The organism is Levilactobacillus suantsaii, assembly GCF_004115745.1.
Taxonomy (GTDB): domain Bacteria; phylum Bacillota; class Bacilli; order Lactobacillales; family Lactobacillaceae; genus Levilactobacillus; species Levilactobacillus suantsaii.
The window spans coordinates 1-115,343 of record NZ_QXIL01000005.1 but is presented as its reverse complement, the minus strand read 5'-3'; the positions used below and the strand labels follow the sequence as shown (position 1 = coordinate 115,343).

The 115,343-nt window shown below is 52.0% G+C and carries 98 protein-coding genes, 1 tRNA gene and 1 pseudogene (1 of these 100 running past the window's edge); 17 read left to right on the top strand and 83 right to left on the bottom strand.

Annotated features, from left to right (window positions below; all coding sequences use genetic code 11):
* The 3 genes from DXH47_RS04250 to pdhA all read right to left on the bottom strand — a co-directional run.
* Window positions 1-555 carry the start of a 2-oxo acid dehydrogenase subunit E2 gene (locus DXH47_RS04250; RefSeq protein ID WP_129031878.1) on the bottom strand. Its footprint begins 771 nt before the window's first position, so 555 of the gene's 1,326 nt are visible here — the first part of the coding sequence; the start codon lies at window positions 553-555; its stop codon lies off the left edge, out of view.
* A gap of 81 nt (window positions 556-636) precedes the next feature.
* Window positions 637-1,614, bottom strand: a complete 978-nt coding sequence (locus DXH47_RS04245) for an alpha-ketoacid dehydrogenase subunit beta (RefSeq protein ID WP_129031877.1) — start codon at window positions 1,612-1,614, stop codon at window positions 637-639.
* A gap of 2 nt (window positions 1,615-1,616) precedes the next feature.
* A complete protein-coding gene (pdhA, locus tag DXH47_RS04240) occupies window positions 1,617-2,732 on the bottom strand; it encodes a pyruvate dehydrogenase (acetyl-transferring) E1 component subunit alpha (RefSeq protein ID WP_129031875.1) in 1,116 nt (371 codons plus the stop codon).
* A 276-nt stretch (window positions 2,733-3,008) separates the two neighbouring features.
* Here pdhA and def point away from each other — a divergent pair, with 276 nt between their 5' ends.
* Window positions 3,009-3,569 carry a peptide deformylase gene (gene def / locus DXH47_RS04235; protein WP_129031873.1) on the top strand — a complete coding sequence of 187 codons (561 nt, stop codon included), beginning with the start codon at window positions 3,009-3,011 and terminating at the stop codon, window positions 3,567-3,569.
* A gap of 167 nt (window positions 3,570-3,736) precedes the next feature.
* Here def and DXH47_RS04230 read toward each other — a convergent pair whose 3' ends face one another.
* A complete protein-coding gene (locus DXH47_RS04230; protein ID WP_129031871.1) occupies window positions 3,737-4,234 on the bottom strand; it encodes a hypothetical protein in 498 nt (165 codons plus the stop codon).
* A 198-nt stretch (window positions 4,235-4,432) separates the two neighbouring features.
* On the opposite strand from DXH47_RS04230, the gene DXH47_RS04225 reads away from it, so the two are divergent.
* From DXH47_RS04225 to DXH47_RS04215, 3 genes are all read left to right on the top strand, one after another.
* On the top strand, window positions 4,433-4,651 hold the full coding sequence (locus DXH47_RS04225) for a DNA-directed RNA polymerase subunit epsilon (RefSeq protein WP_129031870.1): 219 nt from the start codon (window positions 4,433-4,435) through the stop codon (window positions 4,649-4,651).
* A complete protein-coding gene (gene rnjA, locus DXH47_RS04220) occupies window positions 4,648-6,327 on the top strand; it encodes a ribonuclease J1 (RefSeq protein ID WP_129031868.1) in 1,680 nt (559 codons plus the stop codon). Before DXH47_RS04225 ends, rnjA begins: the two co-directional genes overlap by 4 nt.
* A gap of 163 nt (window positions 6,328-6,490) precedes the next feature.
* Window positions 6,491-7,453: a diacylglycerol/lipid kinase family protein gene (locus DXH47_RS04215; protein WP_225423490.1), complete on the top strand. Its 963-nt coding sequence runs from the start codon at window positions 6,491-6,493 to the stop codon at window positions 7,451-7,453.
* Between the two features lie 146 nt (window positions 7,454-7,599).
* On the opposite strand, the gene DXH47_RS04210 is transcribed toward DXH47_RS04215, so the two are convergent.
* From DXH47_RS04210 to DXH47_RS04025, 38 genes are all read right to left on the bottom strand, one after another.
* Complete coding sequence (locus DXH47_RS04210) at window positions 7,600-7,806, bottom strand: hypothetical protein (RefSeq protein ID WP_129031864.1); 207 nt, start codon at window positions 7,804-7,806, stop codon at window positions 7,600-7,602.
* A gap of 164 nt (window positions 7,807-7,970) precedes the next feature.
* Window positions 7,971-9,626: a LysM peptidoglycan-binding domain-containing protein gene (locus DXH47_RS04205; RefSeq protein WP_225423489.1), complete on the bottom strand. Its 1,656-nt coding sequence runs from the start codon at window positions 9,624-9,626 to the stop codon at window positions 7,971-7,973.
* A gap of 465 nt (window positions 9,627-10,091) precedes the next feature.
* Window positions 10,092-11,132: a DUF1002 domain-containing protein gene (locus DXH47_RS04200; RefSeq protein ID WP_129031860.1), complete on the bottom strand. Its 1,041-nt coding sequence runs from the start codon at window positions 11,130-11,132 to the stop codon at window positions 10,092-10,094.
* A 105-nt stretch (window positions 11,133-11,237) separates the two neighbouring features.
* Window positions 11,238-12,128: a C40 family peptidase gene (locus tag DXH47_RS04195; protein ID WP_129031858.1), complete on the bottom strand. Its 891-nt coding sequence runs from the start codon at window positions 12,126-12,128 to the stop codon at window positions 11,238-11,240.
* A 90-nt stretch (window positions 12,129-12,218) separates the two neighbouring features.
* Window positions 12,219-14,243, bottom strand: coding sequence for a transketolase (gene tkt / locus DXH47_RS04190; RefSeq protein ID WP_129031856.1), 2,025 nt, complete (start codon window positions 14,241-14,243; stop codon window positions 12,219-12,221).
* Window positions 14,244-14,598: 355 nt separating this feature from the next.
* Window positions 14,599-15,519: a ribokinase gene (gene rbsK / locus DXH47_RS04185; protein WP_129031854.1), complete on the bottom strand. Its 921-nt coding sequence runs from the start codon at window positions 15,517-15,519 to the stop codon at window positions 14,599-14,601.
* A gap of 117 nt (window positions 15,520-15,636) precedes the next feature.
* Window positions 15,637-16,653 carry a ribose utilization transcriptional repressor RbsR gene (rbsR, locus tag DXH47_RS04180; protein WP_129031852.1) on the bottom strand — a complete coding sequence of 339 codons (1,017 nt, stop codon included), beginning with the start codon at window positions 16,651-16,653 and terminating at the stop codon, window positions 15,637-15,639.
* Between the two features lie 131 nt (window positions 16,654-16,784).
* Complete coding sequence (locus DXH47_RS04175; RefSeq protein ID WP_129031850.1) at window positions 16,785-17,777, bottom strand: aldo/keto reductase; 993 nt, start codon at window positions 17,775-17,777, stop codon at window positions 16,785-16,787.
* 82 nt (window positions 17,778-17,859) lie between these two features.
* Window positions 17,860-18,768, bottom strand: a complete 909-nt coding sequence (gene murQ, locus DXH47_RS04170; RefSeq protein WP_129031848.1) for an N-acetylmuramic acid 6-phosphate etherase — start codon at window positions 18,766-18,768, stop codon at window positions 17,860-17,862.
* A gap of 323 nt (window positions 18,769-19,091) precedes the next feature.
* The gene (locus DXH47_RS04165) at window positions 19,092-20,741 is read right to left on the bottom strand and encodes a peptide ABC transporter substrate-binding protein (RefSeq protein WP_129031846.1); all 1,650 of its coding nucleotides are present in this window, start codon (window positions 20,739-20,741) and stop codon (window positions 19,092-19,094) included.
* A 185-nt stretch (window positions 20,742-20,926) separates the two neighbouring features.
* Window positions 20,927-21,979, bottom strand: a complete 1,053-nt coding sequence (locus DXH47_RS04160; protein ID WP_129031844.1) for an acyltransferase family protein — start codon at window positions 21,977-21,979, stop codon at window positions 20,927-20,929.
* 132 nt (window positions 21,980-22,111) lie between these two features.
* A complete protein-coding gene (locus DXH47_RS04155) occupies window positions 22,112-23,101 on the bottom strand; it encodes a ribose-phosphate diphosphokinase (RefSeq protein WP_129031842.1) in 990 nt (329 codons plus the stop codon).
* A gap of 89 nt (window positions 23,102-23,190) precedes the next feature.
* Window positions 23,191-25,734, bottom strand: a complete 2,544-nt coding sequence (gene recD2, locus DXH47_RS04150) for an SF1B family DNA helicase RecD2 (protein WP_129031840.1) — start codon at window positions 25,732-25,734, stop codon at window positions 23,191-23,193.
* Between the two features lie 6 nt (window positions 25,735-25,740).
* Window positions 25,741-26,421: a tetratricopeptide repeat protein gene (locus DXH47_RS04145; RefSeq protein WP_129031838.1), complete on the bottom strand. Its 681-nt coding sequence runs from the start codon at window positions 26,419-26,421 to the stop codon at window positions 25,741-25,743.
* 16 nt (window positions 26,422-26,437) lie between these two features.
* Window positions 26,438-27,091 carry a histidine phosphatase family protein gene (locus DXH47_RS04140; RefSeq protein WP_129031836.1) on the bottom strand — a complete coding sequence of 218 codons (654 nt, stop codon included), beginning with the start codon at window positions 27,089-27,091 and terminating at the stop codon, window positions 26,438-26,440.
* A gap of 249 nt (window positions 27,092-27,340) precedes the next feature.
* Window positions 27,341-28,498 (bottom strand): tRNA 2-thiouridine(34) synthase MnmA, encoded by a 1,158-nt coding sequence (mnmA, locus tag DXH47_RS04135; protein ID WP_129031834.1) that lies wholly within the window; start codon window positions 28,496-28,498, stop codon window positions 27,341-27,343.
* Between the two features lie 185 nt (window positions 28,499-28,683).
* Complete coding sequence (locus tag DXH47_RS04130) at window positions 28,684-29,025, bottom strand: DUF1831 domain-containing protein (RefSeq protein ID WP_129031832.1); 342 nt, start codon at window positions 29,023-29,025, stop codon at window positions 28,684-28,686.
* A gap of 1 nt (window position 29,026) precedes the next feature.
* On the bottom strand, window positions 29,027-30,193 hold the full coding sequence (locus DXH47_RS04125; RefSeq protein WP_129031830.1) for a cysteine desulfurase family protein: 1,167 nt from the start codon (window positions 30,191-30,193) through the stop codon (window positions 29,027-29,029).
* A 25-nt stretch (window positions 30,194-30,218) separates the two neighbouring features.
* Window positions 30,219-30,911: a 5'-methylthioadenosine/adenosylhomocysteine nucleosidase gene (locus tag DXH47_RS04120; RefSeq protein ID WP_129031829.1), complete on the bottom strand. Its 693-nt coding sequence runs from the start codon at window positions 30,909-30,911 to the stop codon at window positions 30,219-30,221.
* A 17-nt stretch (window positions 30,912-30,928) separates the two neighbouring features.
* Window positions 30,929-31,219, bottom strand: a complete 291-nt coding sequence (locus tag DXH47_RS04115) for a hypothetical protein (RefSeq protein ID WP_129031827.1) — start codon at window positions 31,217-31,219, stop codon at window positions 30,929-30,931.
* A gap of 9 nt (window positions 31,220-31,228) precedes the next feature.
* Window positions 31,229-31,771: an NUDIX hydrolase gene (locus tag DXH47_RS04110; RefSeq protein ID WP_129031825.1), complete on the bottom strand. Its 543-nt coding sequence runs from the start codon at window positions 31,769-31,771 to the stop codon at window positions 31,229-31,231.
* Between the two features lie 3 nt (window positions 31,772-31,774).
* Window positions 31,775-31,996 (bottom strand): cold-shock protein, encoded by a 222-nt coding sequence (locus DXH47_RS04105; protein ID WP_129031823.1) that lies wholly within the window; start codon window positions 31,994-31,996, stop codon window positions 31,775-31,777.
* A 162-nt stretch (window positions 31,997-32,158) separates the two neighbouring features.
* On the bottom strand, window positions 32,159-34,960 hold the full coding sequence (ileS, locus tag DXH47_RS04100; RefSeq protein WP_129031821.1) for an isoleucine--tRNA ligase: 2,802 nt from the start codon (window positions 34,958-34,960) through the stop codon (window positions 32,159-32,161).
* Window positions 34,961-35,318: 358 nt separating this feature from the next.
* Entirely contained in the window at window positions 35,319-36,041 is a 723-nt protein-coding gene (locus DXH47_RS04095) for a DivIVA domain-containing protein (protein ID WP_129031819.1), read from the bottom strand.
* Between the two features lie 19 nt (window positions 36,042-36,060).
* Window positions 36,061-36,840, bottom strand: coding sequence for a YlmH family RNA-binding protein (locus DXH47_RS04090; RefSeq protein WP_129031817.1), 780 nt, complete (start codon window positions 36,838-36,840; stop codon window positions 36,061-36,063).
* Window positions 36,841-36,864: 24 nt separating this feature from the next.
* A complete protein-coding gene (locus tag DXH47_RS04085; RefSeq protein WP_225423488.1) occupies window positions 36,865-37,173 on the bottom strand; it encodes a YggT family protein in 309 nt (102 codons plus the stop codon).
* Between the two features lie 12 nt (window positions 37,174-37,185).
* Complete coding sequence (locus DXH47_RS04080) at window positions 37,186-37,632, bottom strand: cell division protein SepF (RefSeq protein WP_129031815.1); 447 nt, start codon at window positions 37,630-37,632, stop codon at window positions 37,186-37,188.
* Window positions 37,633-37,669: 37 nt separating this feature from the next.
* A complete protein-coding gene (gene ftsZ / locus DXH47_RS04075) occupies window positions 37,670-38,956 on the bottom strand; it encodes a cell division protein FtsZ (protein WP_129031813.1) in 1,287 nt (428 codons plus the stop codon).
* Window positions 38,957-38,977: 21 nt separating this feature from the next.
* Window positions 38,978-40,318: a cell division protein FtsA gene (gene ftsA, locus DXH47_RS04070; protein WP_129031811.1), complete on the bottom strand. Its 1,341-nt coding sequence runs from the start codon at window positions 40,316-40,318 to the stop codon at window positions 38,978-38,980.
* A 141-nt stretch (window positions 40,319-40,459) separates the two neighbouring features.
* Complete coding sequence (locus tag DXH47_RS04065) at window positions 40,460-41,317, bottom strand: cell division protein FtsQ/DivIB (RefSeq protein ID WP_129031809.1); 858 nt, start codon at window positions 41,315-41,317, stop codon at window positions 40,460-40,462.
* A gap of 35 nt (window positions 41,318-41,352) precedes the next feature.
* Window positions 41,353-42,444: an undecaprenyldiphospho-muramoylpentapeptide beta-N-acetylglucosaminyltransferase gene (gene murG, locus DXH47_RS04060; RefSeq protein WP_129031807.1), complete on the bottom strand. Its 1,092-nt coding sequence runs from the start codon at window positions 42,442-42,444 to the stop codon at window positions 41,353-41,355.
* Window positions 42,445-43,824, bottom strand: coding sequence for a UDP-N-acetylmuramoyl-L-alanine--D-glutamate ligase (gene murD / locus DXH47_RS04055; RefSeq protein WP_129031805.1), 1,380 nt, complete (start codon window positions 43,822-43,824; stop codon window positions 42,445-42,447). It lies immediately after the preceding gene.
* 107 nt (window positions 43,825-43,931) lie between these two features.
* Window positions 43,932-44,900: a phospho-N-acetylmuramoyl-pentapeptide-transferase gene (gene mraY / locus DXH47_RS04050; RefSeq protein ID WP_129031803.1), complete on the bottom strand. Its 969-nt coding sequence runs from the start codon at window positions 44,898-44,900 to the stop codon at window positions 43,932-43,934.
* A gap of 22 nt (window positions 44,901-44,922) precedes the next feature.
* A complete protein-coding gene (locus DXH47_RS04045) occupies window positions 44,923-47,079 on the bottom strand; it encodes a penicillin-binding transpeptidase domain-containing protein (protein ID WP_129031801.1) in 2,157 nt (718 codons plus the stop codon).
* Entirely contained in the window at window positions 47,079-47,480 is a 402-nt protein-coding gene (ftsL, locus tag DXH47_RS04040; protein ID WP_129031799.1) for a cell division protein FtsL, read from the bottom strand. The genes DXH47_RS04045 and ftsL overlap by 1 nt, the downstream gene beginning before the upstream one ends.
* 47 nt (window positions 47,481-47,527) lie before the next feature.
* Window positions 47,528-48,472: a 16S rRNA (cytosine(1402)-N(4))-methyltransferase RsmH gene (rsmH, locus tag DXH47_RS04035; RefSeq protein ID WP_129031797.1), complete on the bottom strand. Its 945-nt coding sequence runs from the start codon at window positions 48,470-48,472 to the stop codon at window positions 47,528-47,530.
* A 31-nt stretch (window positions 48,473-48,503) separates the two neighbouring features.
* A complete protein-coding gene (gene mraZ / locus DXH47_RS04030) occupies window positions 48,504-48,935 on the bottom strand; it encodes a division/cell wall cluster transcriptional repressor MraZ (RefSeq protein ID WP_129031796.1) in 432 nt (143 codons plus the stop codon).
* Window positions 48,936-49,135: 200 nt separating this feature from the next.
* The gene (locus DXH47_RS04025; RefSeq protein WP_129031794.1) at window positions 49,136-49,489 is read right to left on the bottom strand and encodes a DUF3397 family protein; all 354 of its coding nucleotides are present in this window, start codon (window positions 49,487-49,489) and stop codon (window positions 49,136-49,138) included.
* 234 nt (window positions 49,490-49,723) lie between these two features.
* Here DXH47_RS04025 and DXH47_RS04020 point away from each other — a divergent pair, with 234 nt between their 5' ends.
* Window positions 49,724-49,843: a DUF4044 domain-containing protein gene (locus DXH47_RS04020; protein WP_129031792.1), complete on the top strand. Its 120-nt coding sequence runs from the start codon at window positions 49,724-49,726 to the stop codon at window positions 49,841-49,843.
* A gap of 82 nt (window positions 49,844-49,925) precedes the next feature.
* On the opposite strand, the gene DXH47_RS04015 is transcribed toward DXH47_RS04020, so the two are convergent.
* The 3 genes from DXH47_RS04015 to DXH47_RS04005 all read right to left on the bottom strand — a co-directional run bounded on the left by DXH47_RS04015 (window position 49,926) and on the right by DXH47_RS04005 (window position 53,981).
* A complete protein-coding gene (locus tag DXH47_RS04015; RefSeq protein ID WP_129031790.1) occupies window positions 49,926-52,298 on the bottom strand; it encodes a DNA translocase FtsK in 2,373 nt (790 codons plus the stop codon).
* A gap of 27 nt (window positions 52,299-52,325) precedes the next feature.
* Entirely contained in the window at window positions 52,326-52,838 is a 513-nt protein-coding gene (locus tag DXH47_RS04010) for a tRNA (cytidine(34)-2'-O)-methyltransferase (protein ID WP_129031788.1), read from the bottom strand.
* A 294-nt stretch (window positions 52,839-53,132) separates the two neighbouring features.
* Window positions 53,133-53,981, bottom strand: a complete 849-nt coding sequence (locus DXH47_RS04005) for a methyltransferase domain-containing protein (RefSeq protein ID WP_129031786.1) — start codon at window positions 53,979-53,981, stop codon at window positions 53,133-53,135.
* Between the two features lie 176 nt (window positions 53,982-54,157).
* On the opposite strand from DXH47_RS04005, the gene DXH47_RS04000 reads away from it, so the two are divergent.
* On the top strand, window positions 54,158-54,781 hold the full coding sequence (locus DXH47_RS04000) for a copper homeostasis protein CutC (RefSeq protein ID WP_129031784.1): 624 nt from the start codon (window positions 54,158-54,160) through the stop codon (window positions 54,779-54,781).
* Window positions 54,782-54,915: 134 nt separating this feature from the next.
* Here DXH47_RS04000 and DXH47_RS03995 read toward each other — a convergent pair whose 3' ends face one another.
* From DXH47_RS03995 to DXH47_RS03920, 16 genes are all read right to left on the bottom strand, one after another.
* Window positions 54,916-56,436, bottom strand: a complete 1,521-nt coding sequence (locus tag DXH47_RS03995) for a CapA family protein (RefSeq protein WP_129031782.1) — start codon at window positions 56,434-56,436, stop codon at window positions 54,916-54,918.
* A complete protein-coding gene (locus tag DXH47_RS03990) occupies window positions 56,421-58,106 on the bottom strand; it encodes a Mur ligase family protein (RefSeq protein ID WP_129031780.1) in 1,686 nt (561 codons plus the stop codon). Before DXH47_RS03990 ends, DXH47_RS03995 begins: the two co-directional genes overlap by 16 nt.
* Window positions 58,107-58,286: 180 nt before the next feature.
* Complete coding sequence (locus tag DXH47_RS03985) at window positions 58,287-58,541, bottom strand: hypothetical protein (protein ID WP_129031778.1); 255 nt, start codon at window positions 58,539-58,541, stop codon at window positions 58,287-58,289.
* A gap of 1 nt (window position 58,542) precedes the next feature.
* Window positions 58,543-60,162 carry a hypothetical protein gene (locus tag DXH47_RS03980; protein ID WP_129031776.1) on the bottom strand — a complete coding sequence of 540 codons (1,620 nt, stop codon included), beginning with the start codon at window positions 60,160-60,162 and terminating at the stop codon, window positions 58,543-58,545.
* A 12-nt stretch (window positions 60,163-60,174) separates the two neighbouring features.
* Window positions 60,175-60,909 carry a glycosyltransferase family 2 protein gene (locus DXH47_RS03975; protein ID WP_129031774.1) on the bottom strand — a complete coding sequence of 245 codons (735 nt, stop codon included), beginning with the start codon at window positions 60,907-60,909 and terminating at the stop codon, window positions 60,175-60,177.
* Between the two features lie 2 nt (window positions 60,910-60,911).
* Entirely contained in the window at window positions 60,912-62,513 is a 1,602-nt protein-coding gene (locus tag DXH47_RS03970) for a phosphotransferase (protein ID WP_129031772.1), read from the bottom strand.
* Between the two features lie 4 nt (window positions 62,514-62,517).
* Complete coding sequence (locus DXH47_RS03965) at window positions 62,518-62,949, bottom strand: HAD family hydrolase (RefSeq protein ID WP_202882352.1); 432 nt, start codon at window positions 62,947-62,949, stop codon at window positions 62,518-62,520.
* Between the two features lie 58 nt (window positions 62,950-63,007).
* Complete coding sequence (locus DXH47_RS03960) at window positions 63,008-64,549, bottom strand: glycosyltransferase family 4 protein (RefSeq protein WP_129031770.1); 1,542 nt, start codon at window positions 64,547-64,549, stop codon at window positions 63,008-63,010.
* Window positions 64,550-64,562: 13 nt separating this feature from the next.
* On the bottom strand, window positions 64,563-66,086 hold the full coding sequence (locus DXH47_RS03955; protein ID WP_129031768.1) for a glycosyltransferase: 1,524 nt from the start codon (window positions 66,084-66,086) through the stop codon (window positions 64,563-64,565).
* Between the two features lie 19 nt (window positions 66,087-66,105).
* Window positions 66,106-66,300 carry a hypothetical protein gene (locus DXH47_RS03950; protein ID WP_404820004.1) on the bottom strand — a complete coding sequence of 65 codons (195 nt, stop codon included), beginning with the start codon at window positions 66,298-66,300 and terminating at the stop codon, window positions 66,106-66,108.
* A 5-nt stretch (window positions 66,301-66,305) separates the two neighbouring features.
* Window positions 66,306-67,958, bottom strand: coding sequence for a glycosyl transferase family 1 (locus DXH47_RS03945; RefSeq protein WP_129031766.1), 1,653 nt, complete (start codon window positions 67,956-67,958; stop codon window positions 66,306-66,308).
* Between the two features lie 140 nt (window positions 67,959-68,098).
* Window positions 68,099-69,487, bottom strand: coding sequence for a hypothetical protein (locus tag DXH47_RS11750; protein ID WP_191985851.1), 1,389 nt, complete (start codon window positions 69,485-69,487; stop codon window positions 68,099-68,101).
* Window positions 69,488-69,517: 30 nt separating this feature from the next.
* Entirely contained in the window at window positions 69,518-73,942 is a 4,425-nt protein-coding gene (locus DXH47_RS03935) for a KxYKxGKxW signal peptide domain-containing protein (protein ID WP_225423491.1), read from the bottom strand.
* Between the two features lie 695 nt (window positions 73,943-74,637).
* The gene (locus DXH47_RS03930; RefSeq protein ID WP_129031764.1) at window positions 74,638-75,540 is read right to left on the bottom strand and encodes an RluA family pseudouridine synthase; all 903 of its coding nucleotides are present in this window, start codon (window positions 75,538-75,540) and stop codon (window positions 74,638-74,640) included.
* The gene (locus tag DXH47_RS03925) at window positions 75,537-76,340 is read right to left on the bottom strand and encodes an NAD kinase (protein WP_129031763.1); all 804 of its coding nucleotides are present in this window, start codon (window positions 76,338-76,340) and stop codon (window positions 75,537-75,539) included. Before DXH47_RS03925 ends, DXH47_RS03930 begins: the two co-directional genes overlap by 4 nt.
* A gap of 82 nt (window positions 76,341-76,422) precedes the next feature.
* Window positions 76,423-77,073: a GTP pyrophosphokinase gene (locus DXH47_RS03920; protein WP_170954946.1), complete on the bottom strand. Its 651-nt coding sequence runs from the start codon at window positions 77,071-77,073 to the stop codon at window positions 76,423-76,425.
* A 443-nt stretch (window positions 77,074-77,516) separates the two neighbouring features.
* On the opposite strand from DXH47_RS03920, the gene DXH47_RS03915 reads away from it, so the two are divergent.
* A complete protein-coding gene (locus DXH47_RS03915; protein WP_129031762.1) occupies window positions 77,517-78,176 on the top strand; it encodes a DsbA family protein in 660 nt (219 codons plus the stop codon).
* A gap of 146 nt (window positions 78,177-78,322) precedes the next feature.
* Window positions 78,323-79,183, top strand: a complete 861-nt coding sequence (locus DXH47_RS03910; protein ID WP_129031761.1) for a DegV family protein — start codon at window positions 78,323-78,325, stop codon at window positions 79,181-79,183.
* Window positions 79,184-79,256: 73 nt separating this feature from the next.
* Here the strand turns inward: DXH47_RS03910 and pepF are convergent, their stop codons facing one another.
* From pepF to DXH47_RS03875, 7 genes are all read right to left on the bottom strand, one after another.
* Complete coding sequence (gene pepF / locus DXH47_RS03905) at window positions 79,257-81,062, bottom strand: oligoendopeptidase F (protein ID WP_129031760.1); 1,806 nt, start codon at window positions 81,060-81,062, stop codon at window positions 79,257-79,259.
* A 72-nt stretch (window positions 81,063-81,134) separates the two neighbouring features.
* Window positions 81,135-82,190 (bottom strand): competence protein CoiA, encoded by a 1,056-nt coding sequence (locus DXH47_RS03900; protein ID WP_129031759.1) that lies wholly within the window; start codon window positions 82,188-82,190, stop codon window positions 81,135-81,137.
* Between the two features lie 188 nt (window positions 82,191-82,378).
* Complete coding sequence (locus tag DXH47_RS03895; RefSeq protein WP_129031758.1) at window positions 82,379-83,245, bottom strand: aldo/keto reductase; 867 nt, start codon at window positions 83,243-83,245, stop codon at window positions 82,379-82,381.
* Between the two features lie 156 nt (window positions 83,246-83,401).
* A complete protein-coding gene (trmB, locus tag DXH47_RS03890; RefSeq protein ID WP_129031757.1) occupies window positions 83,402-84,052 on the bottom strand; it encodes a tRNA (guanosine(46)-N7)-methyltransferase TrmB in 651 nt (216 codons plus the stop codon).
* A gap of 65 nt (window positions 84,053-84,117) precedes the next feature.
* Window positions 84,118-84,909 (bottom strand): phosphotransferase family protein, encoded by a 792-nt coding sequence (locus tag DXH47_RS03885; RefSeq protein WP_129031921.1) that lies wholly within the window; start codon window positions 84,907-84,909, stop codon window positions 84,118-84,120.
* 61 nt (window positions 84,910-84,970) lie between these two features.
* On the bottom strand, window positions 84,971-86,197 hold the full coding sequence (locus DXH47_RS03880; RefSeq protein WP_129031756.1) for an ABC transporter permease: 1,227 nt from the start codon (window positions 86,195-86,197) through the stop codon (window positions 84,971-84,973).
* Window positions 86,194-86,928: an ABC transporter ATP-binding protein gene (locus DXH47_RS03875; RefSeq protein WP_129031755.1), complete on the bottom strand. Its 735-nt coding sequence runs from the start codon at window positions 86,926-86,928 to the stop codon at window positions 86,194-86,196. Before DXH47_RS03875 ends, DXH47_RS03880 begins: the two co-directional genes overlap by 4 nt.
* A gap of 133 nt (window positions 86,929-87,061) precedes the next feature.
* Between DXH47_RS03875 and DXH47_RS03870 the strand changes: the two genes are divergently transcribed.
* From DXH47_RS03870 to DXH47_RS03860, 3 genes are all read left to right on the top strand, one after another.
* The gene (locus DXH47_RS03870; RefSeq protein ID WP_170954944.1) at window positions 87,062-87,520 is read left to right on the top strand and encodes an HIT family protein; all 459 of its coding nucleotides are present in this window, start codon (window positions 87,062-87,064) and stop codon (window positions 87,518-87,520) included.
* A 3-nt stretch (window positions 87,521-87,523) separates the two neighbouring features.
* The gene (locus DXH47_RS03865) at window positions 87,524-87,850 is read left to right on the top strand and encodes a hypothetical protein (protein WP_129031754.1); all 327 of its coding nucleotides are present in this window, start codon (window positions 87,524-87,526) and stop codon (window positions 87,848-87,850) included.
* Between the two features lie 106 nt (window positions 87,851-87,956).
* Window positions 87,957-88,877: a peptidylprolyl isomerase PrsA gene (locus DXH47_RS03860; RefSeq protein WP_129031753.1), complete on the top strand. Its 921-nt coding sequence runs from the start codon at window positions 87,957-87,959 to the stop codon at window positions 88,875-88,877.
* Window positions 88,878-89,051: 174 nt separating this feature from the next.
* On the opposite strand, the gene DXH47_RS03855 is transcribed toward DXH47_RS03860, so the two are convergent.
* Window positions 89,052-90,260 carry an NAD(P)/FAD-dependent oxidoreductase gene (locus DXH47_RS03855; protein WP_129031752.1) on the bottom strand — a complete coding sequence of 403 codons (1,209 nt, stop codon included), beginning with the start codon at window positions 90,258-90,260 and terminating at the stop codon, window positions 89,052-89,054.
* A gap of 207 nt (window positions 90,261-90,467) precedes the next feature.
* On the opposite strand from DXH47_RS03855, the gene DXH47_RS03850 reads away from it, so the two are divergent.
* Window positions 90,468-91,931 (top strand): catalase, encoded by a 1,464-nt coding sequence (locus DXH47_RS03850; RefSeq protein ID WP_129031751.1) that lies wholly within the window; start codon window positions 90,468-90,470, stop codon window positions 91,929-91,931.
* Window positions 91,932-92,139: 208 nt separating this feature from the next.
* On the opposite strand, the gene DXH47_RS03845 is transcribed toward DXH47_RS03850, so the two are convergent.
* The 9 genes from DXH47_RS03845 to DXH47_RS03805 form a co-directional block, all read right to left on the bottom strand.
* Complete coding sequence (locus DXH47_RS03845) at window positions 92,140-93,111, bottom strand: 3'-5' exoribonuclease YhaM family protein (RefSeq protein WP_129031750.1); 972 nt, start codon at window positions 93,109-93,111, stop codon at window positions 92,140-92,142.
* Between the two features lie 11 nt (window positions 93,112-93,122).
* A complete protein-coding gene (locus tag DXH47_RS03840) occupies window positions 93,123-95,750 on the bottom strand; it encodes an ATP-binding protein (protein WP_129031749.1) in 2,628 nt (875 codons plus the stop codon).
* Window positions 95,740-96,951, bottom strand: a complete 1,212-nt coding sequence (locus tag DXH47_RS03835; RefSeq protein WP_129031748.1) for a metallophosphoesterase family protein — start codon at window positions 96,949-96,951, stop codon at window positions 95,740-95,742. The genes DXH47_RS03840 and DXH47_RS03835 overlap by 11 nt, the downstream gene beginning before the upstream one ends.
* 69 nt (window positions 96,952-97,020) lie before the next feature.
* Complete coding sequence (locus DXH47_RS03830) at window positions 97,021-97,365, bottom strand: YlbF family regulator (protein WP_129031747.1); 345 nt, start codon at window positions 97,363-97,365, stop codon at window positions 97,021-97,023.
* Between the two features lie 81 nt (window positions 97,366-97,446).
* Complete coding sequence (locus DXH47_RS03825; protein WP_129031746.1) at window positions 97,447-99,555, bottom strand: PBP1A family penicillin-binding protein; 2,109 nt, start codon at window positions 99,553-99,555, stop codon at window positions 97,447-97,449.
* Between the two features lie 268 nt (window positions 99,556-99,823).
* The gene (locus tag DXH47_RS03820) at window positions 99,824-100,291 is read right to left on the bottom strand and encodes an arginine repressor (protein ID WP_129031745.1); all 468 of its coding nucleotides are present in this window, start codon (window positions 100,289-100,291) and stop codon (window positions 99,824-99,826) included.
* 176 nt (window positions 100,292-100,467) lie between these two features.
* Complete coding sequence (argS, locus tag DXH47_RS03815) at window positions 100,468-102,159, bottom strand: arginine--tRNA ligase (RefSeq protein ID WP_129031744.1); 1,692 nt, start codon at window positions 102,157-102,159, stop codon at window positions 100,468-100,470.
* Between the two features lie 276 nt (window positions 102,160-102,435).
* A tRNA-Gly gene (locus DXH47_RS03810) sits at window positions 102,436-102,506 on the bottom strand.
* 83 nt (window positions 102,507-102,589) lie between these two features.
* Window positions 102,590-102,832 (bottom strand): DUF2187 domain-containing protein, encoded by a 243-nt coding sequence (locus tag DXH47_RS03805; RefSeq protein WP_129031743.1) that lies wholly within the window; start codon window positions 102,830-102,832, stop codon window positions 102,590-102,592.
* Between the two features lie 344 nt (window positions 102,833-103,176).
* Here DXH47_RS03805 and DXH47_RS03800 point away from each other — a divergent pair, with 344 nt between their 5' ends.
* From DXH47_RS03800 to DXH47_RS03790, 3 genes are all read left to right on the top strand, one after another.
* Window positions 103,177-104,418, top strand: a complete 1,242-nt coding sequence (locus DXH47_RS03800) for a peptidoglycan recognition protein family protein (protein WP_129031742.1) — start codon at window positions 103,177-103,179, stop codon at window positions 104,416-104,418.
* Between the two features lie 205 nt (window positions 104,419-104,623).
* Window positions 104,624-105,583 carry a 3-hydroxyacyl-CoA dehydrogenase family protein gene (locus DXH47_RS03795; protein WP_129031741.1) on the top strand — a complete coding sequence of 320 codons (960 nt, stop codon included), beginning with the start codon at window positions 104,624-104,626 and terminating at the stop codon, window positions 105,581-105,583.
* Window positions 105,584-105,736: 153 nt separating this feature from the next.
* A complete protein-coding gene (locus tag DXH47_RS03790; protein ID WP_129031740.1) occupies window positions 105,737-106,078 on the top strand; it encodes a DUF1516 family protein in 342 nt (113 codons plus the stop codon).
* An 88-nt stretch (window positions 106,079-106,166) separates the two neighbouring features.
* Here DXH47_RS03790 and DXH47_RS03785 read toward each other — a convergent pair whose 3' ends face one another.
* The 4 genes from DXH47_RS03785 to DXH47_RS03770 form a co-directional block, all read right to left on the bottom strand.
* On the bottom strand, window positions 106,167-106,883 hold the full coding sequence (locus tag DXH47_RS03785; RefSeq protein WP_129031739.1) for an aspartate/glutamate racemase family protein: 717 nt from the start codon (window positions 106,881-106,883) through the stop codon (window positions 106,167-106,169).
* A 5-nt stretch (window positions 106,884-106,888) separates the two neighbouring features.
* Window positions 106,889-108,145, bottom strand: a complete 1,257-nt coding sequence (locus tag DXH47_RS03780; RefSeq protein WP_129031738.1) for a carboxylate--amine ligase — start codon at window positions 108,143-108,145, stop codon at window positions 106,889-106,891.
* A 266-nt stretch (window positions 108,146-108,411) separates the two neighbouring features.
* Window positions 108,412-110,292: an asparagine synthase (glutamine-hydrolyzing) gene (asnB, locus tag DXH47_RS03775; protein ID WP_129031737.1), complete on the bottom strand. Its 1,881-nt coding sequence runs from the start codon at window positions 110,290-110,292 to the stop codon at window positions 108,412-108,414.
* A gap of 134 nt (window positions 110,293-110,426) precedes the next feature.
* The gene (locus DXH47_RS03770; RefSeq protein WP_129031736.1) at window positions 110,427-111,131 is read right to left on the bottom strand and encodes a Crp/Fnr family transcriptional regulator; all 705 of its coding nucleotides are present in this window, start codon (window positions 111,129-111,131) and stop codon (window positions 110,427-110,429) included.
* A gap of 135 nt (window positions 111,132-111,266) precedes the next feature.
* Between DXH47_RS03770 and DXH47_RS03765 the strand changes: the two are divergent.
* Both DXH47_RS03765 and DXH47_RS03760 read left to right on the top strand, forming a co-directional pair.
* A pseudogene (locus DXH47_RS03765) lies at window positions 111,267-112,712 on the top strand (C69 family dipeptidase).
* A 69-nt stretch (window positions 112,713-112,781) separates the two neighbouring features.
* Window positions 112,782-113,021: a hypothetical protein gene (locus DXH47_RS03760; RefSeq protein ID WP_129031735.1), complete on the top strand. Its 240-nt coding sequence runs from the start codon at window positions 112,782-112,784 to the stop codon at window positions 113,019-113,021.
* A gap of 123 nt (window positions 113,022-113,144) precedes the next feature.
* Here the strand turns inward: DXH47_RS03760 and DXH47_RS03755 are convergent, their stop codons facing one another.
* Window positions 113,145-114,818 (bottom strand): glycoside hydrolase family 13 protein, encoded by a 1,674-nt coding sequence (locus tag DXH47_RS03755; RefSeq protein ID WP_129031734.1) that lies wholly within the window; start codon window positions 114,816-114,818, stop codon window positions 113,145-113,147.
* Window positions 114,819-115,343 lie beyond the last annotated feature (525 nt).

The following is a 115,343-nucleotide window of genomic DNA, read 5'->3' as shown; positions in this document are numbered from 1 at the left end:
GGCTTCGGCTCCGCCTGCGGCAGCTGCAGGTGCAGCTGCACCATTGAAGTTGTCGATATCAGCCTTTAAGACCTGGCCGTGGTTCCCAGTTGGGGTAACCTGGGTAATATCGATATCTTTATCACGGGCATACTGCCGAACGGATGGCATCGCCATCACTAACTTGTTCGGATCTGAAGCCGCCGGGACACCAGTTGCTGCGGCCGGTGCGGCTGCAGGTGCTGGCGCAGCTGACTCTTCGGCTGGCGCGGCGTCTTCATCCGGTGCAGCGTCTTCCTTTGCGTCGCCACCCTTACCTAAATCAGGTGGAGTGTCTGAGCCATCATCAATCACAATCAGCGGGTCGCCGATTTCAACGGTGTCACCTTCTTGGGCAACAATTTGTGAAATGGTCCCGTCAACAGGCGATGGCAGTTCCGAAACCGACTTGTCGTTTTGGATTTCGACTAACGTATCGTCTTCCTTAACTTGGTCGCCTTCTTTAACTAGCCATGAAGAAATTTCGCCTTCGGCCATTCCTTCACCAAGCTCTGGGAGTTTGAACGTATAAGCCATGGGAAAACTTCCTTTCTTTCATCATAATGCAGGATGTCTCCCACATCGTTTTTTTAATGTTTTTAGTGAAACAGATTAATTTTAGTAGTTCACAATGTCGCGGGCTTTGGCTTCGATGTCATCCGCATTTGGAATCCAATCGTTTTCAGCCTGAGCAAATGGGTAAACGCTATCGGGAGCCGCAACCCGGCCGATTGGCGCATCCAACGACATAATCTTTTCTTCGGCAATGTCGGACGCAACGGTTGCCCCGACCCCGGCCATCTTTTGGGCTTCTTGCACCACAACGACCTTGTGGGTCTTGTCGATGGAAGCAAAGATGGTGTCGGTGTCGATTGGGGATAAGGAGCGTAAGTCAATGACTTCAGCATCGATATTGTCCTTAGCCAAAGCATCGGCTGCCTTTAAGGATTCGTTGACTTCGGCACTGTAAGCCACAATCGTCAAGTCTTTTCCTTCACGAACAACCTTTGCGGAATCTAGCGGAACCGTGTACTTGTCATCTGGAACTTCGTCCTTCATCGAACGGTAAAGTTTCAGATTTTCCAAGAAGAGCACCGGATCGTCGCTTTCGACCGCGGAAATGACCATGCCCTTCGCATCGTATGGGTTAGCTGGGGTTACGACCCGCAGACCTGGCGTGCTAACAAAGTAATTTTCCAGGTTATCCGCGTGCATTTCAGCCGTGTGCGTCCCGCCACCGAATGGCGTCCGGATAGTAACTGGGAAGTTCTTCGTCCCACCAAACCGGTAGTGGTCCCGAGCTAATTGGCCAACAATCCCATCCATGGCTTCGAACGTGAACCCCATGAATTGGATTTCTGGGATTGGCCGCCAGCCGGTTAAGGATAACCCAATCGCTAAGCCAATGATTCCTGATTCAGCCAGTGGTGTATCGAAGACCCGGTCTTCACCGTACTTGTCTTGTAAGTCGACAGTCGTCCGGAACACACCACCGTTTTTACCAACATCTTCACCGAAGATCAAGGTTTTAGGATCGTCATTCAACACTTGATCCAGTCCAGAAGTGATCGCTTTAATGTACGTCATTTTAGCCATGATTACTTCGACTCCTTTGCTTCAAATTCTGCAATTTGCTTCTTCACACTTGGAGTAGGAACATTGTAAGTCCACTTCAGGAAGTCAGAAACCTTTTGTGCTGGTGCTGCTTCGGCATCCTTCATCGCTTCCTTGAAGTCGTCCTTATATTGTTCGACTAACTTGTCTTCTTGGTCTTGAGACCAAAGTTTCTTGTCGGTCAAGACTTTGCGCATCCGAATTAATGGATCGGCGTCAAACCATGGCTTTTCTTCTTCTTTGGTCCGGTAACGTGATGGGTCATCACCCGCTGAGGAGTGCGCGCCGTAACGGTAAGTCAAGGTTTCAATCACGACTGGTCCGTTGCCGGCAGCGGCAAATTCCCGGGCAGCCTTCGAGACTTCGTGAACCGCCACGATATCCATCCCGTCAACTTGGACGGAAGGAACACCCATAGCAACGGCCTTTTGGGCTAAGGTTTCCGCCGCCGTTTGCTTGTAACGGGGAACGGAAATCGCCCAACCGTTGTTTTGAACGAAGAAGACTGCTGGTGCTTGGAAGGCACTGGCGAAGTTAACCCCTTCATACCAGTCACCTTGTGACGTCCCACCGTCACCAGTGTAAACAAAGGCAACGCGGTCCTTGTCTTCATTCTTCTTGATACCTAAAGCAACGCCCGCGGTTTCAACGTATTGCGCCCCAATGATGATTTGTGGGAACAACATGTTCTTGTTTTCATGAATGTTGCCTTCAACGTGGCCCTTGGACCATAAGAATCCTTTGGCAACAGTTGTGCCGTGTTGAATCATTTGCGGTAAATCACGGTAAGCAGGTGCTAAGAAATCTTGTTCCTTAAAGGCAGTGACACTACCCATTTCACTTGCTTCCTCACCGGCAGTTGGCGCGTAGAAACCTAAACGGCCTTGACGCGAAAAGTTCATGGTTTGTTCGTGTAATGTTCGTTCCCAAACCATCTTCTTCATGAAGTCAACCAGTTGGTCATCTGAATATTTCGCCAAGGTGTCTGGATCAACAACCTTTCCTTCCCGGTCAATAACTTGAATCGGGTGCTTGTAAGGATCGGCCATCGTAGCTTTGATTTTGGCAAAGTCTACAATTTGTTTGCTTCCATTAGCCATAAGTAACACTTTCCTTTCACTTGATATGAAATTGTTAACTAAAGGTGAGTCAACGTTGCGTTTCCTGACTACGCTTATACAGTACCATCTTTTCATAAATCTTGCAAGCCCTTTCATTACGGATAATTGGGCTTTCCCTCGTCAATTGGCGTTGAAACCAGCGATTTCGGTTTTTGTAATTTTTTTGCAAGCGAAACCGTTTTCTTTTCATTTCATTTTTATAAGTAACTATGATAAAATAATGGTAGTTATGATTAATTTTCGGAGGTAATGTCCTTGTTTTTAATGAAAGATATCGTCCGTGACGAGGATCCTGTTTTACGCCAGGAAGCAGCCGACGTCAGCTTTCCCCTGTCTGAAGCGGACCAACAACTGGCTAAAGACTTAATGGAATACCTAGTCGTTTCCCAAGATCCAGAACAATGTAAGAAGTACGGCCTCCGAGCTGGTGTCGGCTTGGCCGCCCCACAAGTTGGTGTTTCCAAGAAGATGGCTTCCGTCTTGGTCCCGGCTGCTGAAGAAGGTGGCAAATCGCCCTTCACCGACGTCATCATTAATCCCGTAATCATCTCGGAATCCGTTCAAAATGGTGCGTTGACCGAAGGTGAAGGTTGCCTGTCCGTAGATAAAGACGTGCCAGGCTTCGTGCCACGCCACGACCGGATCACATTGCGCTATTATGACGTCAACGGTGAAAAGCATCAAGTTCGCTTAAAGAACTATCCTGCCATCGTATGCCAACATGAAATCGATCATTTGCACGGGATTCTCTTCTACGACCACATCAACCAGGACCAACCATTTACGCGGCCTGATGATATGGTCATGATTGAGTAGTTTTTAACAATCGGACCTTTAAAGGTGTCCCCCTTAAAGGTCACCCAAATCAAAATCAAAAAAGCGCGCAAGGCTGTTAGCCTAGCGCGTTTTTTTCGTCCCTTTTCACATTCGTATAGGAACAATTAGTTTTTCAGTTTCTTCCATTATGTACCGTATATTGTGCATCATTGAACAGATGAGCTATCGATTTTCTTTAAATCTTTCAAATACTCAACGGTCGATTCGTTCATCAAATAAGCCACGTCAACGTGTAGCCGTTCCTCGTAGACCCAAATGTCACTGACCACGAAAGCGGGTCCCGAAATCACGGCTTTGACTTGGTGGTCAACGCTAAACCCCGCTAAGGCCTCATTAAAAGCGTGTTCTAAGCGGGCCACCTGGTGTTCAGCCGCCATCCCCACTGCTAAGTGGTACTCAAACGCCATCACGCCGCGCCCCCAAACATCCGCCACCGCAGCCGAAGGTGAAAGGTCACTTTCAGCTACGGTCAGCACACCATCATTGACCAGCCGCTGGACAGCAGCGGTCATCGCCACATCAGTTTCGTCTTGGGCGGTCCGCCGAACCATTCGGGTCGCCCGCTGGACAATGGTTCGGTGGATAAACACGTAAATCAGTCCCGCAATAATAATCCCAATAATGATCTCGGTTGTTAAGGCCATCTCGGTCCCTCCGTTCAAGTTACCTTTATTTTATGATAGCACGGAACGCCAGCTAGGGGTAATTCTATACAATTGGAAAAAACTATGCTAAAATTGTGCTAATTGTTGTGTAAGCAACCCGCAGTTCGGAAAGACCCAAATTATGACTTGCCGCTTAAGTTAGGACAAGTTAAATCTATTGATAAAGGAGTCTTGTTAGTGATTTACAAAGTTTATTACCAAGAAGACAAAAAACGGAATCCTAAGCGCGAGGATACCCATACGCTCTACCTGGAGGCTCAGACGGAAGTCGAAGCTCGTAGCCAAGTAGAAGCCCACACGGATCACAATATTGAGTTCATCGAGCCCATCGAAGGAAATACTCTGGCCTATGAACAACAAAATCCTAATTATAAATTGACGGAGTTCACTGAATGAACAAGCTAAACGTCAAAAATAACGAAACAGCTATCTTTGGCGTGGGTGGATTAGGTGAAATTGGGAAAAATACTTACGGCATTCAGTTTCAGGATGAAATTGTTCTGATCGATGCTGGGATTAAATTCCCCGAAGACGAATTACTAGGAATCGATTACGTGATTCCGGATTACCAATACCTCGTTGAAAACCAGTCCAAGATCAAAGCGCTAGTGATCACCCACGGCCACGAAGACCACATTGGTGGGATTCCTTATTTGCTCCAAGCGCTCAATGTTCCCGTTTATGCGGGGCCATTAGCCTTAGCTTTAATTAAGAACAAACTGGAAGAACACGGATTATTAAAATCAACTGAACTGCACACAATTGACGATGATACGGTTCTTAAGTTCCGCAAGATGAGTGTTTCTTTCTTCCGAACGACCCACTCGATTCCTGATACACTGGGGATTGCAGTGCATACGCCGGTCGGCACCATCGTCGAAACTGGGGACTACAAGTTCGACCTGACACCGGTCACCAACCAGCCGCCTGATCTCCAAAAGATGGCCAAACTGGGGGCAGATGGTGTTCTGTGCCTGATGTCCGACAGTACCAACGCAGAGCGCCCTATCTGGACGAAATCTGAAAAGTGGGTCGGAAAATCCATCCGACGTATTTTCGACCAAGTCGAAGGTCGGGTGATTTTTGCCACTTTTGCGTCTAACATTTCTCGGATTGAAACAGCGTGTGAAACTGCGCTGGCGCATAACCGGAAGATTGCCGTGTTTGGTCGCTCCATGGAAGCCGCTATCGTCAATGGTCGGGAATTAGGTTACTTAAACATTCCTGACGACGCCCTTGTCGACGCCAACACGATTCGCTCCCTTCCAGCCAACAAGGTCATGATTCTGTGTACCGGATCTCAAGGTGAACCGATGGCGGCCCTTTCACGAATTGCGAACGGGACTCACCGGCAAATCACTATTCAACCTGGCGACACCGTCGTCTTCTCGAGTAACCCGATTCCAGGCAACACTATCTCCGTCAACCACGTCATCAACGAGTTGGAAGAAGCTGGCGCCAACGTTATCCACGGCCGCGTGAACAACATCCACACGTCTGGACACGGGGGCCAAGAAGAACAGAAGCTGATGCTCCGACTGATGCAACCGAAGTTCTTCATGCCGATTCACGGAGAATACCGGATGTTAAAGATTCATACTGAGCTTGCCGAACAATGTGGCGTGCCCCTTGACCGGAGCTTTATCCTCCAAAATGGTGACGTCTTAGCGTTGACCAAGGATTCAGCCCGGGTCGCTGGTCACTTTGCTGCGGGCGATGTCTACATCGACGGCTCCGGCATCGGTGATATTGGTAACGTCGTGTTACGCGACCGGCAATTACTTTCCGAAGAAGGCTTAGTTGTTGTGGTCGCCACTATCGACCTCAAACATCAAGAAATCAAAGCTGGTCCTGACTTGCTCTCACGCGGTTTCGTCTACATGCGTGAATCTGGTGAATTACTGAATGAGGGCCGCCGACGCGTCTTCCAAACGATTCGCCGAGCGATGCGGAACCCGAAGGCAACCGAAGCCTCGATTCGCAACGCCGTTATCGACGATCTGCAAAACTTCTTGTTTGAGAAGACTGAGCGGCACCCGATGATTCTGCCAATGTTTATCATGACAAAATAAGTTGCTGTCTGAAGGGCCTGGGATAAACCCAGACCCTTTTCGTTTGCCACGACCTGGTCGCTGCTTAAGTGTTTCTTACGACCGGTCAAAGTTAATTGGGAATGACTAGGCACACGAAAAAAAGTTCGTTATAATAAGAGAGAAAAAAATTGAGAGGAGCAGTATGGTGAGTGTCCAGTACTATATCATCTTAAATGAGCATGCAGGGAGTGGCCAAGCCGGGATCCTGTGGCCCCAAATCAAGGCCCGCCTCGACGCCGCGCAGGTGACCTACCAAGTGGCGACTTCCGAGTATGCCGATCATGCCATCCTCCTAAGTGAACAGTTTGCCAAACAACTTCCCGATACCCCCCATCAAAATTGGGTCGTGCTGGCGGTCGGGGGTGACGGCACCCTCCACGAGACCATCAACGGTCTGACCCAGACGCCCCGCCAATACCCGATTCCCGTGGCGTACTTGCCAGTTGGGTCCGGAAACGATTTTGCCCGGGGCGTCGGGATGGCTCATGATTGGACCAGTGCACTGACCCAGATTATTCAGTGCACCCACCCCACCAATTACGATGTGGGCGTTTATAATGAAACGGTTAAAGAAGAACGCGGTGTTTTTACTAATAACCTTGGAATCGGTTTCGATGCTAGTATCATTGCTCGCGCCAACCAATCCAAGGCTAAAGTTTGGCTTAACCACCACCACCTCGGGTCGTTAGCCTATCTATCCGCCGCTCTAGGCGTCTATTATAACCAGCAAGGTTTCATGTTGACGGTCCACGTTAACGGTCGGCGCGACATCTTTCCGAACGCCTTTTTGGTCACGACCACTAACCACCCCTATTTCGGTGGTGGCGTCGGGATCGTTCCCAATGCGACCTTAACGGACCATCAACTCCACCTCGTCGTTATCGAGAAGCCCAATTTTCTTAAGTTGATTTGGTTGGCGTTACGTCTGGTCTTCAAACGCCACCTAACGTCCAAATCCGTGCATTACTACACCGCTAAAAACTTGCATCTGACCGTCCCCGCCATTGAGTATGGTCAATTAGACGGTGAGGAGATGGGCGGACACTTCTTCGACGTTTACGTAGGGCTCAAGCAGTATCCCTTCTGGATTGACGTGACCATGTGACGCCAATCCTTAACGGTAAACAAAAAGGTGAGACCAATTGGTCTCACCTTTTTGTTTACCACTGTTACCAGTGATGAGCCGCAACTCCCACTAAAAAATGCGGGAACTGTGGATTCTTTGCAATGAATTAGGACCCCCATGTGGGTCTAGTCTTCTGAAGCTGCCATGGCCTCAAGAATCATATCCAGCTGAGCACATTTATTCGTCAGGTAGGTCATCTCTTCGCCATAGCGCGGTTCGATTTTGACCGTCCCTGAACCTGATTGGACCCCAACAGATTCCTTTTTCTTTAACGTCGCCAACTGTGAATTTGCTTGACGATACTCTGCTAAAATCTCCGTCCGATTACTCATAACTTTCAACAACTCCTTTTCCATCAGAATATTAAGTCTTCAATAACCACGAAATGACTACTGGAGAATAATACCACGCGGGGGCGGATTTGTTAACGAAAATCTTAAAAAAACTGGCCACTTTCCTTGAGTTGGTCAGAGCCAACCGGGAAAACTTCCCACTTTTATTTGACCGTCCCAGCAAATGACGGCATAAAGTACTTGCTGATAGTCTGTACAGACACATTTTCACCGGGTTCTGGTGCCGCCACGAATTCATTGTTCCCTAAGTAAATGGCGTCATGATAAGTTGCCCCGTGGCTCCCCCAGAAGAGAATATCCCCGGGTTGAGCTTTAGCCACCGAGTGCGTTGAGACGTAGCTCTCTTGGGCCACCGTATTATGCGGCAAGCTGATGCCCTCCGCGTGTAGGTAGACGTAAGCGACCAAGCCAGAGCAGTCCATCCCGCTGAGCGAAGCACCACCCCAAACATACGGAATATTGGCGGAAGCCAGCTTCAATGCCAGACTGGTCACAGAACCACTAGTTAAGTTAGACGTGGATTTTTTACTCGTCGTACTGCTACTGCTAGAGGCCGTTGCGGCTTGGCTACTACTACTGCTACTGCTCGTTGCCGTTTGCGTTGTCTGTTTGGCCGCTGAACTGCTACTACTCGTCACTGTTGCCGCAGCCGTTGATTGCTTAGTACTGGTTGCTTGACTGGAGCTAGCCGACCGGGCTGTCGTCACTTTGAAAGTCGACCGCTTGGTCGTGGCGGCTTTGGAAGTGCTCGTCGCCGCTTGACGAGTCGAGGATACCGATTGCGACGCCTTAATCGGTTGTGACGTTGCTACTGAAGATTGGCTTGACGCCACACTTGTTGACGAACTGGTAGGTTGCGTCGCTTGACTCTGAGCCGACCGTGATTGCTTAGCAGCTGACGATGAACTGCTCGTTTGGGTTGAAGCGGATGACGTTGAAGTCGTTGCCGCTGGCGTCGAAACGCTGGCTGAGGCAGCTTGGATACCTGATTTAGCCGTTGTTGTCGCCGATGATGATGACGTCGAGGCTGCCCGCGTATGCGCTAAGGTCGCATTAGTGTTAGACGTCGCCGCTTGGCTCGATTGTTCATTGGCACTCGACGTCTTCGTTTGACCTGATTGCGTCTTAACTTGGCTGCTGCTAGTTGTGGCCGCCTTTGACGTTGCCGTCGACTGACTATTAGCGGTGATCGTTGATGAAGCCGCCGGAGCCACTGAACTACTGCTTTGGGTTGAGGACGATGTCGTCGAAGTCGATGATTGTCGTTGTTGTTGCTGACTAGCCGCAGCTTGCTGCTGGGCTAAGATCTGGGCTTGAAAGGCACTGGCCTTTTGCGTCTGTTGACTAGTTGTTGATGGTGTAGTCGTTGTTGTTGACTTTTGACTGGTGCTAGTCTTAGCCGTCTTCGTAGCACTCGGAATGACTAGTTTCTGGCCAACACTTAACGCTGAGCCCGTCAGATGGTTCGCCTTTTGAAGCTGGGCGACCGACAGGTGGTAGTGTTGCGCCAAATCCCACAAGGTATCCCCCGACTTTACGGTATAGGTTACTTTCGTGGTCGCCTTGTTCACCTGCAAGCGCTGACCCACAAAGATCAAGTGGGTGTTGCTATCTAGTGAATTCTGTTGCTCCAGCGTCTTGATTGAAACGCCATATTTCTGGGATAATCCCCAAACGGTATCGCCCGCTTGAACTTGAACACTATCGGCACTGGCGGTCATTTGTGCGCCGGCGGCTAAAACACCGAGAGCGCCAACAACGCCAACTGCGACTTTCGTTTTTCGTTGCTCTGTACTCATCTTTACACACACGTCCTTCATTTCTCAATCTGACTAACTGCTTCCCCCACGGCCGGTCAACTTACAACCGTCCTCGTTGGTTCATACTAAATACGAATTACAAATTTATCTTACCACAGCTTCGGCAGATTCCTTGTGAATTATTAAGAAAACGTTAACAGATTTTTCTTACGGAACTGACGTTCGTTTAAAACGGTTTCATTAATTAAAATCGCGCTACAATCCCAGTCTAACAAGCTTCCCCTTAGGCTTAAAGCAAACGTTAGTTCTTTTTCCGTATACAAGCTTTAATTTGCCGGCTTTTCAACAACTTTTTTTCGCGATAAATTCACAACTAATTGTACCCTACAATAAAATTGCCAGGCCGCTTTTTGTAGATTACAATATCTAATCCCACGCCGACTTTGTGAAATTTAAATTGGAACACAAAAAAACGGGCCATTCGCCCGTTAATTTGTTTAATATCTAACTAAATAGTCCCTGGAAGAAGCTGACAACTTGATGCCAGATACGCACGAGAAAGTTTTCGGCTTTCTTCGCATCGGCACTGTTGGCAAAGTCTTTCACGCTTGCCATCTTGTCCCCAATACTATTAGCAAGGTTATTCGCCACGGTCTTGACGTTGGTGACATACGATTTACTAGTCGACACGGGGGCCTTTTGGACCTTACTTAAGGCCACCGAGATGTTGTTGATCTGCGTCTGGGTAGTTTGGCTCGAGACGCCCTGTTTCGATAACGCCTTTTTCAGCATTGCTTCGATATCGGCCTTCGTGGCGAGTTTGTCGCCCTTCTGCCGTTGTTGCGCAAGGTCTGATGAAACCGACCCTACCGCTGCCATCAGCTTACCCGGATACTTCTTGTTATCACTATTGGAATTGATCGCGGGTTGGGTCGCATCTAAGACGCTATTAGCAGCTTGAGTGTTAGCCGAGTTGAGCGTCAAGCCGTCCGCAGCCAAAGCTTTATAGACTCCGGTCAACGCCGATTCCCCGGAAACAGACTTATCCGCCGTAACCGTGATGATGACGTCTTTGACCCCCGCCATAGTGGCGACCATGGCGTATTGTTGCGATTTGACTTGAGTAATATTGTTTTGACCATCATACTTCACGATATTGACCTTCACACCCGATCCCGGATCAGCAGGCGCTAGGGCAACAGAACTAATCATGCTGGCATCCGTGGTACCGGCTGAATTCAGATACTTGGCGTAGTCACTCCCCGTGGCGGTCAAACTGGTGTAGTTGGACTTCACCCCTAAGGCTGAACTAACCTTGTCCTTATCCTCACTGGCTAAGCCAGCACCATAGACGGCATAAGCTTTCGACAAGGCCTTCGTCTGGACCGTGCTGCCACTATCACTACTGGTAGAACTCTGGTCGCTTTCAACCGAGCTGCTCGTTGTCGTTCCGGTCGTATCGGCGTGACTGGTGAGGCTTAGGCTCCCCGCGGCTAAGGTCGCGCTGACGACGGCCAGCCCGACTAAGATTCGTTTTAATTTCATAAAATCGTCCTCTTCTTTCGCAAGTTTCGTCGACTCCACTAATAGTATAGCATGCCAATCGGCGAAGAAGACCGAAATACCGGGGCCTTAGGAGATTCTTCAGGATTATTGCCAGAACCGCCGGGCACCGGCATATTCTGCCGCAAAGGGCGCGGTAGTCAGTGGCGTTTGGGCGACCGTTTGTCCAGGTCGTGGGGCGTGTAACATTTGACCTTGGCCGGCGTAGAGACCGACATGGTGCACGTGCCCCGTACCGTGGTCGGTTGCAAAGAAGATCAAATCACCGGGACGTAAAGCCTCAGGAGCGATGGGATACCCCGCCGTAAATTGGTCCTGGGCATCCCGCGGAATGCGGTATCCTAACGTCCGGTGCACGCTGTAGGCCAACCCGGAGCAGTCCACGCCCTGCGGTGTCAGCCCGCCCCACAGATAAGGCGTTCCTAAGAGCTGCCGACTTAAAGCCAACAACCGGGCGCCATCATCGCCACCGGCAATGGTCAAGTGTGCTGCTTGCGCGGCGATACTGCCTGAACCTAACGGCGTGACGACCTGAATTCGGTCGCTGTCCTGTCCCGTCGTGGTCAAAATCGTCCCCATGGGTAAGGTCAAGCGGATTTGCTGGTCGGTCGTGGTGAATACCGTTGCGGGTTGGACCAAGCGTACCGTCGTTGTTGGGTAAGCGAGTTCCTGGTCCGCATCGGTCAGTTGACTGAGGGGCAACCATCCCGGATACCCGCGACGGGAAAGGCGATTCGTCTGCCGTTGAACAAAAACGTGGGCCCATCCATCTTGGATCTGATCCAACACGACCTGGTCGTTGAACAAGACTTCGGTCACCACGGCCTGCTGATCAGCCAATTGTTCCTGGTCAACCAAACTTAACTGGGCTAGCCACGGGGCCACTTGCCCTGCTAGCAGGGCTTGGGTTAACGTCTGGGGCTGTACCGGTTTCGCCCAGACCAAAGCTGTCGGTACTTTCACTCGTCGAATCTCCATAAAACCGCCTCCAAATCCGTTTGTCTTCAATATACCAAGAATTTAGAGGTCTGACCAGTCCGTTTTGACACGACGAACGCATCCCCCAATCTAGTCGAGCGCTAAGTAAGTCTGGACGACCCGTTCTGGCGTGAATCCCGCCATGGCAATCACCTGTTCACCATTGCCGCTGGCCCCAAACCGATCCTGCGAGACAACGGACCCATCCAAGCCCGTATATTGGCACCAACCAAAACCACTCGCCATTTCGATGGCCACCCGCCGGCGTAAACGCCGGGGCAAAACCCTTTCGCGGTACTCAACCGATTGGCGATTGAAGACTTCAAAACTCGGGAGGGATACGACCCGCACGTCATGCCCCTGCGCCAATAGCTGTTTTTGGGCGGTCAAAGCGATTTGGACTTCGGAACCCGAAGCCAGGAGAATCCCTTCCGCGGTATTTTGCGCATCGGCCACCACGTAGCCTCCCCGTTTCACACCACTGTGAACCCGTTGGGCGGGTTTTGGCAACGTTGGCAGCCCTTGGCGCGTTAAGACCAAAGCCGTCGGATGATCCGTTGCCTGGAGCGCTGCCAGCCACGCCGCAGCCGTTTCGTTGCCGTCAGCCGGTCGATAGACCGTAAGTCCCGGAATCGACCGTAACGCTGCTAATTGTTCGACTGGTTCGTGGGTCGGCCCATCTTCACCTACCGCTAACGAATCATGGGTAAACACGTAAATCACGGGTAGTTTTTGCAACGCTGCCAAACGAATAGCAGCCTTCATGTAGTCGGAGAAGACGAAGAACGTGGACCCGTATACTCGGGTGCCCCCGTGTAGGGCGATGCCATTCATCGCCGCGGCTTCCGCAAACTCCCGGATTCCAAACCATAGATTCTTGCCACTACGATTCGTCGCACTAAACCGTTCTGTATCGGCCACATTGGTTTTATTGGAACTAAAGAGGTCTGCTGAGCCGCCCCAAAGATTAGGACAAACGGCACTGAGACGCTGTAAAATCTCGTGCCCACTGGCTCGCGAGGCTAGCTGGTCTTTTTTATAGTACGTTGGCAACTGGTCCCGTAGGCCTTTCGGCACCGTTTGACTAACTCCCTGCGCAAACTGCGCCGCCAATTGCGGGTGCCCCGCCGAATAATGGGCGACTAAATTCGACCATTCCTGGTGACTGGCCCACCCCCGGGCTTTAATGGTACTCATGAACCGGTCGTGAACCCGCACCGGGACCGTAAAGGGATCATTTTCCCACTCGTAAAATTGGCGAGTAGTGGCCAAGTCAGCCGCACTTAGTGGCGCCCCATGCACCTGGTTCGTACCTGCGTGGGGACTACCGGCCCCAATCTGAGTCTTGACTTCGATCAAAGTCGGCCCATTTTGATTATCCTTGGCCGCATTAATGGCGGCGTCAATGGCCTGTAAGTCGTTACCGTCTGTGACCCGTAAATAATTCCAGCCGTAGCTCATGAACCGTTGACCCACGTTATCGTGACAGGCATTCGCTAACGGCCCGTCTAACGACACATCGTTGGAATCGTACAGAACAATCAATTTATTCAATTTCAGTTGGCCAGCTAAACTGGCCGCTTCAGCCGCGACTCCTTCCATCAGATCGCCGTCGCCACACAACGCGTAAGTATAATGGTCCACGATAGCGTAATTAGTCCGGTTATAGGTCGCGGCCAAGTGACTTTCAGCCATCGCCATGCCCACGGCCATCCCTACGCCCTGGCCCAACGGCCCAGTCGTGGCGTCGACGCCGGGGGTTACCCCCACTTCAGGATGCCCCGGCGTCTTACTGCCCAGTTGCCGAAAGTGCATCAAATCGTTCCGGGAGACCGCAAACCCACTCAGATGTAAAAGACTATACAACATCGCAGAACCATGACCGGCCGACAAAACGAACCGGTCGCGATTGAACCACTGGGGAAATGACGGGTCAACCCGAAGATGCCGTGAGAACAACACATAGGCCATCGGGGCCGCGCCCAAGGGCAAGCCCGGGTGCCCAGAGCGGGCCCGGGAAATCATATCCATGCTGAGCATCCGGACCGCCGTCACGGCTTGGGTGTCCGTTGCATCAAAACTTGCTGATTGTGCGACTACTTTTTCATTTAACATCTCATAAAACCTCACTTTGATTAACCAGACCATTTGCGGTCATCGAATTTAGGTCAGGACGTTAAACGTTAATTCTACCGGTAAAATCGACGTTATCCATCGACTTTCCTAACTATACCAATTTAATTTAAAAAAGTCAAGCCTTCGCATAAAAGTTATTTTATCAGTGTTTTTAGGGAAATAATTCGCAAATTGGTTCATATGCCGCTCCTATACCAATTTCAAACAACTGGAGTTTTTCTCGTCAAATCCCCCCCCCCCCCGAGTTGACCATCCGCGTATTTTCTCAGAATCCACAAAAGGCCCCACCGCTACTTCCACGGTGAGGCCGATCCATTAAAATTTTAGTGAGTTATTAAGCTTGGCTGGCCGCTTGGACCTGTGCGTAGGTCGGAATCGACGGCATTGCCCCCAGGCCCTGTACGGTCAGCGAACTAGCGCGTTGAGCGTACGTTAGTGCTGTTTCGATATTACTCAAATCTGGCTTCAACTGGGAACTCAACGCCCCAATGAAAGTATCCCCAGCCGCTGTGGTGTCCACAGCCTTGACCTTAAAAGCCGGCACGAACCCGGAGCCTGCGGGGGTCGCGTAGTAAGCCCCCTTACTGCCGACCGTGATGATCAGACTTTTGACGCCCATCTCCAAAAACCGCTTGGCGTTGGCGTCCATGGACGCCACGTCCGTCACCGGAATTCCCGTCAAGGACGCACTTTCCGTCTCGTTCGGGACGACCAAGTCCGTCACTTTCAGAATCGCCGGGTCGATGGTGGCGGCCGGAGCCGGATTCAGAATCGTAGTGACGCCGTGCTGTTTGGCTAACGTAAACGCCTTGAGTGTCGCAGCTTGAGGCGTTTCAAATTGGGTAATCAGGAAATCAGCCTGGGCGATTTCGTCTTCTACGGCGGCTACTTCCGCGGCCTGCACTTGTTGGTTGGCGCCTCCGTAGACCAGGATACTGTTTTGTCCCGCTTCGTCCAACAGAATAAAGGCGGAGCCAGTCCCCACCGTTTCATCGGTAATGATGGCACTGGTATCGACCTGATCGTCAGTGAGTGATTCCACCATGAATCGACCAGCTTCGTCGTTACCGACCTTACCGATAAAGCGAGTCTGCGCGCCAGACCGCGCCGCGGCGACCGCTTGGTTGGCGCCCTTACCACCAGCCGCACTGGTCTTGTTTTCCGTTAATAGTGTTTCTCCGGGTTGGGGCATCCGCGCCAACCGTAACGTGGTATCCACGTTCAAGCTCCCTAAAACTGTCACACGATTAGTCATCTGACCATCACTCCTCCATCAGGACTCAAAATTTTGTAAAAGGTTTTACGTAAAACTGACCTAACTCACTACAGCATTCCTCGTAAGATTACCATACTTCGAAAAGGCTTACAAGGCCTATTTCGCTGGATTTACGGGCGCCGTGCTCTCACGCCGCCGCAACGTCACGGGTAAATTCACATTTTGCCCGGGTTGCCGTCGATTATGAATCCGATTGATCAACAGCGTCGTGGCTTGTTCCCCCATCGTGACTACCGGTTGATGGATACTACTGAGCTTCGGCACCACGTATTCGTCGAGATCGATATCATCGTAGCCTAAGACCGACATGTCGTGCGGGACACTCAAGCCGCGTTCGTGTAGGCCACGAATCAAGCCCAATGCCGTTTCATCGTTGATGGCAAAAACGGCACTTGGATGTTGTGCCACCACGGCAGCCGTGGCTTGATAGCCCCCGAGTTTAGTCATTGGCGTGGCAATCACCTGATCCGTTTCGAGGGAAATTCCGGCCGTGGCCAATGTCTGGCGAAAACCCGTCAACCGTTCCGCCAGGTTCGGTGTCGGATGGTCCGGCATGACCACCACAATCTGCCGGTGTCCTAAATCCAAGAGATGTTGGGCGGCAACCTGGCCTCCTTGTCGGTCATCGACTCGGAACCAGTCTAAACTAGGCCCCCCATTTTGATCGACCAACAGGTACGGAATCCCGTTTTTCTTGAGGATGGTCTCGATGGCTTCACTAGTGATTGACGCACTGGCAATAATCAACCCATCGACCGCTCGTTTGATCAATTCTTGCAGGTAGTAGCTCTCCAATTTCGGGTCGTGGTCGGCCCCAAAAACCAACGGAATGAAGTGCTGCTCACGACTAGCGGCTTGGACCCCCCGAATAAACATGCCAAAAAACGGGTTCCCCAAATTAGGGACCAAGACGCCCAGGGTTTGCGCCGATTTCATAATCAAATTACGGGCGTTAAAGTCCGGCACATAGCTCATTTCTTCCTGGAGTTGGTGCACCCGCCGCCGGGTATCCAGGCTGAACCGCTCACCCTTTCCGTTTAAAATCTGTGAGACCGTCGTTACCGAGACCCCTGCGGCTTGCGCCAGGTCTCGAATCGTTACTTTCCGTGTCATAGGCCCTCCTCAACGTTTCGTTTAGTTAATTATACCGCATCGCTTGGACCTTTCGGGCGCCTTTTTGGAAATCTCGCGGACCTCAAAAAAGGCGCCGTCTGGGTGGACGACGCCTTAAGACCGATCTTCAATTAAGCCTTTAAAATCTTATCGATAGCGGCCAATTCTTCCGAATCGAAAGATAGGTTTTGAACCGCCTTCAGGTTTTCAGCCAAATGTTCTGGCTTGGATGCCCCGGTAATCACACTGGTGACCACGGGATCGTGTAACAACCAAGCTAACGCCATGTGGGCCAATTTTTGCCCCCGGCTTTGGGCAATCTTGTTCAGCGCCTGCAACTTGTGAAAAATCTTGTCGCGACCATTGTCGAAGATATATTGGCTCGACCAATGGATGTTCAAGTCTTCAGGAATCCCATCCAAGTACTTGTCGGTCAGTAAGCCCTCAGCCAGTGGGCCGTACGCCATGATGCCGGCATTATTTTCCCGCATCCGGTCAAACAGTCCGTCTTGAGCGGCCTTCTGGTTCAACATATTGTACGACACTTGGTCAATGACAAACGGCGTGTGCAAGTCCTTAAAAATCTTGACCATGGCCATGGCTTGGGGCGCCGTGTAGTTCGAAATCCCCACGTACAGCGTCTTACCTTGCTTGACCAAATCGTTCAACGCGACAGCCGTTTCTTCCGGTGACGTGTTGGGATCAAAGCGGTGACTATAGTAAACATCCACGTAATCCAGGCCCATCCGTTCGAGGGATTGGTCCAGTGACGCGACTAAGGCCTTGCGAGAACTCATTTCCCCGTAAGGTCCTGGCCACATGTGGAAACCTGCCTTGGTGCTGATGACGAGTTCATCACGGTAAGGTGCCAGTTCACGATGAAAGACCTGGCCAAAGAGGCGTTCGGCTTCTCCCGTTCCTGGACCATAGTTCGCAGCTAAGTCAAAACTAAAAATCCCGGCGTCAAACGCCTTCAACATGATGTCACGGGTATCCGCGTAGTTCGCGGTCTCTCCGTAACTGTGCCACATCCCAAAGGAGATTGCGGGTAATTGGAACCCGGTGTTGCCGGCGCGTCGAATCGGCATCTTCTTATCGTACCGATGTTCATCTGCTACGTACATATTTGCCACATTCCTTTCTACTCAATACCTACGTCGAGTATAAGGGAATTGGTGCGGACCAGTCAAGGCGGTCGACCCGATTTTAATGGCGATTGTCACTCAACTTGACGGCTTGTGACACGTGGCCGTCGGTAGCGGCTAAAAGTTCCTTAGCTTCGGCAATCGTCCCCTTGGTATCAATCAAGACGATAGCGAGCGGTACGTTGTTCTTGGCTCGGGCCAATGCGCGTTCCGCCGCTAACGTCGATGTCTGGGTCGCTTCGGCAATGATCTTCTTGGCCCGTTCAAAGGTCTTATCGTTGGTCGGGACCACATTGATCATCAAATTCTGGTAAACCTTTCCCGTCTTGATCATGATGCCAGTCGACAGCATGTTCAAGACCATCTTTTCTGCGGTCCCCGCTTTCAACAGCGTGGCCCCGGTAATCACTTCGGGACCGACCACGGGCGTGATGGGATAGTCCGCCAATTGGGCCAAGGGGCTGTCGGCAATGCAAGAAAAGCCAATGCCTAAAGCGCCCTGGTCTTGCGCTGCCTTCAAGGCCGCCACCGTATATGGCGTCCGCCCTGAAGCCGCACTAGCAACAACAATATCTTGGTCGGTCAATTCGACCGCTTGCAAATCCTTTTGGGCCAGCTCCGGCGAATCTTCAGCGTCCTGAATCGTTTTGGTCAGCGCCGCCGTACCCCCGGCAATCAGCCCAAACGTCTGTTGGGCCGTTAAACCGTAAGTGGGTTGTAATTCCGTGGCGTCCATCACCCCTAATCGACCGGACGTCCCGGCCCCAATGTAAATCAGCCGACCGCCCTGGTCGAATTTAGGATAAGCCGCATCGATGGCCGCCGCAATCTGGGGCAACTGTTTCTGCACCGCGCGAGCAACCCGCTGATCCTCACGGTTAATCGTGCCCACCATGTCGAGCGTGGATTCCCGATCAATGTGCGTCGACCGGTGATTGCGTTGTTCCGTTAAGATTTCATCTAATTGCATCTCGTCATCCTCCAACCTAACCGTTCCGTCGTTTATGTATTCGTTTTCACGAGTCCTAACTTAGGTATACCATGTTCCATAAAAAATTTCAATTCTTTACTGAAGAATGTTAGTAACCGTTTTCATTTCTCCCAATAATCCCCATCTGTTGAAACACAGCTCGAAAGCCCCGGCGCCACAGCAAAAAGGCCGCCCAGCAAATCCGTAGATTTAACTGGGCGACCCCCATTGACAATTTATTTTATTTTCCCGCGGTTAACTCGCCAAAATAGAAAGTTAGGCTTGTGATTACAAAAATTTATTCCTGCAACTGGAAAATCAGCTTACTTTTCAACTTTCATCCATTGATAACCACGACTCATTCCGGCGGGGTTCCAAACGTACACTTTAACCTTCGAGTTCCAAAGCTCGGCTGTCGCTGGTTGATACAGTGGCACGACCCCTTGTTGGGTCATCAAGCGCTTTTCGGCCTTGACCAAGTCATTGTATCGGGCAGTTGGCCGGTTGGCATCCTGGTTCTCGGAGCGCTTGATCAACGCGTCGTAAGTGGCATCGCTGAAGTCCCCGTTATTATTAGTATTTCCGGTAGCCATCAGTGACAAGAAGTTGATTGGATCCGCGAAATCGGCGCCCCAACTAGAAATAACTAAGTCAAAGTTCCCGGAGTTCGACCGGCTCAACCGCGTCTTGTACGGTAAGGTATTGATCGATACCTTAACATTCGGCATTTTCTGCAGTTCAGCCTGAATGTACTGGGCCACAGTCTTGGTAACTGAGGTATCATCGCACATCAGCGTCAGGTTCAATTGCTTGGTCCCACTAGCCTTCAATCCGGCCTTCATCAGCTTCTTAGCTTGTGGCAGATTGTGGGTGACACCTTCCTTGACGTAAGCGTCCTTGGCAAAGTCCTTCTTAGTCTTCGGGTTTTGGGTCAAATTCTGGGAGACGAACCCTAACGGCGCTTTCGAGCCATCCCGCAGGACCCGTTTAGCCAACTGTTGTTTATCGATGGCTAACGACAACGCTTTACGGACCTTCACGTTCCGTAAAGCCTTAATGCGTTTCTGGTTCATCTGCATGTAGTAGGTCGTCCCACCCACGTAGGTCTTCAAGTTGGGATTGTTCTTCAAATTAGCAACCTGCGTCCCATCGAGGGTCGTGGCGTCCAAGGACTTCTTTTGGAACAAGTTCAAGCCCGTCGATGCGTTGGAGACCACTTGGAAGTTTAATGACTTCAACGTGATGTCCTTGTGGTCCCAGAACTTCGAATTCTTCACCAGTTTCCAGCTCTGCGACGTCCCGGTCCACTTGGTCATCTTGAACGGCCCATCGTACGCCGTAGCGCTACCTGAGTGACCGTAATTGCTACCCTCTTTTTCCACGACGCTTTGTTCTTGTGGGAAGAACGTTGGGAAAGCCAGCAGCAACTTGAAGTAAGCCACCGGTTTACTCAACGTGACTTCCAAGCGGTAATTGTTCAATGCCTTGACGCCCAATTTGCTAGGTTTCATCTTTCCGGACTGAATCTGCTTATAGTTCTTCACACCAGCCATTAAGTAGGCGTATTCGGACGCGGTCTTGGGGTTGACCGTCCGTTGCCACGAGTAAACGAAATCGTGGGCTGTGACCGGTTTGCCATCATTCCACTTGTTGTTCCGCCGCAAGTTGAAGACGTAACGGGTCCCGTCCTTGCTGACCTTGGTCTTCGTCGCTAAGGCATTGATCAGCTTCTCGTTTTTGCCTAATCGAAACAACCCTTCTTGGGTGTGGTAGAGCATGGTCAAACTCGTCGAATCAGAAGCCTTAGAAACATCCAGTGTCGTGACCTCTGACTTGGCCGACAGGTTGACGGTCTGTTTCGCCGCCAACTGCCCCTGGCCTGACGACTGGCTACTCGACTTGCCACAAGCGGCAAGACCGCCGACGACTAAGAGGGTAATACCTAATAAAGCCCCAATATGTTTTCCGTTCACAATGGATCCTCCTCAATCTATGGGGACCGCTAGCTGCCGCACTGATCATCCCAACCTCATGCGCCGAGTCGGCCCCATTAAAATGCTAATTATTCGTAAGCAAAAAAATCCTGTTCAACCATACCGATTTTCAAAATACATTGCAAGTCAGACGGCTTCCACATTAAAAATTATCACCATTCTCCTCATTGCGTTGTCATCTTTACTCGTTGCCAGCCCCAATGCAAACAATAAGTCGTGGCAAAAGCAACAATCCAGGTCGCCCCATAACTAAGTAAGATTCGCCAGCCCAAGGCCAGTCCGTCCGTCAACGGCCACAACCAGTAGAGCCAAAACGCGTGACTCAAATAGGCCCGATAAGCGTACGTGGCCAACCAATGAATCACTGGAAGCCACGTTGAACGGCGCTGTAATTGTGCCACAGCTAGGCAACTGACCAACCCAATCACGCCCAACGCGTACATCAGAGCAGACGGCTGGTAGTAACCGGTGGCTGGTAAGCTGACCGGCAACCCCCGCCGTTTTAGTTGCCAGCCCAGCCACATAAATCCTAGCGCCCACCAGAGTAGTCCCACGAGCCAATGGTGACGCAGTGCCACCGCCACCCGCGGAAACTGCCACCACAGTACCCCTAAGACGGCGTACGGCAAAAAACTAAGGGCTAAGCGGTCCACTAAGTAAGTGGGCGCATGCGGAAACCAGGCCAACCACAACGCGTAAAAAATCGCCACCGCGCCCACACTTAGTTGAGCGCGGTATCGGGAAGACCCGACCCAAGCCGACCAGGCCCAAAACAGTGGCATGACCACGATAAATTGCAACATCATGGTGTTGTACCAGAGATGTGGGGCGGCATTACCGTTCACCGCCTGCCACAAGAAACTACCTAAATCATGGAAGGGCTGATGTTGCTGCAACTTAGGCGTGATAATCAAATACACCAAGGTCCACCACACACTGGGCACGCCCAACGCGGCCCACTGTTGGCGCCAGTATTGGCGCTTAGTCACGGGCGTCATCGCATGCTGACGCAAGGTGGTGTACAGGATACCAAAAATGAAGGCCGGTGCCGTAAACTTCACCAGGTCATAAGCTTGTCCAATCGCCCATTGCGCCGCGGCGCCTGGTCGGGTGGCCAGCGCCAAACCAAGTACGGTCTGGGCCATGACCGCCGTACACGCGGCGACCTTCAAATAATCGCCAATATCAGTTACCGCTGCCGTTTTCCTCAATTGCATCTACTCACTCAGTCCTTACTTTCTTAGCGCACACTTTTTCTCATCACCATAAACAAACGGACCTGAGAGTTACCCCCAGGCCCGTTTTTCGGTTGACTATTCCGGTCGAGTCACTCCCGCCGGTCAGTCAGCTTATTGTTGTTGCATCTTCAACGGTGACCGGAAGAGCTGGTCGACCGGTTGTTCGTTGTAAATCAACGTGATGGCCCGCCCGAAGAGTTCATCAACGGACATGACCACAAACTTATCACTCTGCTTTTCGGCGGGGATTCGAATGGAATCCGACACCACGACCTTTTCCAACGGTGAGGCGTCGATATGCTTGGTCGCATCCCCCGACAACACGGCGTGGGTCGCACTGGCAAAGACATGGGCCGCCCCCGCGTTACGCAGCGCTTGGGCCGATACGGAGATCCGCACGGCCGTGTCGATGATATCATCAACTAAGATGGCATTCTTGCCGGTCACATCACCAATCACGGCGTCCGGATGAGCCGCATTTTCGGTCTCACTGCGGTTGTCGATGATGGCGATGGGCGTGCCTAACAGCTCGGCTAAGCGCCGTGCTCGACTGACCCCCGCGTGATCCGGGGCGACGACGACCGTGTTATCCGCGGTCAAATCGGACCGACCTTCAAAGTAGCTGGCCAACAGCCGGTCACTTTGCAAGTGATCCACCGGAATATCAAAGAAGCCTTGTAACTGGGCAGCGTGCAGGTCCAGCGCAATCACACGGCTGACCCCATCCATCTGCAACAACGACGCCACGAGCTTGGCCGTAATGGGTTCCCGCGACCGGGCTTTCCGGTCAGCCCGAGAATACCCATAGTACGGGATAACCACGTTGATCTTCGCTGCGCTGGCCCGCCGAGCGGCATCCACCATGATCAGTAATTCCATGAGATTGGTATTCACGGGATCAGAGACGGATTGAATGATAAAGAGTTCATCACCCCGGATGCTTTCATCAATACTAATTTGAATTTCACCGTCACTAAAATGATTAACCGTTGCCTTTCCTAATTCGACCCCGGCGACCCGGGCAATCTTTTCGGCTAAGGGCCGGTTAGAGCTCAAGGCAAACACCTTCATCTTGCCCGCTTCGACCTGTTCTACCACCATAACTGCCTCCTATGCATATTCACTGTTCCATAAATGTGTCTTTATTATCGCAATTTATCCCCGTAAACGCAACGCTTAACCGAACGTTTTTAAGCCTGGGGCATAAATTGTTGGGGCGTAATCCCCTGCATGCCAATCATCGGGTCAATTTGCCCCGCTAAGGCCAGTTCGGGGGTCAACCGGTAATCGGTGGGCGTCGCCGGTGCCGCGGTCGCTGGCGTCCTTTTTTCGGCGTCTGCGGTGGGTCCTGCCGTCACCGATTCACCCGCAGTCGGCGTGGCGTCCTTTTCTGCTGGCTGGGTCTCAGCTTCAGCGGTGGGACTAGGCGTCTGGTCCGGTGCCAGTACGGCTTGAATCCGTTGGGTCAAGGTAGTGGCCCGGTTGACCGAAAGGTTCTCCACACAAGTCGCAAAGGCTTGGGGTTCCCCGACCAGAATCAGCATGTCGGCGGCCCGCGTCACCGCCGTGTAGAGCAAATTCCGTTGCAGCATTCGGTTGTACTGACTGACCATCGGCAAGATGACCAACTTAAATTCGGAACCCTGGGCTTTGTGAATTGACATGCAGTAGGCCAAGGTCAACCGAATCCAGTCGTTGCGTTGGTAGGTGACCTCGGTCTGTTCAAAGGCAATCGTCAATTGATCGCTTTTGACCTTACTGTGGGGGTCACTCGCCAAATCGATTCCGGTAATGGTCCCGATATCGCCGTTAAAGACGTTGTTCTCGGGACTATTGACCAGGTGTAAGACCTTGTCGCCGATACGGAATTGCTGATTCCGGAAAGTGACTTCCTTGGTCCGTTCATCTTTCTTGGGATTCAAAATCTCCTGCAAGATCTCGTTCAAGTGATCAATGCCGGCTGTTCCCCGGTACATCGGGGCCAATACTTGGATATCAGCGGCCGAGAAGCCCTTGACGTGGGCTTTAGCCACAATCTGGTCGATGACGTCGGCTACTTGGTTGGCCCGGCACGCAATAAACGACCGGTCCCGTTGATTCTTGGTGAAATCAGCGGGCAATTGCCCCTTCTTGATGGCGTGGGCTAACGGGATAATCGACGACCCATCGCCTTGGCGATAAATCGTGTCGAGTTGAATCTTTGGCAATTGATCACTGGCCAAGAGGTCGTGAAAGACCTGGCCGGGGCCCACGGAAGGTAATTGGTCCTTATCACCGACCAAGATGACCTGCATGCCTACCGGTACTGCTCGCAAAAGCACCTTCATCAGTGAGACATCGACCATCGACACCTCATCGATGATTAATAACCCGCCTTCCAAATCCTTGGTGGTGGCGTCTTCAATATTGCCTTCCCGGCCGGTCAAGCCTAATAAGCGGTGAATCGTACTGGCTGGCAGATCCGTGGTCTCACTCATCCGTTTTGCGGCCCGCCCCGTGGGCGCCGCTAGTAGGACAGGAAACGGTCGTTCCTTATACTCGTTGATGTCTAACGAAACGTCGTGCATCTTGGCGTACAGGTGGACTAGTCCGCGAATAATGGTGGTCTTCCCGGTCCCTGGGCCCCCGGTCAACAGCAGGACCTTAGCGCGAATCGCCGCGGTCAACGCGGCCGTTTGCGACTCGTCGTAGGTGATGTCGAGTTGCTTTTCGACTTTCCGCAACTGTTGCTGAATGGCTTTATCGCTAAAGGTCTGCTTATTTTCTTCATCGTCATCCTGCAACAAGCGGTTGAAGTGTTCGGCAATCTGCCACTCATCGTCATAGAGCGGTTTTAAGTAGATGCGTTGCTCATCGCCGACCACTTTTTGTTGCTTGGCCAATTCTAAGAGTTGGTCGGCCAACTGTTGCGGGTTCAAGCGCACGTTGCGGCTATTTTCAAGTAGGCTCAACGTGTTGGTCAGTAACGGCTTGGCCGTGGTGTAAGTATCCCCGTTGGCCACCGACAGATCCCGCAAGGTCTGTAGGATCCCAGCGCGTAACCGTTCGGGCCGGTCCGGGGCATAGCCCAGTTGCGTGGCAATCTGGTCGGCACGCTTGAAGCTGACCCTAGTGATGTCTTCGGCCAACTGGTACGGGTTATCGTGAATCACATCAAGAGTCTTTTCTTGGTAGCGGTTATAGATGGCGGCCGCTAAGGTGCTGCCAAACCCGTACCCATTCAGCCCGATGATAATCTGTTCCATCCCATTATTGGTCTGAAGTTGGGTGACCAACGTCTGGGTCACCTTAGGCGACAACCCCAACGGATCGAGGACCGAGTGGTCGTTTAAAATCGCATCGATAGCATCGGCACCCAGGGCGTCGACCACCTTTTCCGCCGTTTTCTTCCCCACGCCAGGAAAGTCATCCCCACTCAAATAGGCAATGACCCCGTTGCGGGAAGTTGGCGTTTCGTTTTGGTAGTTCGTAGCCTGAAACTGCACGCCGTACTTGGGGTGTTCCACCCGTTTACCCGTAAAACGATAGACCACGTCATCCTTGATGTCGGCAAAGTTACCCGTGACTACGATTTCGTCTTCGTGCCAATCTAAACTGGTCTCGCTGACTTTGATCAGTAAGACCTTATAAAAACTATCCTGACTGGTGAAAAAGACCGCACTGACCGAGCCCACGACGTAATCGCCCTGTTGGCCCCGGTCCGTCGCCAGCAGGTCCATAGATTCGGTTGCCATCCCACATTACTCCTTCTGTTGATGCTGCGTGTGAATGAATTTCTCGATATCGACCAACTTCTTCTGGCCCTTGGCATAATACGCTGGATCAAGTTGTTTGGCCTTAGCAAAGTAATCGGCATAAGCCTCGCCTTGCACCATTGCCACTAGTCCGCGGTCGAATTGTGCGTGCCCGTTCTTAGCATCCAGTGCCAAGACCCGGTCATAATAAGTAGCGGCTTGGGCCATGTCACCCACGGCTAAGAGGTTTTCGGCAACCACCTGGAGGGTGGCCACATCGTTGGGTTGGCTGGCCAACGCCGTTAGCGCAAAGGCCAACGCCCGCTTATGGTCGCCATTTGCCATGTGAATTTGGGCGATCATCAAATAGCCAACCCCTTTGAACTGGTCACCCAACTGGTCAAACTGGGCGATAGCTTTGGGGTAATCCTGGGCCGCATAGTACACGTTCCCCAGCCCGTAGTGTAAACGTTCGACCGCCTCGGGTTGCGCCTGAAACAAGCCGAGCGCCTTCATCAAGAGCTCTTCGGCCTGGGCATAAGACTTGAGGTCGACCAACACGGTGGCTAGTTCGTAATAGGGCTTGAACTCCCCAGGGTGTTGGGTAATCTGTTGCACCAGTTGATGGACTAATTTTTCCGAGCGTTGTTTGTCCGCTGCTCGCTTGGCGGAAGGTTCCGTTGTCATAACATTATCACCTGCATTAAATAGTATCGGTCGGGGTGGCGCTGGCCGTTAGAAAACTAGTATTGTTCCAGTCCAACAGGTCAAAGTATTGCCCGTCATGGGTCTCGAGCACCGTCACGCTAGTATTCCGAATACCGCCCCGTTTGCGCAGGTCGGCTAACGGCGTCTGTAACAACGCGTTGATCTCGGCGTTGAGCGCTGCCCCGTGACCCACGATCATCACGTTGGCGGTGTCCGGGTTATGCGCCACAATGGTCTGAATGGCCGGCGTCATCCGGTCGATGACCTGCGTAAAGGTCTCGCCGCCCACCTTTTGGGTGGCGTAGCGATCCGGATGGTTACGAAACGCATCCAGCTCCGTGGGGAACCGTTCCTGAATCGACGCAAACGTCTGACCTTCCATCACGCCTAAATGAAACTCTTCTAAGCGACTCATTAGGGTCAGTGGCACGCGTTGATGGGCTTCTCGCAATACCCGCCGTGCTGTGACCCGGGCTCGTTTGATGGGACTCGAATAGGCGTGCGTGAATTTAACATCGCGCAAAAAACGCCCTAATTGAATCATTTGCTGATAACTAGCCGGCAGTAACGGCGAATCACCACCGGCGCCCTGAAACCGTCCTTCCAAGTTCCACTGTGTCTTCCCATGTCGAATAAAGTATAGTTTCATTGTTTGTAAACGTCCTTTCACCATTAATTGCGCTCACTGTTACCCGATTAGCAGACGCGAAAACTCATTTACCGCTTAAATCGAGTCACTGCGCTCAGCAATTAACGACCCAATCTCTACATATTATGCCAGTTTTTGCCGCGTTTTCAAAGTAACTGTGTCAAACTGCCGGCTCGTTAGTCCGAAAAAGGGCCTGATAACTCAAAAAGGGTCCGAGAAATAACTCCCAGACCCTTTCGTCGCACTAAATTAGATTAATTGTAACTTGCCAGCACCCTCGTGTGTAGCGTTAATGCTGGTCTCACCGTATGCCGCATCGATAATCGCACTGCCCAGGCACTCGTCGCCGTCGTAGAAAACGACCGCTTGGCCGGGTGTGATGGCCCGAGCTGGCTCGTCGAAAGTTACCGTGACCTTCTGGCCATCGTCACTCAGATGAACGGTCACGCCGGTATCTTTTTGGCGGTAACGGAACTTCGCCGTGCAACGGAAGTCTTGACCCCGGTCAATCGTGTTGACCCAGTGGATATCCGAAGCTTCCAAGTACGTGGCGTAAAGGTGCGGGTTGTGGTACCCCTTGCCCACGTACAAGATGTTCTTGGACAGGTCCTTACCAATGACGAACCAAGGCTGGTTGTCGACTCCGTCGCCACCAATGCCTAAGCCGCGCCGCTGACCGATCGTGTAGTACATCAAGCCGGCGTGCTCACCCTTGACCTCACCGTCAACGGTCATCATCTTGCCAGGCTTGGCTGGTAAGTAGTGGTTCAAAAAGTCCTTGAAATTACCTTTTTCACCGATGAAGCAAATGCCCATGGAGTCGGGCTTCTTAGCGGTCGCCAAACCGGCGTCTGCCGCCATCTGCCGGACCTGGGTCTTCTTGACCAAGTCCCCGATTGGGAACATGACCCGGTCGAGCTGCTCAGCCGAAAGCTGGCTCAAGAAGTACGTCTGATCCTTGTTGGCATCAACGGCCCGCAACAAGTGATTATGACCGTCAGCATCCCGCGTCAACTGGGCATAATGCCCCGTGGCGATGTAGTCGGCCCCCAGCTCTAAGGCGTAGTCGAGAAACGCCTTGAACTTGATTTCCTTGTTACAGATGACGTCCGGGTTGGGCGTCCGACCCTTCTTGTACTCGTCCAAGAAGTACGTGAACACGCGGTCCCAGTACTCCTTTTCGAAGTTGACCGAGTAGTACGGAATCCCAATCTTTGCGGCCACCTTGGCCACGTCCTTGTAATCTTCAGTTGCGGTGCAGACGCCGTTCTCATCCGTGTCGTCCCAATTCTTCATAAAGACGCCCACGACGTCGTAGCCCTGCTGCTTTAAGCGCAAGGCCACGACGGAGGAATCCACACCACCACTCATTCCGACAACGACACGCGTTTGGCTGTTGTCTTGCATGGTATCACCATCATTTCTATCAGATTCTGGAGAATCTACGAGTTGAAGGTCGCACAAGTCCAGTATTTATCAGTGTAACGATTTAGCTTACATTTTGCAAGCCTGGTGTTTCTTTTCCTGAAAACGGCTCACAGCCCATGAAAAAGGGAGTCCCAGCGTTCCTGCTGGTGACTCCCTACACCCGGTTACTGTTTCTTCAAAATCTCCCGGTCGATTAGATTTTGCATGATGAAATGGTACTGCTCAACGTTACCCTTGGCGTGGGGGCCTTTAAAGATATTCAGCCGCCGATTGCCCGACGCGTTGGTGGTCGCCATCTTGAACCCGGACAGGTCCTTGGCCACCGTCACCTTGAGCATCTGGTTACGGTTATACGGTGAAGTCGGGTCGACCGACCGTTCCAACGTGTAGTTGCCCGCGTTTGTCACCTGAAAGCCGACGTCCTTTAAAGCGTACGGCTTAATGTTGGGGTGGAGCGTATAGCTGTCCTGGTCCCCTTCAATCTGCATCGTTTTTTTAAATAACACGCTACTTCACCTCGTTGGTGTGCTTTAATCGCGTCACAATTTTAGTCACGGCCTGGATAAAGGCGTCCAGGTCGGCTTCGGTGGTGTAGGTCCCAAAGGACAACCGTAACGACTCACCGATGCGGGGACTATCAGCCCCGAACATCGCCGTCAAGACGTGCGACGGCTCGATGGAGCCCGCCGTGCAGGCCGAGCCACCGGAAACGGCGATCCCCGCGAGGTCCAGGTTAGTCTGCATGACGTAGGTCGAAATACCCTTGATCCAGAGGTTCAAGACGTGGTTCAGGTTCTCTCCGTCTAATGACCCGTTGACGGCAAAGTCAACACCGTTAGCGGTCAGACCGTCGACCACGTGTTGCTTGAAGCCCTGATACTTAGCCTGGCGCTTAGCCTTGACCTCGGGCGTCAACGCCTGCACGGCCGTGGCAAAGCCCGCCATCGCCGGGACGTTCTCGGTCCCAGCCCGGCGCTTTTCTTCTTGGTCGCCGCCCTTGACCAAACTCGGGAAGTTCACGCCTTCCCGCCGGTACAAGAAACCAATCATCTTGGGCCCATTGATTTTGTGGGCCGATGTTGACAGCATGTCGATGTGGTCGCGTTGGACGTCGATGTCCAGTAACCCATAGGCTTGCACGGCATCGGTGTGGAACCACGCCTGGTGGTCCTTTAAGATTTCGCCGATTTCGTGGATTGGCATCCGACTACCAACCTCGTTGTTCCCGGTCATGATGGACACCAGGATGGTATCATCGCGCAAGGCGGCCTTGAAGTCGTCAAGACTGATGTGTCCCTGCTGGTCGACCGGCAGGTAGGTCACCTCAAAGCCCTCCTGCTCTAACGCCCGGAGCGGCTCCAAAATCGCCTTGTGTTCGATGGCCGTCGTAATGATATGCTTGCCCAGTTTTTGCCGGGCGTGGGCCGTTTGGGTAATCGCCGTGTTATCACTTTCACTACCGCCACTGGTAAAGATGATTTCGTCGTCGCTAGCGGCGTTGATGCTATCCGCAATCACCTGCCGACTATTTTCCATCACCGTATGAGCTTCGCGTCCCAAGCCATACAACGTTGAGGCGTTGCCAAAGACGTTAGCCATTTTATCCGTCATCTCAGCTAAGACGGCGGGCGACATGGGCGTCGTGGCCGCATTATCTAAGTAAATCTCCTTCACAACTAAACCCTCCTAGAAACTGAAGCTAGTGCTGCGCGGCAAACAGGGCCAGTAACATCTGGGCCGATTGCCGACCAGCATCAATAATAAAGTCATCAAAATCAACGCCGGAATTGTTATCCGCCGTATCGGACATGGCCCGCACCACGACGTAAGGCACGTCGAATTGGTGGGCGACTTGGCCGACCGCGGCCCCTTCCATTTCACCGGACAAAGCTTCGGGGAAGTGTGCCAAGATGGGGTTCGTGGCTGCCGGCCCGTTTAAGAACTGGTCGCCGGACACGATCAAGCCTTGCTTGGTGGTCAGGCCCGTTTGCTTCGCGGCCGCAGCTAATTCCGCGCCCCACTTTTTGGACGCTTCAAAACGTGCCGGTTGTTGCGGCAATTGGCCATAAACGTAGCCAAAGGCCCGGGCGTCGGCATCGTGGTAGGCCGTTTCGGTCGAGATGACCACGTCGCCAATGTTCAGGTCGGGCGCTAAGGCACCAGCTGAACCCGAATTGATGACGACATCCACGTCGAATTGGGTGATCAGTAAGGCCGTGGTTAAACCGGCTTCGACTTTCCCAATTCCGGAACGCACGAGCACCACGTTTTGACCGGAAATGGTCCCGCGGTAAAATTCTAACCCGTGGATGGTCGTGGTTTGACCGTCCTGTAAGGCGGCCTTTAATTCTTTGATTTCTTCTTCCATGGCACAAATTACGCCAAATGTCATGATGCTTGGTCACTCCTTTAAAATTCAACAAAAAATAAAATAATATACACGGTAATAATCAAAACGACCAGCCAAAAGATGACCCAGTTTAACCGACGACCTAACCGCCGCTGCTTATACTCAGACTGGCTGAGTGGTGCCGTATCGCCATTTTGTTCCAGGCCTTGCGGATTATCCGTCACCGGACTGTCAGGCCTTACGTCCTGGCCCCGCCGGCGTTGGTGTGACTGGTTGGCTTGCTCTTGTTCGCGGCGGTAATCCGCTCGCGTCTTGGGTTGATCGTCGTCCGATTGCCAATCATTACGCACTGCCATCACCTACTTCTGTAAGAGCCAGTAGTAAATGGCCATAATGGTCTTGGCGTCTTCAATTTCGCCGCTAGCAATCATGGCCTGCGCCTGGGTCTTGGTGACCGTGGACAACTCGAGGTTTTCCCCCTGGTCACGCGGTAATTCCGTCTTGACGGGCGTTAAGTCAGTTGCCATAAACAACGTCATGTACTCGTCGGAAAAGCCAACACTGGAATAAAAACCAGTAATCCGTTTCAACGTCCCCGGTTCATAGCGAATCTCTTCATTGAGTTCGCGCCGGACCGCATGCTCAATGTTATCGGCGTCGCGACTATCCAGCTTACCAGCCGGAATCTCTAACGTTGCCTTGGCAGCGGGGGCCCGCCACTGCCGCTCCAAAATCATGTGGTCGGCGTCCGTTAAGGCTAAAATACCTACAGCACCTGCATGCCGCACGATTTCACGCGTGGCTGCTTCGCCGTTCGGCAAGCGCACCTGTTGACGTTCTAAGCGCACGATAACGCCATCGTACAATGTTTCAGATGATTCAACGTGTTCTTCTAAATCCATACTCTATGCCTCCTGGTCTGCGGTCACCACGGGCGTGACTTTAGCCGCTTGGGGCCCCTTTTGGCCCTGAACGATCACGAACTGAACCGTTTGACCCGCTTCGAGTTTCCGGAAACCGTCACCTAAAATCCCCGTGTAATAAACGAAGACATCGCCATCATCCGGGGTCGTGATGAAGCCAAAGCCCCGTTGCTCACTATAACTTTTTACTTTACCGATTAGCATGATGCACTGGTCTCCCTTCCGTCTTGACATACAAGCAGATTATACCCGTTTTAGCCGGCCCCCGCAAACCACGAGGAACGCCCGGGTGATTCGGATTGGAAAACACAAAACGGACCTGGTTTATCCAGGCCCGTTTACGGGTAAATCTAAAGTTTCATTTAATTAGTCATCAAAGCCGGTCGTGGCTGTTTCTGGGTAATCCCGGCGGACGATAGCGGCACAGCGGGCACAGAAGTGCGGATAAGCGGCGTCACTGCCGACATCGGTCTTGATCAACCGGCAGCGTTGGCATTCGTCCCCTTCAGCGGCGGTGACCACAATGGCCACGTCGTCAAAGTCGACGGCATCAGCCGGCTTTTGATCGTAGTCTTGAACGTCCAGACCGGAAACCAGCAGGATCTGTTGCACGTTGATGTCCAATTGCTTGAACAAGGTCGCAATCTCAGGCTTCACGTAGAGGTCCAAGTGCGCTTCGGCAGCCTTCCCAATCAACTTGGCGTTCCGGGCTTCTTCGAGCGCCTTCAACACATCGCTACGGACCGTCATGAATTGGTCCCAAGCCGACGGGTCACCGTCTTCGTTGGTGGTTGGCAGGTCTAAGACCTTCGGCATTTCCGCTAATTGGACGAAGTCTTCCGGTTCCTTCAAGAAGGTCCAGATTTCTTCGGTCGTGTGCGGGATGATGGGCGTCAACAGCTTGGTCAACGTCACCGCAATCTGGTAGAAGACCGTCTGCATCGAGCGCCGGACCGGACTGTTTTCGGATTCGATGTACAAGACATCCTTGGCGAAGTCCAGGTAGAAGGTGGACAACTCGGTGATGACAAAGTTCATCAGTTCTTTGTAGATGCTCAAGAAGTCGTACTGGTCATAGTGACCCTTGACCGACTTAGTAAACTCATTGAGCCGGTATAGCATGTGCCGGTCGACGGCTTGTAAATCGGCCACGGCAACGGCGTCTTTTTCCGGATCGAAGTCCGTCGTGTTGGCCAACAGGTAGCGCATCGTGTTCCGCAGCTTCTTGTAGCTGTCCGAAATCTTCACGAAGGCTTCGGTCGAGACCCGCACGTCAGCGGACGCGTCCACGGACGTGACCCACAACCGGACAATGTCGGCCCCCATCTTCTTGATGATTTCGTCTGGGGCAATCGTGTTCCCTAAGGACTTGGACATCTTGTGGCCGTCTTTATCCAAGGTAAAGCCTTGGGAAACGACCTGCCTGTAAGGCGCCTTGCCTTCAGCGGCCACACTGGTAATCAAACTAGAGTTGAACCAGCCCCGGTATTGGTCGGACCCTTCCAAATAAAGGTTGGCTGGGTAAACCAGGTCATCACGCTGGGCTAAGACCCCTTGGTGCGAGGAACCGGAGTCGAACCACACATCCATGATGTCAGTTTCCTTAGTGAATTCACCGTGCGGGGAGTGTTCGTTGGTGTATCCATCTGGTAAGAGGTCCTTGGCGTCACGATCGAACCAGACGTTGGAGCCGTACTTGCCAAATAAGTCCGCCACGTGAGCAACCGTTTCTGGTTCGATGATGGCCGTGCCATCTTCCGCGTAGAAGATTGGCAGCGGCACACCCCAGACCCGTTGCCGGGAGATGACCCAGTCGCCACGGTCCTTAATCATGTTGGCTAAGCGCCGTTGACCCCAGTCTGGCTTGAAGGAAACGTCCTTTAAGTTGTCCAGAATCTCATCACGAATCTTATCAACTGAGGCAAACCACTGTGGCGTGGCCCGGAAGATGACCGGCTTTTTGGTACGCCAGTCAAACGGGTAACTGTGTTCGTACGGCATGTAATCCAGCAAAGCGTTCGTAGCCTTAAGCTTGTCCAAAGCAATTTGGTTAGCATCTTCGTAGAAGACACCCTTGAAATCAGGACCAGCTTCTTCGGTCATGTACCCCTTGTCGTCAACAGGGACTAAGACGGGTAAGTGGTATAAGGCCCCCACGTTAAAGTCATCTTCCCCTAAACCAGGTGCCGTGTGGACCAACCCAGTCCCGGAATCGGTCGTCACGAAGTCGCCTAACATGACCACGAGTTTCCGGTCGGCGATAAATGGATGTTGAGCCGTGATGTTTTCGAGGTCCTTGCCCAAAACGGTCTTGACCACTTGGACATCTTCCCAGCCAAACCGTTCGGCATTTTCCGCCACTAAGGTGCTGGCCAGAACGAACTTCCGGTCATCGTTGGCGGGTTTGACCACCGCGTACTCGATACCGGCATCAATCGTGATCCCTTCGGAAGCGGGAATGGTCCACGGCGTCGTGGTCCAAACCACAAAGTAGGTCTGATCATCCAAGACGCCCTTGCCATCGGCCACTTCTTCCACGAAGAAGGCGGACGGTGAGGTCACATCATGGTATTCAACTTCGGCTTCGGCCATCGCAGATTCAGAAGACCAGGACCAGTAGACCGGCTTTTTGCCCCGATAGATCAAGCCGCGCTTGGCCATTTCTCCGAAGACGCGCACTTCTGCGGCTTCGAATTCAGGGGTCAACGTCATATACGGGTTATCCCAATCGCCAGAAACGCCTAAGCGTTTGAAGCCTTCACGTTGTTGGTCGACTTGCTTTAGCGCGTATTCGCGACAAAGATCCCGGAACGCCGACGTCGACATCTTTTTGCGGTCGTAACCGGCCTTGGTCAATTGTTGTTCAATTGGCAGTCCGTGCGTATCCCAACCGGGCACGTACGGGGCGCGAAAACCGTTCATCGACTTGTAGCGCACGATGATATCCTTGGAAATCTTGTTCAACGCGTGACCCATGTGAATCGGGCCGTTCGCGTACGGGGGACCATCATGTAGAATAAAGGTCGGTTTCCCCTCGTTTAATTTCTGGCGGGCTTGATACAAATGGTTATCAGCCCACGCCTTTTGCCGGTCAACTTCCTTGACCGGCAAATTGCCTCGCATTTTAAACTTGGTCTTACCCAAGTTCAGCGTGTCTTTTACTCGCATACCAGCAATTCCTCCTTGTTGTCATGACTCTTCCACGGTGCGTGACCGGTGAGCTCAAGTGTCCCACTGGAGGCCACCTCAGCTCACCGGTCAAACGCCTTATTTTTCACTTGCATCCTAACCATAAAAAAAACGACCCGCCGCAAGGGACGAAGTCGTTCGTGGTACCACCCAAATTTAGAAATTAACTCCCGCTAATTTCCCTCAATACCGTAACGGGGTACCCGTTAAGACCTACTTCGTTTTCAGTCCTAAAGCCACTCAGAATGATCACGCCAAGGTCTCTGAATCGCTGGTCTTCCACCTTCACCAGCTCGCTAGGACCGTTTACCTTGTCGTTGTGTTTCCTCAAGCATTTTTATTGTTGGTTGTAATGTTTTTGATCATTGTCCGGGAAGATGACGACGGTCTCTTGACTCGGGTCACCCGTGTCCGTGACGGGCGTTTCGGTGACTTGAGTCTGACCATCTGTTTCGTCAGTCGCATCCGTTGACGATGATGTTTCTGAGTCTACGCCTTGTTCTGGCGCCTTGTCAAGTCGGTCGCCCACGACCTTCTTAATCTCCTCATAGCTGGACATGGAACCTTCCTTGAGCAACTCGTCCCAATCGTTAGATTTAACGACTTCCAGTTGGCTTTCTAACATGACTTGGAGCCGTTGCCGGAAGACCCGGGTACTCTTCTTCAAGTCGTCCGTCTCGACCGCCAGTTTCTTGGCGCGTTTCGAGGCTTCCGTCATAATTTGGTTGCCCTTGTTGGTGGCTTCGGAAACGATGTCGGAACTTTGCTTTTGCGCCTCACGAATAATAATTTCGGATTCCTTTTGCGAGTTGGCCTTGACCTTATCAGCGGCCTCCTGGGCGACCAAGATCGATTGGTTCAACGAATCTTTTAAGTCGTTAAAGTATTTCAACTTTTCGTTGGCTGCATCTAACTGTTCACCCAGCTCCTTATTATGGTTCAACGTGATTTGATAATCCTTGATGACCTGATCTAAGAAGTCATTGACCTCATCAACGTTGTAACCCCGCATTTTGGTTCCGAACTCTTTATTATGAATATCTAATGGACTTAGTACCATTTGTACGTTCCCTCCGCATCTATTTCTTCAGCACCGCTAGGATGACCCGAATTTTTTCTTTTTTCGTCCGCCCGCCGACCTCGTCGAGCCGAATCCGCCCGAAATGTCGTACGGACACAATATCTGCCACGGCTAACTCGTAGTCGGGCTTTTCCGTATCGGCCCAGTTGACCCGGACCCGACCGCCCTCGATGAGTTCTTTGGCGCGGTGACGGGATAAGTGAAAGCCTGTCCCGACGATACTATCTAATCGTAGCGACGATAACGTCGCCGCTTCAGGTTCCCACTCGTCTTCTGGCTGGACCAACGTTTCCAACGTGGTAGGAACCAGGCGAGCCTTGACCCGACCAATACGGTCGACTTGGCCCGTTAAGTAATCGGTCATCGCCGATTCGGTCACCAATTGCCAGGTGAGACCGTCCGTGACGATATCGCCGATGATTTCACGTTCAATGCCCGACCCCAGGAGGGTGCCTAAGATCTGACTATGATGTAACGTGGCAAACTTGATGGGATAATCGACCTGCAGTAATGCCAGCTCGAAGTCCCGGGTTTCCGGCGTGTAGTACTCCGGATAAAAGAGGGCTCGTTGCATCTCCGCCCCCGCGTAACCACCGTTGAACCGAACCGCAATGTCGGCCCGATGGGCTAACGTGGTAGCGACGTAAACTTGACGCGGATTCAGGAAATGCGTGAGCACTGGCCGGTACTCATCCTGAACCCGCTGCAACCAGTTCCCAACCGCATCGATGAAGGGGGCTTCATCCGGCCGGAAATGTTGCGTGATATTCTCATCCACGGCCGTTTCCTCCTCTCATCATCGTCACAGTAATAACTGGATAACGAACCCTTCGATGGCTTGTAGCCCGATCTGAACTACCGATAACACGACGATGGCAACAATTGGGCCAAAACCTAAGGGTCCAATGGCAATGAAGTTAAAGTAACTTAAGAACGGTTCGACTAAGCGACCGATAATCTGACCAAACCGGGACTGATAGCCTCCGGGAAGCCAGCTTAGTAACGCGTAAATCACGATTAACAGGATGTACGCGCCGACCAACCAGTTCAAAACTTGAAAGACAAACATGACCAATTTGAGCATGGCTGCACTTATTCCAGCGTTAATCAAAGCATCCGCTCCTTATGACGTAAATTGATTGCCGAGATTGGCCGCAACATCGCCGGTCACCTCGAAGTTATGTGGCGTGCAAAGAAAGATTTCTTCGCCAATTCGTTTGATTTCACCGCCGACAGCAAACGCCGTCCCGTTCAAAAAATCCACAATGCGCTGGGCTTGAGCTTCATCGACCCGGGCAAAATTAACGATAACGGCATCCCCGCTGGTAATTTGCTTGGCGATTCCCTTCGCATCTGAGTAAATCCGGGGCTCACAAATCGTGATGTGACTTGAATTAGTAGCGGAACGCATAGCAACCACCTTCCGTGTGTCAACTGGACGTTGCGGCGCTACTGGATGAGCCGCTTGAGGCTGTCGTTGAGCGACCGAATTGGATTTTTGATAGTCGTCGTCATCATCATAATCATCGTTCATGCCGAAAAACTTGCTGAGACTAAACTTATCCGCCATAGCTAATCACTCCTCTCACAACAGCTCACCACATCAGTTATTTCCGCCGCCGCTTAAAGAACGGTGGCGTGTCTTCACCCTGATTGTCGTCCGCCGCTGAATGCTGGTTAGAACTTGGGTTGAAAATATTAAAGTCAGGCTTGTCGACCCCGGCAAACTCATCGCTACCGGATGATGGCTTGGGTTCCGGCCGGTGCGCTGGTTCACGAATATCCCAGTTACCAAACGGATCACTCTTTTGTTCACGATGGTCAGCTTGAGATTGACGCGTCTCACCATGGTTGGTCGGTTGGCTCCCCGCGTTATTATTATTTTGCGCATTCGCCCGCCGAGCTACCCGAGAACGGCCTGCCGCTTTTTCTTCCCGCTTCCGGTCAATCCCGGTTGCAATCACGGTGACCCGAACTTCGTCGCCTAACTCTTCGTCGATGGACGTTCCAAAGATGATGTTGACATCACTCGTCGCAGCATCTGACACGATTTGGGAAGCCGCTTGGGCTTCAAACAAGGACAAGTCGGGACCACCGGTAATGTTCAAGAGAACTTGTTCGGCCCCGTCAATGGACACTTCCAGTAATGGTGACGAGATGGCTTTCTTGGTGGCATCCTCCGTGCGATTTTCGCCGTTGGCCGAGCCAATCCCCATCAACGCAGATCCTTGGTCCTTCATGACCGTCTTGACGTCGGCAAAATCCAAGTTGACATAGCCGGGACTCGTGATCAAATCAGAAATCCCCTGAACCCCTTGCCGTAAGACATTGTCGGCTTCTTGGAAGGCTTCCATCATTGGCGTCTTCTTGTCGACGATTTCTAACAAGCGGTTATTGGCGATAATAATCAACGTATCGACGTTCTCCTTCATCGCCGCGACCCCTTCGGCCGCAAAACGGGCCCGCCGTGGACCTTCAAAGCTAAATGGACGGGTCACAACACCAACGGTCAACGCACCGCCTTCCTTGGCGATTTTGGCCACGATTGGGGCGGCACCGTTCCCGGTACCACCGCCCATGCCGGCCGTAACGAAGACCATGTCGGCGCCTTCTAAGGCTTCCGTGATAGCTTCTTCGCTTTCTTCAGCCGCCTTGGCGCCGATTTCAGGATTGGCACCGGCACCTAACCCCCGGGTCAGTTTCGGCCCTAATTGGATTTTGGTCTCCGCTTTAGACGCTTCTAAGGCTTGCACGTCGGTGTTGGCGACGATAAATTCAACCCCCTTCACGTCTTCGGTGATCATTCGGTTAACGGCGTTGTTGCCCCCGCCGCCGACGCCAATGACTTTGATGTTGGCGCCGTGATTTTGAGCAGAATCTAATGAATATTCCATTGTGTATTCCTCCATCTCACATTAGTCGAAGAAGTCGCTAAAGAACTTCTTTACCCGTTCAGTTCGGCTTTTCTTTTTAGGTTTTGCTTTCTTGTCGTTAGTCTGACTGTGCGGTTGCGGCTCGACCGAAGCATCACTTTGTGGTGCCGCTTCAGCCTCCCGTTGACGAATTTCATCAGTTTCATCGGCTAACTGAGTCGACCCCGTCAAGGCGCTCTTAATCAATAAATCAATTTCATTGAGGCCACCAAAGTAGTTCACTAAGGCCAGGGCCAAGGTAAACGATGGATGCCGCAGTCCCATTTGATCCGGAACGTACACCCGCACGTTGGTGCCAAACTCATCGGTAGCCAGCTCCGTAATGCCCGGTAAAGCCGCGACCCCACCAGTCAATACGATACCACCAGGTAACTCTAGTGCCTGGACCTTATCTAAATTGGCCCGTAGCCGCTTCAAGATTTGGTCTAAACGCGCTTCGATAATCTCTGCTAAGTATTTTTCCGAAATGGGTGTTGGTTGGCTTTGGCCGACCACATCTACCGGGAACTCATCCTCATCGCTGGCCTGGGTCGAATCCGCATACCCGTAATCGCGTTTGAGCTTTTCCGCGCTGTCCAGTGAAGTGTTCAGAACCACCGAGATATCCTTGGTGATGAACTGCCCACCTTCCTGGTCCACGTCAATGTATTTGAGCTGGTGATCGTGAATCACTGCGGCCGTCGCTTGGCCACCACCCAGGTCAACCAGGATAGTGCCAAAGTCTTGCTCGCCGTCGTTCATGACCATCATTCCTTGAGCCATGGGGTCGATAACGGTTCCCCGGATGGCCAAGCCAGCTTGCTCAACCGCCTTACGGGTATTATGCATGATGGTCTTCGGTCCCGTAAACAGGGTCCCGTGAAGTTCCAACCGGACCCCCACCATTCCGCGGGGGTCTTTAATCCCGTCGAAACCGTCCACCACGAATTCATCGGCTAAAATATCAACGATTTCGCGCTCGGGGGGCAGGCTCTGAATCAAAGCGGCCGCCGCAACGTTGCGGACATCGCGGCCGGTAATCTCACGAGACTGATCATCGATGGCAATCATGCCACTACACGTTTCAATTTTTAACATATTTGCGGGTATCCCCACAATGACATCGTGGATTTCGATACTAGCCTTTTCTTCGGCTTGTCGAATAGCGCGCAGAATCGCTTCAGCTGCTTTGTCAATGTCCACGATCACACCGCGGCTGACACCATTCGAACGTTCATTCCCCACGCCAATAACGTTCATTTGCCCTTTAACATTTTCAGCAACAATGACTTTTATTGAGGTGGTTCCTATATCGAGACCTACGTACATCCCTGAATTATCCATAGAAAAAGGAACCTCCTAAGCTAATCGATCTATTAACACGTATGAATTCGCTTTTTCTCCTAATTATTCTTCAGCTTACCACATTTACTAGGGGTTGAAAAAGCCTTTATAAACGCTTTTAACGCTGAAATCAAAATGAAATTATTTCGTAAAAGCGGACGAATACGCGCCGACTTCCAAATGCACGACACCCTTTTGTTTCATCCTGTGTGCAATGCTGGGATAATACGCCATCTTTTTGGCGAAGCTCCCAATACTAGCATACACTTCATTGCCGTCATTCATGAACAAATGCACTCGCTGAGCGTTCATTTTTGTGGGTGCCGCTTGAATTTCACTAATACTATGCTTGATAGCGGTGCTCAGTCGTGCGTACTGCAAGATCATGCGGTGCAATGCTTTCGTGGATTTAAACTTCCCGTAAACCGGGGTCCCACTCTTCGGTTGACTGACCGATTGTTGACTGACGACACCGTTCTCCAGCACCTCGTAGTACTGGCCGTTACGAACCACGTAACCAGCAGTTGCGTATTCATGGACCCGAACGGTCACCCGGTTAGGCGCCTGGAACTGCACTCGCACCCGTTTCAACCGGGTACTGTGCTGAGGTGCTACCCGTTGCAGGCGCTTTTGGTGTCCAACCACCTTGAAGATGGAATCACCTGGCCGAATTCCTACGGCCCGTTGCACCTGTTTGGCTGACAATTCTTGAGTCCCCTTCACGGTAACCGCCTGCACGTGACTGAGCGGAGAAATCAAGTAAACCATGACCCCGATGACGACCAAAAAGATCGACAAGAGCAGGGCTAACCGCCGAGCCAATTCTCGGTGACGTTGCTGCCGTAACCGGGGCAGCTTATCCCCAATCCGCTTGGTTCGGCGATACCATCTTGGGGTCTGAGCCCGTTTTCGCTGCTGGGCCGCCCGTGATTGGTACTTTTCCCAGGGCGTTTGCTCCCGGGACCTTGGGGCTTGTTTTCGGTCGTGCCGAAATTTCACGAGCGTCCACCTCCGCTTCTGCTAACTAGCCAACTTTACTTTTTTAGGGACAAGACCACGTCTAAGACCCGGTCGGCCGCATCTGGCACTCCTAAGTGCTTCGACGCTTCGGCCATCCCCTGGCGCAACTGGTCGTCTTGCATCAGTTGGTCGGCCTGCTTCACCAGGGACTCACCAGTCAAATCGGCTTCCTTGATGATTTCCGCCGCCCCCACGTTGACCAACGACTGGGCGTTCTTGGTCTGGTGGTCCGCCGTGACGTACGGGCTAGGAATCAAGATCGACGGAATCCCGTCGGCCGTGATTTCGGCCAAACTAGTCGCCCCGGCGCGGCCCACAATGGCCGCCACGTGCGGCAAGACCTCCGGCATGTTACTGATGTATGGCTTGATAACCACGTTGGGCGCCACCGTCTGGTCCTTGAGCTGGGCCATCACCCCATCGTAGCGTTTCTGCCCGGTCACAAAGACTACCTGGTAGTCGCGCTGGTTAAACGCCGGGATTGCCGCCACCGTTGCTGCATTGATTTTTAACGCCCCTTGGGAACCGCCAAAAATCAGTAACGTCGGCACGTCAGATTTTAAATCGTACTCCGACCAATCAAAGTGACTGACCACTTCGGCGGCTTCTTGGGCCCGCGGGTTCCCCGTCTTGACCATCTTACTAGCCGGTAACTGGTCGACAGCCGCGTCAAATACATAAGCAATCTTATCGACGTAGCGACTCAAGAACTTGTTGGTGATGCCCACGACACTGTTTTGTTCGTGAATCATCGTCGGCACGTGCAATCGACTGGCCGCATAGACGACGGCCCCGGAGACATAGCCCCCGGTCCCAACGACAACGTCAGGCTTGAACTCACGAATCAGTTGCTTGGCCCGGTGCACGCTCTTCAAGAAGAGATAAATGGTCTTGAAGTTCTCCAGCGACAGCGAGCGCTTGAACCCCTGAATGTGCGTGGCTTCAAACGCGATTCCCTTAGCAGGAACGATAGTACTTTCTAGGCCCCGCTGTGAACCGACGTACATCACCGCGGCATCCGGGTCCCGTTTTTTTAAGGCCTTGATCAAAGCCAGTGCTGGGTATATGTGACCACCCGTGCCACCACCCGATACCATTAAACGCATTTAAACTTCCTCCTGTTTCCCGGTCAATTTTTCGACTGCTTGAATAAACTTGTCACCCCGAACTTCGAAGTTCGGGTACTGATCCCAGCTAGCATTGGCCGGTGACAGGAGAATGATATCGCCTGGGTCACTCAGCTCATACGCGACCGGCACCCCGGTCTCAGCGTTTTCCGTCATCTTGATAGTCGCGATCCCCGCTTGTTTAGCGGTCTCCGCCAATAACTTGGCGGTTTCCCCAAACAAGACGATGGCTTTGACGTGTTCCTTGAATGCTGGAATCATCTTTTCAAAGGTGTACCCGCGGTCCAAGCCCCCGGCAAGCAAGACGACTGGCGCTTGGAACCCCTTGAGGGCCATTTCCGTTGCTTCCATATCCGTGGCCTTGGAATCGTTGTAGTACTGGCGACCATCAGCTTCAAGGACGAACTGGGTTCGGTGCCGTACCCCACCAAAGGCCCGCAGAACGGACACGATGGAAGCGGTGCTGACGCCCTTGATTTTAGCGACCGCAATGGCCGCCAGGGCGTTTTCAATATTGTGGTCGCCAGGGACCTTGACTTCACTTGCCGGCATGATGGCTTCTTGTTGGTAGTACAACGTCCCGTTGGCTTCGTAAGCGCCATCCTGGGTCACGTTTTGCCGGGAGAACGGCACGACCTGAGCCGCCGAGTGGGTACTGAGTTCCCGCCATTCGGGATCATCGAAGTTCACGACGAAGTAATCGCTGGCCGTTTGGTTAGCCGTAATCTTCATCTTCGCGGCCACGTAATTGGCCCGCGTCTTGTGGTAATCCAAGTGGTTCGAGAAGATATTGGTCAGCACCGCAATGTGCGGGTTGAACGTGGTCGTCCCCACTAACATGAAGCTGGAGACCTCTAAGACCAACGTATCCACGCTGGTGACCTGTTGGGCCACCTGACTGGCCGGAATCCCGATGTTGCCGGCGTAGACCGACTTACCCGTCTCACGGTCGTGGGCCAACATCTTTTGAATCATGGTCGTCGTGGTGGTCTTACCGTTACTGCCAGTCACCGCCACGAGTTCGGCATCGGCCACCTCGCTGGCCAGTTCCATTTCACTGATAATGGGCAGCTTTAGTTCCAAGGCCCGCTTGACGACGGGAACATCGTACGGAATACCGGGATTTTTGACCACTAAGTCGTACCCCGCATCCAAGAGATCAGGCGTTTGCTGGCCCGTAATCACTTTGAAACCCGCTTCTTGTAGTTCTTTAGCCTCCGTATTTTGGGCCAAAGGTTGCACGTCACTAACGGTGACCAAAGCCCCTAGGCGTTTCAACAGCTTGGCGGCGTTGAAGCCACTCTTGGCCAACCCTAAAACTAAGACCCGTTTATCCACATACGTTGTGATCTCTTTCATAACTACTGCTCGCTCTCCGTTCACTCTTATTAATTTCGTTGTCATGTTCTAAAAAAGGGCTAACCCAACTCTAACGAGCCCGGTTAGCCCTAGTCGGTCGCTGATTATCAAGCAAGGATGGCCCAGACGCCGGTCAGCGCCGTTACCAAGCCCACACCCCAGAAAGTCAAATCAATCTTCCACTCACTCCAGCCTAACATTTCAAAGTGGTGGTGGATGGGACTCATCAAGAAGATGCGCTTCCCCGTTAATTTATACGAGGCTACTTGCAAAATCACACTGGCCGTCTCGATCACGTAGACCAGACCAATCCATAATAGGGACACTTCGTGGTGTAACAGGATGGCCACGGCGGCTAAAGCGCCCCCTAAGGCCAACGACCCGGTATCCCCCATGAAGATTTTGGCTGGTTTATGGTTGAAGATCAAGAACCCTAGCAGACCGCCGACTACGGCAAAACAAAAGATACTGATATTGAATTGGTGTTGGATCAACGCAACCCAGCCGTAAGCCGCAAAGGAAATGCTGGCTAAACCACTGACTAGGCCGTCCAGACCGTCAGATAAATTGACGGCGTTAGAAAAGCCAACTAACCAAATGATAGCAAAGAGGGCGTACCAACCACCCATCCGCCAGGTGCCGAGGCCCGGAATCGCTAAGGCCATGGGCAACCCTTCATGCGTGTAGACCCCAAAAAGGAATAGTGCCCCGATGATTTGACCCAGTAACTTTTGCCAAGCCTTGAGGCCTTCATTCTGGCGGTGGAACAGCTTGATACTATCATCCCAAGCGCCCAACGCCCCGTACAGGACCAGGATAAACAGTAGAATCCAGGTCGTGGGCAAAACGCGATGTGGCGCAGCGCCCCAGCTTACCAATAAGGTCACCACCAGAATCGCGATGATGAAGAGCAAGCCCCCCATCGTTGGGGTCCCGGACTTTTTTTCGTGCCAGCTCGGACCCTCTTCCCGAATCATCTGTCCTTCATGTCGGGCGCGGAAATACCGAATCAATGCCGGCATAAACGCTACCGTAATTATAAAGCCGCCTAAAAGGGGCACCAGTGCAGTTATCATGTTTTCTACTCAATCCCTATTCTCATTTATTTTGTTTCAGTGTGACGGTCAATTTGTCCCCTGACGAAACGGTCGTTCCAGTCTTCAGACTTTGCTTGGTAACGTAGCCGTCACCGTCAGTGGTCACCTTGAGCCCCAGCAACTGTGCTAATTTTACCACATCCCCCTTCGACCAACCGGTCAAATTCGGGATAGTCACAGTACCGCCAGTCGATAAGAAGACCCGTTGGCCCTGGTAAAGTACGCTATCGGCCTTCACCGACTGCCGTTTGACCGTCTTACCACTACCTAGGCGCGTGACCGTCATACCCAATTTCTTGAGCTGCTTGGTCGCCTTAGTCGCACTTGACCCGGTGACCGTTGGCATCTTGACTTGCTTGGTTGTCGTCGCGTTGTCTTCTTGAAGAGCTCGGGCCAACACGGGCTTCGTAATGGACGCCAACAGTTTCGTCGCCGTCTTGCTCCCCAAGTGGGGCTGTTTCATGGTGATATACATCACGTACTTTGGATTGCTAGCCGGCACCATGGCGGCAACGGAGTACAGATAGCTATCGTCGCCCGATAAATAACCGGATTTACCATTGCTGACCTGCGCCGTCCCGGTCTTAGCCGCGACGAGTTGCCCGCTCATCTTGTAGTCGCTCCCAATCCCATAACTCTTGTAGACCACATCTTCCATGTGCTTACGCACGGCCTTGGCCGTCTTGGCCGAAATCGGGTGACCCACCTTCGTTGGTGAGTAAGACTTGACGGTCTTGTTGGTGTTTGGGTTAACGACTTTACTAACGATGTACGGTTTCATCATGGTCCCATTATTGCTGACTGCCGTCAAGGCCTGTAGCATCTGAAAGGCCGTGACTTGAATCCCCTGGCCGAACGAGGTATCCGCTTGTTCGATTGGCCGCGAGAAGGCGATGCTCCCGCTCAGCTCTCCGGGCAAGCCCGAATGGGTACTCTTTAAGAAACGGAAACGATTGATATATTTTTTCCAAGTTTTAGCCCCCATTTGTTGTTCCAAATGGGCCATGGCGACGTTACTGGAAAGGGCGAACCCTTTATTATAAGTAATCGTTCCCCAACCAGAGGTGTTCCAGTCGGGTACGACTTGGTTCCCAATCTTGTAACGCCCAGACTGGTAAGTCACATTCCCGTTGTAATTCCCACTATCGATGGAAGCGGCTAGACTGAAAATCTTCATCGTGGACCCCGGCTCATAAGCATCCTGGACCAAGGTGTCCCGCCAAATCTTGCTCAAGCCCGATTTGGTGGTGGCATTGAACGTCGGCCGCTGGGTAGCGGCCAAGATGGCCCCGGTCTTCGCGTTCATCAAGACCGCGTTCATCGACTTGGCCTTGACCTGCTTTTGGACGTTACTCATTTCCGTTTCCAGTAGCGTCTGCAAGCGAGTATCCAAGGTGGTGTACACGTTGTCCCCGTTCTGGGCTTTGCGATACTTTTGCTTGGTCCCCGGTAACTGGTAGCCATAAGTATCCTTCTTGATCTTTTGGGACCCATCCTTCCCGGTCAGTTCCTTGTTGAAGGCTTGTTCAATTCCCATCGTCCCCGTCAAGGTCGTCTGGTTGTTCTTCGTGGACGACTGAGCCAAGCCAATCAAGTGGGAGGCAAAGATCCCATTCGGATACAACCGCGCCTCTTGTTGGACGAAATTGATGCCGCTCAGGTGGTAGTGCTGGATCTTTTGCTTGGTCGCCAGTGAAATGTTTTGTCCGGCCGTCCCGAATTCTACTTGGAAGGGATTCCCCTTGCTCGGATTCAGAATCTTTAACGCCTTTTTTTCACTGATTGGTAAGTATTTGGCCAAGACCTTGGCAATCTTGGGCTTGTTGGTGGCGTACAACTTTTGATTGTTGGTTCCCACCTGCCGTTTGTCCAGGACCACGTATAGGGAATACACGCTGGTGTCCTCGGAAATCGGCTGATTATTGGCATCATAAATCGTGCCCCGCTTGGCCTTCAGCGTTTTGTTCGCCGTGTAGAGTTTCTGGGCTGACGCACTCAGATTAACGTTTTGGACTTTCTTGCCAATGGAGATGTAAGAAAAACGCACCGCAATGAGAATAAAAACGCCGATGAAAAGGAAAAACAGAAACTGGCCTACGATCTTCCGGTTTCTGCGCGCGTTTGTATTTTTCATTGGGTGCTTTGGGGAATCATTCATTATTTATCAACAGTCCTTATTCGCGCATTTTCCAAACTCAGCCCTTGCTTCTGCGCAATCTTATCAAGCCGGGTCCGACTCTGCAACTCGTTGATTTCTTGTCGCGTGTTGGTGTTCCGATTGCGATAAGTCGTCGTTGTCTGATTAACCGTTTGTAAATCATGCTGCGCATTGCTCATCGCAATTTTAGCGGAAACGACACACACCATCAAACCAGCTAAAACCAGGCCACAGACCAAGACTAGACATTTCTCAAATTTGGAAACGGGTAATTTTTGCCGGTGAAGCTGCCCTGCAGGTTGCCCCTGGGGCTGCACTTGCGGCTGTGGTTGTGCTATGTTTGGGCGTTGCTGCGGTTCTTTTGTGAGTGGAACCGCTTCTGCTAAGCTATTTTGCGCCATAAATAATCATCTTCCTATGTCCGAATAATTAAGTTCTCATCAGGGAGCTAGTCTAGCTTTTCTAAGATCCGTAATTTAGCACTATGGGCTCGGTGATTAGCGGCCAACTCCGCCGCAGATGGCAGAATCGGTTTACGATTGACAAGTTTATAATCCGGCTGCATTTGTTCCGGAATCACGGGTAACCCGTGTGGGAGTTCTGGTAACGAAGACTGTTCCCGAAACATGGTTTTGACCAGCCGGTCTTCCAACGACTGAAACGTGATGACACTGATCCGGCCTTTCGGCGCGAGTAAGCCAATGGCTTGTTCTAACGACGCTTCCAGGGCACCTAACTCGTCATTGACCGCGATGCGGATAGCTTGAAAGACCTTCTTGGCGGGATGTCCCCCGTGCCGGCGAGCGGCCGCGGGGATGCCTTCCTTGATGATCTCCACCAGTTGTCCCGTCGTGTCGATGGGAGCCGTCGCCCGGTGCCGTTCAATGGCTCGGGCAATGGACTTGGCGAATTTTTCCTCTCCATAACGGTGGAAGATTCGCAAAAGTTCGTTAAATGACCATTCGTTAACCACGGTCCAGGCGCTCAACTTCGCGCTTTGGTCCATTCGCATGTCCAGCGGCGCGTCGTGTTGATAGCTAAACCCGCGGTCAGCCTCATCGAACTGGGGTGACGAAACCCCCAAATCGTAGAGTACGCCATCCACTTGGGTGACGCCTTGGTCGGCAAGCTGTGCCTTTATGTCCCGAAAATTACTCTTGATGAAGGTCACCTTGCCGGCAGCCAACGCCGTTTTTAAATGGTCTTGATTATAGTCGATTGCGGTCTGGTCTTGATCAAAGGCGTACAGGTGACCGGTCGTCAGTTGGTCCAAGATCTTCTGACTGTGTCCGCCACCCCCCAGCGTGCAATCCACATAGGTCCCGGTTGGTTGAATCGCCAACCCGTTGACCGCTTCATTTAAAAGTACCGTAACGTGATGAAAGTCTTCCAATGGGCACGCTCCTTCCGTCTAAAATCTCAAGTTACAAGTCAAAATCAATCAAGTTTTCCGCAATATCATCGAAGTTTTCCTCCGCTGAAGCTGAGAATTTCGCCCAGCGGTCGGCACTCCAAATTTCAAAGCGATTCGCCACGCCCACAATCACGCAAGCCTTCTGGAGGTCCGCGTGGGTGCGTAACGATTGGGGTAAATTAATCCGCCCTTGCTTGTCCAAGTCACACTCGGTGGCCGCCGAATAAAAGAACCGCACGAACGCCCGTGCATCTTTGCGATTCACCGGCAACGCCTTTAATTTATCCTGCAAAGCGGCCCATTCCGTCATGGGATAGCCGAATAAACAACCATCCATGCCTCGAGTCACCACGAAATGGGACCCGAGTTGCTCCCGAAATTTAGCGGGGATAATGAGCCGGCCCTTGGTATCAATCGAATGTTCAAATTCGCCCATGAACATAGCCATTACCCCTAACTTGTAACTATCACCAAGTTTACCACATACCCCCACTTTCTACCACAATGTTACCGTATTTTTATAAATTTCTCCCCAGAGACCCCAAAAGCCGCGGCGAACACTTGTTCGCCGCGGCTGGAAACGTTTCCGTATTGTCCCGAAAAACGAGTCAATACTCAACTTAATTTATATTTATACATTTTCTAACTAATCGTAAGTAAAAAGCACGCGGCGAACCCAAACAACCAATACAAGTCCGATAACCGCCAAAAAGTTTTCCAAAATCGCGGATAAAGTAATTCGTGATTATGCACCGCCTGGAGCAGTGCGACCCCGATGCCAATCAGCATCCATCCAATGACCACCCAAGGAAGGAGGTGCCCCGCCCCTTGAGGAATCAAAATGATACTGCACAAGATAAGTAATGGTGTCATCAAATCCCACGGCACCAGCTCTTGCGGCCAATGATGGCGCATTAACCGACGCACACTATGTATCACCAACCATCCCAACAGTAAAATAGCCAATTGGCCTCCTGGCGAGACCCAAAACCGCATGTCGATTCCCCCTGTTCATCCGTCCACCACTATGGTTAAGTTTTGGCAACGATACTCGCTGTTCCCCGTAACTGATCCGAGTACCCGTGTAATTCATGTCCGTCCTATTATAAATATTTTGTGAATAACTTGCAATTCATAACTCACGCATCACGGTCAAGAGTTGCAATTCGGCGGCACTCACGGTAAACTATTTGGGAAAGAACTGTAGGTAAAGAGGTGGCTTAAGCTCGTATGGAAAAGAAAAAGAAATCAACATTTCAAAAAATAACTAACGTCTTTGTCTGGATTATGATTATTGCAACTTTAGGCTCACTGATTTTCGGCGCCATTTCCTCAATTATGACGGCTTAATATCACGGTTAAATGTCAAAATGGTCGGTAACTTTCTGCGTGAAAGTTACCGACCATTTTTTGACTCATTTTACATTGTCGTTCAATCCGCCTTTGGCGTTTCACTGCCTTCCGGCGGATCCGGTTGCTTATAGACCTGGCGGGGTTTGCTCCCCTCCTGGGGGCCAATATAACCCCGTTGTTCCAAATCATCGATGATGCGGGCCGCCCGATTATAACCGATGCGAAACCGCCGTTGTAACAGCGACGTGCTGGCTTTTTGCTGGTCCACCACGAAGGCCAAGGCATCGTCGAACAAGGCGTCATCGCTGTCGCCCTGTTCGGTCTGCTGCATTTCTTCGTCGGTGACCATCATGTCTTCGTCGTAATCCGCGGTCTGTTGTTGCTTGATGAAGTCCACCACGTGGTTAACGTCTTCGTCCGGGATAAAGGCACCCTGGACCCGAACCGGTGAGTTGGCGTCGACTGGCTGGAAGAGCATATCTCCTCGACCAAGTAACTTTTCGGCGCCGTTGGTATCCAGAATGGTCCGCGAATCGACCCCGCTGGAAACTGCGAATGCGATACGCGATGGCACGTTGGCCTTGATCAACCCCGTAATGACGTCGACCGAGGGCCGTTGGGTGGCTAAGATCATGTGGACCCCGGCGGCCCGCCCCATCTGGGCCAAGCGAATGATGGCGTCTTCAACTTCACTAGAGACCGTCATCATCAAGTCGGCCAATTCGTCGACAATGACCACGATGTACGGTAGCGTGGGCCGCGCCTGATTGTCTTCAGCGTTGGCCTGCTTGACGTAGGCGTTATACCCGGCGATTTTTCGTTGCCCAAACTGGGAAAAGAGATCGTAGCGCCGTTCCATTTCCGCCACCACTTTATGTAACGCACGGGCCGCCTTTTTCGGCTCAGAGACCACGGGGGTCAAGAGATGTGGGACCCCGTTGTACACGCTCAGTTCGACCTTCTTAGGGTCAATCAACATCAGTTTGACCTGGTCTGGCCGGGCGTTCATCAAAATACTAGTGATAATATCGTTAATCGCCACGGACTTCCCACTCCCGGTCGCTCCCGCAATCAGTAAATGGGGCATCTTGGTCAAATCCATTGTGACCACTTGTCCCGTGACGTTCCGACCCAACGGTACCTCCAAGGGGTGTCCCGGGTGTGGTGGTTGCGACTCGACCACGTCGCGGAACGAGACCGTGGAAACCTCCTTGTTCGGGACTTCAATCCCAATCAAGGACTTGCCCGGAATCGGCGCTTGAATCCGAATCCCCTTCGCGGCTAGTGCTAACGCCAAGTCGTCCGCTAAGTTCACGATACGGGACACCTTGACCCCGATGGCTGGGTGCAACTCGTACTCGGTCACGGACGGTCCTAAGCTCACGTTTTTGACCTCGGCATCCACGCCGAAGCTATCCAACGTCTGTTTCAAGATTTTAGTATTGGCGTCGATAGCGTTCACTTCCGCGGTCTGATCAGCCGGGGGCACTTGCTTCAAAAGGTCAGCCGTCGGTAATTGGTAATTCGGGTCGACTTCAGTGGTTCCCACTAACGCGGATTCAGCTTCTTCACCATCATCCGGCGCCGACGTTTCTGGTGCCGACGCTGCCGATGACGGTGTCGGTGCTGGGTGTTCGTTAGCGGCCACCGTCACGTGATAACTGGGTTCGGCCGACGAAGACGCCGGCTGAGCGGGCGCCGTGGGTGCTGGCTGATCTGCCGGTTGCTCATCTTTGGGGGCGGCCGATGAATCCGGCGACGTGGCCACCTGTTTAGCGGTCCGTTCCCGGTGCGCCTTGAGTGCTGCGCGTCCCCGGTCAACAGTGGCTTGTAACCAATCTAACCCTGCCACTAACCATCGGCCGATCCGTTGCAGACCGTGCTGGACATCGGTCAGTGGAATCTGGAAGAAGACTAGAACCCCGCCAGCCATGATGACCCACGCGGCAATCTGGGCACCCAGTAAGGCAATCAACCAGGCGATGACTGATAGCGCCAGCGCCCCAATCAGGCCGCCACCCAAGTCGCTGGTCCGGCCAGCGGAGACCAGGTCAGCCAACCCATTATTCCAGATGGTCACCAAAAAACCGCTGTGTTGGTTAGCCGCCGTGAACGTGGTCGCACTAGCCCATAAGAGCCACCCGGCATACACGATACCACTGCCCACCAGATAGTGCCGTGGTAAGTCCGGCCAGGTGCTGGTCACGGCCAACGTGACGCCTAATGCCCCAATGACCACCAGACCAACCTGGTACGATTCACCGACCAGTAGCCGGGTCAAATTGGCACACAACGTCCCTAACATCCCTAAGTTGAATAACCCCAACGCCGCTAACACCAGCAAGACTAGGCCAACGACGTTACGCGTATACGGAAACGGTTGAGTGCTTTTGCGTTTCGCAGGACGCCGCCGGGAAGTCTTGCGGCGAGTTGTTTTTCGTTTTGTCGCCAAGTTGCGGCCTCCTTTCTGCTCAAACGATTATTTTAATTTATCGTGTGGGTACCGGTGCACCCGTTCCAATTGTGGAAAAGCCTGTTGACGTAAAGCCTCGTAAATCACGATAGCCGCACTGTTCGACAGGTTCAAAGCCCGAATATGGCTGTCATCTTGCGGAATCCGGATACATTTTTCCGGATTTTGGCGCATGAAGGATTCCGGCAAGCCCGTGGTCTCCTTGCCAAACAAGAAGTAGTGGTCGTTGTCGTTGACCGTGTAATCGGGCTCGGTGTAGTCGCGTTCGGCAAACTTTGACACCAAGTACAACTGGGTCTGGTCCGGAATCGTCGCCAAAAAGGCTGGCAGGTTTTCGTGATACCGTACGTCGACCTTATCCCAGTAATCTAGGCCGGCACGTTTCAAGTGCGTATCATCGACCGAAAACCCGAGGGGCTTAATCAAATCCAACACGGTATCGGTCCCGGCACAGGTCCGTGCAATGTTCCCGGTGTTTGCCGGAAACAACGGTTCAAATAAAGCAATATGATTCGTCATAGATTTTTCTCCGTCCTCTGCTCAAACATTCGTTCTGTCTCATTATTATAGTCAACCCACCTGGGCTTTGACAAGGCGTGGGGCTTAAAAGTCCCCAGATTCAAGCTCAGCCCACAAAAAAAGTAGCTCCCCGGTGTGGGCACGGCGAGGGACTACCTTAGTGAAGTACTACTTGTCAGCCGCTAACAGTTACCCGCTGATATCGACTACCAAACGATTTCTCATTGCTCAATATAACACGCTCCTGCGCGGTCTTCAAGGGGCAATGGGCAAATAATTCACCCACTAGCCTTACTAAAACCGGGCCTGTAAGAGCGTCACGTCGACCGTGATCTGGGAAAATGGCGCCGCGGCAACCCGTTCTAACTGTGCCTCACTGGCGCCCCAATGCATCGGTGTCATCAGCATCAAATCACTAAAGCGTTCGGGCGCAATTGGTACCTGATAGCGGATTCGTTGGCTGGTCGCTTCCGGATAGTGGCGCTTGAACAGGGACAATACGTTGCTATTATCATACTGCGCGTGCGGATTATCAGCGGCAAACAAAGCCTGCCGCAACTCGATTAGGTAGTCGGGATTCGGAATGACCTTTAATAACTGGCCGCCCGGGGCGATGATCCGGTTAAACTCCTGGTAGGCCGACGGGGAAAAGAGGTCGAGGACCGCCGTGAATTGATGGTCGGTAAACGGCATTTGGGCCAAATCGGCGACACAGAAAAAGGCTGGCGTGTCCAGTTGGGTGGCCAGGTTGATCCCAGGCTTGGAGATATCGAACCCCACGGCCGTGTCGTTTCCCGCGCGATGACTCAACACTTCGGTCAGCGGGGTCCCCTCGCCACACCCCACGTCCAGAATCGTCTGCGGCTCTTGGGGCAATTGGTTGGCAAACGCGGTGGTGATGCCCGTGAACAATCCGGCTTGTAGCATGCGTCGGCGGGCCGCTAGCATCGCGTCATCGTATTCACTGGCCACCGCTCGTTGCATAAAGTACAGCGTCCCCTTCTTGGACAGGTCCACATTGTGTCCAGCCGGACAAATCAGGCTGTTGCCGGCCACGTGATCGTAAGCGGCGTGACACACGGGGCAGCGAAACAGGCTGGCATGGCGGGATAAAAAGGCCGCCGCCCGTTCAATTTTCTTCATGTTTTTTCTTACTCCCATCACTACGAGGCTCGCCCCTTTACTTCCGACCGCAAACCTGCGTAAAATGTAGAGTGCATGATTACCCGTCAGTTGCCAAAGGACGCTCGTGAAATTAGTGCATCAATTGTACCATACTCCCCGCTGTCCGCGGCCGAATTTAGAAAGGATGACCTTTTTTGCGATTAATTGAACCATTACTTGAAAATTACGGCCCCCTGGTCACCGCCGTTGAAGCCGGGGCCAAACGCGTCGCTCTCGCCGATAACCTCGCCGTCGGTGGCACTACCGTCAGCAAGGGTGTCATCGGTGAAGCTGTCCGTTACGCTCACGAACACCAAGTTAGTCTTGATTTGGTGATTGCCCCTAGAGGTGGCAACACCCCCTACGATGACGTTGAAATCAAAATCATGGAAGCCGATATCTTAGAAGCTCAACAACTCGGCGTCGATGGTGTCATCTTTGGTGCCTTAGACGCCAACCAACGTATCGACCGTGAAGGCTTACGGCCGCTAGTAGCCGCCGCCGGTGGAATGACCATGACCTTCAGCCGCGATTGGGATGCCATTCGGCCCCAAGATCGTGGGGGCGCCATTGATTGGCTCAACACCCAGGGCTTTGACCGACTCATGAGCGTGGGGAACCCCAAAGACCGCTTTAACGATTGGCAGACGACCAAGCGCCTCGCCGATAGTGTCGGTATCACCTTAGTGGCGGCCGAAGTCGCCGCAGCAGACATCCCCGAAGTGGCCGATAAACTGGGCCTCAACTTTTTCATCGGGACGAATAGCTTAGCGTTATAGACCGTGCAAAAACGACTAAGTCGCTCGTAGTCTAACTAAAGCTTCATAGCAAAAGGTGGGAAGAAAAGCCTCGATTTTAGAGGACTTTTCTTCCCGCCTTTTAATTTTTGATCAGGAGACTAATACTCTGTTTGCTAAAATGGGAGGACTAGGGCATTGACGTTCCCCGCCAACTGCGTCACTGCAAACCGCGGTTGATTGAACTGGGCCACCTTCTCAAAGTCAGCGGCCGAGACAAAGTCCGGTTGCCAAAAAGTTTTTAGGTTATTGGCGTAGATGGGGCACCAATAGAGTTGTCGCTTGGCCAAATCTAACCGTAAAACCGCCGCATACGGCGGAACCCCCCGGCGTTCAAACTCACCATCGTTATTGAAGACACCATTGCCAATGCTGTAAAGGACTGGTACGGCCCCCACGTATTCGATCGGTTGCAGACGGTGGGGCCCATGACCAATAATTAAGTCCGCTCCCGCCCGCACGAGTCGTTCAGCGGTCGTCCGTTGCGCGGGTTTAATGACCCCGTAATCGGTCCCCCAGTGTGCACTCACGATGACCGTCGCCCCTGGATGGCTCTGTTTATATTGCCGAATATCATCAGCCATCATCGTATCTAGACAATTCACCCCGGCATGGTCCGCACTCGCGTAAAAATCAAACAGATTATATGCTGGATTACGGTACCAGTACCCATTAAACAACGCCACTTGCTGATTGCCGTAGGTCAATTCAACGATTTTACGAGCTTCTAACCGGTCATTTCCCGCGCCAATGGTCGAGATTCCCGCCTGATTAAATTGAGTCAGTGTCGTGGACAGTGCCCGTGACCCGTAGTCGTTGGCGTGATTGTTCCCTAACATAGCTAAATTAAAATGAAGATGCTTAAACTCAGCTAACGTTGGTGCTGCAGCCGCATCTAAGACGAACGGTTTGACGGCATCTAATGGACTCACCCCCTGGGCAAATACTGCTTCAAAGTTAAAGACATTGTACGCATCACGCCCAAAGAATGGACGGAGCTTTTCAAACGAATGACTATAGCCGAATTTTTGCAGAGCATCTTCCCTGCCGTGTCGCTTGCGGCGCCGCGTATAGTCCTCGCCAAAATAAGTATCCGCCAAGAAGTTGACCACTGGACTCGTCAACGTAACGGATTCGACCTTTGGTGTCCCTGGCTGTGCGTCTACGGTCACCATATCCTCTGCTAACGCATCCGCATAGGCAACGTGGGGACTATCCAAGACTGCCAACACGTGTTTTTGCCGCTTAGCGACCCAAAACAGCAGCCCTGTCCGCTCTTGTTGATCTTGAAAAATCGAGCCTAGCGTTTTACCCGTCTTCGTCAATTGCGACCGTTTCTGCAGCCAGTGGCCATTGAACATGGCGTGTTGTGCGCCCAATAAACTAAAGACTTCGTTTGGGAGTTGGCAATAAGCCGCCCCAATTTTTTTCAGATCCGCCAGGTACGTTCGTTGAGCCCGCTTCGTTGGCCGACCGGTAATGTTATGCGTGGTATCTGCCGTTAATCCTAAGGTCCGACCCATATGTTGAACCCCAATGAACGCTTTATGGTTACTGCCATACAGATATTCCGCCAAATTAAGAATGACATCCGGAACCGACGCCACGATAGCAGCGGTGACTAATTCATAGACCAATAGCTGGTCCCCTTGCGGACGTCGACCTTGTTGACACTGCGTTCCGCCGCTAGATCCGTGACGATGGGCACCTGGTCCGTCAACCGTAATTTACCGTTCGCCAGGCGTTTAAGTACCTCCAAAACGACCAATAATCGGCCAACACCGATGGTCACGTATGCCGCCTCATTTTCCGCCACGACCGACATGGCAAAATGATTATGATCACTACTTGTATAGGCCAACCGTTTTGCTAACCGCGGGGCAATTGAATCGATTGTGCTATCTCGGCTACTTCCCTTGATAAAGATGACCAAATCTTGGTGTGGTTCCGCAGCAATTGCCCGTAAAATCTGATTGGGTGTCGTATAGTAACCAGCAAAAGTCCCTGGTTGGGCTACCGGAATCACCTGGTCGATTTCCGGTCCATAAAGATAAAAGTGATCAAAATGCGCTTGATTTAATGATTCCAGGACTTCCTTGTGGACCTGGTAAGCGTGCTGCCGCAAATTGATGATGCGTCCCGCAATAAAAATCTTTCGGGTCCGTTCCCCAACAGGATAATTCTGGGCATAATCAATAAAATTCTTAACCGATAGTCGCTCAGCGTTATGCGTGTCATCAATAATCGTGACATGGCGTTCATTCGCTTCAAAATGCATTACTTTTCGGGTAGTTGTATGTGCGCACTGCTGACTGAACTCGGCCATAATCGCGGAACTCATGGTACCTCCTAGTAAATCGTAGGCAGCTAAGGCGCCAATCACATCACTAATGGTCCCCGTATCTAATCCCGATACCGATAGCGTCGTCAGCTTATTTTCCCCGTGAAATAATGTTAATTGGCCATCCGTGACTTGCCCCCGATAATCACTATCCGCAGCCAATCCGTACGTGACCAAATTTTTAGTGAACCGGTAGACGTCGGTTTTAACTTCCGCAATATTCTTAATGTCCGCATTGACTAAAAATGGTTGACCAGGTTTTAAAGCGACCCCCATCCGAGTCTTAATGTCCGCTGTGCGACTGGCACTCCAGCCCTTTTGCCCCGCATCGACTTGGGTCAAGACAGCCAAATCAAGCGACAATAGCGACGCTACGCCACCCAACCCGTGACCGGGTTCCTTGTAGCTCAGTCCCGTAGCAGCAATCTCTAAAACGTTGAATTGCCGACAATCGTGGTTCATCGCCTGAATTTTGACACTGGTCCGGGAGTTGAGATTCCCTGGTGTGGTGCTGGTCGTGCCAATGTGGCTCAGTAAGTCTGCGATAAATTTTCTGGTCGTACTCTTACCGACCGTCCCCGTGACGCCAATACTCTTACCGGTGTAATCTTTGGCCGTCGCAACGACTAATTTTTCCAGAGCATCGTACGCGTTTGGGACCATCAATTGAGGAACTTCGGCTTCAGTAACCGGCCGTTCGACAATGGCCATTCCTATGTACGGCTGTAGCGTTAAAACCATTGAATGATTGTCACGAAACGTCGTGGCGTAAATTCCGGTGTTTTTCGTCCCCGCTTGCCAATGCTTGAGCGACATCGCAAAAAGTAGATTTGCCGGCCCGATATCCTGTCGCAACTCACCCTTATACAGGGCATAATGCAGCACAGGTTGATCCATATCTGCTGGTGCCTTCACCCATTTTCCGCCTACGATTGCTGAAATTTGCCGCATCGTTAGTGGTTTCATCCCATCGACCTCCTCACAAAGTTAAAATGCACCAATTGCTCGTCGTCACTCAACTGGCCCTCCACCATGACGCGTAAGTTGGCACATTTACGAAAACAATCATTTACTTACAGCTATCGACATCCCCACTTCACCTCATATCTCCGTGGAACGTCTTTTCAGTTAGTCCTGAGCTAACCTTTACTTCGCTTGTTTCATCGGTCCAAACAGCTGGTGCTTCACCAAATAGGTGTATGTTTGTTCATAACGCTTGAACCGGCCGTTGAAGAACTTCTGTAAATACGTCCAATACTTGACGTCGTGGGTAATCTCTAAGGCCATTTCGACCACCCGTTGACGGGTCTTACGTTTCTGAGCTTTTCGTAATCGTTCGATTTCGGCATCGAACAGCGCAATCATTTTCTGCGGGTCCTTTCCAACTGCCTCTTCAAACACCTTAAATCCCGTGGGGAAGAACGCCTGAAAAACGAACTTGGTCTGTACCACGCTGTTCTTGGCAACCGGTTTTCCCTGGTCCACAAAGTATAGATACCGGGCCAAAATATAACCGGCCGTTTCGGCGTCCATCCGGTGATGTTGCATATGAAAACGCCCGAAGAAATCCGTGATGCCGCAAGGCTTCGGCTTGATCACCTGGTGATAAGACCCCCTGGCGGAGCAACCAACCCACGACCAAGGTACTGAAACGGTTCCCCGTGCGAGCGCTACTCATCAAATAAGGGGCACTATCGGCTGGTTGTAAATCGTGTTCCAACCAGAAATCAAGTAAGGTCTGACTGACGCGCCCATCCCGTTCGCAAGTTCGCCAAATTTTGGCAGCTTGATCTGGCGTGATACCCGGCAACTGATACTGAACTGACTGGGCATAATCCCCCGGTTGGTCGGCTAAAGGTGACGCCAATGGTCGCAACCACTCACGCGGCGAGAAGTCTTTATTCTGCCGAAAGTCTTGCATCTCTTGGTATTCCGCCGATGTCATCCGACCAAAAAGGTCCGCCGTGGGGTGCTGTAATTTTTGCAGAATATTCTTGGTCGCCACTTCTTTAACTGGTGGCTGTTCGGGTTCGGGTGCCGACTTACGCCACCAGTGCTTACGTTTAGGCTCTGTCGATTCCGCAGTAACGGGTTGAGCCAAAAACTGGTCCAAAATCGTTTGCGACCTAAAAGTGACCCCGAGTTCATTGTGGCGCAAATGCCCCGCTTGACCGGAATGGAAAAAGTCGGAAAATTCGATGGGCAAAGTCACCTTGCCTAAACTCTTCGCGGCAACTAAAGTACCGATACGAAAATGGGTGGCAAGCAACCCAAAGTACGTCGCGTAAAGCCGCTGGAAAAATTGCGGAAATTGGGTTCCCCCCTGTTCTGTGTAGGTCTTAAGATCCCTTAGCAAGAACCGAAAATTAATGACTCGATAGTAATCACGCAAAACGGGATAGTCCCGGACGAACGGGTAAATGAAAAACTGGATGTTAGCAACTAATTCCCGGTTCAGATATAACTCGGCGGCGTCAAAGTTGATTAGCTTTGCCATATCCTCGCGATACCCCATAAACGCAAAGTCCGCGAATTGGACCAACCGGCCAGACCGCGCCTTGAAAATGGCAATTTGGCGGTGAAATTCCTGCGGGAACGCGGTGAGGCCCCGTTGCTCGGCCACTTCACGGACCAACGGCAAGGGATCCGGCTCATCCAACATCTTCATCAATTTTCGTGTTGCCGGTAACGCCCGGTCCGTTCGGGTCTTGATCACGATGGCGTCGTCCGGAATAAAATCCAAAGCCGCCTGAAGCTGTGTGGCTTGGCGCCAATAATTAAAGGAGTTCGTCGTCGAGCGACCGATTTTCTTTTCGAGCGGCTGTGAGGTGACTACCGCCACGTGATTGGCAGCTAATTGCTGGTCCAAACCCGGAATGGTGGCCACCTCATCGCGCCAAGTGCTCAACACGATACCCTGAATGATGCCTTGGTCGCGACACCGCAACAAATAGTCCAGCATCAACCGAAAATCCACTTCGTCCCGTAACGTTCCACAAATGACTGCCCACACAGTTCGCACAATGAATCCCTCCTAGTCCGTCGTTGACGGCTTTTTAGCGTCCCGAAAAACGGCCAATTCTTCCGGCGTACCCAACACATGGACCGTCTTCGCCGGAATCTCCTTGGTGGTCACCGTCCCCGGGTGATCTTGAATCAAATAATGATAAAACGAGGCCACGAAGGTCTCGCCGTAATCTTCACGGACCTGGGCCGCGTGATGGTGGTACAGGTTGGCAAAATCCAAGAAACGGTCAAAGTAATAAAACCCGACCGACGCTAACGATGAAATGTGTTTCTTTTCGACCACGTCAACCACCTGACCCTGATCGTTCAACTTCACGAATGACCAGTGGTCGCCCGGCGCGGAAAAGGTGGTCAAATGACCGGTACAATTCGTCAAATCCGACCGCAGAATTTGACCGGGTTCAACGTAGGTGTCGATGTTATAAATCGCGACACTTTCCAGCGGGTTCACCACGGTCAAGGCCGCCATGACGGTCGCCGCTTGCCCCGATGTCAAGGCATCAATCTCCACCAACTGGTAATTTTGAATCCCAGCGGCCGCAATCAATTCCTTAAGCCGGTCCGGGTCGTACTGTCCCTGCCGGACCACAAAAAAGAACTTTTCGTGGATAAAGTCCTGCAGTGAGCGCATCGCCCATTCAAATAAAGTCTTCCCGCGCACCTCAATTTCGTGCTTGGGCTGGGTGTAACCGACCCGCTTGAACCGCGACCCGCGGCCCGCCATCGTAATCACAAGTTGCATGTCTAATCCTCCCTTACTTGAGCCATAAACGGCGCAAACTTAGTGACCCCGACCGCCAACATGGCCTTTTGACGTTCTGGTTTATCTTTGTGTAACGGAATCATACTCAAGAACAGCAACGCCTCAATCAGTTGGATTTGACGATAAACCGTTGTATCCCCCAGATGTTGCTGCAATTGTCGTTCGAAGAGCTCACCGACCTGTTGTTCATTTCCCGTCACATCTAACTGGTAGTTAATTTTTCCCGTTGTATCCGCCTCAAGTTGGAACATATCCGAAATAATGCAGTCATACTTGCCCGAAAAACTGTGCATCATCTTGGCATAGTCGTACTTGGCATCCCCGTAGATGTCGAAGCGCCCGAACTTACCCCGCGGGTCGATCAAGCGCATCACCCGCTGCGTGTTGTCGTACAAGACATTGCTCAAACAAAAGTCCCCGTGAATGATGCTGAACCGGTGACCGATCAAAACGCCCGATTGAGCCAAGACTTCCGGTAGCGCTGTCAAAATAGTCGTCAGACTAGGAAAAGTCTGACCGTTGATCTGTAACGGCTTATCGGCAATCTCAGCAAAGAAATCCTGTTCCTTGATCAGCCGGTGCAATCGGTCAGTGGTTTTAGTCAGATACATTTCACTGACCGTGGTTCGATACTCGCTTTCATCCACGTCCACCTGGTAGCGTTCCATTTCGGCCCGCAAAAAGAAGAGTTCGTCGATAATCTCCCGCCAGACCCCAATCTCCAAGTTGCCGTATAAAAAGAGATTATGGAGACTCTCGTACGAGAAGTATTCCATTTCAACAAACGGTGCGTTGTAGTTCAACGAATAGTCAAAGATTCGCGGCGCCAAGTAAGTCAAACGCTTGGGCAGCTTCAAATACCACTTGATTTCACCTAGGAATTTGTCGACATCGGTACTCTCTTTGCGCAAAATGCCGCGTTTGAAATCAACGGTCGTGTGATTGAAGAACCGCGCTTCGACCGCTTTTTTGGCCTCGATGTACTTATCACGATGACCAAAGTCCATCCAGTGGGGGGCATCTACCGGCGTCAAGGTTTGGTACTGGTCATAACGACATAAATTATCATAAAATCCCCGCTGGCCTTGCCAGTGCTCAGCTAACCAGTCGCCCGCACTCAGGGTAAAGACCCCCACGGCAGCGTGCAGTGTTTCGCTGGTCGGGACTGGCACAACCTTATCGTTAAAGGCTAAATGGTGCTGGTCATCGACCGTAACGGTGGTCCACCGCCCAGCGTCGGCGACCGTGTGCGTCAAGATGACGTCCGGTTGGGTCACGGCGTCAGATTTGACCACGGTATCGCCAAAGATGATGGTTAAGGTTCCCAGCGGTTCCTGGTCCCGCAACTGGGCCAAAGCCTGGGCGACCGACTCGCTCAGACTCAGCCCATCGGCGACCACCAGGGGGTTGATAACTAAGTGCTTAGTTTGGATATAATCCGTAATCGTGGTGTCTTGGGCGTTGACCACGATAAATAACCGGTCGTAAGCGGCCGCATACTGGGTCACGGTTCGGTCGATGATCCGTTCACCATCGGTCACGGGAATCATGGCGGGATAGATAGAACCAAAATTATTTTGCATATCTTCAGCCACCTTGGCGGCTGATAGCATCACTAGAGTTCGCCTCAATGCACGTCACGCTCCTTTGCGACCAACGCTTCCAGTTCCTCGGGCGGGTGATAAACTCACTGGGCCGAAACGCCCGGTCATCGATGTAGTATCCCCCACGACCCGCCCAGGGCTTACCAAAGAGGATCTCATCGTAGGGCACCGCGTATTTGGCCAGCCACTGGGCGGTCATGGGCGCCGTGTACTTGTTGATTTTTCCGAGATTGCCCTTGTAGGTGCGCATCTGCCGTGACGTAAACAAGATGATATGAAATCCCGCGGCCTGGTAGCGTCGCAATTGGTCAATCACTTGCGTCTTCGGCGCCACGTCTAGGTAACTTTGTTCCGACGTCTTCAAGTCACATAATGTCCCGTCAATGTCGACCACTAAACTGGTTGTTTGATCCATCGCTATATCTCCCAACTCCTGTTGACTGACTTAACCTAACGACTGGGCAACCGGCTACTTAAGCAGTCACCGTAGCTTGTGGCGTTTTGGCCGCAAAGTAATCGATCAATTCCTGCCACTTGGCATAAACCGCGGCGGCGGAGTAGCGCTTAGCGTTGTCATATGCGGCTTCACGGTACTGGTCCAGCAATTGTGGATCATTGAATAACTTCAGCATCGCGTCGGCTAATTGTTGGACTTGACCGTCCTGCGTCAAGATCCCACTGACACCATCCTGAATGATATCACTTGGGCCGTATTTGACGTCGTTAGCAATCATCGGCACACCATGGGCTTGGGCTTCCAGCAAGGTCAAAGAGAACCCTTCGGCCCGACTTGGCAGTAGGCCCAATTCTGCCCGGTTGTAAACTGCGTTGACGTCCATCGTGTACCCCTTAAACAACACCGCGTCTCCTAAGTGGAGCTTGGCAACTTGTTGATGCAACTTCTTAGCAGTATCCCCGTTGGCGTAGCCCCATAGTTCCAGCTTAGCGTCTGGGAATTGCTGGTGGACCTGCGCAAAGGCCTTGATGGAGTGTTCCTGTTGCTTTTCGGGAGCTAAACGGGCCACATGGATGACCAGGTGTTTCTGCCGTTGCGTCCCGTCATGGTGTGGGGCCGCCAAAGTAGCATCGCTGACGTACCCAACTGGAATCGTGAAGGCTGGAATATCGGTCCCAAAACGGGCTTGGACGTCCCGTGTCTGTTCTGGCGTAGCCGAAATGACCGCGTCCCATTGTTGCCAGTTCACCAGCGCATTTTGGTAATTATTATTGAGCGGTGAATGCAACATGTCGTTTGAATCACTGACATGGTTATTATGCAAGTGCAAGACCCGGTAGACCGGGGTCTTCATGTTGAACAATCCCCAGTCACATTCCACGGTCCGGTCACAGATCATCACGTTGCGTTCCTCGTTCAAACTGTTGAGTTCATCGTAGAAGAACCGCGTCAACGCGTTCATCCCGCGGAAGGTCCAACTTTGGCCCTTGTAATTCAAGACACGCCAGCTGATTTGTTCCTTACCAGCCCGATTCAACAGATGGCTCTTCTCGACGTGGACTTGACCGTCAGGACCGAAGTATTGTTCCAGCGCGATTTTGCCATCCCAGTCGAAATTTTGCTCTAAGCACTTGAAACCCCGAACATCCCACCAGGTCATCTTCAGAGTCCGGCCATTGACGTCGAAATATTGGATGTTGCTGATGACATCCGAATCAGCTGACCGTAAGTAGACAATCATCAGTAGCTTGCCCTGCATGAAGACCTGACATTGCTTATCCTTTTGGCTCACCGTGGTATTCGCAGGAAGCGCCAAAGTCTTCAAACTCATCTCCCGCGGTGCCACGTCACTGCTGCCACAGAAGAACTCAAATAAGTTCACGAAATTTTTCCGGTCAATCCCAGATTGTTCCAACACATCGGTCAAGTTCATCGCAAAAATGCGCGTCACGATTTTAGCCGGGATACCATGCTGGTTAAAGAGCCGTAACCGATTGATCTCGGCGTGTTCGATTCCGGACTTAGAAAATTGCATATTATCATTTAAAAAGTAGTACATCGTCATTCCCCCTCTACGCCAATACTGGTTGCCCTAAAAGCTTCTGCCAGCGGTTCCAGACCTTTTGTTGCGTCCAAGTGGTATGCGCCGTATGGTACGCCGCCGTACTCAACTTAGTCCACAAATCGGGGTCCTTGAACAAGTCGGCGATCTTTTCAGCCACAGCGAGTGGATTCCCAGGAGCGACTAAGTACCCGTTGGTGCCCGATTCGAGGACTTCCTTTGGGCCGTAGTTGAATGGATAACTGACGACCGGAACGCCATGACTCAGGGCTTCCAGCATTCCGAGTGGTTCCGCATCGGCTAAGGACAAGTTGACCATCGCCCGGTAGCGGTCGTAATGCTGGCTCAGTTGCGGGTCGTAATCCTTAAAGGTTACGGCATCCGTCAGGTTCAATTCCTTGACCAAGGCAGTCATTTGCTTGACATAATCGGCTTGACCGTACCCGTACAAATCAAAGGAGGCGTCAGGAACACGGTCCTTGACCAAGGCAAACATCCGTAAGAGTTGGTCGACTTGCTTGTCTGGCGCGATCCGACCCACGTATAGCAATTGGTGCCCCGGCCGTTCGGTGACCGGAACCACTTTGGTCTTGTTAGCCGGCGTCGTGGTGACCGGTGGTACGGCCGCCACCCGGATGCCCGGAAAACGGGCGGACAAGTGGTCAGCTTGCTTGGTGGTCGCCGTGATAAAGCCATCAAACTGTTGGTAATGCTCGAAGGCCGGTTGTAAGAAACCGTCGAGTTCCGCGTGCAAGGGATCACTGGGGTCCTTCACGTGATTAATCGGTAAGTACAGGTATTTCTTCGCCGCACTGGTCAAGCCCAATAACGGTTGAACCGCCGTTCCCGGCCGGTCACCGATAAAGGTGGTCTGACCAGTATCCTGGCGAGCTAACTCTTCCAAGAAGAAGCTAAACAAATCGTCACTGTTTTGGAAGAACCGGTCACCCTTCCCTTGATAATTCTTCAAGATAATTCGCGATGTCAGCGGGTTCCCTGCCGTATCCGGAACCAGGTATTCATCCATCACGATACGTCCAGTCGGGGTGTAGTACCGTTGCATCATCAATTTCCCGTTCTGACCAAAGTACTGGGTAGCGGACTTGAACCCCCGCCAATCCCACAGATCAGTCTCAATCACGTTACCTAGCGAATCCATGAATTCCTGGTAGAAAACTCGGCCAATGGTGCCCGGGATAAAGCCGACGTTACCGGTCTGCACGTCACCTTCAAAGACCCGGCTGAAGTTGGCTCCAACCATGACTTCCGATTCAACTGGCAGGTGAATGTCGTCCGTATGTAGGACTTTCGGGGTCCCCAAATCGGTAGCTTCTTGAAAGAAGTCGAACATGTTGACAACGTCATGATTTCCCAACCCAAAGGTGTCCATCGTCCGGTGCAGGAGCCGGTCATAAATCTTGGTTACGATTTTAGCGGGTTGTTTGTAATGGTTGAACAATTTGACCCGCTTCATCGCGGTATGTTCAACACTTGAGTTTTTTTGCAAAATATATTCATTAATAAAGTAAAACACGGCACTCACTCCATTCTACTTAATATTCCCACGGGTACTTACCATTGCGGTCTTTCTTGGTGTGCTTCATCATATATTCGGTCCGCTTATCGATACGCTTACGGGTCTTCTTCTTATTATGCGCGCGAACACATAAAACAATAATACCCAAAATGATGTATAGCAGCATGCGCAAGAAAAACTGAATATTCTTATAAGCAATTACTGCTCCCACGATTGTCATAGGCTCACCCCTTGATTGGTATAGCTATAGTAGTTAAGCAGTCCTGATAGGAAATGTTCACAATCATCGATTCGCGTCCGGAAGTGGTCGTGCCGGGCGAAGAAGCCCCCAACGAATTTCGATGGATGGTAAAAGTACATCGCCAGTTCTGGCTGGAAGCTTCCCGTTTCCAGTTCATAACTCGCTCGGTAACGCCAAGCCCGATGGAGCCGGCCTAAATCATATGGCGCCAGCAAATCATCGTTACCGGTTCGCTTAATGAGATCGGTCATCTTGATTGCCGCATCCAGAAGTTCCAACAAGGTCGGGTAAGACGTATCCCGTTCCTCGATAAAGGTCAAATGGTTGTAGACGTTCTCCAACCCCATCTGCATGTAATCACGGTTGGCTGGGAAAATCTGCAAGGCTTCATTAATAGCGTAAGACAACCAGTGGTCATGGTACTTACCGTAATGGTGCGCCACCATAAAGTCCAAAGTTTGTTGCATCAGTTGCGCAACCTGGTCGTTAGGAACTAGTTCATAGTAACGCGCCATCGCAAAGGTGATTTCCCCTTCATAGTAAATAATCCGGAAAGCATCTTTGACCGTTAAGTCGGCATTGAGCACGTGATTGAACTGTCCTGACGGCTTCAAGAAACTCGTGATTCCAGCAAAAGCTTGCTGGATGATGGGTAAATACTCATCATCCTGGGTGACTTCTTGATATTTACATAGTGCCAACATCAGCATTGCCTGACCGCCCAGCTTCAACTCAATACTACCATCTTTTCGGGGTTCACTGACGAAGATGGCGTCACCTTTAGTAAGAACCAAGTTTTTAATTCCCCATTGAAGCGCTGACTTGACTTTGGGCAGATCTGCCGTTCGCCCCGTAAAATTAATCGCTTCCAATAAAGCGTAAAGCGAGGAAAAATGGCGCACGCTGTTATAACTGCTCAAGATACGTTGCCGGGCTGGGTAGTATCCATAGATAAACTGACCGCTATCTTTGATTTGCCGGCATAAGAAAGCTTCGCCTGCTGTAATCGTTGTGCGTAACTCGGTATTCAAATCCGTCAGTTGGCGAATCCCCTGGCCATGGACATCTTGGCTCAGTTTGCGAATTTTATCGCCATCATAGAAGATGCCTGCCGTCAAAAACGTCCATACAAATGAAGACTCAGCCAAATCTTGTGGTTGTTCCCCATTGCGGCGGGTCAGGTACTTTGTCATAGCCGGGAAATCAAGATAGCTATTGGAGGCCGTCTTACCAATTTTATGGCCTTTCCCGGGCCTGATGAACTCATGACCGTTGATTTCCATTTCTAGTAATGCGGTCTTAAAGTCGGAATCAAAGCTAATTCCCCGGCGCCAATAGTTCATCCGAAATAGTTTCTTCAGTTGCTGCTGCAACCGACTCAGTTCAATCTTTTGAATGGCTTGGGGCACGTCGATGCGGACCCAGGCTGTATTGGGTGTCGATGCCATGAGCGTTGCTACTTGGTCCCAGGCCTGATTAAAGCTCGTTCCCCGGAAGAAATGGACCTCGTCTCGGTGTCGCTGATCAGACGTTGAGACCGCCAAAGTAAAGGTCCCGGTCGCTACATCACAGAGGTCGCCTAAATCAGCCACCCGCGCTTTGAGTTCTTTCACAATTGTCTTCTTCATTGGATAACCGCCCACCTTAATCATTAAATTTAAAAACTCATATGTACGCAGAAACTTCCACAGGTAAAACCTATGGAAGTTTCTTGCCTAACTCGATTGTACTAATCTTGTTGCACAAACGAAACTATTTAGTCTCGTTTTTAATTATCATCGTGCTTACGCCGCTTGCCAGCGAAGAACCACCAGGAGCCACCAGCCAAGGCAATGAGGGCGGCTGCAAGAGCACCCCACAACGTCTTGTGATCCGATTGCTCATCAGCTGAGCGGTTGACGCCGTCATTCGTTTCACCCGCGGTTGCAGCTTGCGAGCCATCCGCAGCTTTCTTCTTGTTGGCTGCTTGCTTCTTATCCGAATTGTTAGTATCGGAATCAGAATCGCTGACTGCTTGATCCGCTGAAGCTGCAGTGGTCAAATCAACTGGTGCTTGCGGTGCCGGTGCTTGTGGTGCTGACGCCGTTGCTGCCGTTGCCGTTTCACTTGGGTTGACACCCCGGTAAATTGGCGTTGCAGCTAAGTTGGTTGCCACTGCCGTTTGCGTAGCGGTTCCTTGGTTACCAGCCCCACTGTTCGTTGCATTAGTGGTTCCAGTAGTCGTGGTTCCTGAACCGTTGTTAGTGCCACCGGTAGTAGTCCCAGATCCATTATTGGTGTTGGAACCAGTGTTGGATCCATTACCGTTGCCAGTTCCAGCATCACCTGCTGAGCCGGTATCTGCATCGGTGTCGCTATCAGAGTCCGTATCACTGTCAGTATCGGAATCGCTGTCAGTGTCGGAGTCACTGTCGCTATCGGAATCCATATCACTGTCGGTATCGCTATCGCTGTCCGTATCGCTGTCGGTGTCGGAATCGGTATCGCTATCGGAGTCCGTGTCACTGTCAGTATCCGAATCAGTATCGCTATCGCTGTCAGTATCACTGTCGGTGTCGGAGTCCGTATCGCTGTCAGTGTCGGAATCACTGTCGGTATCCGAATCAGTGTCGCTATCGCTGTCCGTATCACTGTCAGTATCCGAATCACTGTCGGTGTCAGAGTCCGTATCGCTATCGGTGTCGGTATCGCTGTCCGTGTCGCTATCAGAGTCCGTATCGCTGTCAGTATCGGAATCACTGTCAGTATCCGAATCAGTGTCGCTATCAGAGTCCGTATCACTGTCAGTGTCGGAATCGGTATCACTATCGGAGTCTGCGTCACTGTCGCCTTCGTCATCGCTATCATCGGAATCAGAATTATCTTCAGCGCCAATTGCTAAATTAGCGTAAGAGTGCGCATCACTGGCTGAACTAGAAGCCTTGTCTTTTGACTCTGCTGCAGTAGATGCTGCATCAGAGGCCTCTGCAGCGTGACTTTGAGCAGCCGAGTTATCACCCGCTGCTTCAGCGGAATTAGCATTTTCATAAGCTTCGGAGGCAGCTGCAGCCGCGGAAGAAGCAGCAGTGGCTGCAGAAGCAGCTTCACTAGCAGCATTTGTAGCTTGAGCTGCATATGAGCTAGCTGCCGAATTCTGACCACTATATTGATCCGCCACATTCGCGTAAGAATTTGCGACGGAAGCATATTATCCGGCTTCGTTAGCCGCAGAAGACGCCATCGTTGCGGAGGATGAAGCAGCTTCACTAGCCGTTGCGTTGACCGTCAATTGACCGGCACCTAACGTAGTCGTTGCTGTACCAGATGTTACAACCAGGTAGTAGTACCCTGCATCGCTGGACTTAACATTACTTAAACTCAGAGTTGCATCTGTCGCTCCGGAAATTGCCGTACCACCAGAAGTGGCATCAGTTGTGGAGTAGTACCACTGATAAGTGACAGAGTCATCATCGGAAGTGGTACCACCAACTGGCTTCCAGTCAAGTTTACTACCTGCATCGACTGTTTGATCTTCCAGTCCGCTACCGATTGTAATTTCCTTCGAGGCCGAATAAGTGGTGCCATCTGCGTTGGTGATTGTGGCCGTCAACGTAATCGTTCCACTTGCACCAGTCACTGGGGCAACATAACCATCATCATTAATAGTTGCAATCGACGTATCACTGCTGGTCCAAGTAATTGTTCCCGTAGCGTTCCCCGGATTCGTGGTAGCCGTGTAAACACCCGTTTCGGTGTTCAACAGGTAGTCATCCCCGGAGACTTCGATTCCTGATGCGTCAATGTCCTTATCGTAAACATCGACTTCAGCTAAATTACTGTAGTAATTGGTGGTGTACGATATTGTCGACAAGCCATAAGCCGCACGGAATTGGAACGTTAGGTTTCCGGTAAAACTAGAATCGACCGTTACCGTTAAGGTACTGGAAAGGTTAGCCAAATCCCAGACACTCGTATTTGCTGCCTGGCTCACTGTAATAACATCCGGGACATTACCCGTCGTAAGATTATACCATTCTCCATTATATTGAACATACCAGTAGGCCTTCGTTGCGCCATTAACTGCGATTGCGCCAGTTCTAGCCGCCCCCGTTAACGTAAAGGTACTTCCGGAAGTCGTCGAGGTTACCGTAGCAGGTTGTTGCGTAATCCCGCCCAAAACTGTCCAGCCAAAGATCTTCGTGGCATCACCTGTTGGCTTTGACTGCCAGGATGACAGGTTATTCGAGTAATTTACTGCGTCCACCGCTGCCGAACTACCCAAACTAGCAGCAGTCGTCGCCGCCGTAGCGTAAGAACTAGCTTCAGACATGGCATCATTTGCGGCAGTGACATAAGAACTAGCTTCGTTGAAACTACCAGCTGCAACTGCTGAAGAGGCCATCGTCATGTAACTTGTCGCTGCCGAAGCCGCTTCACTGCCCATTGCTGCCGCGGATTGTGCGTCTTGAGCATAACTGGCGGTCATAGCTGTGTAGGAAGCCCCTAAACTCGTATTAGTCGTATTAGCTGCTGCTAAGGATGAAGCAACCGAAGCCGCCGAGGAGCCTAATTCATTAGCTGCTGAAGCAGCTTCAGTCGCTGCCGTGGCAACGGAATTTGTATAAGATGATTGCGCATCAACCACGCTCTGGGTCGCTGCTGCGGCAGCACTAGAAGCCGCACTAAGATTATCATTGACCAGAGCCAAATAAGTGTTCGCGTCATCGGCGGCACTAGAGGCTTCAGCGAAGTCTGATCCCGTAAAGGTTGCCGCTAAAGAAGCTGCTGAACTGGCAGCCGCCGCGTTAGAAGCAGCCGCACTAGCTGCTGAATTAGCCGCATTCATATAATCTGTTGCGGTTGAATTAAAGTCCGGTGCAGACGAGTAAGCATTGTTCGCATCGTTCGCGTGCGAATTAGCTATAGTGGCAACACTAGAAGCCGCACTAGCTAAGGAAGCCGCCGTTTCCGCATAACTGGAAGCCAAATAATTCGCGGTTGAGTCCTGTCCAGAACCCGCAGCCGCTTTCTGTAAGGCCGTATCAACATAACTCAATGCAGTGCTTGCCGCCGTACTGGTCTGAACGCTGTATGAACTGGCAACCGTCGCATAAGAAGCCGCGTTAACCGCGTAGGAACTCGCGAGATCGTAACTCCCGTTAGTTTCGTTTTCAGCGGCTAAGCTTTGGGCTTCACTAGCTGCTGTAGCGGCTGAAGTTGCTAAAGTTGCGTACGAACTAGCTTCATTGTAACTAGCAACGGCTTTAGTCGCGTAAGAACTTGGCGTAACACCGCTTACATTGGCAATGTCATACATGTTGTCGATTGCCGAACTTGCTGCAGTGGCTGCAGAATTAGCCGCTGAAGCGTAATCCGATGCCAGACTTGCTGAACTCTTCGCCTGCGTTGTGTAATCCCCGTTTTCATCCGTTACAACGACCGTTACAACATCAGATGCTACACTAAAGCTGGTTCCCAGTAAGCCCTTTTTCCCAGTAACAAGGAGTTGATAGTAATAAGTTCCTGCCGAGGCTATTGTTGCCGTGTAGCTATCCGTTTTGCTTGAAGTCGTTGATGCTGAAGTCTGGACCTGTGTCCAGGTTTTACCATCTGTCGACATATACCAAGTATAAGTAATATTTGACGTTGAACTAAGTGATGCTGAATTCGAAACGGTGGCATCAATATTGACACTGTCGCCAACAGATAAAGTATCGTTCGTCACATCCACTGCTACTGAAACGCTACTATCTTCACCAGTTTGTGCATTATCAACATCTGCGTAAAATTCTTGCGCGTACATGGCGGCACTCGAAGCTTGTAAGGTTGCTTCCTGTGTCGTGTTAGCCGCACTCGAAGCTACCCGGTATAACGAATTAGCTTCTTTGGTAGTCGATGCTACCGCTGCCGCAGATGCCGCGCTGCTGGCTACTGCCGCTGCTGATTGCGCAGTAGATGCATATTCAGAAGCCGCTACAACATACAGTGCAGACTGCGATCCGCCACTATACTGAGCGGCATCACTGGCATAACTTGTTGCGTCAGTTGCGGAACTAGCCGCTAACTGAGCACTGCTGCTGGCCATGCTTGCGGCTGTGCTGACCGTTGTAGTCGTCGCCAGACTGGCCGCCGATTCAGCCGTGCTGGTTGCGGTGCTGGCAATAGCATAATTATCGCTACTTTGACTGGCTAATGTTTGAGCCGTGACTAAAGCATCACTGGCTGCCGTGTAATCGCCACTTTCAGCGGCACTATTGGCTGTGCTGTAAGCTGCTTGAGCGGCAGTCGCTAAGCTGTTAGCGGTAATCGCGGCACTCGAGGCAACCTTAGCAGCACTGTTGGCTTGCGAGTAAGCGTTTGCAGCTGTCGAATTGGTTTTATCGTATTGCATCGACTCATAAGCGGCACTAGCTGCCGCCGAAGCCGTAGTAGCCATGGAATTCGCGGCACTGGCTTCAGAGTAAGTCGTACTATTCGTGCTGCTGACCAAACTATTAAGGTTTTGAGCTGCCGCTAATTCTGCCGCTTCGGCTGCGCTTGTAGCTACACTAGCGTAACTAACGGCTGCTTGAACATATGAATCTGCGGCCGTTGAAGCTTTTCCATAGCTAATCGACATGTCTGATGGTACCGAAGCGACATCTAATGCATCTATATACATTGATGCCAAACTATTGTAGTGCAAGGCTAAGTCAGCAGCCGTTGATGTTGCGATATAAGCACTTTGAGCCACTGAATTAGCGGCCGAAACTGGGTTATCAGTCGAAACAGAAGAGGCGCCAGAAGTATTGAATATTTCTGCATAGCTGCTGGCAGCCATCGCAGCGGAAGACGCACTAGCCGCGGTACTAGCAGCTGCAGTGGCAACTGAAGCATATTCGCTACTCAGCTTATCCTCTGCAGTTAATGCCGCAGCCGATTCTGTAGACGCTGCAGACGACACAGTTGCTGCAGTGGCCACGGCCGTCGTAGCGCTTTTACTAGTCGTAGTCGTTTGGGTGACGGCCGACGTAATGTTAGTCGTTAACGTCACATCCGCAACAGTTGCGGCGGCTGAACTTGCGGCCGAATTAATCGTTTGGTCGGCCGTAGCCGTACTAGTGGCCACCGCCGATGTTTGACTCGATTCAGTTGTGGCTGCGCTGACCGCTGACGTGGCACTAGAACTCGTCGTAGCTGAACTCAGGGCTTCACTGGCGACAGTTACGCTGCTTGAAGCTGCACTACTCGCGCTTGAGCTGGTAGCTGAACTGCTACTGGTACTGCTCGAACTACTACTTGCGGCACTCGAGCTAGTAGCTGAACTGCTACTGGTACTACTCGAACTGCTGCTCGTGGCGCTCGAACTGGTAGCTGAACTGCTACTGGTACTACTCGAACTGCTACTTGCGGCGCTCGAACTCGTCGCCGCACTACTAGTACTGCTCGAATTAGACTGGATCTCAGACTCTGTCGTTGTATCCTTAGTAACTACACTACTGCTTTCAGCTTGTGCGGAGGTATCCGCATGAGCCATCATTTGAGGTGCCCCCAAAAGTGAGAACGATGCCATAGCAGTGAAGACCCAGATCTTCCCAACCTTAAACATCTTGTATCTCAGCTTCGGATCACCGTAAAAAGCTTTATTCCGCATGAATTTCACTTTATACGTCCTCCTTTTAAATTACTCACTCGAAAAATAACTCTCCCTAAAATTGATGTATGAGACCATTAAGTAAGATAAGCGATTGCATCTATAATTTGTTCATATTGAAAACAAACGCTTATTCATAAGAAATGTTATCACAAATACATCATATATACCATTAAAAAAGGAACTATTTAATCCAAATATGATTCATAACTAAAAGATAATTAGCGATTCGTTTCACGACTTAATACATTATTTTTTATAAAATAAGAAAAAATATTAGAGTTCTAACTCAATCGACAAAATCGCTCTATGCCGCTAAAGAAAACGATTAAAATACCATCAAACGCCGCAAGTACGCGCTTGCAAAAACATTTTTAACGAAATATTTATTTTTGATTTGTGTATTAATTCCATAATAATTAAAAAAATAATATCTAGACCAATACAATATTTTTGCCCATTTTTAATGTCTTGTGTATAAATTATTGTGGCTTTTTTTACTGTGGTTTTAGACAAAAAAGTTTAAATGGACAACTCATTTTTGGAAGGAATTGCTTCAAAAATTGCGTCGAGATTCTTTTACACCCCTTAATTGCACACGATTTTCTGCCCTTATCGTCAAAATTTTCGTTCAAAAAAACCGTCCATGATCGACAAAATTCATCGATCATGGACGGTTCGTTTTAAATTTTTGGTTAGGAATCTAGTCCTTCATGCGTAATCAAGCTGGCCAAATCGGTCGGTAAAGGTGCGTAGCAAGTTATCCAGCGTTCCAAAAACGGCTGGTAGAACCGCAACCGTGCACAGTGCAAGGCTTGGCGGTGAATCCACGGATTAGTAGCATCGCCGTACAGCCAATCCCCCATCAAAGGATGGCCAATGGCCTGACAATGGACCCGAATCTGGTGCGTCCGACCAGTATGCAGCTTAATTGCCAACAACGTGGCCGTCGTCGACCGCCGCCGACACCAGAGTTCCGTCTTGGCCGCCTGCCCTGAGGCGCGCACGGTCCGCTTGATAAAGGACCCCTCCGCGCGCCCCAGCGGGTACGTGATCACCTGGTGGTCGGGTTCGACTCGGCCAGTAGCGACCGCAATGTAGCGTTTATCCAGTTGACCCAACTTCAACTGCTTATCCAAGATGGAATGGGCAAAGTGGTGTTTAGCAAACAGGACCGCTCCACTGGTGTCCCGGTCTAGGCGTGTCACGATGTGAGTCACCGTGCTGGGCGCGTGAATCGTCGTGAGGTGGCCTTTGACTCGGTTGGCCAACGTATCATCCGGGTACAGATGCGATGGGACACTCGCCATCCCCGCGGGCTTATTGACCACCAGAAAATGGTCGTCTTCATATAAGATGTCTAGTGGCTGAAACGACGTCGCCACGTGCGGGTTGGGCGCTTCCGGGGGCAACTGCAATCCCACAGTCTGCCCCGGGTGTGCCATGGCAATCACCCGGACGGCTTGCCCATCGAGTGTCACGACCCCGCCGTGGAACTTGACGCGTTTGAGATAGGTCCGTGTGACCCCGTGGGCCATGAGCACCGTGCGCACGTGCATCGGCGCGTCCCCCGTGACCGCCCATTCAAAGGCCGTCATAGGCGTTCTCTCCCGATAAAAGACGTCTCCACCCGTTGCCAGAAATGCGTGTGTCGATACTCCGCAAAGGAGATGCGCTGCTGGGCGATACGGTAGGTGATGGCCTTGATGGGCCGACCCTCGATACTGAGTTGGTCACACATCAAGACGTTGCCGGCGGATTTGACCGGTTCGATGCGGATCCATTCATCATCGGGAATAATCAGGGGCGAGCCCAACGTTCGAAAGACCAAATTGTTGATGGACGCAATCTCGGCCATTTGAATCGCGTTGAAACGGGGGTTGATCACGGCACCACCAACGGACTTATTATAAGCCGTCGAGCCGGTCGGCGTGGAGATACACAGGCCATCCCCCCGGAAACTTTCAAAAAATTCATCTTTGATGTAGACATCGGCCACCATGGTTCCCGAGACCTTTTTGATGGTCGATTCGTTTAACGCCAACGCCTGGTCTGGTTGGGTCCCATCGGCGTAATCGACGCGAATCGTGAGTAACGGGTAGCTGACACTTTGGCCATTATCCTGGACCAAACTTTGGATGAGCGCTTGGACCTCGTAGTCGCGCCAATCCGTATAAAACCCCAGGTGCCCAGTATGGATTCCCACGAAACGAATCTTGTCCAAGCGGTCGGAGTAGTGGTGAAACGCCGACAACAACGTCCCGTCGCCCCCCACCGTGACCACGATGTCGGGGTTCAGACTATCGATTTCGACCCCGCCGGCGACTAAGCCCTGATGCAATGCCGTCGCCACTTTGCGGGACGCTTGGCCGTCATTACTATAAATGGATACTTTCATGAACAACGGGCCAATCACCACTGATCACCAGCAGCATGGCCCGCTTCACCTCCTAAATCATTTGATGACTGATTAATCAGGACTACTCGACGTGGTGCGCCGTTGGTGGCGTCGCATCGGTCTTGCCCGGTGTGTAATGTTGCGCTTCTTGAATCTCTTCTCTAATTTCTGACATTTCGGTATCCAGCTTAAAGGCCGCCTCCGCCGTACGTTGCAACCGCTGGCTGAGGTCTTCCGGAAAGGCCCCTTGATACTTATAGTTTAACGAGTGCTCAATCGTAGCCCAAAAGTTCATGGCCAGGGTCCGCACCTGAATTTCCGCTAAAATTTTCTTTTCGCCCGTCACTAACTGGACCGGATATTCTACCACGATATGATACGAACGGTACCCACTTGGTTTTTCATTGTGGATGTAGTCACGTTCTTCCAAAATCGTTAAATCGGTCCGTTGCCGTAAGAGGTCGACGACTTGGTAGATGTCTTCGACGAACTGGCACATGATTCGTAACCCGGCAATGTCTTGCATGTCCCTTTCCAGCCGGGCTTCACTCACGTGACGACGCGTCATTTTTTCCTGGATGCTCGGGACCGGCTTGACCCGCCCCGTCACAAACTCGATGGGCGAACGCTGATTTTGGTTTTCAAATTGTTTACGCATCCCACGTAATTTCACCTTCAGCTCACTGACTGCTTGCTGATAAGGTAGTAAAAATTGATCCCAATTTTCGATCATAACAACTTCCCCCAGCCTTGTTTCCACATTTTACCCCTTGATTTTACCATATTTCGTCCGTAGCCGACTCTAATTCATCACATTCCCCTCGAATTGTGAAACCCTTCTCAACCATAAATAAACGGTTAGGTCAGCTTGCAAACTAAGTGCATTAACCACTTAATTTTTCCCGCAAGACCGGTCTTCCCCGGCATCGCGCCATTGGAAGCGATAAATTTTAAAGCCCCCACTTTTCACACTGATTTTTATAAGGCGTTTAACTTTACCTCCCCGGAAAAATGTTGCATGATTAAGTTGTGCCAAAACGTAAGGGGCATGAACGACTTAGAACGCATGTTCCGATTGCGTTTTTTTCATTTTTTGCTAATGTAATTATATTGTGACTTTTAAGTTTGGTGCCTCAACGCGCCAATTATTGAGGACGGATTATAGGAGGAAGCAATGTGTTAGAAGTTTATTTGTTTGTCAACCCACTGGGTGCACGATGTATGCAGTCCGAGCGCAACATCCTAAAGTTGGCCGACCATCTCACTACTAAGGTTTCATTTCAGTTTGTCCCACTACTCACGCAACAGATCGTCGAACAGGCATTAGCCACCACACACCCGACGTTAGCCGAGCGCAATGCCTGCTTCACGACTTATTATCAAGCTATCTTAGCCTATAAAGCCGCCCTATTTCAGGGGAAACGCAAGGGGCGAAACTTCTTATTAGATTTGCAAACTGCCATTATTAATCAGCACCAAAAGCTTTCCAACGATTTAGTGATTGCGCTGGCTAAAGATTGTCACCTCGACTTACCGATGTTTCTTGAAGATTGGGACTCGGACCTCGCTAAACAGTCCTTCCAGACCGACCAAAAGCTCGCCGCAGAAATGAAGATTCAACAATCTTCTTCAGCTGTCATTTTCAACTGTGACGTATCGCAATACGGCTTACTGTTAAACGACGTCACCTACGACGCGCTTTGCGACGTTTGTGAGAACCAAGGCGTGGCCACCAAGGAATCCTTGATGCAGGAACTCAATTACGCGGACGCTACAACTTCTGCCACTGCCACTGCCAGTGCTAGTCATCAACATCCCCACCTGCATATGTTGTAAGTCAGCAAACTGAATCGTTTTACTATTAAAGTGTTTGGGTTCAGCCCCAAGCCTTTTTTTAGTTTACGAACTATTTTGCCCCTCGCCAATTCGGCCCTCCAAATATGGTATGATGGACTCATTACTTGACCGAAGGGGCGACACTTATGTCTATTGCCATCGTTACCGATTCCGCAGCCTACCTGACACCGGCGCAACTTAACCGATATCACATCACCGCTTTACCCATCACCGTAATTTTAGGGGCCCACCAGTACCCCGAATCCGAGTTGACCGCGGCGACCTTTTACGATTACTTGAACAGTGACCAGCCACTGCCAACGACGGCTCAGGTCTCATTGGGCCAAATCGAAACGGCCTACGACCACCTGGTAAGCCAGGGTGTTACCCAAATCATCTCCATCCACCTGTCCAGTGGCATCACGTCCTTCATGGATAACCTGCGGGCGTTTTGCCGGACCTACACCAAGGCCGAGATCTTCCCCATCGATTCGTTGATGGCCAGCGCCAGCGAAGCCAATCTGTGCCTGTTGGCTGGTCGACTGATTGAAGCCGGTTATGACGCCGCGTGCATCGCTCACGCCTTAGTGACCTTCCGTGATACTCAACACGTGTACTTCGCCGTCGACAGTCTGCGGCATCTGGCCCGGACCGGGCGGCTCTCGAACCGTTCGGCCTTAGTCGGTAGCCTGCTCAACATCAAACCGTTATTAACTTTTAACGCTGACGGTCAAATCGTGGCCATCGCTAAGGAACGCACCATGCGCCGGGCCTTTCAGTACATGGAGTCGCACCTCGCTACCGACCTCAAAACGGTCGACTACCCGGTAGCCGCCACGGTAATCGACGCCAACAATCCCGACTTAGCCGCGCAGTGGCGGGAACACCTCACCACCGCCTTCCCCCAGGTCCGCTTTACTCAAAGCCAGTTGGGCCCCGCTATCAGCATCCACACCGGCGAAAAGACCATGGGCCTGTTCTGGCAACAGGACTGGCAAGAATTCTAACCCTAACTTTCTCCACGATAAACGTGGTCCTCACAGCCAAATCGGCTCTGGGGACCACGTTTTTTAAGTGATTTTACTTTAAGTTTTGTGCTAACTGGCTGAATTCCTTCAACCGGTCGGCGAAGGTCTGAAAGGCCGTTTCCAGGTAATCCGGTTGGGTCATATCGACCCCAGCTTGCCGCATCACATCGAGCGGTAATGCCGAACTGCCGGCCTTCAGGTAATTCAAGTAAGCCGTTCGCTTGGCATCGTCGCCGCTTAAAATGCGTTGCGAGAGCGTCGTCGCCGCTGCAAAGCCGGTCGCGTACTGGTAGACGTAGTAGTTATAGTAGAAATGCGGAATCCGGGTCCATTCGTCCGCAATCTGCGGATCTGAGATGACCGCATCCCCGTAGTAACGAGCGTTGAGCTTGCCGTAGAAGTCGCTCATAAAGTCCGCCGTCAACGACTTTCCTGCCGCCGCTTGACGGTGAATGTAATCTTCAAACTCCGCAAATTGGGTCTGACGGTAAATAGTCCCCTTGAACCCGTCGAGGTATTGGTTCAACACGTAGGCCCGAACTTGCGGATCCGTTTGGGTCTTCAAGAGGTAGTCGGTCAGGAGGTTCTCGTTCGTGGTCGAGGCGATTTCCGCCACGAAGATCGAGTAGTCGCCGTACTGGTAGGGCTGGTTGGTCCGGGTATAGTGACTGTGCATGCTGTGGCCCATTTCGTGGACCAGCGTGTACAGGCTTTCCAAGCTATCCTGCCAGTTCAACAGGATATACGGCTTGGTATCATACATCCCACCGGAGTAAGCGCCGGAACGCTTGCCCTTGTTTTCCACGACATCGATGCTGCGTTGGTCGAACATCTGTTGGACGTTGGCCACGTAATCTGGTCCCAGCACCGCTAAGGCCTTGAGCGCCTCTTCCTTGGCCTGGTCGTAGGTGTAACTCAGGCTCGGTTCCCCGGTCAACGGCGTGTAAAGATCGTACATGTGTAACTCGGAAACGCCCAAAAGCTTCTTGCGCAACGCGACGTACTGGTGTAAGAGGTCCAGGTGTTGGTCAACCGTCTTGACCAGCGTGTCATAAACCACGGCCGGCACGTTGTTTTGACTCATCGCTGCTTCGCGCGCACTGCCGTAGTGCCGGACCTGTGCTTCGAAGTTATGGGTCTTGACTTCACTGGCCAACGTTGAGGCAAAGGTGTGGCGGAATTGTTGGTAGACGCTGTATAACGCTTTGAAAGCTTGTTCCCGGACTTTCGGCGTCGTGGATTCCAATAAGATACCGTACAATCCCTGCGACAGGCGCACGTCGTTGCCGTTTTCGTCTTGGACGACAGGGAATTGTAAGTCCGCGTTGTCCAAAACGCCAAACGTCTTTTCCGACGCGTCGAAGATGTCACTGGCGCCGGCCAAGAGCCGCTCTTCTGGAATCGACAAGGTGTGGGGTCGCTGTTGCCCCAACACATCAAAGACATGTTGGTAGTCCGCTAAGCGGGGTTCCGCGTCGATCAAGGCTTGCAATTGCTCAGCCGATAACGCCAACACTTCGGGTTCGTACCAGGCCGTCGCTGTGGCCACAGTTGCGACCAAGCCGCTCGCCTGGTCCGCGAAATCCTGATACGTGGCGTTGCCGGTATCCTGGTCGTTCTTCAACGATGCGTAGACGTAAGCTCGTTCAAGTTGCCGGTTCAAGTCCATGACGGCCATCGTGACCCGGTACAGGTCGGCACCGCTAGTGGCCAACTGGCCCTTCAACTTGGCGACCGTTTGCGCTTGTTGCTTGATTTTCGCTAGCGCCTGGGTAAAGGCCGCATCGTCAGCGTAAATGGTGGTCAGGTCCCAGGTCAACGCCGTGGGGACCGCCGAACGTTCTGGAATTTGTCGCATCTTACATCATCCTCCTTAAAAGTTATCTAAGCCCCAGTTTAGCACTTTCCAGGCGTCAGCGCCCTTGATTCTTCAGTGCCGCCACTGAGGTTGTCGGCAAATTACCCACCCCGTGGCGGTGGCCCGTAAATACCCCGCGGTCGTCAGTTCCGCAAGAAATTGCGTCCGGAGGTGGTCGCATAAGTGCGGCACTTGGACCCGTACGGCTTGGTCGTGGGCCGCGACCAAGCAAAAACTGCGATGGGCCAAGGCGGTCACGCGCTGTTGCGTCAAGGGCGCGGTGGTCGCAAACAGCCAGGTTCCGAACACGATGCGCCACAATAGCAACCCCCGCCCCAGAAATGGCGGGGTAATCGCCGTTGTTGCAAACGCCAGCGGAAACCCCAGTAAATGGTGCCCCGTGAGATACACCTGTTCTTGAATCGGCCGTAAAGCTGGGGCTGAGCGGGCCAGTTGACGGGTCCATCGCCGCTGGACCGCCGCTAAATCCAAGGACGGGTAAGTCACCATGTGGGTGGGCCCCACCATCAATGCTGCGACACTACCCACCACGGTCGTCTGACCCCCGTAACGTCCCGCCGCATCCTGGTATAAATGATGGACCACGCGTAGCCGATTAGTCGTGACATCCCAAAATAACAGGCACAGCTCCCACCGTGGCAGCCAAGTCATGAATCGTTCGAGTAACGACCAGTTCAGCTTCTGGTGAGCGTAGCGGTGGCCCAACACCCACAACGGATAACAGCCGAGGCGGTGGTAGCCAGCGGTGCGGTGGGTCACACCGTGAACACTCAGCGGGCTACATTGAAACTCCACGGCCACTGGCTGGGTAGCCCGGTCGACCCACACGTCGGCGCGTTGTTGAATCGCGGGTAAGACGCGCTCCAACGTGGTCAGGCCCCACGACGCAAAAAAGGTCGCCAACTGACGTTTGCCCCGTAAGTGTTCGGCCGTCTCCCCCTCGCCGGCCAACCGACAAGGACTCGCGGGCAGGTGGGCAAAATACGGGCCGACCTGCTGGCCGCGATGCAAGCGGACTGGCCCGTGACAAGCCGGACAACGGTAATCAGGGCGCCGAGTAGCCGCCCGTGCGTCGATCAGGTGGTGGGCTAATTCTGCAATTAACAACTCATCGCCTCCTTAGCACTAACTCCGTAAAGAAATTGCTTCTGGTTGTTGTCCCACCTAAAAAGCGGTGTTTCCAGACTTTAAAGCCTGAAAACACCGCCACGCAGATGCGCTCCTGAGTTGGCGCTGCCCCACTCAAGAACCGTCAATTCATCATGTTTTATTTGTCGGTTCTAGTCAATTAGAATTTAAAGTTTACCACCAAAAACGGGGTAAGCACTCGCGTCGCCATATGACAGATTCCCCACCTTAGCGAGGGCCTGCATGTCATCTGCGCTAATTTCAAAATCAATTTCGGCGTTGGCCCGCATATGATCCGGGTTGGCCGACTTCGGTAACACGATGGTGTTCAGTTGCCAATCGTAGCGAATACACAATTGGGGCACGCTGACTTGATACTTTTGGGCCATCTTCACGATCCGGTCGTCATTCATGGCCGCCCCGTGGGCCACCGGCGAAAAGGCTTCGACCGCAATGTCGTTATCCTGCGAATACTTGATGATGTCGAGCGGGGTTTCCCCGATGTGCACCTGCACTTGATTGACGGCCGGCTTGGTGATGCTATTTTGAATCAAGTTATCCAAGTCGGCCTTTTCAAAGCTCGAGACCCCAATCGTCTTGAGCTTACCGGCCTTCATCGCGTCTTCCATGGCGCGCCAAGCCTCGAGATTGCCTTCAAAGTGGCGGTCGTCGGACTGGTTGACTTCCTTCCAGGGTTGCGGGTTATGGATGATCATCATGTCCAAGTAGTCCAAGCCCATCTTGTCCAACGTAGTGTCGATTGAGTCTTTAGCGCTATCATAGTCCTTGTGTTCGGCCGCGACCTTCGAGTTGACGAAGAGCTGGTCCCGGGGGATATCTGAATTTCGAATGGCTTCGCCCACCCCACGTTCATTACCGTACGCTTGCGCGGTATCCACGTGGCGGTAACCGATTTCCAGGGCGTGTTGGACCGCCGTTGCGACCTGGTCATCTGGAATCTCCCAAACACCCAAGGCAAAGCGCGGAATCTTAATCCCATTATTCAACGTGAACGTTTCATCAAAAACCGTCATGTAAGTTCCTCCTTCAAGTCTACGTGTGCCATAATCATTGTTTACGGGACACAGTCTAAACGTTCAGGGGGCAAAAGCAAAGTAAAACGATTTCAAAATCGCATCCGAAAAAGGCCTGATGCCCGCATAAACGAGCACCAGGCCAGTCAGTTGACTTTAGTTCGTTGATTCTGGAAAATGGGCAATCACTTGGTAGATAGGACCCTTAGCGGAGAATTTTTGCTCGTACTCCGTTTGGATATCTTCCACGTCGTCGGTCGCTTGGTGCAGGTCTAACCACACGCCGTCAAAGACCATCGGGAAGTTATTCAGACCCTGTAAAGAGTACTCGAACAAGCCCCGATTGTCGGTCTTGAACTGTAACTGTCCGCCTGAAGCCAAGACGTCCTGGTAATGCGCCAAGAAAATCGGTGACGTTAACCGCCGCTTGGTGTGGCGTTTTTTGGGCCACGGATCAGAAAAGTTCAGGTATAACGCGCTGACTTCGCCGGGAGCAAAGAACGTGTTCACCGCCTCGCCGTCCGTATGGACCATTTGAACGTTGGTCAAGCCGCTATCCACGACCTTGCGTAATGCTGTGGCCACCACGGATTCTTGGATTTCAATCCCCACGAAGTTGCGTTCAGGGTGTTCACGAGCCATTTCGACGATGAATTGGCCCATCCCCGTGCCGATCTCGACCCCAATCGGTTGGTCTTGCGGGAAGCGGCTCTGCCAGTTTCCCTTGAGAGTCTCTGGTTGGGAAACAAGGTGGTCAGGATGATTGGCCAGGTAATCCTTGGCCCAGGGTTTATTGCGTACACGCATGTTGAAACGTCCTCCTTAAGACGAACGGCGGGTGTGGAAATGGTCTTTCCACCCCGCCGTCAAGTTTAATCGTGAACTGACTGACGCGTCAGTTTCTCTAATAAAATCAAGTGTTGGTTCATAATTTGAAAACGTTGTTGCCGGTAACTTTCGGTAATCACGCTCAAGCAATGAATCCGCGCGTACCAGTTGACCCGAGCATTCAAAGCGGGCGTGACCCGTTCACCGTAGTCTTGCAACCAGCGGCGCCATTCATCCAGCGGCACATACTCACAGAGCAAGGCCCCCAGATCGAACGCCGGGTCCGCAAACGTCGCGGCGTCCCAGTCAACCAGATACAGGCGTTGCCGGTCTGACAACAGCCAATTTTTATGGTTTAAATCTCCGTGACAAACTTCATACGCAGTCGTGGGCAATTGGGGCTGTTCCGTCTTGAGCGCTTGGACAGCGCGTTGAATCAACGGATGTTCACTGAGCTCCGGCGCAATGGTCGGGGCCAAGCGGTCCAGCAATTGGGCGGGCGTCGTAGAACGGCCGCCGACTTTGGTCAACATGTTATGAAGTAAATCAGAATGGTGCACCCGATGAATCAAACGGGCCACTCTTTGCTGACGCATCTCAGTCCGGTGAAGCGTCCGGCCGTTCAACCATTCTTGAGCGGTCATCACATCGCCGCTAGCTAAGCGTTGCGTCCAGACTAACCGGGGCGTAATCCCCTCCATCGATAGGGCGGCTAGAAACGGTGACGCGTTTTGCTTCAAGAAAACCTTTTCGGAGGCTTTCGTGCCCATAAACGCCGTTCCGGTATTACCGCCCAAGGGGGATAACTGCCAGCCATCACGGATATTTGGTGTCATCATGCCACCCCTTCCTCAATTTGTCAGCTATCATCCATTTTAAAGGGCTAGCGAACCAGCGTCAACCTTTATTTTCAGCCGCGCGCTTCAAGCGTTGCGGGGTGTAGCCTCGTGCAAGGTAGGCGACCTCGACGATGGCGACCAGTAACGTCACTCCGATAGTCGTCCAGTCGCGGTTCACTGCCACGACCACCAGCCATAATAAGAGCGCCGTCGTGGACAAAATAATGGTAATCAGCGTCACGAAACTGTGCAGACGTTGGTCCCAACTCAACGGGTAGACGTGGGTGAACACAACGTCATCGTATTGTTGAAAGAATGGCAGGAGTTGAAAACCAATCAGATAGATGAACAGCGCCGTCAGGATCACCGGTAACCAGCGGCCCTGGATAAAGGCCAACAACAACATCCCAATCACGGTCAGCCGCACGACCAGGCCACTAAATTCGGTGCCCCGTAACATCCCGCGACTATACAAGTAGAGGTAGGTCTTATCGTGACGCACGGGAATCCGCCGTAACAAGCCATCTAAGTACCGGCGGCGGTGGATAGTCCCCTGCACCATCGGCACGTCCGTGAAGAGGTTAAAGAAGCGGTAAATTCCGAGCATCCGGTTGTCTTCACTGGCAATCTGTTGCCGCCAGCGAATCTGCTGGCTAGCCCAGTGGCGGCGTAACCAATCGGCCACGAGCACATCGACCACCAAGCTTAAGACCACTGCCAACCATGGGGTCAGCCAGAGACCACAAGCTAGCACTATCAGACTCACACCCCACTTGATCAGCCAGTGGTTCATTCGCCTTTGCCCCGTAACTTGGTAAGCACTGGCCAGATCCAATCGTAAAAGCGCATCTTTTAAGAGCACCTGCGCAACGACCAGGATGAGGACCTGCAATAACGACCAATTCAGGGTAACCCGTAAAAACGGCGTCAGAATGAACAGGATAATCAACTGCGTCGCCTGGGCTAGGCCCTGGCTGTACCGGCGGGCGGCAACCAAATAGTCGTGCATCGCCCGTTCCTTGGGTAACAAGAAGACTCGGTCGGCATCTTCAATCAACGTGGCGAACCGGCCGACTTGTGCCGTGATAGCGAGCACCACCAACGCCACCAGCGGTGCCCACCAGAAACCGGGGCGTAACTGCTTTAAGACGTTGGAGTAGCCTAGGCCCAAGCCCCCCAAGAAGAATAGTAGCGCAAAGACGAAGAAATCGTTGAAGACCAACCGTAAGTATTTGGCCATTTCGCGAAGGTGGCGTTGTTTACGAGTTTTAAAAAGTACCTTCATGCGCGATCGACCTCGGTCATGGATAAGTAGATATCGCTCAATGACTCCCCCGCCTTGGGTAAGGCTTGCCGCAAGTCGTTCAAGGTCCCTTCGGCTTCGACTTGGCCGGAATGCAACAGGACGAAACGGTCACAGTAACGCTGGGCGGTGTCCAGCACGTGAGTCGACATCAGGATGCTGGCCCCCTGCTTTTTCCGCTCTTCAATCAGGTTCAACAAGTCGTTGACCGCCAAGGGGTCCAAGCCCAAGAAGGGTTCGTCGATGATGTAGAGTTTGGCCTGGGTCAAAAAGGCACAAACGATCATCACCTTTTGCTTCATCCCCTTAGAGAAGTTGGCCGGAAACCAGTCTAACTTGTTCGCCAGCCGGAACGTCTTTAAGAGTTGCTTAGCCGTGACCCACGCTTGGTCCTGGTCCAAATCGTAGGCCATCATGGTCATCTCCAAGTGCTCGCGTAGCGTCAGCTCCTGGTAAAGGACTGGCGTCTCTGGAATGTAGGCGATCTGTTGCTTATACGCCTGACTATCCTGGGCGATTGTCACGCCGTTCAGGGTGATCTTTCCTTTGTGGGGCGTCAAGAGCCCAATAATGTGATTGATCGTGGTTGATTTTCCGGCCCCGTTCAGCCCAATCAGCCCGACTAGTTCACCGTCTCGCACATCAAAACTGATATCTTTTAAGACGGGAATCTGGGAGTAGCCCCCCACAACATGGCTCACTGTTAATGCCATCATTATCCCCTCATTTCTTCTATAATTAACCGCCCCATTATACCATAGACCGGCTCGTAAACGCGGCTAACGTCTGAACGGAACGGCGACCTGGTGTATAATGAATGAAACTGATATGAAAGAAGGAGTTTCCATGGAACCAATGACCCTTGACCCCCATTACGCTGATGATTGTGTCTTTTGCAAGATTTTGCAGGGGGACATCCCGAGTTATACCGTTTATGAAGACAACATTGTTAAGGCCTTCTTAGACATTTCGCAGGGGACGCCCGGCCACACCTTGGTCATCCCCAAGACCCACGTCAAAGACATCTTTGCTTACGACCCCGATTTAGCCGCGGCGGTCTTCGCCCGGATTCCCAAAATCGCCCGGGCAATCAAAGCTGCCGACCCGACCATCATCGGTATGAACATCATCAATAACAACGGCAAGGTCGCCTACCAGTCCGTATTCCATTCACATTTCCACTTGATTCCACGTTATTCGGACCAAGACGACTTCAAGATGCTTTTCAAAGACAACGGCGCTAACTATACGCCGGCGAAATACACCGCGATTCAAGACCAGATCAAAGCACAATTGGAGGACTAGCTTATGAGCGTAGGACGTTTCGTGGCTGGAGTCGGCTTAGCGGCCGGCCTTGGATTGGCCACTTACCTAACTGTCACCAAGCAGGATCCCCGCACCTGGGGGCGTAAAGTCAAGCACTCGGTCACCCAAACCAAGGCGGACCTCACCGACGTCAAGCACGCCAAAGACCGGGTCATTTCTAACGTGACCAAGCTGACCTCTGCCCTAGAAGACGGGACACAGGCCCTGACCACCATTCAACATCAGATCGAACAATTTCAATTCAAAATTGCCCCACGTGTGGCGGCCATCGAAGAAACAGTGAGCCACCTGGAAAATCACCAATCTTGAAGGTTTTATAAAAGTTCTGGGACCTTTTTAGGTTTGTCATTTTTTGTGTTATGATGTCTGAGTATGGTGTTTACACCAATTTTGATGAATGGATGTGTTGAGGAATATGAAGAAATGGTTTATCGCCCTGGCCGGCGTGCTTTTATCCGTCACGCTTGCCGGTTGTGGGAGCCAGACCGTTGCAACGACTAACGGTGGCAAAATCACCGAGAGTGCTTACTACAGCAGCCTGAAAGGGACTTCTTCTGGTAAGCAGGTCTTGCAACAAATGATTTTAAACAAGGTCTTAGAGAAGCAATACGGGAGCAAGGTCAGCAAGTCTGCCGTAACTAAGCAATTCAACAAGTACAAGTCCCAATACGGGTCTTCCTTTAACAGCGTTCTGACCCAAAGTGGTATGACGCAATCCAGTTTGAAGACCGAAATCCGGTCGAACTTACTGCTGAAGGAAGCCGTTAAGGACAACGTGACGATCACCAACAAGCAACTCAAGAAGCAATTCAAGAGTTACGAACCTAAGGTCACGGTTGCTCACATTCTGGTCTCCAAGAAAGCCACGGCCAACAAGGTCATCGACAAATTGAAGGACACCAAGAAGAGCGACTTGACTAGCGAATTCTCCAAGTTGGCGAAGAAGTACTCCACGGATACGGCTACGAAGAAAAAGGGTGGCGTGTTAAGCTCCTTTGATAGCACGGACACTTCCTTGGATTCAGACTTCAAGAAGGCGGCCTTCAAGTTGAAGACTGACGAATACACCACGACGCCAGTTAAGACCCAATACGGCTACCACGTTATCTTGATGAAGAAGAACCCTGGTAAGGGGACGTTGAAGCAACACAAGGCTGAACTGAAGCAACAGATCATCACTAGTGATATGAGTGACAGCACGGTCTTACACAACGTCGTTTCCAAGGTTCTGAAGAAGGGTAATGTTTCCATCAAGGATAGCGACATGAAGAACATCTTGTCGGACTACTTGTCCAGCAGCTCTTCATCATCATCATCCTCTTCTTCTTCGAAGTAAACCTAACCAGACAAATTCATCAAAGGGCCCGGAGCTTTCCGGGTCCTTTTTTGTGTCCCATCTTCTCATGCTCATTGCCCTGGCTATCGGACACGCACGATGCCAAACACCACTAAAACGCGCCCCGATTCGGCACTCAGGCCAAACCAGGACGCGTTTGCGTTTCAAAACCGATTATTCCTCTTTCACGGGCAGTGACCCTAGCAAACGTTGCGGGTCTTTCGGCGGATTCGCCAACAACTTGCGGACATCATCCAAATCGACGGCCACGTTCCAAACCAGGACGCCCGCCAATTTACCGGCGTCCAGAAAGTACACGATGGTCCCCATGCCCCGACGCTCAGCCTGCTGGTCTAACGCTAAGTCGATATTGCCGATTGCTTGCCAGGAAATGTCGAAAGTCATCGAGTAGAAATACGGGGTGTGTTGGTAGACTTGATGGGCGCCTGCCAAATTAGCCCCCGCTAATTCTCCGGACAACCGGGCATGGTCAACGTGTTCGAAGCGCTGCCGCCCCAATAACTTATCTGGATAAGCCGCAATGTCACCGGCCGCCCAAATGTGGGGATCGCTGGTCTGCAAGTATTGGTCGACTTCCACGCCACCTTCCGTCAGCTTCAAGTCACTGTCACGGGCCAAATCAAGCCGTGGCGTGACCCCGAGGCCCATCACAATGGTGTCTGCCGTGAGCGTCGTACCATCTTTAGTCGTCAGGACCAAGTGGTCGTCTTCACGTTGATAGGACGCAACGACTTGCTGATTACATAGTTCGACGCCGTTACGTTCAAAGGTCGTCGCAAATTCTTTTTGCAAGTCTTCCGGGAATTTGCCCATCCCCAGATCTTCTTCGGGGAAAACCAGCGTGACTTGCGTCTGGTTTTGGGCCAATGAAGCCGCGAGTTCGGTGCCGACGAACCCGCCACCGACGATGACCACGTGCTGGTTCTGGCCACTGAATTTACGCAATTTCCGATAGTCCGACCATTGCCGAAAAGTTAGGACGTGCGAATCGTCCGGCCCGTCGAGTTTGCGCGGGGCACACCCCGTTGCCAATAACAACTTGTCGTAGTGGACCGGGTCCCCCGCCGCTAACGTCAGGGTCTGCGTTTGCCGGTCAATCTGCGTTACGGTCGTCTTGAATCGAAACGTGACGTTGGCGCAATCTTCCGCGCCGATACGAATGTCTTCTTCTGTGAATTCATCATCTAGCCATAATTTTTTACTCAGGGCGGGCCGTTCGTACGGGGCGTCCGCTTCCGCCGAAATCACCAAAATGGCACCGGTAGGGTCTTGCTGGCGAATCCCCTTGACCGCATAGCCAGCCACCATACCGCCGCCCACGATTACATAGCGATACTGGTTATCCTTTGTCGTCTCACTCATTCGATCGCCTCCATAAGCTTTTTTGTTATCGATTCCATTTTAAGCTAAACGCCGGACTGGACCAACCATTACGCATCGTCACTGGGGATTGTTTTTGCACACTGCTGATACCATTCACAATTCGCTTTCGTTGAAACTCTCTGCTAATCATGGTAATTTTTAAGCGGTTACAGTATTTAAAGGTAAATCAGAGAAAGGACATGCACAATGACTGATAAATTAACCACTAGTTCCGGCCAACCGTGGGCTCATAACGAACATTCCCAAACTGCGGGCGCTCGAGGTCCGGTACTGATGCAGGATTACGATCTCCTGGAAAAACTGGCCCACTTCGACCGTGAACGGATTCCGGAACGGGTAGTCCACGCAAAGGGTGCCGGCGCCAAGGGCGTTTTTGTGCTAGAAAACGATATGAGTCGCTACACCAAAGCCGACCTATTTAACGGTGTTGGCAAAAAGACGCCCCTCATCATCCGCTTTTCGCAGGTCGCTGGTGAAAAAGGGTATCCGGACACGGTGCGTGATGTGCGGGGTTTCTCGTTGAAGTTCTACACGCAGGAAGGTAATTACGATCTGGTCGGCAACAACACCCCGGTCTTCTTCGTGAACGACCCGCTGAAGTTCCCCGACTTCATTCATTCCCAAAAGCGGGACCCTAAGACCAACCGCCGGACGCAGAACATGCAGTGGGATTTTTGGTCACACTCACCAGAATCGCTCCACCAGGTGACTTACCTCATGGGTGACCGTGGCCTCCCCGCCTCCTACCGGACGATGAACGGCTACGGGTCACACACGTTCAAGTGGGTCAACCAAGACGGCGAACAATTCTGGATCAAGTATCACCTACTCTCTGATCAGGGCGTGAAAAACATGTCCGCCAAGGCGGCCGAAAAAGCCATGGTCCAAAACGTCGACTACCTACAAGACGACCTCTACGATGCGATTGAAAAGAAGAACTATCCATCCTGGACCCTCTACGTGCAGATTCTGCCGTACCAGGACGGCTTGGACTACAAGTGGGACATTTTCGACATCACCAAGGTCATTTCCCACAAGGATTACCCGCTGATCAAGGTCGGCAAGCTGACTTTGAATGAGAACCCGACCAATAACTTTACCGACGTCGAAGAAGCCGCCATGTCCCCGGCCAACTTTGTTCCCGGCATCGAACCCTCACCAGACAAACTGTTACAGGGCCGCTTGTTCTCCTACAAGGACGCCCAGCGCTACCGGTTAGGGGCCAACTTCGAAGACTTGCCGGTGAACCGGCCCATCGTCCCCGTCCACAACTACGCTCGTGACGGCGCCATGAAGAACAGCCAAGACGACCAGGTCAACTACGAGCCAAATGGTCAAAACGGTCCGGTGGAAGATACCAGTGCTGAAGTCTCCCCGGACACCGTGTCTGGCCAGACCGGCGCTCAACCTTACCGTTATAAAGTGGATTATACGACCCAGGCCGGTGACTTATACCGGCTGATGTCCGCCGACGAGCAGGACCGATTGATTGAGACCATTAAAGGTGCCCTGGGTCAAGTGACCTTGCCCGGCGTCAAGGAACTGGAAATCAAACAGTTCTACGCCGCCGATAAGGATTACGGTACCCGCGTCGCCAAAGCCCTCGGTTTTTCGATCGATGACCTCCTCAAGGATGACACCACCAAATAAATCCAGCGTCACACCAACTTTTGGTGGTGAGCTAGCAGAATAAAGAACGACGAAACGCCGCTTTACGGTAACCAACAGGTTGCTGTAAAGCGGCGTTTGGCTTAATCCTATCGGGGTGACTGGGACTAAAAAGTCCAAAATGGTCTGTGAGCACCTGACTAGTGGCCACAGACCATGATATAACCTTATTTTTAAGTCGTTGTGCCCTCTAATCCGGCTTTTTAGCCTGGGGTAAATCCGGTCGGTAGAACCGCCGCCCATCGAGCGCGAAGACCCGCTCGGAGAATTCGCCCGGTTCCGTGTGTCCCACTACGGTGTCCAGCATCATGATGGAGGCATCGAGTTCATCCAACTGGTGTAGGACTTCCGCCTCCTTAAGCGCTGGTCGGACCGGCGACCCGTACTCCAACAATCCGTGGTGACTTAGTACCATATGGCGTAAAAGCAACACGTCTTCCGCCTGGGGGTCCAATTTCAACGGGTCACAAGCCCGGACCAGTTCCCCGTCCAACAAGACGATGTGACCGACTAGGTTGCCCGCCAACGTATAGGTGGTCGCTTTAGGGCCGGATAGTTCAATCGTCTTGCCTAAATCGTGTAAGATGGCGCCCGCAAACAAAAGCGAACCGTTCAAATCGGGATATTGTTTGACCACGTGATGGGCTAACTTCAAGATCGAAATCGTGTGGAATGCCAAGCCCCCTTGAAACGCGTGGTGGTTGCTTTTAGCCGCCGGGTAAGTAAAGAACTGGTCGTGATAGCGCGTCACCAACTCACGCACTAATCGTTGCCAAGTTGGTTGTTCAATCTCAAATAAGGTCTGGTTGATGTAGTCTTCCATGGCCGCCCGCGTCATCGGCGCCCGTTCAATGAAGTCACTGGCGGTCAGCCCCACATTAGTCGGCGCTAACTGCAAGTGAAAAATCTTAATCTGTGGGTGGGTCTGGTAATTCTCCCGGCGTCCCTGCAGATGAACCACTTGTCCCGCCACGAAGGTATCAATGTCCTGCGCCGAGGCGTCCCAATATTTGCCGGAGATTTCTCCTGACCGGTCTTCGAACACCATGGCGATATACGGTTTCCCGTTCTTCGCCGTCCGAACATCAGCCGACTTCAGTAATACGAACAAATCCACCGCCTCATCGACAGCGTAATCTAGTAATTGTTTTTTGGTCGTCACTTGAAACCCTCCTAATTTGCGGTCAATTTTAGGACCCGTTGATCCGCGACCGCAGTCCCGGCCGCTGGGTCTGCCGTGAGCAAAATCACCTGTAACTGTTGTGAGACCCGGTTCAATAATCGGTAGGCTGCTTGGCGTCGAGCGGCATCAAAGTTCACAAACCCGTCGTCGATTACCACGGGCATCGCGGCTTGCGCCTGCATCACGACGGCAAAGGCTAATTTCACGGCCAAGTCGAGTTGTTCGGCCGTCCCGCGGGACAACTGCCCCACCGTCCGCCACTGACCATCGGCCCGTTGCACCCGCAGTGTCGCCGCGGTCAACTCAATTTTAGTATACCGGTTTTCGGTCAATTCTGCATAGAAATCCCCTGCTTGGGTCACGATTTGGGGAAACCGGTCGCCAGAAGCCGCCTCGAGGGTCGCTTCGATCCATTGACTGGCTAGCCGATCGACGAGCCAATCACGGGCCGTCAGTTGCATCCTGGTCTCTAAGTTAGCCAGTTTTTGGCGTAACGTTGCCTGCGTCCCACTAGTGGTCAACTGCTCCAACTGCCCGGCCAACGTCGCTAAGTGTGTCGTGACCGCGTCAAGATCATGTTGGAGATTGGTAGTCGTTTGTTTCGCCGTCGCTACATCCTGGGTGACTTGTGCTTGAGTGGTCTGCTGGAGTTGCGCCAATCGTTTAGTGCCCAATTGGTCGGCCAAGGCTTGTCGTTGAGCTTGTTGGTTGCCCTGTTCCCGCGCAGCTTGGTACCGCTGATAAAAGACCCCACTGGTCGCCACGTTCCGGGTCTGCAGAAAGGTGTCTCGGGCCGTTTGGGCCGTGGTCAGTGCTTGCTGGTCGCGTTTCAGCCGGCCGCTCAAGTCCGCCAACTCACCATTTTGACTTGCCAATTGCCGCTGCGTCGTCCGCAACCGGGTTAATTGCTCGACCACCGCGGCGACGGATTGGTTCGCCAGCGTTGGTAACGCCGTAGTCACCTGCGTCAAGAAGTGGTGTTGCGCTTCATCAATCGTCGTCAACCGCTGGTGGACCTGGTCAAGTTGGTGCGTCAAGCGTTCCCAATCGCTAATCGCCCGCTGCACCGCTAACCACTGTTCGGCCGGGAGCCGGTCGAGATCGTGGGCCGTGCCGATGGCGTCGATCTGCGTGGTCAACTCATCGAGGCGTTGGCCCCCTTCGCGCAATTGGGCCTGCAAATCTTGAAATTCCGTCGATAACTGTTGGAGTTCCCGACCAACTGGCGTTTCCCCGTCGACGATAAAGACGCCGTAATAACCGATGGCAACTCCTCCCGCGGCCCCAATGAGCTTGATCAAGGCACCCGGTAAAAACATGGCTCCGACCAAGACCACTAAGCCCGCAATCAACCAACCAACTTGTTTATTAGCCAATAAATTTTGGCGCTGGCGCGTCGGTCGCAGCTGGCGGTAAGTTTCGTTGGCCTGGTTCAACTGCTGTTGCAACCGGTGGCGTTTCTGGGTCGCTAACGCCAGACTGGACTGGAGCTGTTTGAATTTCTGGGTCGTGGCTAACGAAAATGCTTGGGGCATCTGGCCGTTAGCATCGGCATACTGTCGTTCGTAATCATTAGTCCGTTGTTCGAGGTCCTTTTTTTGCGTGAGGAGTTGATTGCGTTCCTGGTCACGCGCCGTCACGGCGGCCAGGTCGTCAAAGAGTGGCGTCACCTGGTCACTTACCGCTAGATAGGCCTGGAATAATTTGGGCAACTGCGTGTGGGCCTGTAGGGTCTGCAATTGGCGCTGATCCGTCTGGAGGGTCGTTTGAGCCGCTTTCACCTGACTACTCAGCCGTTCAAAAGTCGTCATGTCCGCTTGGGTAAACCCACTGGCCGCAACTTTGGGAGTCGCTTGCAAGGCTTGCCACTGCTGATAGACTGGCCACGCTTGTAACAAGTGCTCCTTAGCGGTGGTCACCTGCCGTTGCTGGTGCAGTTGTGTCGTCAACTCAGTTTGCTGGCGTTTATTAGCGGTTTGTTGCTCACGCAACGTTAAGTACGTTTGATAGGCCGCATTAGCTTTCGTCAACTTAGCCGTCAACGCGGCATGTTCGGCCAATAATTGATTCAACGTGGGTTTGCGGCCCTGGGGCTTATAACGTGTGGCCGACGTTTGGTCCAGTGCGTGGGCCTGGTCCAGCCAAAAATCACTCCCCACGGCACCCACGTGGCGTAAACGGTCGATCAACGCTTGCTTCGACGCTTGAAAGACCGTCCCTAACCGGCTTTCATTGAGTGCATATACTGCCATGAACAATTGCGCGTCCACCGGGGCCAACAAGCGCTCAAGCTGGCTGGCCGGAAGGGGGAGGTCCGTGGTCAGGTTCTGTAACGTGACTTTCCCGCCGCGCGGTCCGTCCACCCGGGTCACCCGGTAAGTCACGTCATCCTGCTCGAATTCGATGGCACCCCCGAAACGGCTGCCGTCTAATGGTTCGTAGCGCAATTCGGGGTGCTTTTTGGTCGGAAACCCAAACAAAATCGCCGTAATAAATTGCGTGATGGTCGACTTTCCCGCCTCATTGGGGCCCAATAAAACGTTGAAGCCCGCTTGAAGGTGAAAAGTCTGGTCGTGAAATTGACCAAACCCAAACAACGTTAAAGTTTTAAGATTCATGGTCGCCCCCCTCTCGTAGACGTTGGTTAAGCCGTTCCGTTGCAGCTTGTTTGAGGTCCGCTGGTGATAAGTCTTGCGCCCACGCTGCTAAGGACGGTTCTTGCAATAGCTTACCCAAAAGGTCCTGTTGATTAGCTACGGTAAAGACTTGCTGACCGCCTCGTTTCCAATAAGTCTGATCTAACTTGGGGGCGGTCAACGGTTCGGCAGCTTGCTGGACCGTGACCCGGACGAATTCACGTTGCGCAGTTTGCAGTACTTTGTGTTGGGTTCGTTGAAACAATGCCACCCAGTCCGTCAATTGCGCCGTATCGCTCGCGGACAACGCTTGGCCTAACGTGACGTGTAACACCGTCAGCGTGGGTTGTGACGCTGGATGAGCTTGCAGCCAGGCCACGAGCTTCTGGCCCAATTCGACCAACGTGGTGGCCGAACTGTCCAGGGTGACTGGTTCCCACATAATTGCCGCCGTAGGGAAGAATTCTGGTACCAGCTTAGTTCCGTGACTGGTTACCAAATAAGCCCCCCGGGCCCCCGTCTCTTTGACGGAACGGCCCTGTGGGTTCCCCGCATACACGATGGGGGGGTCACTGGCCAACAGTTGATGGTGATGGATATGACCCAACGCCCAATAATCATAGTGTTTCGCCTGTAATTCGGCCACGGTAAACGGCGCGTAGTGGTCGGCCGGGCCGCCACTTCTGACCGCCCCGTGGAGCATCCCCACGTGCCAATCCGTCGCCGCGTGGTCCGGATAGTCCGCCAATACATCGTCGGCGACCCAGCGTTGCGGGTAGCTGAATCCACTCACGGCCACGGTTTCCCCGGAGGCTAAGGTCAGCGTGTGTGTCGTGACTTGCGACCCAAAGACCGTAACGTTATCGGGATAAGCCAACGTCTGGTGTTGGTCGGTCGCATAGTCGTGATTGCCAAAACTGATCAGCACCGGAATCTGGGCAGCGTTAAGCCGGTTGAACTGGTCGAATAAGTAGGCCTGAGCCGCCACACTCTGTTCGGCCCGGTCGAATAAGTCCCCCGCCAATAACACGAAGTCCACGTGTTCGGCTAACGCCCGGTCAAAGATCTTGGTCGCCGCAGCGAATGTCGAGCGTTGGACCTGGGTCAGAAACGCTGGCGGTAAGCTAGTCAGCCCTAAAAACGGACTATCGAGATGTAAATCCGCTGCATGGATAAATTTCACGCCGCATCACTCCTTAAAAAAACCGCCGGTGTCCCCCTCACACAGAGGAAAACACCGACGGTTTGAATTTTAGCCTTGGTAAATTGCTTGAATCGGCTTGGTAATCGTGTTATTCAACTCGTTTAAGAGCGCATTAACATCCTTTTCCTTAGCCATCAGCGTCTTGATAGCCGGCTTGGACCCCACCTGCGTTGCCAGGTCTTGGGCTTGTTTCAACTCATCATCGGTCAGCTTTTGACCGCCCATTTGCTTTTGTTGCAGCTTCGTTTGCAGGGCTTGGAAATCTTGAAACAGTTGGTAAGTGTCCGCGTCCGCCTTCATCTCAGCAAAAGCGGCTTGTAGTGCTTTGAATTCCGGCGTTGCTTGCAGCGTTTTGGCCACGGTCGCACCTAGATCTTGCAGAGTTTCAGCCATAAATGAAGTTCCTCCTCAAATTTAAATCGTTCATCAATCATTGTACCATGCTTTGCAGTGGGACCCTAGCCCAGGATTCGGTTAATCAACGGCTGATTTGGCCTTTTCCCACCAGGACTTGACCTTGTCGGCCACATTATTGAATGACTTGCCAGCATTATCGATGCCCTTTTGGACCGAATCCCAAATATCACTGGACGAATTCGACGATGAAGACGAGCTATTATTTTGAGCCTTGGCCAGCGTCGACGCATCCTTGGTGTCAAACGACGTGCCCTTGGTGTTCGGCAAAATCCCCTGCATTTCAGCTTGGAACAATGGGCCTTCTCCGGTCCCACTGACGTCTTCCAAGTGCTGTTTACTGCTGGTACTGTCGAATCCTTCCCAGGTGGTCACGACCACGTCGGGGGTGTAACCCACAATCCATTTGTCCCGGGTCGCATCGGCATCCCCGTCGGCTTCGGTACTCCCAGTCTTCCCGGCAATCGTGTAGCCGTAAGGTTTAGCCGTAGTCCCGGTCCCATAGTTGAAGACGCCCATCATCATACTGGTCATCTGCTTGGCCGTCTTCTTGGACATGACCTTCTTGGTCTTGGCCTGCGTGTCGTCTGTCGATACCACCACGTTCCCGGAGGCGTCCACAATCTTACGGATGTAATGGGCCGAATGCCGGACACCGTTGTCGGCAAAGGCCGTGTAAGCCTGTGCCAACTGTTGCGGGGAGACCCCGGTCTTCAAGCCCCCTAGCGCTAAGGCCAGGTTCTTATCCGACTTGCTGACGGGCAGGCCGAACTTCTTCACGGATTCGTAACCCTTGTCGACCCCTATCTTGTTCAATAACCACACGGCCGGCGCATTGGTACTTTGCGCTAACGCTTGGTACATCGGCAATTTTCCACTGTAAGTGCCACCATAGTTATGCGGCGTGTAGTGGTTACTACCATAAGACTTCTTCTTATCGGTCAATTGTGAATCGTAGAAATAGCCGTTTTCGAGCGCGGGAGTGTACACCGCTAACGGTTTGATGGTCGATCCGGGTTGCCGCCGCATCTGCGTCGCCCGGTTATAACCCCGAAAGACGTGCTTGCCTCGGCCCCCGACGACCGCCTCGACACCACCCGTGTTAGGGTCAATGGCGATGCTAGCGGCCTGGACCTTGGTGCCATCACTCGCGTTAGACGGGAAGTAGCTGTTGTTTTTGAACAGCGTCTGCATCTGTTTTTGATTGTCCTGATCTAGGGTCGTGTAAATCTTATATCCCTTGTTCATGATTTCGGATTCCGTCAAACCGTACTTCTTAATCGCCTCATTGATGACGGCGTCAAAGTAGTACGGGTACTTGTACGAATTTTTATAGGTGTAATCGTCATTGGTCACAATCGCCGTGGCCTGGTCGCGCTTGGCCTGGGTCTGACTCAAGTCCCCATTCTCGACCATCAGATCCAGCACCACGTTACGGCGTTGCTTAGCCGCCTTGGGGTGGTAGATTGGGTTATAGCCGTTGGGGTTGGTCAACATCCCCGCTAAAACCGCCGATTGCGATACCGTGAGGTTGGCTGCCGAGGTGCCAAAATAACGCTCCGAAGCGTCCTGGACGCCCCAGACCCCGTTACCGAAGTAGGCGTTGGTCAAATACATCGCCAAGATATCTTTTTTGTTGTAGACGTTCTCCACTTCAATCGCCAAGAAGAGCTCTTTGAACTTCCGGGTAAAGGTCTGTTCCTGCGTCAAGTAAGCATTTTTTACCAGTTGTTGGGTAAGTGTACTGCCCCCGCCACTGATGTAATCGCGACCCAGTAGTTTGTTTTTAGCGTACAAAAACAGCGCCCGGCCAATCCCCTTGACGGAAAACCCATGCTCATGATAGAAATTCCGGTCTTCCGTTGAAATAACGGCCTTTTGCAGGTTCGTGGAAATCTTACGTAACGGAACCGACGTCCCTTTTTGGGAGTAGAGGGTCCCCGCCTTGTTATTCTTCCGGTCATAAATCTGCGTTGGGTTATCTAAAGCCGCCTTTAAATCGCCGACGTTGGCGGTCTTAGCAATAAAGGTCAAGTAGCCACTCAGCACTAAGAACCCGGTCAAGACGATCACGATGAGCCAGCGGGTCAGCTGAAACCGGCGCCAAAACCGCTTAAAGTGGGCCTTGAACCCCCGTTCAGTAGGTTGATTCGGTTGTTGGTTATTCATGAAATAGCCTCTTCTAATTAGAAAATAGACGTGGACGCGCAATGGTCATCACCACTCGCCACATCACCTGAAACGTGTCGGTGAGCCCCCACATCAGTAAGAGCCGCACATTCGGGATTCTCAAAGACAGAACTCCGGATAATATGGTCTATTTTAGCATAGACTTCCCGCTCCGTTTCGTTGGGCACGAAAACTTTAGAAAAGTCTTTAGCCCCCACACCAAAACGACCGGTCCGTCAAAACGGAGCCGGCCGTGTGGACTGCTCATTTAATGCACGATTTCGGGATTCATTTCCGCGGCGATCCGGTCGTGGAGCTTAGCCGCAATCGTTGCGCTGGGACTGATAATAAAGATGGTATCGTGTCCCGCTAAGGTCCCCGCAATCTCCGGGAGATTGAGGTCATCGAAGATGGCAGCTAAGAGATTACCGTTACTCGGCAGCGTTTTCAAAATGTTGACAAACTCAACCCGGGTCAGGCCAGTGACCACTTCGTTGATGGTCTCGCGGAGGTGCTCTTCTTCACTGCGGTTGCCTGCCTTAAAAATCGTATACCGCAGATGGCCGTGGCCGTCCTGCGCCTTCACAATCTGCATCTCACGAATATCACGGGAAATTGTCGCTTGTGTGGCCTGAATATCCACTTCCTGCAGTCGCTCCATCAGTTCCTCTTGGGTCCCAATGGGATATTGATTGATCAGTTGTTCGATCCGTGCCTGGCGAATGCTTTTCTTCATGACAATAGCCCCCTCCGCATAAACTTTCATTGCGTCAATTCTAAGAAAGGGACTTCCACCCTCTATCGTTGAATATTTATGAACTCAGTGTACCAAATATTCGTTTTCAACGCAAAAAAAGACCCCATTGGCGGATTGCCAACGGAGTCGCGGTGACACAGATTTTAAATTCAGAGTTACATTTCGTCAGGAGATTCGACACCCAACAAGCGCAGAGCTTCCTTCAAGACCCCGGAGACTGCCTTGACTAAGGCCAAGCGGGCTGGTAATTGCGCGTCATCGGTCAAGACCTTAGCGTGTGCGTAGTACTTGTTGAAGGTCTTGGCTAAGCGAATCGCGTACTTGGCAATGACGGATGGTTCGAGTTCGGCACAAGCCATCTTCACGATTTGCGGGAAGTCCGCCAACGTCTTGATAGTGTCCCAAGCTAACGGATCGGCCAATTCATTGCCAGCCGCCGCAACGGTCACGTGTGGCGCCTTGCGCAAGATGCTTTCGGCCCGGGCATGGGCGTATTGTACATATGGTCCAGTCTCCCCTTCGAACTTCAACTGGTCGGCTAAGACAAAGTCGATGTTGTTGGTCCGTTCATTCTTCAAATCACCAAAGACGATGGCACCAACGCCGACTTGACGGGCCACCTCATCTTTGTTGGCCAAAGATGGGTTCTTTTCAGCGATTTCTTCTTGGGCCAACTTGACGGATTCTTCCAAGACCTTGGCCAACAAGATGATCCGGCCGGACCGCGTCGAGAGTTTCTTACCATCAGCGGTGATCAGTCCGAACGGCACGTGTTGCAAGTTTGGGGCCGACTTCACGCCCATTTCCTGTAAGACGGCCTTCAATTGCTTGAAGTAGTAGGTCTGTTCGGACCCCACGACGTACAAATTCTTCACGGGGCTGTAAGTCCGGTCCCGGTAAAGGGCCGTGGCGATGTCTCGCGTGATGTACAGCGATGCGCCATCACTTTTCAGAATCAAGGCCGGGTTCAAGTCGTACTTGCTCAAATCTACGACCTGGGCGCCTTGCGATTCGACCAACAGGTGCTTGTCGCGTAAAATCTGCACGACTTCTTCTAACTTATCATTGTAGAAGGCTTCCCCGTGGTAGGTATCAAATTTAACCCCTAGTTCCTGGTAAACGTCGTTGAATTCCTGTAAGGAAACTTCGCGGAACCATTCCCAGAGTTTGTGGGCTTCGGGGTCACCGTTTTCCAGCTTGCGGAACCACTCGCGGGCCACATCATCTAATTCGGGCTTGTCGACGTCTTCCTTATGGAAACGCACGTAGTATTCGACCAACTTGTTGATGGGATCTTTCTTGACGTCGGCTTCGTTCCCCCACAGCTTGTAGGCGGTGATCAGCTTCCCAAATTGGGTCCCCCAATCCCCTAAATGGTTATCCTTGATAGGATGGTAACCATTCTTAGTCAAGATGTTGGCGATGGCGTTCCCAATCACCGTGGAGCGTAAGTGCCCCATCGACATCGGCTTAGCGATGTTCGGGGACGACATATCAATCGGGACGTTCCCGTTTTGACCGTCCTGGTTCTGGCCGTAAGCTGCGCCAGCACTCAAAACCGTCTCTAGGGTATCCGCACTGTAAGCCGCCTTATCAAAGAAGAAGTTCAAATAAGGTCCCACGACTTCCACCTTTTCGAAGCCGGTGGTGTCTAACTTGGCAGCTAAATCCTGGGCGATCTGTTGGGGCGCTTGGTGCAGCGTCTTGGCTAAGGTAAACGTCGGGAACGCTAAATCCCCTTTATCAGACGTCTTGGGACGTTCTAACTTATTGGTCACTTCATCAGCCGTTAATTGGCCATCTAAGGCAGCAACCAACGCAGTCACGGCCTGTTGTTTGTAATCCATCCAAATTTCCTCCTTGATTGTTGACAATCATGGGACAAAAAAACGCCCCTTACATCCTTGTAAGAGACGAGTTTAGCCCGCGGTACCACTCTAATTGACCGTTCACGGTCCACTTAAATGATCAGTTTCTGTCTTGAACTTGGTTAGTCCGTTCGGCTAGTTTGTCAATCCGGCTTTCACCCTCCCGGACTCGCTTAATCACATGAGCTAACCTACTATTCTAACGCCTAAACTTTCGAATAATAATAAAGACGGCCACTGGCCGCCTCCTTCGAAAGCGGGTGACGGGAATCGGACCCGCGACGCAAGCTTGGGAAGCTTGAATTTTACCACTAAACTACACCCGCACAACACAAATGAGTATATCATACCATTTGTGAGTTGTCATTACTTTTTGCAAAAAAATTCAAAATATCTATTTTTATGATGTTTAGTTCTCTGGAGCTGTCGTCAATTTAGCGACCGACTTCCGCACTACGGCGCGGTTGTTCATGTCACCGACCGCCGTTTTATCGGCGGGATCGTACTGACGGATTTCAACGAGGACTGAATTATCATACACTTTGGTAATTTCACCCGTAAAATCATGTTCTAACGGCCCAAACTTCTTGGCCGCAATGTAATTGCCAACCTTAAGTTCCGTCTTACCAGTGTTATCAGCTGCTTCAGCCATCACTGATCGCCCCTTTCATCTCATCATACAAAATATCATTATACCCATCTTATTAGCAGACCGCAAGTCATAATGTCTCAGCTTGACCTGCAATCTAATTGTAAGCTTTTTGCAACAAAAGATAAAAGCCGAACTTTAATTATTATTTACGCCTTATTCGGCAAAAAGTCGTTAGATAACCCCATTATAGCCGCCTTAGTCGTTAAAATACGGTTGATTTGCGAACAATTAAGTATGACAGCTTAAAAATAATTTATACCCAAGTTCACACAGATACGTTATAATCAACTTGTTGCAGTACGAAGAAATTGAGGATGAGCCACTTATAGGAGGAGAATGTGAAAATGAAGACATGGCAACATTGGGTGGTTCGAGGTACCGCCCTCGTCGCTGGTTGTTTCGGATTGTGGTTAGGGGCCACGACATCCGCCAGCGCCAACAGCATCAACGATTACATTGCGCGTCAAGATTATTCGACGCCCAAGATCACCAGTAGTATCTGGTCCGAATTTCCCAAGTTAAGCTATCGGAATGGCCACCCTGAGGGGGTCGTGGTCCACGAAACGGCTAACCCAGATTCGACCATCTATAATGAAATTTCCTACATGAAGCGTAACTATCAAAACGCCTTCGTGCACACGTTCGTCGATGCCAGTCACATCATCAACATCGCGAACACCAAGTACTTAGCGTGGGGCTCTGGTCCCATGGGAAACGAGCGTTACGTCCAGTTCGAACAAGTTGAAGTCCACTCCAAGAGTGCCTTCGCTTCCGAATTGAACAACGCCGCCTACTACACGGCCTACATCTTGAAGCAATACGGGTTAACTCCGAAACGTTACACCACGGTCCTGTCCCACCACGACGTTTCAACGCGCCTAGGTGGCACCACCCATACCGACCCGGATGGGTACTGGTCGACGAACGCTAAGAAATACTTCGGGACGACCTACACCATGACGAACTTTGTCGCTTTGGTCAACACGCAGTACGCCAACCTCGGGGGCACGGTCACGACGGCTGATTCTAACACCACGACCAGCACCCCGCACGTTACCGCGCAAAAGAAGACCGTCACCTACAATCATGGGGGCAACAACGAAACGGCGACGTTGGCGAACAACTACACCAACTGGACGGTCTACACTCACGTCAAGGGAACCAGTAATTCCCGGCGGATCGGTTGGGGCAACCTGAGTAGTGACCACCGTGGCACCAAAGTCTACGTCGACAGTCGTGGCGTAAAACGCGGCGGCTGGAGCGGTACCTGGTACCGAATCCGTTTCGCTAAGAATTCGACTCACAAGTACTGGGTCTACCGTAAGGTCTTGAACTTCCCGAAGGTCACTTACAGTGACGCCAGTGGGAAGGCGACGTTGAACACGGCCACTAACGCCCCGTTGTACAACCACGTGCTGAACTCGACTTACTTGTCCAAAACCATGGGCCACACCGGTAGCTATGCCGCTGACACCCAAGTCACGGTCAACAAGAAAGGCTACAAGGCAAGTGATGGGACCACTTGGTACCGGCTCATCTTAAACGGCAAACCATACTGGACGCAAGCAGCTAACCTCACTTTCTAATACTCACAACGATTAAGGGCCCGCGGCGATTGCCGCGGGCCTTTTTTAAAGCCCATTTGTGCATCTCTTCACGCATTGCATTTCTAAACTGAGCTTGGTATGCTAATTCTTGAAAGCGCTAACCATCACCGACTACTTTCGGCAACCAGTTGATAGGTTGCGCGAGTTTTAGACCCTCTCACCCGCTACAAAGGAGATTTTTTCAATGACTTCACTTCAACGTTTCAAAACCATCGGCAATATCGGCGCCGGTACCATGGGCCACGCGACTGCTCTGCAGTTTGCCTTACACGGTTACACCGTGAATTTGCTAGATACCAGCCAAGAGGCATTAGACCACGGGTTACAGCTGATCAAAAATGACCTGAAGACCTTCCAGGAAAACGACTTACTTACAGACGACCCGGCCATCATCTTAGCGCGGATTCATCTCACGACCGATTACCAGCAGGCCCTACACACTGCTGACTTCGTGATTGAATCCGTAGTTGAGGATCTCGCTGTCAAACGCCAAGTCTGGCAACACGTCGAACAAGTCGTGCCCCAAGACACCCTGTTAGCCACCAACACTTCCGGCCTCAGTCCGTCCGCCATCCAACGGGTCTTAACCCATCCCGACCGCTTCGTCGTCGCCCACTTCTGGAACCCGGCCCAATTGATGCCGTTAGTTGAAGTCGTGCCAGGTGAGCAGACCGCTCCCGCCACGGTCACGACCACGGTGGCACTAATGACTGCTATCGGGAAACACGCCGTTCCCCTCAAAAAAGAGTCGCTAGGCTTCGTGGGCAATCGTATCCAACTGGCCGTCTTGCGAGAAGCTCTACATATCGTTCAGGAAGGTATCGCCACGCCTAGTGCCGTCGACGACATCGTCAAATACAGTCTGGGACGCCGCTGGAGTCTAGTCGGTCCCCTTGCCAGTGCCGACCTCAGTGGGTTAGACGTCTTCAACAACATCAGCCGTTACCTCTATGCCGATTTGGCAAACGAAACCGATGCCGATCCTACTCTGGCACGCCAAGTAGCGGCCCACCAATTGGGGCTCAAGACGGGACAGGGCCTATTCGATTGGACCGGTGACCGTGGGCAAGCTATTGTCGCTCAACGTGACCAACAACTGCTCACCTTACTGAAGCGAGACCACCAGCAAGACGAAACCCGCTAACCCCCACGGATTTTTCTCCCCCAGGTGACTACATCTGTCCCCATTTAAAGGGCACAGATTAAATTAACCTTATTAACGGCTAAATTAAGCGCCCACGGCCCCCAGAATATGGTAGGCTAAAGTTAACCGAGTTTGGGGGAAGGAAGCGATTAGATGTGGTTAGCCGTCCATTTTTGGACTTGGATTGTCTTGACCTTAGCGGTGTTGTTGGGATTGACTCGTCACGCTGAAAAACGGGTCATTCAATTTCTCCTCTTGGCCCGGTGCGCCTATTTGGTCATGATCATTAGTGGCGTCGTCCTAAGCATTCGGACCTTCGGGCACGCCCCGTTACTGGTCAGTTTCAAGTTTGCCCTGGGAATCGCCACGATTGCCCTCATCGAAATCAGTTTCGGACGCAAAATGGAACGCGACCAGACGCACCTGGTCTACTTCGTGATGGGCATCGTCGGGTTGATTACTGCCGGGCTAGGCTTGATGCTGGCTTTCAAGTAACTTTCGATAGTCTAATCTTTCAGTTAAACAAAAAGCGGATTGTTCCAGCCAGTTTTGGCTGGAACAATCCGTTTTAATTTTTGGTCACTTAAGCTTTTTCGGGCTTTAAAGCTAAGGCCTTTTCCAACGTCCGGTCGACTAAAATCGACTGACTGTCGGCGACCGGGTAAGTCGTTTCCGGTTCCCGTTCTTGGGCCAGTGATAATTCGGTACACCCCAGAATCACCACGTCGGCCTTTTGTTCCTGAATCATTTCTTGAATGATGGTGTGGAACAAGCGCGCATCGACCACGTTATGAGCCTTGATGTTGTCGTAGATCAGGCGCATGGTCTGGGCTTCGATGGTCTCGGTCGGTAACACCGGCGTCAATCCCGCGTTGGTAATCTCGTGTTCGTAGATTTTATCCGTGATGGTCCCCCGTGTCCCGGTAATGCCGATACGCTTAGCTTCCGGGTACTTGCGCTGAATCTCCTTAACGGTTTCGCGCGGCATGTGCAGGATGGGGATCTCCGTAGCGGCCTGTAAGTCATCAAAGAAATAGTGGGCCGTGTTGCACGGCAAGGTGAAAAATTCCGGCTTCAACTGGCTCTGTTGCTGGATATCTTCCAACAAGCCAGGCAACGGACTTGCCTGGGTGTGGTCTAAGATGTAGGCCGTCCGGTCCGGTACCGTGGCGTGATTGACCAAAATATAGTTCAAATAGTCTTGGTCGGCGTGCGCCGGGGTGCGCAAATTCAACTGGTGAATGTAACTTTCGGTCGCCATCGTGCCCATGCCGCCAATAATCGTAAAGAATTTTCTCATTATTCTTACCCCTTATTTTCCGCAAAGTACTTCTTAAAGTTCACCGTATAGTTGTGTTCCATCCACTTGATCAACAACCGTCGTTTCAAGCTCAAGTCCGGTTGGTACCGGTAGGTGGTGCCGTATTGCCCCGCCGCGATCAACTTCAAGGCGCGCTCTTTATCTGCGTTTTCTCGAGTATAGCGCTTAAAAACCTTAACGGGAACCCCCAACCACAAGGCGTGTTGCTGTTCGTCTTGGTTACCGTAGACCGTAGGCGCGTCCTTCAAACTGTGCTTGACGTAGTCTTTGACCACCCAATCGGCCAGATTATAGCCGTTGAGGGTGACGAAGAAACTACTCCGACCCTGACGCAAATTGATTTCAAATAACTTGAACGAGTGGTCGCGCACGTCATACTTCATGTCAAAGTTGGCGTAGCCGGTAAAGTCGATAGCTTCCAAGAAATTCTGGATGTCGTGGTAAATCGTCTCGTTGTATTCAGGGATGATAGCCACATAATTTCCGATAGCGGACGGTGCACAATCTTCCAATAACGGGTGCCCCAGGCACATCATTTTGACATGGTGGTCCTGGTCGACGTAGGCGTTGACCACCCGCATATTGCTGTCATCGCCGGGGATGAAGTCCTGTAAGATCAAATCGGACGTGTACCCGTTGGTATAAATTTTATGCACGATATCTTTGAATTCGGCTTCGGATTGGATTCGAAAGGCCTTCTTACGGCCCTCGAAGTGCACGTCCAACCACTCAACACTGTTGGCCGGTTTCAACGCGACCGGGTAACCAAAGGGTTGTTCAATGGGCGCATCGCCCGTGGCTTCCGCCTTGGTGATGATGCGGGTGTGCGGGTACGGCAAACCGTACTTGTCACAGACCTTGTAGAAGCTTTCCTTATTATTCAGTTGCCGCAATAAATCGTAATCCACGTACGGACAGATAAAGACGTCTTCTAGTTCGGCCTTGTGCTTACTGATCAATTCAGCGTAGCCATCCCCGCACCCAATCAAAATGACGGGTTCCGGGTGGTTGGCGTAACGTTCCTTCAGCTTCCGCATGGTCTCAATCCAGACTGGGTCCTCATCGAAGCCCGGGATGAGTTCTAGATTCACAATCTTGGTGTAGCGGGTCGGCGCCAATTGGATGCTGGCAAAAGCCTGCACGGGTTCGTGGTACAGGTCGTAAAACGACCGGGCCATCCCATAAACGTTAAAATCGCTCCCCAGCAAAACCGGGGTGAATTTTGCTCCATTCGTTTCCATAACTCAAAAAGTCCCTTCACAACTGCAAAATGTCGTTGACCGCGCCCGCCTAATTCGCCGCAGGGGCTGACTCACGGCTAAACCCCCGGTCAGCTTTGACCAATGGGCTTAGCCGTGGGGGCGAAGCCGGAATTCCCCCACCTCGCCCCATTAGGCTGGGGTCAACAAAAATATTTATTTTTAATCGTAAACAGAATCAAGGTTGTTAACGGACGAATCCAATAGCAACCTTGATCGGTGGTGCCGACTAAATTAGCCGACTGGTCTTAAATTTGCGTCCGGTGAACCAGGTCAACCGTCTTGGCCGTGGTATTTTCAGGGAAGTAAACTTCGTACCACAAGATAAAGGTGTAGATGGTGAAAATCTTTTGCATACTGGATTTTCCATTGATATGTTCGTGCAAGATATCCATCAACGCGTCCGTATTGAAGAACTTGTGGGCCACATCCGAGTTGAACGCCTCGATAATCCGGGACTTGTAAGGTTCTTCCTTGATCCAGGTGGCGATTGGGGATGGGAAGCCCATCTTTTCCTTCTTCGCGACCCGTTCCGGCAGTTCGGCTTCCGCCGCGGTCCGCAACGAGACCTTAGTCTCATCTGCATGGATCCGCGTCTTGACCGGCATGGTGGCCGCAAACTTGGCGACTTCCTTGTCGACTAACGGCGTCCGCACTTCTAGGGAGTTGGCCATGCTCATCCGGTCTGCCTTGTGCAAGATGTCGTACGGCAACCAAGTATTGATGTCAAAGTACTGCATCTGCGTCATTTCGTCTAAGCCCTTCACGTCATCGAAGAGGTGTTGGGTGTAAGCCCCGGCATCTTGATTCAAGGCTGGGTTCTTTAAGATCTTATTGCGGTCATGGTAGTCGAACACGTAGTTGACCCGGTAGTACCGTTCACTCAACGGTTCGGCCCCACGGACCAAGAACCGCCGGCCATGGAACCGTGGCAACTTATCGGCAATCGCGCCTAAGCCCTTACGAATCGGCTTGGGTACCCACTTCTGGTAGCGTTCGAACGGGATGGCTTCCAGATAAGTGTTATAGCCACCGAAGAACTCGTCGGCCCCTTCCCCGGACAAGGCAACCTTCACGCTCTTGCGCGTGCCCTTAGATAGGTAGTACAGTTGCATCGCCGATGGGTTGGACAACGGTTCGTCCATGTAGTACATGATGGTCGGTAAAATATCGAAGTAGTCGTCACCGGTCATGTAAAGTGGCGTGTTCTTTTGCTTGATTTCCTTAGCAAATTCCGTGGACCAGCTCAATTCACTGTACTTGGAATTCTTGAAGCCCAAGGAGAAGGATTGAATCGGCTTTAACTTGGCCGCTTCGTTCAAGACATAAGAAGAATCAATCCCACTGGACAAGAAACTGCCGACTTCCACGTCAGCAATCATGTGGGCCTTGACGGATTCGTCGACAATCTGGCGAATCTTCTTGGCGTCACCTTCGACCGTCTGACTGTTGTCGATGTGGTCGTAGCTGTACTTGAAGTAGCGATGCGTTTCGGTCTTGCCCGCCTTGTGCAGGAAGTACTGGCCCGGTAAGACCTTGTACACGTGCTTGAACATGGTGTCGCGCGACGGAATGAACTCAAAGCTCAAGTGAATCGGCAAGAGTTCTTCATTAAATTCTTTTTTAAAGTTCGGGTGTTCCAAGAACGCCTTGATTTCGGAACCCCACAGGAAGGTCTCGCCATCATCATAGTAGTACAATGGCTTGATGCCAAAGTGGTCTCTGGCCCCGAACACTTCATTATTTGTTTTATCGTAGATGACGAAGGCGTACATCCCCCGTAACCGGTCCAACAATTTTGGTCCCCAGGCGTCGTAGCCGTGAATCAAAACTTCGGAATCCACATCCGTTTGGAATTCGTACCCTAGCTTTTGTAAGTCAGCCCGAATCTCTTGGTAGTTATAGATTTCACCGTTAAAGGTCAAAACTTTAGTTTGGTCCCGGTTGTACATCGGTTGCTTTCCGTGGGCTAAGTCAATGATTGACAGCCGCCGGAATCCCATCACAGCTTGGTCATCGCTGAAATAGGCCTCGTCATCCGGTCCCCGGTGCTTGATGCGATCCGCCATATCGTTGATGGTATTAGCGGGAACATCCTTCTGGTTCACATAACCAACGAATCCACACATGTGCGTATCCCCTTTTAATTTAATCTGCGTTTTTACTCTAAGCCTCTATTGAAACACAACACCCATCATTTTAGCAAATTTAATTTGGGAATACCATGCTATTTAAGATTCTTAACCGGAGCGCAAAGATTAAGTCACTGTGGCGCTACGGCTTGTAATTTGGCGAGCGTCACAATCGTAATCTCACGCCGACCATGCGTGGTAATCGCCCCCAGCGTGACCAGTTGTTTCAACTTGCGACTCAACGACTCCGGCGTCATCCCCAAATACGCGGCTAAGTCCTGCTTACTCATGGGTAAAGTCACCGTAGTCGCTTGACTCTGACTCAAGTCTAACAGGTACCCCGCTAACCGCGGCAAAGCATCAGGAATCGCCAATAAGGTGGCTTGATGTTCGGCGGTCTTCAAGCGTTGCGCCAACGCGTTCAAGAGCGCCAACGCTAACGTCGGCAATCGCCGAACCAGTTGAGTCAAGTCAGTTCGCGAAATCGTGCAAAGTTCCGTGGTCTGGGTGGCTTCGGCGTAATCGCTGTGGATTTCGTCGGTAAACAGCGCAATCTCCCCGATGAAGTCGCCGGGATTCAGCACCCGCAAGACCCGTTCCTTGCCGTCATCGGCCAGGTGGTACAGCCGGACCTGGCCAGTATTCACGATATACAACGTCTGGGAGACCGCATCCGGCCGGAAGACGATCTGACCCTTTTGGGCGTGGATGGCACGGGTGACTTCGGCGACCGAAATCATCTGGTTGTGTGCGAGTTGTTGAAAGATGGGCACTCCGGAGACACATTCCAATTCGCGGGCCAAGCTGTGTTGATGTGACTCAATTTCTGCTGCCATGTTACCAACCATCCCTTCCTATTCTCTTCCATTTTAGCAAACTTCCCCCAGTTTTTTTATTAAAACTGATTGTCCCATTCCAACGTGGCCGCGCAAAATGTGCTATATTAAGGTCACTTTCACGCCCCACACCTAATGGGACGGTTAATCGCACCCTTTCAAGGAGGAATTTTTGTGACCCGTTTACCCCATCAAGCCTGCACCTCAGTTTTAGTCGGCAAGTTAGCCACCCTGGATGGCAGCCCACTCATCGCCCGTAACGAAGACAATGCGGTGGCCATCTGGCCGAAACAAGCCGTCAGTCATCCCGCCAGCACGAGTGGCACCACCCACTTCGTCTCGAAAAACAATCAGTTCACGACCTCCCTGCCGCAAGCCGCCGCCCAGTACACGGCGGTGCCCGACAGCGACTCGAGTGCCGGCGATTACGGCGAAAGTGGCATCAACGCCCACCAAGTCGCCATGAGCGCCACCGAGAGTGCCTACACTAACAGTCGCGTGCTGGGTGTCGATCCGTTGGTCCCTAACGGTATCGCCGAAGATGCCATGCTAACGGTGATTCTGCCTTATATCGACTCCGCCCAAGCTGGCATTCAACGGCTAGGCCACCTGGTGCACACCCAAGGCGCCGCCGAGACCAACGGGGTGCTCTTCAGTGACCTCGACGAAGTCTGGTACATGGAAATCGTCAGTGGTCATCACTGAGTCGCTCAACGCATCCCGGACGACGCTTACGCCGTGGTCGCCAACCAACTGGCTATCGAAGAAGTCGACTTCGATAGCCCCAACTTCTTGACCTCACCAAATCTGCGCCAGTTCGTCCAAAGCCACCGCTTGAATCCAGACGGTGGGGGGTTCAATTCCCGGCACATCTTCGGCACCCACAGCGAGCAAGACGCCCATTACAACACGCCACGGGTCTGGTACGGTCATAAAATTTTGACGCCCAGCGCCTTTGAGAATCCGACCGATATGACGTTGCCCTTTATCCAACACGCCGAACGTAAAATCGGTCTCGATGACGTGGCCACGATCTTAGGTTCCCACTACAACGGCACCCCTTACGATCCGCTAGGCCACGGGACGGCTACCGAACGGACCGCTTACCGGGCGATTGGCTTGGCGCGAACCCAGAACAGCCACATCTTACAACTCCGCCGCAACGTCCCACCCTTACGCGCTGGCATCGTGTGGCAGGGCTTCGGGAACCCGGCGTTTACGCCCTACGTGCCGTTCTTTGCGGCCGGCGACCAGTTGGCGCCCACTTACGCCGTGGCTAATCCAACCTACAGCGCCACCAACCCGTACTGGCAAGCTAAGCTGGTCGAGGTCTTAAGTGAAGCCCACTACCACCAGAATCGCGGGCTCATTGACCATTTCTTGCAGGCCAGCCAGCAACGCGGAATTCAACGGGTCCAAGCGGGTGATGACCTAACACCTAGCACCCCAACGACCCTCGGCGAGTTCAACGTGGCGACCGCAGCTAGCTTCGCTACGGCTTTGCAGGCCCACATTGGGGCGTTGGTCCAGGCCAACGCCGAACAATCGGCGCTTTCGTTTGCCATGGATTCCCAACTGTAAAGTGATATCGTTTTCATAACGAGTGCGGTATAATGACCTTAGAATCTAATTCTGAAAGGAATGATGATGATGGATGAAGTTGTATTTTTCAATCCAGGAAACTCAATTGGTAACTTTCATGATTACAACGAAGCCGTGCAAACGGCCCAAATCTACCGGGCCCGGCACGCCCAATCGGGCCACGTGCTCGTGGTCAAGAGTCCCCAGGGCGAGCCGTCCTTTGACATCTTCTTGGCGGACCAAAAACTGGGTAACCAAATCACCGAAAATGAATCTTCCAAACGTTACACCGTTTCTAAAGAACTCTAACGTCTTTTTAGACCTTCTAAAGGGCCCCACCAGCGCGCTTGCCGGTGGGGCCCTTTAAACTTTTCGTGATTGAAGTAAATGGAAACTAAGCTCCCACCCACCAGCCTTTCAGTCCAAGACACCTTAATCTTGTAACAAGTAGACCTTGCTTTCGTACGGCCGCAACGTGGTCCCCTGGTCATCGGCATAGTTGCTGATGAGTAAGCGGTCCGCTTTGGCTTGCTGGTAGTCGCGTGTCACGGTCTGGTCCGTAAAGTTGACCATGACCAGTAACGTTTGGCCCTGATAATGACGCCGGTACGTCATGACCTGATCGTCTTGCGGGTCGATTTCCTCGTAAGTCCCGTAGAGGATAATGGCATTTTCGTGGCGCAACTTGATCAACTGCTGGTAGTAGTAATAGACCGAATCCTGGTCGGCCAATTCGGCGTCGACGTTAATCTGCTTATAGTTGGGGTTCAGCGCAAACCACGGCGTCGCATCCGTAAACCCGGCGTGCTTCTCGGCACTCCACTGCATCGGCGTCCGGGCGTTGTCCCGCGAAATGTTGGCCAAATACTTCAACATGGTCGGGCCATCGACGAGGTGCTTTTGGTCCACGAACTCATGGTAGAAGTTGATTGATTCCAAGTCCTCGTAGTCGCTCAATTGGGTGTAGTGGACGTTGGTCATCCCCAGTTCCTCGCCTTCGAACACGTACGGGGTCCCCTGCAGCATGTGCAACGCCGTTCCTAACGCCTTGGCGGACAAGGCCCGGTATTCCGGTCGGTCATCGCCAAAGCGGGACACGGCGCGCGGTTGGTCGTGGTTGTTCCAGTACAGACTATTCCAGCCCTTGCCGTCCAGTTCGGTCTGCCAGCGACTCAAGGAGTGCTTGAGTTCCGTCAGCTTGACCGGTTGATCGTTCCACTTGCCTAAACGGGTATCTGGGTTGGGACTTAGCGACACGTGTTCGAACTGGAAGACCATGTTCAACTCGTGGCTGTCCAACCCCGTGTATTGAATGGCGTCTTCTGGCTTGGACCCGGGCATCTCGCCCACCGTCATCACGTCATAATGGGACAGGACCTTGTCGTTCATTTCGTGTAAGTAGTCGTTTAGTTTCGGGCCGTCGGCGACTAAGTCCCCCACGGCACCGGCCGTCCCACCATCGGGCGCATCGGGCAAGCCCGCTGGTTTGGAGATGTAATTGATGACGTCCATCCGAAAGCCGTTGACCCCTTTATCCAACCAGAAGCGCATGATGTCCCAGACGCTTTCACGCACCTTGGGATTTTCCCAGTTCAAATCGGGTTGAGCCGGGGCAAAGAGGTGTAAGTAATACTGCCCCCGCGCCGGAACGAAGGTCCAGGCTGGACCCCCAAAGGCCGCTTGCCAGTTGTTCGGTTCGTGCCCGTCGACCGGATCGCGCCAGATGTAATAATCGGCGTAGGGATTAGTCCGCGATTGCTGGCTGGCTTGGAACCACGCGTTTTGATCGGAGGTGTGGTTAACGACCAAGTCCATCAAGAGTTTCATGCCGTGCCGGTGGGTCTCCGCCAACAAATGGTCAAAGTCGGCCATCGTACCGTAAACCGGATTCAACGCCTTATAGTCCGCGATGTCGTACCCGTTATCCTTGTTTGGGGACTTGTAAATCGGGTTCAACCACAGCACGTCGACCCCTAATTTCTGTAAATACGGGAGCCGCTGGACAATACCGTTCAAATCACCAATGCCGTCGTGATTACTGTCCTGAAAACTCATCGGATAAATCTGATACACGACGGCGTCTTGAAACCACTTTTTTTCTGCCACTTCGATAACCCTCCTCAGCTTAATCAATGTCCCATGCCACCGGGTAAATGACTAAGCATTCATCTGGCAGTTGAGCCATTGATGGGATTCCAGTCCAACAGTTCAGGAAGCGCTACCATTTTATGGTAGCTCGTCAACCACGGGGCCTAGAAAACCTACATTTAGTTTACCACGCTTCCTAACCTGACCCAAATCAGATTTTACCGTGTAGTGCCGGCTTAGGCCCACCCCAACCGGTTGCGCGGGGGGATCTTGTTGAAATTAACAGCTTACCAGTTCACTAAGGACCCCTAGCCCATTACTTAAGAAGCGTGTCCCAGCTACGCTTTATGTAGTTGGAACACGCTTCATTCACTTGACGCTTAAGTTTTAATGACAGTGTCTAGGATTGACACTTCCGCCCCCTTTAGGCCAAATCAGTCCATTTTGGTCTGCGTTAACGCCTGTTTCAAATAACGGCCGGTGACACTTTGCTCGTTATCACTGACGGCTTGTGGCGTGCCCGTTGCGACCAATTGGCCCCCC

Bases quoted from the DNA above. Each gene is read 5' to 3' on its own strand.
- DXH47_RS03875 (WP_129031755.1), bottom strand. From the start codon at position 86,928: ATGGCATTAACAGTGAGCCATGTTGTGGGGGGCTACTCCCAGATTCCC.
- DXH47_RS04160 (WP_129031844.1), bottom strand. From the start codon at position 21,979: ATGCAATTGAGGAAAACGGCAGCGGTAACTGATATTGGCGATTATTTG.
- DXH47_RS04105 (WP_129031823.1), bottom strand. From the start codon at position 31,996: ATGCTAATCGGTAAAGTAAAAAGTTATAGTGAGCAACGGGGCTTTGGC.
- DXH47_RS04195 (WP_129031858.1), bottom strand. From the start codon at position 12,128: ATGGAGATTCGACGAGTGAAAGTACCGACAGCTTTGGTCTGGGCGAAA.
- DXH47_RS03935 (WP_225423491.1), bottom strand. From the start codon at position 73,942: ATGCGGAATAAAGCTTTTTACGGTGATCCGAAGCTGAGATACAAGATG.
- DXH47_RS03925 (WP_129031763.1), bottom strand. From the start codon at position 76,340: ATGAAAGTATCCATTTATAGTAATGACGGCCAAGCGTCCCGCAAAGTG.
- ftsZ (WP_129031813.1), bottom strand. From the start codon at position 38,956: ATGGAATATTCATTAGATTCTGCTCAAAATCACGGCGCCAACATCAAA.
- DXH47_RS03855 (WP_129031752.1), bottom strand. From the start codon at position 90,260: ATGAGTGAGACGACAAAGGATAACCAGTATCGCTATGTAATCGTGGGC.
- mraY (WP_129031803.1), bottom strand. From the start codon at position 44,900: ATGATAACTGCACTGGTGCCCCTTTTAGGCGGCTTTATAATTACGGTA.
- DXH47_RS03800 (WP_129031742.1), top strand. From the start codon at position 103,177: ATGAAGACATGGCAACATTGGGTGGTTCGAGGTACCGCCCTCGTCGCT.
- DXH47_RS04110 (WP_129031825.1), bottom strand. From the start codon at position 31,771: ATGGATTTAGAAGAACACGTTGAATCATCTGAAACATTGTACGATGGC.
- DXH47_RS03865 (WP_129031754.1), top strand. From the start codon at position 87,524: ATGAGCGTAGGACGTTTCGTGGCTGGAGTCGGCTTAGCGGCCGGCCTT.
- DXH47_RS03760 (WP_129031735.1), top strand. From the start codon at position 112,782: ATGGATGAAGTTGTATTTTTCAATCCAGGAAACTCAATTGGTAACTTT.
- DXH47_RS03910 (WP_129031761.1), top strand. From the start codon at position 78,323: ATGTCTATTGCCATCGTTACCGATTCCGCAGCCTACCTGACACCGGCG.
- rbsR (WP_129031852.1), bottom strand. From the start codon at position 16,653: ATGACACGGAAAGTAACGATTCGAGACCTGGCGCAAGCCGCAGGGGTC.
- DXH47_RS03870 (WP_170954944.1), top strand. From the start codon at position 87,062: ATGGAACCAATGACCCTTGACCCCCATTACGCTGATGATTGTGTCTTT.
- DXH47_RS03860 (WP_129031753.1), top strand. From the start codon at position 87,957: ATGAAGAAATGGTTTATCGCCCTGGCCGGCGTGCTTTTATCCGTCACG.
- DXH47_RS03920 (WP_170954946.1), bottom strand. From the start codon at position 77,073: ATGATCGAAAATTGGGATCAATTTTTACTACCTTATCAGCAAGCAGTC.
- DXH47_RS04080 (WP_129031815.1), bottom strand. From the start codon at position 37,632: ATGGCGGATAAGTTTAGTCTCAGCAAGTTTTTCGGCATGAACGATGAT.
- DXH47_RS04010 (WP_129031788.1), bottom strand. From the start codon at position 52,838: ATGACGAATCATATTGCTTTATTTGAACCGTTGTTTCCGGCAAACACC.
- DXH47_RS03895 (WP_129031758.1), bottom strand. From the start codon at position 83,245: ATGACGGTTTTTGATGAAACGTTCACGTTGAATAATGGGATTAAGATT.
- DXH47_RS03840 (WP_129031749.1), bottom strand. From the start codon at position 95,750: ATGAATCTTAAAACTTTAACGTTGTTTGGGTTTGGTCAATTTCACGAC.
- DXH47_RS03970 (WP_129031772.1), bottom strand. From the start codon at position 62,513: ATGCAAAATAATTTTGGTTCTATCTATCCCGCCATGATTCCCGTGACC.
- DXH47_RS03805 (WP_129031743.1), bottom strand. From the start codon at position 102,832: ATGGCTGAAGCAGCTGATAACACTGGTAAGACGGAACTTAAGGTTGGC.
- DXH47_RS03965 (WP_202882352.1), bottom strand. From the start codon at position 62,949: ATGGATCAAACAACCAGTTTAGTGGTCGACATTGACGGGACATTATGT.
- DXH47_RS04045 (WP_129031801.1), bottom strand. From the start codon at position 47,079: ATGAATGATTCCCCAAAGCACCCAATGAAAAATACAAACGCGCGCAGA.
- DXH47_RS04005 (WP_129031786.1), bottom strand. From the start codon at position 53,981: ATGAAGAAAATTGAACGGGCGGCGGCCTTTTTATCCCGCCATGCCAGC.
- mraZ (WP_129031796.1), bottom strand. From the start codon at position 48,935: ATGTTCATGGGCGAATTTGAACATTCGATTGATACCAAGGGCCGGCTC.
- DXH47_RS04155 (WP_129031842.1), bottom strand. From the start codon at position 23,101: ATGGTGGTAGAACAGGTCGAAGCGGGCAAGATGAAGGTGTTTGCCTTG.
- murD (WP_129031805.1), bottom strand. From the start codon at position 43,824: ATGAAAGAGATCACAACGTATGTGGATAAACGGGTCTTAGTTTTAGGG.
- DXH47_RS03880 (WP_129031756.1), bottom strand. From the start codon at position 86,197: ATGAAGGTACTTTTTAAAACTCGTAAACAACGCCACCTTCGCGAAATG.
- DXH47_RS03780 (WP_129031738.1), bottom strand. From the start codon at position 108,145: ATGGAAACGAATGGAGCAAAATTCACCCCGGTTTTGCTGGGGAGCGAT.
- rbsK (WP_129031854.1), bottom strand. From the start codon at position 15,519: ATGACTAATCGTGTGACAGTTTTAGGGAGCTTGAACGTGGATACCACG.
- DXH47_RS04145 (WP_129031838.1), bottom strand. From the start codon at position 26,421: ATGACAACGGAACCTTCCGCCAAGCGAGCAGCGGACAAACAACGCTCG.
- recD2 (WP_129031840.1), bottom strand. From the start codon at position 25,734: ATGGCAACCGAATCTATGGACCTGCTGGCGACGGACCGGGGCCAACAG.
- DXH47_RS03820 (WP_129031745.1), bottom strand. From the start codon at position 100,291: ATGAAGAAAAGCATTCGCCAGGCACGGATCGAACAACTGATCAATCAA.
- DXH47_RS04245 (WP_129031877.1), bottom strand. From the start codon at position 1,614: ATGGCTAAAATGACGTACATTAAAGCGATCACTTCTGGACTGGATCAA.
- DXH47_RS03885 (WP_129031921.1), bottom strand. From the start codon at position 84,909: ATGACACCAAATATCCGTGATGGCTGGCAGTTATCCCCCTTGGGCGGT.
- DXH47_RS04120 (WP_129031829.1), bottom strand. From the start codon at position 30,911: ATGACATTTGGCGTAATTTGTGCCATGGAAGAAGAAATCAAAGAATTA.
- rnjA (WP_129031868.1), top strand. From the start codon at position 4,648: ATGAACAAGCTAAACGTCAAAAATAACGAAACAGCTATCTTTGGCGTG.
- DXH47_RS03785 (WP_129031739.1), bottom strand. From the start codon at position 106,883: ATGAGAAAATTCTTTACGATTATTGGCGGCATGGGCACGATGGCGACC.
- DXH47_RS04210 (WP_129031864.1), bottom strand. From the start codon at position 7,806: ATGAGTAATCGGACGGAGATTTTAGCAGAGTATCGTCAAGCAAATTCA.
- murG (WP_129031807.1), bottom strand. From the start codon at position 42,444: ATGCGTTTAATGGTATCGGGTGGTGGCACGGGTGGTCACATATACCCA.
- DXH47_RS03930 (WP_129031764.1), bottom strand. From the start codon at position 75,540: ATGACGGCCTTTGAATGGGCGGTCACGGGGGACGCGCCGATGCACGTG.
- murQ (WP_129031848.1), bottom strand. From the start codon at position 18,768: ATGCAATTAGATGAAATCTTAACGGAACAACGCAATCACCGGTCGACG.
- DXH47_RS04020 (WP_129031792.1), top strand. From the start codon at position 49,724: ATGGAAAAGAAAAAGAAATCAACATTTCAAAAAATAACTAACGTCTTT.
- trmB (WP_129031757.1), bottom strand. From the start codon at position 84,052: ATGCGTGTACGCAATAAACCCTGGGCCAAGGATTACCTGGCCAATCAT.
- DXH47_RS04205 (WP_225423489.1), bottom strand. From the start codon at position 9,626: ATGAGTACAGAGCAACGAAAAACGAAAGTCGCAGTTGGCGTTGTTGGC.
- DXH47_RS04200 (WP_129031860.1), bottom strand. From the start codon at position 11,132: ATGAAATTAAAACGAATCTTAGTCGGGCTGGCCGTCGTCAGCGCGACC.
- DXH47_RS03945 (WP_129031766.1), bottom strand. From the start codon at position 67,958: ATGAAGAAGACAATTGTGAAAGAACTCAAAGCGCGGGTGGCTGATTTA.
- DXH47_RS04175 (WP_129031850.1), bottom strand. From the start codon at position 17,777: ATGTACGTAGCAGATGAACATCGGTACGATAAGAAGATGCCGATTCGA.
- DXH47_RS03960 (WP_129031770.1), bottom strand. From the start codon at position 64,549: ATGTACTACTTTTTAAATGATAATATGCAATTTTCTAAGTCCGGAATC.
- DXH47_RS03795 (WP_129031741.1), top strand. From the start codon at position 104,624: ATGACTTCACTTCAACGTTTCAAAACCATCGGCAATATCGGCGCCGGT.
- DXH47_RS03790 (WP_129031740.1), top strand. From the start codon at position 105,737: ATGTGGTTAGCCGTCCATTTTTGGACTTGGATTGTCTTGACCTTAGCG.
- DXH47_RS03850 (WP_129031751.1), top strand. From the start codon at position 90,468: ATGACTGATAAATTAACCACTAGTTCCGGCCAACCGTGGGCTCATAAC.
- pdhA (WP_129031875.1), bottom strand. From the start codon at position 2,732: ATGGCTAATGGAAGCAAACAAATTGTAGACTTTGCCAAAATCAAAGCT.
- mnmA (WP_129031834.1), bottom strand. From the start codon at position 28,498: ATGCAAGACAACAGCCAAACGCGTGTCGTTGTCGGAATGAGTGGTGGT.
- DXH47_RS03825 (WP_129031746.1), bottom strand. From the start codon at position 99,555: ATGAATAACCAACAACCGAATCAACCTACTGAACGGGGGTTCAAGGCC.
- DXH47_RS03990 (WP_129031780.1), bottom strand. From the start codon at position 58,106: ATGAAACCACTAACGATGCGGCAAATTTCAGCAATCGTAGGCGGAAAA.
- pepF (WP_129031760.1), bottom strand. From the start codon at position 81,062: ATGCGACAAATTCCAGAACGTTCGGCGGTCCCCACGGCGTTGACCTGG.
- DXH47_RS04230 (WP_129031871.1), bottom strand. From the start codon at position 4,234: ATGGCCTTAACAACCGAGATCATTATTGGGATTATTATTGCGGGACTG.
- asnB (WP_129031737.1), bottom strand. From the start codon at position 110,292: ATGTGTGGATTCGTTGGTTATGTGAACCAGAAGGATGTTCCCGCTAAT.
- DXH47_RS03975 (WP_129031774.1), bottom strand. From the start codon at position 60,909: ATGCAACTTGTGATTACGATGGCGGGCCGCGGGTCGCGGTTCAAGCGG.
- DXH47_RS04215 (WP_225423490.1), top strand. From the start codon at position 6,491: ATGGTGAGTGTCCAGTACTATATCATCTTAAATGAGCATGCAGGGAGT.
- tkt (WP_129031856.1), bottom strand. From the start codon at position 14,243: ATGTTAAATGAAAAAGTAGTCGCACAATCAGCAAGTTTTGATGCAACG.
- DXH47_RS04025 (WP_129031794.1), bottom strand. From the start codon at position 49,489: ATGCGGTTTTGGGTCTCGCCAGGAGGCCAATTGGCTATTTTACTGTTG.
- DXH47_RS04140 (WP_129031836.1), bottom strand. From the start codon at position 27,091: ATGAAACTATACTTTATTCGACATGGGAAGACACAGTGGAACTTGGAA.
- DXH47_RS03770 (WP_129031736.1), bottom strand. From the start codon at position 111,131: ATGGCAGCAGAAATTGAGTCACATCAACACAGCTTGGCCCGCGAATTG.
- ftsA (WP_129031811.1), bottom strand. From the start codon at position 40,318: ATGGATAATTCAGGGATGTACGTAGGTCTCGATATAGGAACCACCTCA.
- argS (WP_129031744.1), bottom strand. From the start codon at position 102,159: ATGGATTACAAACAACAGGCCGTGACTGCGTTGGTTGCTGCCTTAGAT.
- DXH47_RS04095 (WP_129031819.1), bottom strand. From the start codon at position 36,041: ATGGTACTAAGTCCATTAGATATTCATAATAAAGAGTTCGGAACCAAA.
- ileS (WP_129031821.1), bottom strand. From the start codon at position 34,960: ATGCGAGTAAAAGACACGCTGAACTTGGGTAAGACCAAGTTTAAAATG.
- ftsL (WP_129031799.1), bottom strand. From the start codon at position 47,480: ATGGCGCAAAATAGCTTAGCAGAAGCGGTTCCACTCACAAAAGAACCG.
- DXH47_RS03830 (WP_129031747.1), bottom strand. From the start codon at position 97,365: ATGGCTGAAACTCTGCAAGATCTAGGTGCGACCGTGGCCAAAACGCTG.